The organism is Streptomyces sp. NPDC041124, from assembly GCF_055592385.1.
Map to the genome: position 1 here is coordinate 615,354 of NZ_JBVIYR010000002.1, position 114,047 is coordinate 729,400.

97 protein-coding genes, 3 tRNA genes and 1 pseudogene are annotated in these 114,047 nt (G+C 72.7%); 56 read left to right on the forward strand and 45 right to left on the reverse strand.

Annotated features, from left to right (window positions below):
- The 3 genes from ACZ6A9_RS07275 to ACZ6A9_RS07285 all read right to left on the reverse strand — a co-directional run.
- Nucleotides 1-788, reverse strand: a 788-nt coding sequence (locus tag ACZ6A9_RS07275; RefSeq protein ID WP_468980044.1) for an HAD family hydrolase, incomplete at its 3' end; no start/stop codon positions are given.
- Nucleotides 788-3,373, reverse strand: a complete 2,586-nt coding sequence (locus ACZ6A9_RS07280) for a phosphoribosyltransferase (RefSeq protein WP_468980050.1) — start codon at nt 3,371-3,373, stop codon at nt 788-790. The genes ACZ6A9_RS07280 and ACZ6A9_RS07275, both read right to left, overlap by 1 nt.
- Nucleotides 3,374-3,378: 5 nt before the next feature.
- Nucleotides 3,379-4,545 carry an HpcH/HpaI aldolase/citrate lyase family protein gene (locus ACZ6A9_RS07285; RefSeq protein WP_468980053.1) on the reverse strand — a complete coding sequence of 389 codons (1,167 nt, stop codon included), beginning with the start codon at nt 4,543-4,545 and terminating at the stop codon, nt 3,379-3,381.
- A 174-nt stretch (nt 4,546-4,719) separates the two neighbouring features.
- Between ACZ6A9_RS07285 and ACZ6A9_RS07290 the strand changes: the two genes are divergently transcribed.
- A complete protein-coding gene (locus tag ACZ6A9_RS07290) occupies nt 4,720-5,649 on the forward strand; it encodes a TerD family protein (RefSeq protein WP_468980706.1) in 930 nt (309 codons plus the stop codon).
- A gap of 30 nt (nt 5,650-5,679) precedes the next feature.
- On the opposite strand, the gene ACZ6A9_RS07295 is transcribed toward ACZ6A9_RS07290, so the two are convergent.
- The 6 genes from ACZ6A9_RS07295 to ACZ6A9_RS07320 all read right to left on the reverse strand — a co-directional run bounded on the left by ACZ6A9_RS07295 (nt 5,680) and on the right by ACZ6A9_RS07320 (nt 10,141).
- Complete coding sequence (locus ACZ6A9_RS07295; RefSeq protein WP_468980056.1) at nt 5,680-6,417, reverse strand: TerD family protein; 738 nt, start codon at nt 6,415-6,417, stop codon at nt 5,680-5,682.
- Between the two features lie 136 nt (nt 6,418-6,553).
- Complete coding sequence (locus tag ACZ6A9_RS07300; RefSeq protein ID WP_468980061.1) at nt 6,554-7,693, reverse strand: DUF475 domain-containing protein; 1,140 nt, start codon at nt 7,691-7,693, stop codon at nt 6,554-6,556.
- Between the two features lie 48 nt (nt 7,694-7,741).
- Nucleotides 7,742-8,317 carry a TerD family protein gene (locus tag ACZ6A9_RS07305; RefSeq protein WP_189555605.1) on the reverse strand — a complete coding sequence of 192 codons (576 nt, stop codon included), beginning with the start codon at nt 8,315-8,317 and terminating at the stop codon, nt 7,742-7,744.
- A 131-nt stretch (nt 8,318-8,448) separates the two neighbouring features.
- A complete protein-coding gene (locus ACZ6A9_RS07310; protein WP_392035409.1) occupies nt 8,449-9,024 on the reverse strand; it encodes a TerD family protein in 576 nt (191 codons plus the stop codon).
- Nucleotides 9,025-9,136: 112 nt separating this feature from the next.
- Nucleotides 9,137-9,595, reverse strand: a complete 459-nt coding sequence (locus tag ACZ6A9_RS07315) for a peroxiredoxin (RefSeq protein WP_468980069.1) — start codon at nt 9,593-9,595, stop codon at nt 9,137-9,139.
- A gap of 108 nt (nt 9,596-9,703) precedes the next feature.
- Nucleotides 9,704-10,141: a DUF3052 domain-containing protein gene (locus tag ACZ6A9_RS07320; RefSeq protein WP_167530103.1), complete on the reverse strand. Its 438-nt coding sequence runs from the start codon at nt 10,139-10,141 to the stop codon at nt 9,704-9,706.
- A gap of 401 nt (nt 10,142-10,542) precedes the next feature.
- Here ACZ6A9_RS07320 and aceE point away from each other — a divergent pair, with 401 nt between their 5' ends.
- A complete protein-coding gene (aceE, locus tag ACZ6A9_RS07325; RefSeq protein ID WP_468980073.1) occupies nt 10,543-13,290 on the forward strand; it encodes a pyruvate dehydrogenase (acetyl-transferring), homodimeric type in 2,748 nt (915 codons plus the stop codon).
- Between the two features lie 84 nt (nt 13,291-13,374).
- On the opposite strand, the gene ACZ6A9_RS07330 is transcribed toward aceE, so the two are convergent.
- Both ACZ6A9_RS07330 and ACZ6A9_RS07335 read right to left on the reverse strand, forming a co-directional pair.
- Entirely contained in the window at nt 13,375-13,686 is a 312-nt protein-coding gene (locus ACZ6A9_RS07330) for a DUF6223 family protein (RefSeq protein ID WP_468980076.1), read from the reverse strand.
- Between the two features lie 240 nt (nt 13,687-13,926).
- Entirely contained in the window at nt 13,927-15,546 is a 1,620-nt protein-coding gene (locus tag ACZ6A9_RS07335; RefSeq protein ID WP_468980079.1) for an MFS transporter, read from the reverse strand.
- Between the two features lie 110 nt (nt 15,547-15,656).
- Between ACZ6A9_RS07335 and ACZ6A9_RS07340 the strand changes: the two genes are divergently transcribed.
- The 3 genes from ACZ6A9_RS07340 to ACZ6A9_RS07350 all read left to right on the forward strand — a co-directional run bounded on the left by ACZ6A9_RS07340 (nt 15,657) and on the right by ACZ6A9_RS07350 (nt 18,533).
- The gene (locus ACZ6A9_RS07340) at nt 15,657-16,346 is read left to right on the forward strand and encodes a TetR family transcriptional regulator (protein WP_468980081.1); all 690 of its coding nucleotides are present in this window, start codon (nt 15,657-15,659) and stop codon (nt 16,344-16,346) included.
- Between the two features lie 54 nt (nt 16,347-16,400).
- A complete protein-coding gene (locus ACZ6A9_RS07345; RefSeq protein ID WP_468980086.1) occupies nt 16,401-17,618 on the forward strand; it encodes an alpha/beta hydrolase in 1,218 nt (405 codons plus the stop codon).
- A 66-nt stretch (nt 17,619-17,684) separates the two neighbouring features.
- Entirely contained in the window at nt 17,685-18,533 is an 849-nt protein-coding gene (locus ACZ6A9_RS07350; protein ID WP_468980090.1) for a DUF4429 domain-containing protein, read from the forward strand.
- An 81-nt stretch (nt 18,534-18,614) separates the two neighbouring features.
- Here the strand turns inward: ACZ6A9_RS07350 and ACZ6A9_RS07355 are convergent, their stop codons facing one another.
- Both ACZ6A9_RS07355 and ACZ6A9_RS07360 read right to left on the reverse strand, forming a co-directional pair.
- Nucleotides 18,615-19,631, reverse strand: a complete 1,017-nt coding sequence (locus ACZ6A9_RS07355; RefSeq protein WP_468980092.1) for an aldo/keto reductase — start codon at nt 19,629-19,631, stop codon at nt 18,615-18,617.
- Nucleotides 19,628-20,092 carry a MerR family transcriptional regulator gene (locus ACZ6A9_RS07360; RefSeq protein WP_468980710.1) on the reverse strand — a complete coding sequence of 155 codons (465 nt, stop codon included), beginning with the start codon at nt 20,090-20,092 and terminating at the stop codon, nt 19,628-19,630. The genes ACZ6A9_RS07355 and ACZ6A9_RS07360 overlap by 4 nt, the downstream gene beginning before the upstream one ends.
- Before the next feature lie 223 nt (nt 20,093-20,315).
- Between ACZ6A9_RS07360 and ACZ6A9_RS07365 the strand changes: the two genes are divergently transcribed.
- The 5 genes from ACZ6A9_RS07365 to ACZ6A9_RS07385 all read left to right on the forward strand — a co-directional run bounded on the left by ACZ6A9_RS07365 (nt 20,316) and on the right by ACZ6A9_RS07385 (nt 29,089).
- Complete coding sequence (locus tag ACZ6A9_RS07365; protein ID WP_468980095.1) at nt 20,316-21,137, forward strand: serine hydrolase domain-containing protein; 822 nt, start codon at nt 20,316-20,318, stop codon at nt 21,135-21,137.
- Nucleotides 21,138-21,267: 130 nt separating this feature from the next.
- On the forward strand, nt 21,268-22,248 hold the full coding sequence (locus ACZ6A9_RS07370) for a hypothetical protein (RefSeq protein WP_468980097.1): 981 nt from the start codon (nt 21,268-21,270) through the stop codon (nt 22,246-22,248).
- Between the two features lie 42 nt (nt 22,249-22,290).
- Entirely contained in the window at nt 22,291-24,123 is a 1,833-nt protein-coding gene (locus ACZ6A9_RS07375; RefSeq protein ID WP_468980099.1) for an HSP90 family protein, read from the forward strand.
- A 2-nt stretch (nt 24,124-24,125) separates the two neighbouring features.
- Nucleotides 24,126-27,083, forward strand: coding sequence for a hypothetical protein (locus tag ACZ6A9_RS07380; RefSeq protein WP_468980102.1), 2,958 nt, complete (start codon nt 24,126-24,128; stop codon nt 27,081-27,083).
- A gap of 431 nt (nt 27,084-27,514) precedes the next feature.
- Nucleotides 27,515-29,089 carry a S8 family peptidase gene (locus tag ACZ6A9_RS07385; protein ID WP_468980106.1) on the forward strand — a complete coding sequence of 525 codons (1,575 nt, stop codon included), beginning with the start codon at nt 27,515-27,517 and terminating at the stop codon, nt 29,087-29,089.
- Nucleotides 29,090-29,199: 110 nt separating this feature from the next.
- On the opposite strand, the gene ACZ6A9_RS07390 is transcribed toward ACZ6A9_RS07385, so the two are convergent.
- Entirely contained in the window at nt 29,200-29,880 is a 681-nt protein-coding gene (locus tag ACZ6A9_RS07390; protein WP_468980112.1) for a pirin family protein, read from the reverse strand.
- 236 nt (nt 29,881-30,116) lie between these two features.
- Between ACZ6A9_RS07390 and fasR the strand changes: the two genes are divergently transcribed.
- The 5 genes from fasR (at nt 30,117) to fabF (ending at nt 35,093) form a co-directional block, all read left to right on the forward strand.
- Nucleotides 30,117-31,322 (forward strand): fatty acid biosynthesis transcriptional regulator FasR, encoded by a 1,206-nt coding sequence (gene fasR, locus ACZ6A9_RS07395; RefSeq protein ID WP_468980115.1) that lies wholly within the window; start codon nt 30,117-30,119, stop codon nt 31,320-31,322.
- An 89-nt stretch (nt 31,323-31,411) separates the two neighbouring features.
- Nucleotides 31,412-32,326 (forward strand): ACP S-malonyltransferase, encoded by a 915-nt coding sequence (locus ACZ6A9_RS07400; protein WP_468980117.1) that lies wholly within the window; start codon nt 31,412-31,414, stop codon nt 32,324-32,326.
- A gap of 22 nt (nt 32,327-32,348) precedes the next feature.
- Complete coding sequence (locus tag ACZ6A9_RS07405; RefSeq protein WP_468980119.1) at nt 32,349-33,380, forward strand: beta-ketoacyl-ACP synthase 3; 1,032 nt, start codon at nt 32,349-32,351, stop codon at nt 33,378-33,380.
- 79 nt (nt 33,381-33,459) lie between these two features.
- Nucleotides 33,460-33,708 carry an acyl carrier protein gene (locus ACZ6A9_RS07410; RefSeq protein WP_004931691.1) on the forward strand — a complete coding sequence of 83 codons (249 nt, stop codon included), beginning with the start codon at nt 33,460-33,462 and terminating at the stop codon, nt 33,706-33,708.
- A gap of 113 nt (nt 33,709-33,821) precedes the next feature.
- Nucleotides 33,822-35,093 carry a beta-ketoacyl-ACP synthase II gene (gene fabF, locus ACZ6A9_RS07415; protein ID WP_468980122.1) on the forward strand — a complete coding sequence of 424 codons (1,272 nt, stop codon included), beginning with the start codon at nt 33,822-33,824 and terminating at the stop codon, nt 35,091-35,093.
- A 192-nt stretch (nt 35,094-35,285) separates the two neighbouring features.
- On the opposite strand, the gene ACZ6A9_RS07420 is transcribed toward fabF, so the two are convergent.
- Nucleotides 35,286-35,780, reverse strand: coding sequence for a DUF3145 domain-containing protein (locus ACZ6A9_RS07420; protein ID WP_468980123.1), 495 nt, complete (start codon nt 35,778-35,780; stop codon nt 35,286-35,288).
- Between the two features lie 271 nt (nt 35,781-36,051).
- Between ACZ6A9_RS07420 and ACZ6A9_RS07425 the strand changes: the two genes are divergently transcribed.
- A complete protein-coding gene (locus ACZ6A9_RS07425) occupies nt 36,052-36,960 on the forward strand; it encodes an SGNH/GDSL hydrolase family protein (RefSeq protein WP_468980125.1) in 909 nt (302 codons plus the stop codon).
- A 15-nt stretch (nt 36,961-36,975) separates the two neighbouring features.
- Complete coding sequence (locus tag ACZ6A9_RS07430) at nt 36,976-37,947, forward strand: aldose epimerase family protein (protein WP_468980128.1); 972 nt, start codon at nt 36,976-36,978, stop codon at nt 37,945-37,947.
- 222 nt (nt 37,948-38,169) lie between these two features.
- On the opposite strand, the gene ACZ6A9_RS07435 is transcribed toward ACZ6A9_RS07430, so the two are convergent.
- From ACZ6A9_RS07435 to ACZ6A9_RS07445, 3 genes are read right to left on the reverse strand one after another with little or no spacing between them, the layout of a single operon-like run.
- Nucleotides 38,170-38,784 carry a LysE family transporter gene (locus ACZ6A9_RS07435; protein WP_468980130.1) on the reverse strand — a complete coding sequence of 205 codons (615 nt, stop codon included), beginning with the start codon at nt 38,782-38,784 and terminating at the stop codon, nt 38,170-38,172.
- Complete coding sequence (locus tag ACZ6A9_RS07440) at nt 38,781-39,575, reverse strand: EI24 domain-containing protein (protein WP_468980134.1); 795 nt, start codon at nt 39,573-39,575, stop codon at nt 38,781-38,783. The genes ACZ6A9_RS07435 and ACZ6A9_RS07440 overlap by 4 nt, the downstream gene beginning before the upstream one ends.
- 48 nt (nt 39,576-39,623) lie before the next feature.
- Nucleotides 39,624-40,646, reverse strand: coding sequence for an NADP-dependent oxidoreductase (locus ACZ6A9_RS07445; protein ID WP_468980136.1), 1,023 nt, complete (start codon nt 40,644-40,646; stop codon nt 39,624-39,626).
- A gap of 92 nt (nt 40,647-40,738) precedes the next feature.
- Between ACZ6A9_RS07445 and ACZ6A9_RS07450 the strand changes: the two genes are divergently transcribed.
- Entirely contained in the window at nt 40,739-41,182 is a 444-nt protein-coding gene (locus ACZ6A9_RS07450) for a MarR family winged helix-turn-helix transcriptional regulator (protein ID WP_468980138.1), read from the forward strand.
- 120 nt (nt 41,183-41,302) lie between these two features.
- Here the strand turns inward: ACZ6A9_RS07450 and ACZ6A9_RS07455 are convergent, their stop codons facing one another.
- On the reverse strand, nt 41,303-42,136 hold the full coding sequence (locus tag ACZ6A9_RS07455; protein ID WP_468980140.1) for an SCO2400 family protein: 834 nt from the start codon (nt 42,134-42,136) through the stop codon (nt 41,303-41,305).
- Nucleotides 42,137-42,377: 241 nt separating this feature from the next.
- Between ACZ6A9_RS07455 and ACZ6A9_RS07460 the strand changes: the two genes are divergently transcribed.
- From ACZ6A9_RS07460 to ACZ6A9_RS07495, 8 genes are all read left to right on the forward strand, one after another.
- Complete coding sequence (locus ACZ6A9_RS07460) at nt 42,378-43,541, forward strand: mandelate racemase/muconate lactonizing enzyme family protein (RefSeq protein ID WP_468980142.1); 1,164 nt, start codon at nt 42,378-42,380, stop codon at nt 43,539-43,541.
- Nucleotides 43,538-44,542 carry a zinc-dependent alcohol dehydrogenase gene (locus ACZ6A9_RS07465; RefSeq protein WP_468980143.1) on the forward strand — a complete coding sequence of 335 codons (1,005 nt, stop codon included), beginning with the start codon at nt 43,538-43,540 and terminating at the stop codon, nt 44,540-44,542. Before ACZ6A9_RS07460 ends, ACZ6A9_RS07465 begins: the two co-directional genes overlap by 4 nt.
- Nucleotides 44,543-44,728: 186 nt before the next feature.
- The gene (locus tag ACZ6A9_RS07470; RefSeq protein ID WP_468980144.1) at nt 44,729-45,697 is read left to right on the forward strand and encodes a hypothetical protein; all 969 of its coding nucleotides are present in this window, start codon (nt 44,729-44,731) and stop codon (nt 45,695-45,697) included.
- A 142-nt stretch (nt 45,698-45,839) separates the two neighbouring features.
- Nucleotides 45,840-46,952 carry a multiple monosaccharide ABC transporter substrate-binding protein gene (gene chvE, locus ACZ6A9_RS07475; protein ID WP_468980146.1) on the forward strand — a complete coding sequence of 371 codons (1,113 nt, stop codon included), beginning with the start codon at nt 45,840-45,842 and terminating at the stop codon, nt 46,950-46,952.
- A 32-nt stretch (nt 46,953-46,984) separates the two neighbouring features.
- Nucleotides 46,985-48,535, forward strand: a complete 1,551-nt coding sequence (gene mmsA / locus ACZ6A9_RS07480; protein ID WP_468980148.1) for a multiple monosaccharide ABC transporter ATP-binding protein — start codon at nt 46,985-46,987, stop codon at nt 48,533-48,535.
- Nucleotides 48,532-49,767, forward strand: a complete 1,236-nt coding sequence (gene mmsB, locus ACZ6A9_RS07485; RefSeq protein ID WP_468980151.1) for a multiple monosaccharide ABC transporter permease — start codon at nt 48,532-48,534, stop codon at nt 49,765-49,767. The genes mmsA and mmsB overlap by 4 nt, the downstream gene beginning before the upstream one ends.
- 53 nt (nt 49,768-49,820) lie before the next feature.
- On the forward strand, nt 49,821-50,981 hold the full coding sequence (locus tag ACZ6A9_RS07490; RefSeq protein WP_468980153.1) for an aldose epimerase family protein: 1,161 nt from the start codon (nt 49,821-49,823) through the stop codon (nt 50,979-50,981).
- A 157-nt stretch (nt 50,982-51,138) separates the two neighbouring features.
- Nucleotides 51,139-52,902, forward strand: coding sequence for a pyridoxal phosphate-dependent aminotransferase (locus ACZ6A9_RS07495; RefSeq protein WP_468980155.1), 1,764 nt, complete (start codon nt 51,139-51,141; stop codon nt 52,900-52,902).
- Between the two features lie 119 nt (nt 52,903-53,021).
- Here the strand turns inward: ACZ6A9_RS07495 and ACZ6A9_RS07500 are convergent, their stop codons facing one another.
- The 14 genes from ACZ6A9_RS07500 to ACZ6A9_RS07565 form a co-directional block, all read right to left on the reverse strand.
- Nucleotides 53,022-54,299 carry a lytic transglycosylase domain-containing protein gene (locus ACZ6A9_RS07500; protein WP_468980159.1) on the reverse strand — a complete coding sequence of 426 codons (1,278 nt, stop codon included), beginning with the start codon at nt 54,297-54,299 and terminating at the stop codon, nt 53,022-53,024.
- Nucleotides 54,300-54,393: 94 nt separating this feature from the next.
- Nucleotides 54,394-55,173 carry a hypothetical protein gene (locus tag ACZ6A9_RS07505; RefSeq protein ID WP_468980161.1) on the reverse strand — a complete coding sequence of 260 codons (780 nt, stop codon included), beginning with the start codon at nt 55,171-55,173 and terminating at the stop codon, nt 54,394-54,396.
- A 49-nt stretch (nt 55,174-55,222) separates the two neighbouring features.
- Complete coding sequence (locus tag ACZ6A9_RS07510) at nt 55,223-55,771, reverse strand: nuclear transport factor 2 family protein (protein WP_468980165.1); 549 nt, start codon at nt 55,769-55,771, stop codon at nt 55,223-55,225.
- 25 nt (nt 55,772-55,796) lie between these two features.
- Nucleotides 55,797-56,540 (reverse strand): hypothetical protein, encoded by a 744-nt coding sequence (locus ACZ6A9_RS07515; protein WP_468980171.1) that lies wholly within the window; start codon nt 56,538-56,540, stop codon nt 55,797-55,799.
- Nucleotides 56,537-57,052 (reverse strand): hypothetical protein, encoded by a 516-nt coding sequence (locus ACZ6A9_RS07520; RefSeq protein ID WP_468980174.1) that lies wholly within the window; start codon nt 57,050-57,052, stop codon nt 56,537-56,539. The genes ACZ6A9_RS07515 and ACZ6A9_RS07520 overlap by 4 nt, the downstream gene beginning before the upstream one ends.
- Nucleotides 57,049-58,326 (reverse strand): MCE family protein, encoded by a 1,278-nt coding sequence (locus tag ACZ6A9_RS07525; RefSeq protein ID WP_468980177.1) that lies wholly within the window; start codon nt 58,324-58,326, stop codon nt 57,049-57,051. Before ACZ6A9_RS07525 ends, ACZ6A9_RS07520 begins: the two co-directional genes overlap by 4 nt.
- The gene (locus ACZ6A9_RS07530; protein WP_468980713.1) at nt 58,323-59,636 is read right to left on the reverse strand and encodes an MCE family protein; all 1,314 of its coding nucleotides are present in this window, start codon (nt 59,634-59,636) and stop codon (nt 58,323-58,325) included. The genes ACZ6A9_RS07525 and ACZ6A9_RS07530 overlap by 4 nt, the downstream gene beginning before the upstream one ends.
- A gap of 38 nt (nt 59,637-59,674) precedes the next feature.
- On the reverse strand, nt 59,675-60,757 hold the full coding sequence (locus tag ACZ6A9_RS07535) for an MCE family protein (protein ID WP_468980180.1): 1,083 nt from the start codon (nt 60,755-60,757) through the stop codon (nt 59,675-59,677).
- The gene (locus ACZ6A9_RS07540) at nt 60,754-61,821 is read right to left on the reverse strand and encodes an MCE family protein (RefSeq protein ID WP_468980718.1); all 1,068 of its coding nucleotides are present in this window, start codon (nt 61,819-61,821) and stop codon (nt 60,754-60,756) included. Before ACZ6A9_RS07540 ends, ACZ6A9_RS07535 begins: the two co-directional genes overlap by 4 nt.
- Before the next feature lie 47 nt (nt 61,822-61,868).
- The gene (locus ACZ6A9_RS07545; protein ID WP_468980182.1) at nt 61,869-62,927 is read right to left on the reverse strand and encodes an MCE family protein; all 1,059 of its coding nucleotides are present in this window, start codon (nt 62,925-62,927) and stop codon (nt 61,869-61,871) included.
- Complete coding sequence (locus ACZ6A9_RS07550; protein WP_468980185.1) at nt 62,924-64,177, reverse strand: MCE family protein; 1,254 nt, start codon at nt 64,175-64,177, stop codon at nt 62,924-62,926. The genes ACZ6A9_RS07545 and ACZ6A9_RS07550 overlap by 4 nt, the downstream gene beginning before the upstream one ends.
- 1 nt (nt 64,178) lies before the next feature.
- On the reverse strand, nt 64,179-64,985 hold the full coding sequence (locus ACZ6A9_RS07555) for an MlaE family ABC transporter permease (protein WP_468980188.1): 807 nt from the start codon (nt 64,983-64,985) through the stop codon (nt 64,179-64,181).
- Nucleotides 64,986-64,990: 5 nt separating this feature from the next.
- Nucleotides 64,991-65,755 (reverse strand): MlaE family ABC transporter permease, encoded by a 765-nt coding sequence (locus ACZ6A9_RS07560; RefSeq protein WP_468980191.1) that lies wholly within the window; start codon nt 65,753-65,755, stop codon nt 64,991-64,993.
- Nucleotides 65,752-66,759 (reverse strand): ABC transporter ATP-binding protein, encoded by a 1,008-nt coding sequence (locus ACZ6A9_RS07565; protein WP_468980194.1) that lies wholly within the window; start codon nt 66,757-66,759, stop codon nt 65,752-65,754. The genes ACZ6A9_RS07560 and ACZ6A9_RS07565 overlap by 4 nt, the downstream gene beginning before the upstream one ends.
- Nucleotides 66,760-67,474: 715 nt before the next feature.
- Between ACZ6A9_RS07565 and ACZ6A9_RS07570 the strand changes: the two genes are divergently transcribed.
- From ACZ6A9_RS07570 to ACZ6A9_RS07585, 4 genes are all read left to right on the forward strand, one after another.
- A complete protein-coding gene (locus ACZ6A9_RS07570) occupies nt 67,475-68,110 on the forward strand; it encodes a hypothetical protein (RefSeq protein WP_468980200.1) in 636 nt (211 codons plus the stop codon).
- Between the two features lie 105 nt (nt 68,111-68,215).
- Nucleotides 68,216-69,784, forward strand: a complete 1,569-nt coding sequence (locus ACZ6A9_RS07575) for a DUF6801 domain-containing protein (protein WP_468980204.1) — start codon at nt 68,216-68,218, stop codon at nt 69,782-69,784.
- 39 nt (nt 69,785-69,823) lie between these two features.
- Nucleotides 69,824-70,765 (forward strand): hypothetical protein, encoded by a 942-nt coding sequence (locus ACZ6A9_RS07580; RefSeq protein ID WP_468980206.1) that lies wholly within the window; start codon nt 69,824-69,826, stop codon nt 70,763-70,765.
- A gap of 208 nt (nt 70,766-70,973) precedes the next feature.
- Nucleotides 70,974-72,185 (forward strand): PucR-like N-terminal domain-containing protein, encoded by a 1,212-nt coding sequence (locus ACZ6A9_RS07585; protein ID WP_468980209.1) that lies wholly within the window; start codon nt 70,974-70,976, stop codon nt 72,183-72,185.
- A 62-nt stretch (nt 72,186-72,247) separates the two neighbouring features.
- On the opposite strand, the pseudogene ACZ6A9_RS07590 reads toward ACZ6A9_RS07585, so the two are convergent.
- Nucleotides 72,248-72,448: pseudogene (locus ACZ6A9_RS07590) on the reverse strand (DUF4360 domain-containing protein); the annotation flags it as partial.
- 79 nt (nt 72,449-72,527) lie between these two features.
- Here ACZ6A9_RS07590 and ACZ6A9_RS07595 point away from each other — a divergent pair.
- A complete protein-coding gene (locus ACZ6A9_RS07595; protein ID WP_468980213.1) occupies nt 72,528-75,305 on the forward strand; it encodes a glycoside hydrolase family 35 protein in 2,778 nt (925 codons plus the stop codon).
- Nucleotides 75,306-75,348: 43 nt separating this feature from the next.
- Here the strand turns inward: ACZ6A9_RS07595 and arfA are convergent, their stop codons facing one another.
- Nucleotides 75,349-76,854: an arabinosylfuranosidase ArfA gene (arfA, locus tag ACZ6A9_RS07600; RefSeq protein WP_468980217.1), complete on the reverse strand. Its 1,506-nt coding sequence runs from the start codon at nt 76,852-76,854 to the stop codon at nt 75,349-75,351.
- 371 nt (nt 76,855-77,225) lie between these two features.
- Between arfA and ACZ6A9_RS07605 the strand changes: the two genes are divergently transcribed.
- From ACZ6A9_RS07605 to ACZ6A9_RS07625, 5 genes are all read left to right on the forward strand, one after another.
- A complete protein-coding gene (locus ACZ6A9_RS07605; RefSeq protein ID WP_468980222.1) occupies nt 77,226-78,455 on the forward strand; it encodes an MAB_1171c family putative transporter in 1,230 nt (409 codons plus the stop codon).
- A 109-nt stretch (nt 78,456-78,564) separates the two neighbouring features.
- Nucleotides 78,565-79,065 (forward strand): toxin, encoded by a 501-nt coding sequence (locus tag ACZ6A9_RS07610; RefSeq protein WP_468980226.1) that lies wholly within the window; start codon nt 78,565-78,567, stop codon nt 79,063-79,065.
- Nucleotides 79,062-80,246, forward strand: a complete 1,185-nt coding sequence (locus ACZ6A9_RS07615) for an MAB_1171c family putative transporter (protein ID WP_468980232.1) — start codon at nt 79,062-79,064, stop codon at nt 80,244-80,246. Before ACZ6A9_RS07610 ends, ACZ6A9_RS07615 begins: the two co-directional genes overlap by 4 nt.
- A gap of 31 nt (nt 80,247-80,277) precedes the next feature.
- Complete coding sequence (locus tag ACZ6A9_RS07620; protein ID WP_468980237.1) at nt 80,278-81,477, forward strand: MAB_1171c family putative transporter; 1,200 nt, start codon at nt 80,278-80,280, stop codon at nt 81,475-81,477.
- The gene (locus tag ACZ6A9_RS07625) at nt 81,467-82,870 is read left to right on the forward strand and encodes an NAD(P)/FAD-dependent oxidoreductase (protein WP_468980242.1); all 1,404 of its coding nucleotides are present in this window, start codon (nt 81,467-81,469) and stop codon (nt 82,868-82,870) included. The genes ACZ6A9_RS07620 and ACZ6A9_RS07625 overlap by 11 nt, the downstream gene beginning before the upstream one ends.
- A 180-nt stretch (nt 82,871-83,050) precedes the next feature.
- Here the strand turns inward: ACZ6A9_RS07625 and ACZ6A9_RS07630 are convergent, their stop codons facing one another.
- The 4 genes from ACZ6A9_RS07630 to ACZ6A9_RS07645 form a co-directional block, all read right to left on the reverse strand.
- Nucleotides 83,051-83,905 carry an SMP-30/gluconolactonase/LRE family protein gene (locus ACZ6A9_RS07630; RefSeq protein ID WP_468980246.1) on the reverse strand — a complete coding sequence of 285 codons (855 nt, stop codon included), beginning with the start codon at nt 83,903-83,905 and terminating at the stop codon, nt 83,051-83,053.
- On the reverse strand, nt 83,902-84,675 hold the full coding sequence (locus ACZ6A9_RS07635) for an IclR family transcriptional regulator (protein ID WP_468980249.1): 774 nt from the start codon (nt 84,673-84,675) through the stop codon (nt 83,902-83,904). Before ACZ6A9_RS07635 ends, ACZ6A9_RS07630 begins: the two co-directional genes overlap by 4 nt.
- A 352-nt stretch (nt 84,676-85,027) precedes the next feature.
- The gene (locus ACZ6A9_RS07640; RefSeq protein WP_468980251.1) at nt 85,028-86,266 is read right to left on the reverse strand and encodes a PucR family transcriptional regulator; all 1,239 of its coding nucleotides are present in this window, start codon (nt 86,264-86,266) and stop codon (nt 85,028-85,030) included.
- Between the two features lie 3 nt (nt 86,267-86,269).
- A complete protein-coding gene (locus tag ACZ6A9_RS07645) occupies nt 86,270-86,422 on the reverse strand; it encodes a hypothetical protein (protein WP_228969051.1) in 153 nt (50 codons plus the stop codon).
- 214 nt (nt 86,423-86,636) lie between these two features.
- Here ACZ6A9_RS07645 and pgfA point away from each other — a divergent pair, with 214 nt between their 5' ends.
- The 10 genes from pgfA (at nt 86,637) to ACZ6A9_RS07695 (ending at nt 98,755) form a co-directional block, all read left to right on the forward strand.
- Nucleotides 86,637-87,635, forward strand: a complete 999-nt coding sequence (pgfA, locus tag ACZ6A9_RS07650; protein ID WP_468980257.1) for a cell envelope lipid trafficking protein PgfA — start codon at nt 86,637-86,639, stop codon at nt 87,633-87,635.
- A 239-nt stretch (nt 87,636-87,874) separates the two neighbouring features.
- A complete protein-coding gene (locus ACZ6A9_RS07655) occupies nt 87,875-89,062 on the forward strand; it encodes a glycosyltransferase family 4 protein (RefSeq protein ID WP_468980261.1) in 1,188 nt (395 codons plus the stop codon).
- A 23-nt stretch (nt 89,063-89,085) separates the two neighbouring features.
- Nucleotides 89,086-89,859, forward strand: coding sequence for a class I SAM-dependent methyltransferase (locus ACZ6A9_RS07660; protein WP_468980721.1), 774 nt, complete (start codon nt 89,086-89,088; stop codon nt 89,857-89,859).
- Nucleotides 89,856-94,169 carry an alpha-(1->3)-arabinofuranosyltransferase domain-containing protein gene (locus ACZ6A9_RS07665; protein WP_468980263.1) on the forward strand — a complete coding sequence of 1,438 codons (4,314 nt, stop codon included), beginning with the start codon at nt 89,856-89,858 and terminating at the stop codon, nt 94,167-94,169. The genes ACZ6A9_RS07660 and ACZ6A9_RS07665 overlap by 4 nt, the downstream gene beginning before the upstream one ends.
- Nucleotides 94,166-95,431 carry a condensation protein gene (locus ACZ6A9_RS07670; protein ID WP_468980267.1) on the forward strand — a complete coding sequence of 422 codons (1,266 nt, stop codon included), beginning with the start codon at nt 94,166-94,168 and terminating at the stop codon, nt 95,429-95,431. The genes ACZ6A9_RS07665 and ACZ6A9_RS07670 overlap by 4 nt, the downstream gene beginning before the upstream one ends.
- Nucleotides 95,428-96,162 (forward strand): class I SAM-dependent methyltransferase, encoded by a 735-nt coding sequence (locus tag ACZ6A9_RS07675; protein ID WP_468980271.1) that lies wholly within the window; start codon nt 95,428-95,430, stop codon nt 96,160-96,162. The genes ACZ6A9_RS07670 and ACZ6A9_RS07675 overlap by 4 nt, the downstream gene beginning before the upstream one ends.
- 17 nt (nt 96,163-96,179) lie before the next feature.
- Nucleotides 96,180-97,106, forward strand: coding sequence for a hypothetical protein (locus ACZ6A9_RS07680; RefSeq protein WP_468980275.1), 927 nt, complete (start codon nt 96,180-96,182; stop codon nt 97,104-97,106).
- Entirely contained in the window at nt 97,103-97,342 is a 240-nt protein-coding gene (locus ACZ6A9_RS07685; protein ID WP_468980280.1) for a Trm112 family protein, read from the forward strand. The genes ACZ6A9_RS07680 and ACZ6A9_RS07685 overlap by 4 nt, the downstream gene beginning before the upstream one ends.
- Nucleotides 97,339-98,178, forward strand: coding sequence for an FkbM family methyltransferase (locus ACZ6A9_RS07690; protein ID WP_468980286.1), 840 nt, complete (start codon nt 97,339-97,341; stop codon nt 98,176-98,178). Before ACZ6A9_RS07685 ends, ACZ6A9_RS07690 begins: the two co-directional genes overlap by 4 nt.
- Nucleotides 98,144-98,755: a hypothetical protein gene (locus tag ACZ6A9_RS07695; RefSeq protein WP_468980293.1), complete on the forward strand. Its 612-nt coding sequence runs from the start codon at nt 98,144-98,146 to the stop codon at nt 98,753-98,755. Before ACZ6A9_RS07690 ends, ACZ6A9_RS07695 begins: the two co-directional genes overlap by 35 nt.
- Here ACZ6A9_RS07695 and ACZ6A9_RS07700 read toward each other — a convergent pair.
- A complete protein-coding gene (locus ACZ6A9_RS07700) occupies nt 98,736-99,608 on the reverse strand; it encodes an ATP-grasp domain-containing protein (RefSeq protein ID WP_468980299.1) in 873 nt (290 codons plus the stop codon). The genes ACZ6A9_RS07695 and ACZ6A9_RS07700 overlap by 20 nt on opposite strands.
- Before the next feature lie 152 nt (nt 99,609-99,760).
- On the opposite strand from ACZ6A9_RS07700, the gene ACZ6A9_RS07705 reads away from it, so the two are divergent.
- The 4 genes from ACZ6A9_RS07705 (at nt 99,761) to mreB (ending at nt 105,252) form a co-directional block, all read left to right on the forward strand.
- Nucleotides 99,761-100,855: a MerR family transcriptional regulator gene (locus tag ACZ6A9_RS07705; protein ID WP_468980302.1), complete on the forward strand. Its 1,095-nt coding sequence runs from the start codon at nt 99,761-99,763 to the stop codon at nt 100,853-100,855.
- A 63-nt stretch (nt 100,856-100,918) separates the two neighbouring features.
- A complete protein-coding gene (locus tag ACZ6A9_RS07710; RefSeq protein ID WP_468980305.1) occupies nt 100,919-102,370 on the forward strand; it encodes an acyl-CoA synthetase in 1,452 nt (483 codons plus the stop codon).
- Entirely contained in the window at nt 102,363-103,718 is a 1,356-nt protein-coding gene (locus tag ACZ6A9_RS07715; protein WP_468980307.1) for a carboxyl transferase domain-containing protein, read from the forward strand. The genes ACZ6A9_RS07710 and ACZ6A9_RS07715 overlap by 8 nt, the downstream gene beginning before the upstream one ends.
- Nucleotides 103,719-104,214: 496 nt before the next feature.
- Nucleotides 104,215-105,252 (forward strand): rod shape-determining protein MreB, encoded by a 1,038-nt coding sequence (gene mreB / locus ACZ6A9_RS07720; RefSeq protein ID WP_468980310.1) that lies wholly within the window; start codon nt 104,215-104,217, stop codon nt 105,250-105,252.
- A gap of 21 nt (nt 105,253-105,273) precedes the next feature.
- On the opposite strand, the gene ACZ6A9_RS07725 is transcribed toward mreB, so the two are convergent.
- Nucleotides 105,274-106,227, reverse strand: coding sequence for an anti-sigma factor RsbA family regulatory protein (locus ACZ6A9_RS07725; protein ID WP_468980312.1), 954 nt, complete (start codon nt 106,225-106,227; stop codon nt 105,274-105,276).
- The gene (locus tag ACZ6A9_RS07730; RefSeq protein ID WP_468980315.1) at nt 106,227-106,577 is read right to left on the reverse strand and encodes an STAS domain-containing protein; all 351 of its coding nucleotides are present in this window, start codon (nt 106,575-106,577) and stop codon (nt 106,227-106,229) included. Before ACZ6A9_RS07730 ends, ACZ6A9_RS07725 begins: the two co-directional genes overlap by 1 nt.
- Nucleotides 106,578-106,846: 269 nt before the next feature.
- Between ACZ6A9_RS07730 and ACZ6A9_RS07735 the strand changes: the two genes are divergently transcribed.
- The gene (locus tag ACZ6A9_RS07735) at nt 106,847-107,470 is read left to right on the forward strand and encodes an ANTAR domain-containing response regulator (RefSeq protein WP_468980725.1); all 624 of its coding nucleotides are present in this window, start codon (nt 106,847-106,849) and stop codon (nt 107,468-107,470) included.
- A gap of 98 nt (nt 107,471-107,568) precedes the next feature.
- Nucleotides 107,569-107,724 (forward strand): hypothetical protein, encoded by a 156-nt coding sequence (locus ACZ6A9_RS07740; RefSeq protein WP_228969034.1) that lies wholly within the window; start codon nt 107,569-107,571, stop codon nt 107,722-107,724.
- An 80-nt stretch (nt 107,725-107,804) separates the two neighbouring features.
- Here the strand turns inward: ACZ6A9_RS07740 and ACZ6A9_RS07745 are convergent.
- The 3 genes from ACZ6A9_RS07745 to ACZ6A9_RS07755 all read right to left on the reverse strand — a co-directional run bounded on the left by ACZ6A9_RS07745 (nt 107,805) and on the right by ACZ6A9_RS07755 (nt 108,208).
- Nucleotides 107,805-107,881, reverse strand: a tRNA-Ile gene (locus ACZ6A9_RS07745).
- A 176-nt stretch (nt 107,882-108,057) separates the two neighbouring features.
- A tRNA-Asn gene (locus ACZ6A9_RS07750) sits at nt 108,058-108,130 on the reverse strand.
- A 5-nt stretch (nt 108,131-108,135) separates the two neighbouring features.
- Nucleotides 108,136-108,208 (reverse strand) — tRNA-Asn (locus tag ACZ6A9_RS07755).
- A 168-nt stretch (nt 108,209-108,376) separates the two neighbouring features.
- Here ACZ6A9_RS07755 and ACZ6A9_RS07760 point away from each other — a divergent pair.
- The 4 genes from ACZ6A9_RS07760 (at nt 108,377) to ACZ6A9_RS07775 (ending at nt 114,020) form a co-directional block, all read left to right on the forward strand.
- A complete protein-coding gene (locus ACZ6A9_RS07760) occupies nt 108,377-108,682 on the forward strand; it encodes a YtxH domain-containing protein (RefSeq protein WP_190095361.1) in 306 nt (101 codons plus the stop codon).
- 73 nt (nt 108,683-108,755) lie between these two features.
- Nucleotides 108,756-110,207, forward strand: a complete 1,452-nt coding sequence (locus ACZ6A9_RS07765; RefSeq protein ID WP_468980325.1) for an FGGY family carbohydrate kinase — start codon at nt 108,756-108,758, stop codon at nt 110,205-110,207.
- Between the two features lie 151 nt (nt 110,208-110,358).
- A complete protein-coding gene (locus ACZ6A9_RS07770) occupies nt 110,359-112,092 on the forward strand; it encodes an ABC transporter ATP-binding protein (protein WP_468980332.1) in 1,734 nt (577 codons plus the stop codon).
- Entirely contained in the window at nt 112,092-114,020 is a 1,929-nt protein-coding gene (locus ACZ6A9_RS07775) for an ABC transporter ATP-binding protein (RefSeq protein ID WP_468980336.1), read from the forward strand. Before ACZ6A9_RS07770 ends, ACZ6A9_RS07775 begins: the two co-directional genes overlap by 1 nt.
- The last annotated feature ends 27 nt before the right edge of the window (nt 114,021-114,047 follow it).

Genomic DNA, 114,047 nt, shown 5'->3' on the forward strand with positions numbered 1-114,047 from the left:
AGGAGCTCGCGCAGGATGCGCTCCCCGGCCAGGACGCCCCGCTCGGGCAGGGCCCTGACCGCGGGGGCCGTCCAGTCGGCGTCGGCGAGCTCTCCGTGGCCGGGACGCCAGCCCCGGTCGGCGGCGAGGAGCAGGTCGGCGTCGAGGAGGGAGTCACCGGCGGCCAGGGTGAGGTCCGCGCCGGTGCGGCGGGCGACCTCGCGCAGGGCGGCGCTCTTGGTGAGCGGCTTCGGCACGGCGTAGATCTTGCGGCCCTGGAGGGACACCGTCCAGCCGCGGTTCTCCGCCCACGCCGCGAGTTCCTTCACCCACTCCTCGCGCAGCAGTTCGCGCTCCACGACCAGGTAGGCGAAGAGGTCCTCGGCGACGCGGTGCTTGCGCACCCACACCGGGTCGGCGGTCCGCAGCAGGTGTTCCTGCACCTCGGACAGCGGGGCGCACTCGTCGGCCAGCCGGGCCAGCACACGGGCGTGCCAGTCCCGGTCCGGCTCACCGTCGACGAGGATGTGGCCGCCGTTGGTGCAGATCGCGTAGGTGGGCTGCGGGCCCGGCAGGTTGATGCGCTGGTACTGCTTGCGGGTGCGGGTCGTCGTGGGGACGAAGAGGGCCGCATCGCCGAGGTCGGCGAGCAGCTGGGCCGCCGTCTCCGTCATGTAGGACAGCGGCCTGCTCTCGTGGACCTCCACGCACAGCAGTCTCGGTGCCCGCGCGTCGGGCATGGTGAGGGCGAGGGCGGCGGCGGAGTAGATGAGGGTGCGGTCGAGATCGCTGGCGACGACGACGGACATCAGCCGGTCACCGCCCGGCCGTCGGCGCCGGTCGCGCCCCGGGTGTAGCGGGGGTGGATCAACCCCACGCAGGTGTACGGGAGTCGGTCGACCTCCTCGACGGGCACGCCCCGCTGCCCGGCGAGCAGGCGGACATGGTCGAGGTCGCGGCCGGCTCCGGCCCGGGCCAGCACCTTCCAGGGCACCCGGCGCAGCAGCACCCGGGTGGTCTCGCCGACGCCGGGCTTGACGAGGTTCACGTCGTGGATGCCGTACTCCTCGCTGATCCGCTCGACCGCGGCCCAGCCCTCCCAGGTGGGGGTGCGGTCGGTGGCCAGAAGTTCCTTGGCCTGGGCGCAGGCCGCGTCCGTGACCTCGGGGAAGCGCGCGGAGACGGCGTCGAGGAAGGCCACCGACAGGTCGGCGCCGGCGAGTTCGCGGTAGAACTTGGCGCCGTGGAAGTCGTCCGGGCCGACCAGGTCGGCGCGCAGTACGGTGCGTGAGATGAGCCCGGAGACGGTCGAGTTGAGGCAGGCCGAGGGGATCAGGTAGTCCTCGCGGGTGCCGTACGTGCGGACGCAGGAGCCGGGGTCGGCGAGGACCGCGATCTCCGGGTCGAAGCCGGTGACCCCCTCGTTCTTCTCGAACTCCGCGACGGCCTGGGCGAGTTCGCGGGTGATGGCACCCTTGCCGGTCCAGCCGTCGACGAACACCACGTCCCGGGGGTCGTGGTGGGCGGCCAGCCAGCGCAGCGCGTTGGCGTCGATGCCGCGGCCGCGCACGATGGAGACGGCGTAGTGCGGCAGGTCGAGCTGGTGGCGGTGGTGCGCCCAGCGGCGCATCAGGATCCCCACGGGGGTGCCCGCGCGGGCCAGGGAGACCAGCACCGGGCGGGGGGACCGTTCGGCGAGGACGGTCTCGGTGACCACGCCCACGGCGTGGGCGAGGCGGGCCGCCGACTCGTCGAGGGCCGCGTGGAACAACCGCTGGTACTGCTCGCTGGGCTGGTACTCCACGGGCAGCGACTCGGCGTAGTGGGCGCCGCCGCTCTGGATGGCCTCCTCGCGCTCCTCGGTCGGCGCCTCCAGCGTCACGTCCGAGAGGTCCTGGAGCAGCCAGCCGACCTCCTCGGGCGCGTACGAGGAGAAGGCGGGGCCTCTGAGAGGGTCGGGCAGCATGGTGGCGGGCCTTTCGGGGGCGTCCTGGGAGGCGGCGGGTACGTACGACGGTACGACCGCGAGGAGGACGTGCGGGGTGTGTGCGGCGAGCCGGTCGAGCAGTCCGCCGGGGGCGTGCAGCGCGGGGGTGTCGGCGGCCGAGTCGACCACGGCGACGACGGCGTCGAAACCGCCGCCGGCGACGTTGTAGGCGTAGCGGTCGCCGGGGCCGTCGGCGGGGTCGTCGTGGGCGGGGAAGACGAGGCGGGTGCGTATGGCGTAGCCGGGGTCGTCGACGGCGAGGACGGGTGAGCGGGTGGTGGTGGAGAAGCGCACCTCGGCGCGGGTGGTCCGCTCCAGCTCGCCGGCGAGACGCAGCGGGGCGTACATCAGCTCCTCGAAGCCGAGGACCAGGACGCGGCGCGCGGGGGCGGGGAGGGCCTCGGCGAGGCGGGCGGCCATGCCGGGGAGGGCCGATTCGAGGCGGGCGCGGTGCGCGGGGGTGAAGCCGTGACGTCCCCCGTCGGGGAGCCCGGCGGGCCAGCGCAGGTCCACCCGCGTCAGCCGGTCGTCCGACCCCGCGGCACCCTCGCCCTCGCAGCCGCCGGCGCCGGCAACACCCTCCAGGGGCGCGGGGAACCGCGCGACGAGCCCCGACGCACCCGCTCCCGGCCGGTCGCCCCCCGTGGCGGCCTCGTGGCGGGCCACCAGTTCCTGCCCCTTCTCCAGGACGCCGTCGGGCAACCGCACCGTGCCCGAGGCGACCGTCACCAGGTCGATCCGCGCCCCGATCTCGCGGCCGAACTCCTCCAGCCGTCCCGCGTCGGCGGGCGACCGCATGTCGACGAGGGCGACCACGGCGTACCGCGTCCGCGGGTACCGGGCGTGGAGATCACGGACGGTGTTCAGCACCGTGTTGCCGGTGGAGAACTCGTCGTCGACCAGCACCAGCGGGCCCTCGCCGGCGAGCAGCCGGGGGTCCTCCGGGAGCAGCAGGTGGGACGTCGCGTGCGAGTGGGCCTCCTCGAAGCCCCCCGCCGTCGCCGTCCCCTCGACCGGGCGGCGCGTGGAGTGCAGGTAGGGGGCGACGCCCAGACCGTCGGCGACGCAGTGGCCGAGCCCGGTCGCGGTCTCCGCGTAGCCGAGGACCACCGCGTCCTGCGCCGACTCCCCCAGCAGTTCCCGCACCCTGCGGCCGAGCTCCACCCCGTGGCCGCGCACGACGGACGGGGACTGGGGCACGTGCTTGCCGAGGACGTTGGACACGAGCAGGTGGGCCCGCTTGGGGTTGCGGCGCAGCGCCAGTCCCAGCAGCCCGGGCAGCGTGTCGTCGCCGGCCAGCTCCACCCCGAGCCGCCGTGCGACCCAGCTGCCGGACCATATGTCCTCACCGGCCGGGGCGCCGTCTCGCACCGGGTGGTGCGTCCCCTCGTTCACAGCCTTCTCCATCCCCGTCAGTCCGCCAGGCCCGCCGCGAGCAGTTCGACGAAGCCGATGTCCTCGTTCGCCACGCCGAAGGCCTCCGCGCGCAGCAGTGTCCGCTCGGCCCAGGCGCGGTGCGGCTTCACTTCGTTCATCTTGTTCGTGTAAGCCGACCTGAGTACACCCCCGCCGCCGCGTTCCGGCCGCAGGATGTCCTGGGCGTCGCTGTACTCCTCGTGGCTGACCACGGACAGCGCGTGAACGGGCAGGACGTGGGAGGGGTGGATGCAGGTCTTGCCCAGCAGTCCGTTGGCCCGGTCGAGGGAGATCTCGCGCAGCAGGCCGTCCATGGCGTGCTCGATGAGCTTCTGGCGCAGGGCGACGGCCTGGACCTCGTGGAAGGGGCTCTGCCGCAGCAGAGGCTTGAACATGCGCTCCTGGACGCGGAAGTACTCCCAGACGGGCCCGGTCACGGTGAACCCGGTGCCGTCGGCGCGGCCCAGCATGTTCACCACGTCGGAGATGACGGAGGCGACGACCTGGATGTCGTACGCCGTCATGTCGGGGCCCCGCCGCAGCCCGTAGGAGGAGCAGAAGTCGGTGACGCCGAGGCGCAGGGCGAGCACGCGGTCGCGGTACTTGTCGACGGCGCGGAAGATGCCCTCCAGGGTCTCCACGCGGGATTCGCGGTAGAGCAGCTCGGGGGACTCCAGGACCGGCATGGCGAACAGCCGGTGGCCGCTTACGGCCTCGGCGAGCGTCAGTGCCTCCATGAACGGCAGGCCGCGTTCGGCGGTGAACTTCGGCAGCACGAATCCGGACAGCAGCCGGACGGCGGGGCCGAGGCGCCGGGTGAGGTCGGGGATCTGCTCGGGGGTGCGGACGCGGATGAACAGCAGCGGCGGTTCCGCCCCGCTCCGCCCGGCCAGGTCGGCGAACTGGCGTACGAGGTTCTCCTCGCCGGCGATCACGTCGGCGTCGCCGATGGAGTCCTCCAGGCACAGCACCATGGAGACCACGCCCTGTCCGCCCTGCTTGACGACGTCGTCGGCGAGCCGGGGTCTGGTGGCCGGGCTGTAGAGCGTGGCGCCGAGGGCGGCGGAGAGCATCCGGGCCGGGGAATCCGGGGTGAACTCACCGGGCTCCCGGTAGAAGAGACGTTTCCGCACCGCAGGGGCGATGTGACCGAAATGACGCATTTAACTCCCCCGTGGTGTCCGTGGAATCAGTGGAATGTCGGAAGGTGGCCGGTAATAGTACGTAGATCTCGATGTCGACAGTTCCCGCCGGGCATGAACTTCAGGTAACCCGACTGTGTCGGGCCCAACCCCCCACGTTGTCGTGACCAGGACGGAGAGGGCAGGATGACCCACATGACGCACGCGATGCTGAAGGGGTCGAACGTCCCTGTCGAGGCCACCACCGTACGCGCCGTGCTGCGCTGGTCGCCCGGGCAGGGGGTGCCGGACGTCGACGCCTCCGCGCTGCTCCTCGGCCTCGACGACCGTGTGCGCTCCGACGAGGACTTCGTCTTCTACAACCAGCCCCGGCACCCTTCCGGGAAGGTCTGGCGGCTCGGCAAGAAACGCGGAGCCGAGGGCCTGACCGACACGATCCAGACGGATCTGGCCGGTGTCGAGTCCGGTGTCGGCCGGATTCTCCTCGTCGCGTCGGCGGACGGCGTCACCTTCGACCGCGTACAGGGGCTGCGCATCCTGCTGTACGACGCCCAGGCCGCCGACGGCGACGCGCTGGCGCACTTCGACGTCAAGCCGGAGACGGGCCAGGAGACCGCGCTGATCTGCGGTGAGCTGTACCGGCGCGGGGACGGCTGGAAGTTCCGGGCGCTCGGCGAGGGCTACTCCAACGGGCTGGAGGGCCTGGCGACCGACTTCGGCATCTCGGTGGAGGAGCCGGATCCGGCCGGCGAGCTGGACGCGGACGGTGCCGCCCAGCAGCCGCCGCCCACCACGCAGATGCCGGACCGGTCCTCTTCCGAGGCGCTGACCCGGCCGCATGCCCCGCTCGTGCCGCCGGCTCCCGAGGTGTCCCGGCCGCTGCCGCCCGAGCAGCAGGCGGGCGTGCCCGCGCAGCCGGCCTACGGCTATCCGCCGCAGCAGCCCGCGGCCACCCAGCCCGCCTACGGCTACCCCGGGCCGGCGAGCCCGCCCGCCTACGGCTACCCGCCCGCCACGGCGGCCGCCGGCGGGCAGGCCGGGTACGGCTTCCCGCCACCGGCCCCCGCCGCCCCCGACCCGGACTTCCGGCTGCCCCCGCAGGGACCGCAGTTCATCGGGCGTTAGGGCCGGTCCGCACCCGCAGGAGAGGCCCGGTCATCGCCCGGCCTTCGTCTTGAAGCCGCGGCCCCACTGCAGTCCCCACCCGTAGAGCCGGTCCAGTTCGCCCTGGAAGCCGTAGACGAACCTCACCTCGCGGCGGACGATCATCTCGTTCTTGACGTTCTCGATCATCACCACCGCGCAGGACCGGGCCTGGGGATGGCGTTCGTCGAGGTTGATCTCGATCCGCGGGCCGTTGCTCGGGTACAGCGTGACGACGGCCTGCGTGCGGTCGAAGGCGGGCGTCTGGTCGTAGATGTAGGCGAAGACCAGCAGGCGCTTGATGTTCTCGCGCTGGTCCAGGTTGACGTAGATCGTCTCGCCGGAGGCGGAGCCGAACCGGTCGTCTCCGCTGAGCTTGACGTACGGCGGCGCGTTGACGTCCCCGAGGAAGCCGCCGAGGGGCTGCACGACGCCCTTGGTGCCGTCCTGGAGCTCGTAGAGACAGCCCAGGTCCAGGTCGACGTTGACCATGGACTGGCTGTGGCCGACGACCTCGGGCGGCTTGAGCGCCTTGAAGGGGTGGCGCAGCAGGCTCTCCCGCTGGGGGCCGCCGAAGTCGGAGGTGCGCATCCGCCAGCTCAGGTTGATCCGCAGGTGACCGGTGGCCGCGCCCTGCTTGGTCAGCGACACCTGTCCGTGCCGTTTGGTCAGCTCGATCGCGTTGGTGGCCGCGTTGCCCGAGTCGAAGGCGCTCTCGCGTCCGCGCCACAGTCCGTCCAGGAAACCCATTCCCGCCCCACATCCGCTTGTCCGACCCCCGCCGGCGGCCGCCGGGCACACCCGTGTGCCGGCGGCCGACGGGGCGGCCCCGAGGACTGGTCCTCGGTGGCCGCCCCGTCGAGAGCGTTCCTCACCCGGGAGACCGTCACACCCCGGAGGAGATTTCGGTCTTCACGGCTTCCTCTCCCTCGACCGCGGCGATCCGCTTGTTGCGGCGCACCGACGACCAGAAGGAGGCGCCGATCAGGACGACACCGACCAGGCCGGTGATGATCTCGTTGATCTCGAACCGGATGGTGACGAGCAGGATCATCGCCAGGGCACCGATCGCGTAGTGCGCGCCGTGCTCCAGGTAGACGTAGTCGTCCAGGGTGCCCTGGCGGACCAGGTAGACCGTGAGCGAACGGACGTACATGGCGCCGATGCCCAGGCCGAGCGCCATCAGCACGATGTCGTTGGTGATGGCGAAGGCGCCGATCACGCCGTCGAAGGAGAAGGACGCGTCCAGCACCTCGAGGTAGAGGAACATGAAGAACGCGGCCTTGCCGGCCAGGGCGACGGCGGAGCGGGGCTTGCCCTCGCGGGCCGCCTTCTCCTCCTCCTCGTGCTCGCGTTCCTCCTCTTCCTCGAGCTTGTCCTCGAAGAAGCCGGAGAGACCGCCCACGACCATGTAGGTGATCAGACCGGCGATACCGGAGAGGAGGACCGTGCTCGCCTTGTCGACGTGGGCGCCGCCGTGCTGGTGGGCCTGGGTCGCGAAGGTCACGGCGGAGATCAGCAGGATGATCAGCGCGATGCAGACCGACAGCATGTCGATCTTGCCGAGCTTGGCCAGCGGGCGCTCCAGCCAGCCGAGCCACTTGATGTCCCGGTCCTCGAAGATGAAGTCCAGGAAGATCATGAGCAGGAACATGCCACCGAACGCGGCGATCGCCGGGTGGGCGTCGGTGACGAGCTCCTGGTAGCGGTCCTTGTCACTGAGCGCGAGGTCGACGGCCTCGATGGGACCGAGCTGAGCACTGACGGCGACGATCACGACGGGGAAGACCAGTCGCATACCGAAGACGGCGATCAGAATGCCGATGGTGAGGAAGATCTTCTGCCAGAAGGCATTCATCTTCTTCAGGATTCCGGCGTTGACCACCGCGTTGTCGAAGGACAGCGAAATCTCGAGGATCGAGAGGATCGCCACGATGCCGAAGGCGGTCCACCCCCCGAAGAGGAACGCTGCGACCAGGCCGAGCGCGGTGACCGCGAACGACCAGCCGAAGGTTTTCAGAACCACTGGCTACCCCAGGTGTGTGTACGGGTCCCCCCGCTGCCGTAACCGGCTTTACGAAACGTTGACTCCGAAGTCTAGAGCGATGCCGCGCAGCCCCGACGCGTACCCCTGCCCCACTGCACGGAACTTCCACTCGCCCTGATAGCGGTAAAGCTCACCGAAGATCATCGCCGTCTCGGTGGAGGCGTCCTCGCTCAGGTCGTAGCGGGCCAGTTCCTGTCCGTCGGCCTGGTTCACCACACGGATGAAGGCATTGCTGACCTGGCCGAACGTCTGGCCGCGCTCGTCGGCCATGTGGATGGAGACCGGGAAGACGATCTTGTCGCACCGGACCGGCACCCTGGACAGGTCGACCAGCAGGGACTCGTCGTCGCCGTCGCCCTCACCGGTGAGGTTGTCACCGGTGTGCTCCACCGAGCCGTCCGGGCTCGTGAGCTGGTTGTAGAAGATGAACCACTCGTCCCCCATGACCCGGCCGTCGCTGCAGATCAGCGCGCTGGCGTCGAGGTCGAAGTCGGCTCCGGTGGTGGAGCGCGCGTCCCAGCCGAGTCCGATCATCACCTGGGTGAGGTTCGGTGCGGCCTTGGACAGGGAGACGTTCCCCCCCTTGGCAAGCGTGACGCCCATGATGCTGGTCCCCCTCCGGTTGGTGTTTCTCACGGTGGTCCTGCGCGTCCGGCGCCGCACGTAAACCGTGCGGCGCCGGGCGGTGCGGCCGCGCGGGCGGCCGTGCTCGGGCGTGGCCGCCCGCGGATGTGTCAGACGTTCACGCCGAAGTCCTGCGCGATGCCGCGCAGGCCCGAGGCGTAGCCCTGGCCGATGGCGCGGAACTTCCACTCCGCGCCGTGCCGGTACAGCTCGCCGAAGACCATGGCGGTCTCGGTGGAGGCGTCCTCCGAGAGGTCGTAGCGGGCGATCTCGGCGCCGCCGGCCTGGTTGACGACGCGGATGAAGGCGTTGCGCACCTGGCCGAAGGACTGCTGGCGGTTCTCGGCGTCGTAGATGGAGACCGGGAAGACGATCTTCTCGATCTCCGCGGGGACGCCGGCCAGGTCGACCTTGATCTGCTCGTCGTCGCCCTCGCCCTCACCGGTGAGGTTGTCACCGGTGTGCTCGACGGAGCCGTCCGGGCTCTTGAGGTTGTTGAAGAAGACGAAGTTGGCGTCGCTGCCGACCTTGCCCGAGTTGTTCAGCAGCAGGGCGCTGGCGTCCAGGTCGAAGTCGGTGCCGGTCGTCGTACGGACGTCCCACCCCAGTCCGATGATGACCGCGGTCAGGCCCGGCGCTTCCTTGCTCAGCGATACGTTGCCGCCCTTGCTGAGGCTGACTCCCACGAGTCCTCCCTTGGTGTCCAGGGGCGGGTGCCCCGTCGTGCGTCGGATGTCGGATCAACGAGTCGATCCTAGTGAGGGGTTCCCGGGGCCCGCAGGCCCTGGAAACGGACGATCACAGGGTGTCGAGCGCCTTCACGTACTCGTTCAGGTCACGGGCGTCCGGCAGGGCGTTGACGACGCTCCAGCGCACGACGCCCTCCTTGTCGATGACGAAGGTGCCGCGCACCGCGCACCCCTTGTCCTCGTCGAAGACGCCGTAGGCGCGCGAGACGTCGCCGTGCGGCCAGAAGTCGCTGAGCAGCGGGTACTCCAGGCCCTCCTGCTCGCCGAAGACGCGCAGGGTGTGGATGGAGTCGTTGGAGACGGCGAGGACCTGGGTGTCCCGGTCGGCGAACCGCGGCAGGTTGTCACGGATCTCGCACAGCTCGCCGGTGCACACGCCGGTGAAGGCGAACGGGTAGAAGAGCACCACCACGTTCTTGTGCCCCCGGAAGCCGGACAGCCGCACGGTGGCCCCGTGGTTGTCCCTGAGTTCAAAATCGGGAGCCTTGTCGCCGACCTGGATCGCCATCGTCGTGATCATCCCTTCGAGGTGGTAGCTCCGTCCACCCTACGCAGGACGTACGACAGGCCGACGGACGGGCCGCCGCGAGACGCGGCCGGCCCGTCCGTCGTCGATTCACCGCTTCGACTTGGCGGCCTTCGGGGTCGCCAGCCGGCTGCCGCTCCAGTCCTTTCCGACGCTGACGCTCTTGGACGCCGTCAGCCCCGCAGTGGTGGCGGCCTCCGAGATGTCGCTCGGCTCGACGTAGCCCGAACGGCCGGTCTTCGGCGTGAGGAGCAGGATCGCGCCGCCCTCTTCGATGTACGTGGTGGCATCCACCAGCGCATCCGTCAGGTCGCCGTCGTCGTCGCGGAACCACAACACAACGGCGTCGGCCACGTCGTCGTAGTCCTCATCGACAAGGTCGCTCTCGATGACGCCCTCGATGGCCTCGCGGAGCTCCTGGTCGACGTCGTCGTCGTAGCCGATCTCCTGGACCACCTGCCCGGGCTGGAACCCCAGCCTGGCGGCAGGGTTCGTCCGCTCCTCCGCGTGGTCCGCGGTCGCGCTCACGGGTTGCCTCCTGATCATGTCTTGGAAATATCTCAGCCACGCGCGTGCGCGAAGCATTGGCCGTAGTCCACACGGGCGGGACGGATCGCGCAAGTACCCGGCCGTACGGACCGCCGAAACGGTGACGATCCTGGCGGGTCACCGCAACCTCAGGCACATCATCGCGGCCCGCTGTGACGCGCACCACACCGATGTGCCCCGTTTGGCCCTGTGGGAACCGTCTCTATGTGCGAAGACTCGATTGGACGAGCCCCCTACACACCGTACTGGCCGCGGGCGCGGATTACCTCCCGGTAGAGATGACGCCGACGGCCCCGAGGTGGACCATGGGAGCGGCGCACACCGGGCCGCAGCAGCGAGACGGCGGCCCTTTCACGGCCCTCTGACAGGTAAGGAACAGCGTGGCTTCCGCATCCGATCGCAACCCGATCATCATTGGCGGCCTTCCGAGTCAGGTTCCTGACTTCGATCCCGAGGAAACCCAGGAGTGGCTCGACTCCCTCGACGCCGCGGTCGACGAGCGCGGCCGGGAGCGGGCCCGCTATCTGATGCTGCGCCTGATCGAGCGCGCCCGCGCCAAGCGCGTGGCCGTCCCCGAGATGCGCAGTACGGACTACGTCAACACGATCCCGACCCGGGCCGAGCCGTTCTTCCCGGGCAACGAGGAGATCGAACGCAAGATCCTCAACGCGACGCGCTGGAACGCCGCCGTGATGGTCTCCCGCGCGCAGCGGCCGGGCATCGGGGTCGGCGGCCACATCGCCACGTTCGCGTCCTCCGCGTCGCTGTACGACGTGGGGTTCAACCACTTCTTCCGCGGCAAGGACGAGGGGGACGGCGGCGACCAGGTCTTCTTCCAGGGCCACGCCTCCCCCGGCATCTACGCCCGCGCGTACCTGCTGGACCGGCTGAGCGAGCGGCACCTGGACGGCTTCCGGCAGGAGAAGTCCAAGGCCCCGTACGCGCTGTCGTCCTACCCGCACCCGCGGTCGATGCCGGACTTCTGGGAGTTCCCGACCGTGTCGATGGGGCTCGGCCCGATCGGCGCGATCTACCAGGCGCGGATGAACCGCTACATGCACGCGCGCGGCGTCGCGGACACCTCGAAGTCGCACGTGTGGGCGTTCCTCGGCGACGGCGAGATGGACGAGCCGGAGTCGCTGGGCCAGCTGACCATCGCCGCGCGCGAGGGGCTGGACAACCTCACCTTCGTGGTCAACTGCAACCTCCAGCGGCTCGACGGCCCGGTACGCGGCAACGGCAAGATCATCCAGGAGCTGGAGTCGGTCTTCCGGGGCGCCGGCTGGAACGTGATCAAGCTGGTCTGGGACCGCACCTGGGACCCGCTGCTCGCCCAGGACCGCGACGGTGTGCTGGTCAACCGGATGAACACCACGCCGGACGGCCAGTACCAGACGTACGCGACCGAGTCGGGCGCGTACATCCGCGACCACTTCTTCGGTGACGACCACCGGCTGCGCGCCATGGTCGAGCACATGACCGACGACCAGATCCTGCACCTCGGCCGCGGCGGTCACGACCACCGCAAGATCTACGCCGCGTACAAGGCGGCCCAGGAGCACAAGGGCCAGCCGACGGTGATCCTCGCGAAGACGGTCAAGGGCTGGACCCTGGGCCCGAACTTCGAGGGCCGCAACGCCACCCACCAGATGAAGAAGCTGACGGTCGACGACCTCAAGCACTTCCGGGACCGGCTGCACCTGCCGATCGCCGACAAGGACCTCGAGTCCGGTCTGCCGCCCTACTACCACCCGGGGCCGGACACGGAGGAGATGCAGTACATGCACGACCGCCGCAGGTCGCTCGGCGGTTACGTGCCGACGCGCGTGGTGCGGTCGAAGCCGCTGGCGCTGCCCGGGGACAAGACGTACGCGACCGTGAAGAAGGGCTCCGGCCAGCAGTCCATCGCGACGACCATGGCCTTCGTCCGGCTCCTGAAGGACCTCATGCGGGACAAGGAGCTCGGCAGGCGGTTCGTGCTGATCGCGCCGGACGAGTACCGCACGTTCGGCATGGACTCCTTCTTCCCGAGCGCGAAGATCTACAACCCGCTCGGACAGCAGTACGAGTCCGTGGACCGGGAGCTGCTGCTCGCCTACAAGGAGGCGCCGAACGGGCAGATGCTGCACGACGGCATCTCCGAGGCGGGCTGCACGGCCTCGCTGATCGCCGCGGGGTCGGCGTACGCCACGCACGGCGAGCCGCTCATCCCGGTGTACGTCTTCTACTCGATGTTCGGGTTCCAGCGCACCGGCGACCAGTTCTGGCAGATGGCCGACCAGTTGGCGCGCGGTTTCGTCCTGGGCGCGACCGCGGGGCGCACCACGCTGACCGGTGAGGGTCTCCAGCACGCGGACGGCCACTCGCAGCTGCTGGCGTCCACCAACCCGGCGTGCGTCGCGTACGACCCGGCGTTCGGCTACGAGATCGCGCACATCGTGCAGGACGGGCTGCGCCGGATGTACGGCTCCGACGAGCAGCACCCGCACGGCGAGGACGTCTTCTACTACCTGACCGTCTACAACGAGCCGATCCAGCACCCGGCCGAGCCGGAGAACGTGGACGCCGAGGGCATCGTCAAGGGCCTGTACCGCTTCAGCGAGGGTACGGCGGGTTCCCTGCCGGCACAGATCCTGGCGTCCGGGGTGGCGGTGCCCTGGGCGGTCGAGGCGCAGAGGATCCTCGCCGAGGAGTGGAACGTCAGGGCGGACGTCTGGTCGGCGACCTCGTGGAACGAGCTGCGGCGCGAGGCGGTGGACTGCGAGCGGCACAACCTGCTGCACCCGGAGGAGGAGCAGCGCACCCCCTACGTGACGCGCAAGCTGGCGTCGGCGGCGGGGCCGGTGGTGGCGGTGTCCGACTGGATGCGGTCGGTGCCGGACCAGATCGCGCGCTGGGTGCCGGGGACGTACCAGTCGCTGGGCGCGGACGGTTTCGGCTTCGCGGACACGCGCGGGGCGGCCCGGCGGTTCTTCCACATCGACGCGCAGTCGATCGTGGTGGCGGTGCTGACGGAACTGGCCCGCGAGGGCCATCTCGACCGGTCCGTGCTGAAGCAGGCGATCGACCGGTACCGGCTGCTGGACGTGGCCGCGGCGGACCCCGGCCCGGAGGGCGGCGACGCGTAGCGCCCGCGGCGGGCCTGCGGAGAACGCGCAGGGCGGAGGGCTCCCGGCGACACGCCGGGAGCCCTCCGCCCGTCCGGTTCCGGGTCAGAACATGCCGTAGCCCGGACCACCCGCCGCTCCGGCCAGGAAGATGATGGCCAGGAGCGTGTCGATGGCGCCCAGGACCACGGCGACCAGGGCCGGCATCGAGCGGGTGCCCGCCCAGCTGCGGCCCATGGCGAGCCATCCGCAGACGATCGCCGCCGGGCCGAGGACGATCCCCAGCACGAAGAAACCGGCGACCGCGCAGATGACTCCGATGATTCCGAGCGTCGCGCGATCCGGCCCGGACCGTGACCCCGTCCGGCCACGTGTGCGGGGGTGCCTGCGCGTGCCGTGTCCGAAGCTCGCCATCATCAACTCCCTTATGAGTTCGTTGACATGGCGGGTACCCCCGCTTCCGTGGTGAATTCACCCCGTATGCGCGGCAGGCGGGCCGCCGCCCGCGCGCTGCCCCCCTCCGGCAGCGCGCCGCGGCGGTACTCCCTCCGTGCCCTGCGGAGGACTTGACCCACTGTGACCTGCGATCCCTCCCCGAGGGGAGGGATCACCGCGTCGGTTCACCCTGATGAGCGAACCGCGTCACGGAACGGTCCGTCAGATGTGCCCGACTCCCGCGCCGGCCTCCGCGTTCTCACCGCGCTTGGTGAGGAAGGCGACGAAGATGGCCACCACGGCGACACCGGCGGCGGTGAGGGACGCCAGGCTCATGCCCGACATGAAGGTGTCGTGGGACACCTCGGTGATCTTCTGGGCGATCTCCCGCGGCATGTCCGGGGTCACCGGCGCGATACCGAACTGGACGGCCTCGGCGGTCGCGTCGGCCTGGTCCCCGCCGAGCGGCGGAAGACCGGCCTCGGTCCAGTTGCCGGGGAGGTCGCTGTCGACCTTGGACGCCATCACCGCTCCCAGCACGGCCGTACCGAGGCTGCCGCCGATCTGCATGGCGGCCTGCTGGAGACCACCGGCGACACCGGACAGCTCCAGCGGGGCGTTGCCCACGATGACCTCGGTGGCACCGACCATGACGGGGGCGAGGCCCAGGCCGAGCAGGGCGAACCAGAGCGACATGACACCGCTGCCGGTGTCCGTCTCCAGCGTCGACATGCCGTACATGGACACCGCGGTGAGGATCATGCCGCCGGCCAGCGGGATGCGCGGCCCGACCTTGGTGATCAGCACACCGGCGAGCGGCGAGCCGACGATCATCGAGCCGGTCAGCGGCAGCAGGTGCAGACCGGCGTCGACGGGGCTCATGCCGTGCACGTTCTGCAGGTAGAAGGTGACGAAGAACAGGCCGCCCATGAAGGCGATGGCCATCAGCACCATCAGCACCACACCCGCGGACAGCGGGACGGACCGGAACAGCGCCAGCGGGATCAGTGGCTCCCGCACCTGCGACTGCCAGACCCCGAAGCCGATGAAGAGGCCGATCGAGACGGAGATGAACGTCCACGTCCAGATGCCGCCCCAGCCCCACTCGGGTGCCTTGATCAGCGCCCAGACGAGGCAGAACATCGCCGTGGACAGCAGGACGATACCGAGGACGTCGAACGACCGCGGGGCGTTCTCCGCGCGGTGGTCGAGCAGGATCCACGCGCCGAGGGCGACGGCGAGGACGCCGACCGGCACGTTGATGAAGAAGACCGACTCCCAGTTGACGTGCTCGACGAGGACGCCGCCGAGGATCGGGCCGCCCGCGGTGGAGGCACCGATGACCATGCCCCAGATACCGATGGCCATGTTGAGCTTCTCGGCCGGGAAGGTGGCCCGCAGCAGACCGAGCGCGGCCGGCATCAGCAGCGCGCCGAACAGGCCCTGGAAGACACGGAAGGTGATGACCATCGTGATGCCCTCGGACAGCCCGATGGCGGCCGAGGACACGGCGAAGCCCGCCACACCGATGAGGAAGGTCTGCCGGTGCCCGAACCGGTCACCGAGCTTGCCCGCGGTGATCAGGGAGACCGCGAGGGCGAGGAAGTACGCGTTGGTGATCCACTGGAGATCGGACCAGGTGGCCCCGAGGTCCGCGGCGATGGCCGGGTTCGCGATGGCCACGATGGTGCCGTCCAGGGCCACCATCATGACCCCCACGGCGACGGTCACGAGGGTGAACCAGGGGTGCCCCCGCAACCCCTCGCCCCGCGTCGCGCCGGACGGGCCGGACGGAGGCCCGTCCCCCGGTCCCGCCTTGTCGATGGTGGTCTGACTAGTCATATGTGCAAGCTAATGTCAGCGACTGACAGTTGACAAACCAATTCACCGGACGGTCACTGACACGAAACCCGCTCATCGCCTGAGCCGCGGGACCAGTTCGAGGAGGCGCCATGGAGACGGCCGAGAACGCCGTGGGTACGCCCCGGCGGCCGGGCCTTCGGGAGCGCAAGAAGCAGCGCACCAGGGACGCGCTGGTCCGGGCCGCACTGGAGCTGATCGCCACGCGCGGGTACGAGGGGACGACCGTCGACGACATCGTCGCGGCCGTCGACGTCTCACAGCGCACGTTCTTCCGTTACTTCGCCGGCAAGGAGGAGGCTGCGTTCTTCGTCACCCGGCTCGCGGAGTCGCGCGTCCTCGAGGCCGTACGCGCACGCCCGCCGCACGAGACGCCGCTGGAGGTGCTGCGCCGGGCCGTGCTGGACAGCTGGGACGGCATCAACGAGGCCGTGGAGCAGCTGGTCCCGCTGGAACTGCACATGCGCGTCTACCGGGTGATCGAGTCGACGCCCGCCCTGCTCGCCGCCCATCTGCGCCGCGCGACGGAGCTGGAGGAGGAGCTGGCGCGCATCGTCGCCGAGCGCGAGGGGCTCGACGTGGACGCCGACCCCCGGCCCAGGATCCTGGTGGCCGCGTTCGGCGGGGTGGTCAGGGTGGCGGAGCGGCGCTGGTCCACCGGGGACGACTGCAGTCCCGAGGCCATGCGGGACGTGATGAGGACCTGCCTGGACCACCTGGGTCCGGCGCTCGCGGGCAACTGGCGTACGGGGGGATCCCCGAACCGGGGCACCGAAACGTGATACCCGTCACTTGATTCACGCGAGACACTCCCGTTCTCCTAGTGTGTCCTTTCAGTGACTTCCTTCGACACCTCCCCGCGACCGAACGTCCTGCGCGCGCTGCTCGCGCTCGCGGTGGTCTTCGTGATGCTGGCGACCACCGGCTGGACGGCGCTGCGCCACCAGCGCCACCCCGCGCCGCTCCAGGCGTCGCTCGGGGCGTGGGAGCAGGGCCGGATAGCCGGCCACCCGCTGCCCGACCCGGACGCGGGACCCGCGCGGCTCGCCCGGTTCTTCGCCTCCCTCACCGACGGGCAGCGGGCCTACCTCGCCCACCGGTACCCGCTGGCGGTCGGCAACATGAACGGCGCGCCGGTCGAGCTGCGCTACCGCGCCAACCGCATCGCGCTCGGGGAGGCCCGCGACGTCGAACTCGACCGCGTGCACGACAGTCGCCTCACGGCGTCCGGCCAGCGGCACGCCGCCCGCAGGCTGGACCGCTTCGAGGCACTGATGCATCCCGGCCGGCACATCCTCGCCTTCGACCCGGCGGGCTCCGGCCGGGTCGCCGAGGTCCTCGGGGACCTTCCCCGGGCCGAGCGGGTCTCGGTCGTCGTACCCGGCGCCGACACCGACCTGCTCACCTTCCAGCGCACGGACCGCCGGTACTCGGCCCCCGCCGGCATGGCGACGTCCCTGTACGCGGCGGAGCGCGACGCCGACCCCACGACCCGCACCGCCGTGATCGCCTGGGCCGACTACACGGCCCCCAGCGGGCTCGGCATGGACGCGGCCATGGCGATGCGCGCCGAGGACGGCGCCCAGCGGCTGGACGCGATGCTGCGCGGACTGCCGGGGAAGGCGCCGGTCTCGCTGTTCTGCCACAGCTACGGCTCCGTGGTGTGCGGCGTCGCCGCGCCCTCCCTGCCGGAGCGGGTGGCGGACATCGCGGTGGCCGGCAGCCCCGGCATGCGGGCGGAGAAGGCCTCCGAACTGGACACCACCGCCCGGGTGTGGGCGATGCGGGACGCCGACGACTGGATCCAGGACGTGCCGTACCTGGAGCTCGGCGGCCTGGGGCACGGGGCCGATCCGGTCGCCGACGGCTTCGGTGCGCGGGTGCTGTCGGCCCGGGAGGCGAAGGGCCACGCCGGGTACTTCGTCCCGGGGACGGACAGTGTGCGGAACTTCGCCGAGATCGGTGTTGGCGCATACCGCGCGGTGTCCTGTGCGCACGGGGACGGCACCTGCCGATCGGGTTTGTCCGGTACGACACCTATCGGACGCGCGTAGAAGCGGAGATACTGCGGTATGCGTGGGGAGGGGACGGAGAAGCTCGTGCCGCATACGATGAGCCGCATGGGTGACGTACTGGCTGGATTTCATGCCGCCTGGGAGTTCGAGTCCGACTCCGTGCTCATCCGTTACGAGCGGGGGATCCGAACACCCAAGCTGTTCCAGGCACTCGGGGAGCGGCGGGTGCCGCTGGAGGCGATCGAGGGGGTGACCCTCACGCCCGGCAGGCGCGGAACCGTCGTACTCCGGGCCGAGCTGCGGCCGGGAGCGGATCCGCTCCTGGAGGCGGCCGCCGGGCAGTTGAAGGAGAGCAGCGACCCCTACCGGCTGGTGCTGCCCGCCGAGCGCGAGACGCTGGCCGAGTACTACGCCGACGAACTGCGCGCGCGGCTCACCGAGTCGGGGCCCGCCGAACGTCACCTGGTGGCCGCGCCCGAGGTGCCGTTGCGGTTCAAGGCGTACGACGGGAAGGCGACCTTCGACGGCACGGCGGTGTCCTTCCGGTGGTTCTGGACGGGCGCGTCGTCGGCCAAGTGGAAGGCCGGGGACCAGCGCTTCCCGATAGGTGAACTGAGCGGCGTCGAGTGGCGCTCGCCCGAGGTCTTCGAGGGGCACCTGCGGTTGCTGCGGCGGGACGCGGGGGCAGGGACGACGGGGCAGGCCGATCAGGATCCGGCGGCGGTGGTGTTCGGCCTGGGGTACGGGCCGGTGCACGAGTCGCTGCCGTTCGCGGGGGCGGTGCTGGCCGCGGTGCGGGCGTGTGCGCCGGTGCCGGTGCCGGTGGCGCCCGCGCGGCGTGACCCGGCGGACATCGCCGAGCGGATCCGGCACTTGGGGGAACTCCATCAGGCGGGCCTGGTGACCGACGAGGAGTTCTCCGCCAAGAAGGCGGAGTTGCTGTCGGAGCTCTAGCGTCCCCCGGGGACGGTGGTCCGTCGTCCGCACGCCGTCGGACGCCGGTCGCGCGGATCCCCCGCCCCCGGGTGCGCTGTCCTACTCCCTGCCCGCGGAGGTGAACGTCATGTCCGCGTAGCGGGTGCCGGACACCTGGGACGCGAGGGGCTCCAGGAGGGCCAGCTCCGCCTCCGTCAGGGTGATGCGGGTCGCCGCCGTGTTCTCCTCCACCCGGGCCGGCTTGCGGGTGCCCGGGATCGGTACGACCGGGAGGCCGTGGACGGCGGCCTGCCGGTGGACCCAGGCCAGGGCGATCTGACCGGGTGTGGCGCCGTGGGCCTCGGCGACCGTACGGACCGGCTCCAGCAGGGCCGCGTTGGCCGCCGCGTTGGCGCCCGTGAAGCGGGGCATCCGGCGGCGGAAGTCGTCGGCGGTGAGGTCCTGGTCGGCGTCGGCGAAGGAGCCGGTCAGGAAGCCGCGGCCGAGCGGGGAGTAGGGGACCAGGGTCACGCCCAGCTCCCGCGCGGCGGGGACCACCTTCGCCTCGATGTCCCGGCTGAACAGCGACCACTCCGACTGCACGGCAGCGATCGGGTGCACGGCGTGCGCGGCGCGCAGTTCGTCCGCGGTGACCTCGCTCAGGCCCAGCTGCCTGACCTTGCCCTCGCGCACCAGTTCGGCCATGACGCCGGCGGTCTCCTCGATCGGCACGTCCACGTCGCGCCGGTGCATGTAGTAGAGGTCGATCACGTCGACGTCCAGGCGCTTCAGGCTGGCCTCGACGGCCTGACGGACGTAGGGGGCGTCGTTGCGGATGATCCTCCGGTCCGGTTCGTCCGGCGGGATCGCCAGGGCGAACTTGGTGGCGAGGACCACCTCGTCCCGGTGCGCCTTGACGAACGGGGCGAGGAAACGCTCGTTGTCGCCGTCCCCGTAGGCGTCGGCCGTGTCGTACAGGGTGACGCCCAGCTCCAGGGCCCGCTCCAGGGTCGCGCGGGAGGTGTCCGCGTCCGCGGGGCCGTAGGCGAAGCTCATGCCCATGCAGCCGAGTCCCTGCACCCCCACCTCGGGGCCGCCCTCGCCGAGCGTCGCCGTCGTGATCCTCGCGCCCTTCATGATGTCCTCTCCGATGCCAGGGCCCGCCCGGCGTCCGCGTAGAAGCTGATCTTCCGGTCGAGCACGGCGAGCGTGCCCTGGAGTTCGGCGATCCGGGACTGCACGTCCTCGCGGGTCCGCCGGAGCAGTTCGAAACGCTCGCTGTAGGTGTCGTCGCCGGAGCGGACCAGCTCCGCGTAGCGCACCATGTCCGCGACCGGCATCCCGGTCAGGCGAAGCTTGCCGACGAGGGCGAGCCAGTCGAGGTCGCGGTTGCTGTAGCGCCGCTGGCCGGTGTGCGAGCGGTCGATGTGCGGCATCAGCCCGATGCGCTCGTACCAGCGCAGGGTGTGCGCGGTCAGCCCGGTGAGGGCGACGACCTCGCTGATCGTGTACCTGTCCTCGCCGTCCGGCCGGCGGTCGCCCTGCGGCGGCCCCGCGCAGCTGTCGGCGCCCGCCCCTGTCGTCTCCGTCCCGGTCACCGTCATGGCCCCCACGCTAGAACGCTGGAGTGCACTCCAAGCAAGCGGCGCGGGCGGGAAACGGGCGGAGACGGCGGCAGGTGGCTCAATACCGTGTGGGTATGACCGCCTGTACGCCGTGCGACGCCCGAGGACGCGGAGGAAATGCTGCGTCTCCATGGGCTTCGGGCCCCGGCCCGACCCCTTGCTGGAGCCGAGGCTGTGAGCGCTTAGGCTCGACGGCATGTCGCTGAAGAGCCTCGCGCTGATCGAGAACTGGCCGGTTCCCACCGTCGCGGCGGGTGTCGTACGGGCGGACGGCACCGTCCTGGGCACCCACGGGCCAGCCGGCCACCGCTTCCCGCTGGCCTCGGTCACCAAGCCGCTCGCCGCGTACGCGGTGCTGGTGGCGTACGAGGAGGGTGCGATCGAGCTGGACGAGGCGGCGGGCCCGGACGGCTCGACGGTGCGGCACCTGCTCGCGCACACCTCGGGGCTGGCCTTCGACGAGCACCGGACGACCTCGGCGCCCGGTGAGCGGCGGCTGTACTCCAACGCGGGGTTCGAGCAGCTGGGGGACCACGTCGCGAAGGCGACGGACATCCCGTTCGCCGAGTACCTGCGGCAGGCGGTGCTGGAGCCGCTGGGGATGACGGCGACGTCGCTGGAAGGCTCCCCGGCCAAGGACGGCGTCTCCACGGTGGACGACCTGCTGCGGTTCGCCGCCGAGGTGCAGGCACCGCGGCTGCTGGACCCGCGCACGGTCGCGGCGGCGATGACCGTGCAGTACCCGGGGACCAAGGGCGTCCTGCCGGGCTACGGCCACCAGAACCCCAACGACTGGGGGCTCGGCTTCGAGATCCGTGACGCCAAGTCGCCGCACTGGACGGGCGCCTCGTCGTCGCCGCGCACCTTCGGGCACTTCGGCCAGTCGGGCACGTTCCTGTGGATCGACCCGGACGCGGGCGCGGCGTGCGTGGCACTGGCCGACCGCGCCTTCGGGCCGTGGGCGTCCGAGGCGTGGCCGCCCTTCACGGACGCGGTGCTGGCGGAGCTGCGCGGCTGACCCCCGCGCAGGACCGCGGAGACCACTCCCGTCCGGTCGTGAAGTCCTCGTGAAAACCTGGTGGATGCGATGTCAGGAGGGCGCCTTATGCTGCTCCGGATCATCACGCGGGGTTCCAGGGAGGGCGCGCATGTTCGGCAAGCTGTTCGGCAGGGGCGAGGAGAGACCGGCGGGCCCGTACGCCCTTCCGGCTCCGCGCAGGAAGAACGGGATGTACACGCTGCGCGCGCTCGGCGACACCCGCGTGCTCGCGCTGGTGGAGGCGGCCGACGCGGGCGAGTGGGAGGCGGTCAGGGAAGCGCTGGCCCCCTTCGACCTCGGCCGTGACCACGACGTCCTCGGTGAACTGGCCGTGCTGGACGGTGTGGAGGAGTGGATCGTCCGTGCCGTGGAGGAGGACGAGGAGCACCGTGCGACGGCGCTGCTGATATCCGGGGCGCGCCACATCCGCTGGGGCTGGGAGGCACGCACCTCCGCCCGGGCGGTGAACGTCACACAGGACCAGTGGCGGGTGTTCCGCGAGCGCCTGCACATCGCCGAGGAGCACCTGTTCGAGGCCGCCGAACTGCGGCCGGAGTGGGTCACGCCGTGGCGCCAGCTCCTCACCTCCGGGCGGGGCATGTCGCTGGGTCCCGCCGTCAACGAGACCCGGCTCGACGCGGCGCTGCGCCGTGACCCGCTGGACCTGTCGAGTCACCTGGAGTGGGTGTCGCAGCTGCAGCCGCGCTGGAGCGGTGAGCGGGGGCAGGCCCTGGCGTTCGCCCGGGAGGCGTTCGCCGGCGCGCCCGACGGGCATCCGCTCGGCTGTGTGGTCGCGATGGCCCACATCGAGGACTGGGTGGAGTCGGACGACTCCGAGTGCCTGGACTCCCCGGAGATCCACGCGGAGCTGGCCGAGGCCGCCCGGCGCAGCATCCTGCACCCCGACTACCGGCGGCGCCTGGGCTGGCAGCACGACTTCAACATGTTCGCCATGGCCCTCTCGCTCGCCTCCGAGAACACCGTCCGCCGGCAGGTGTTCCACGAACTGGACGGCGCCTACACCGAGTGGCCCTGGACCTACTTCGCGGAGCCCGAGAAACAGTTCGCCCGCCGTCAGCGCCGCGCCTGAGCCCGCACCTCTCCGCCGAACCTCTCACCCCGGAACCGCCCGATGACTTCTCCCGGCACCGGCGCCGACCGCACCTTCCAGGTGGATCTGCGCGGCCTCGTCGACCTCCTCTCCCACCACCTCTACTCCAGTCCCCGCGTCTACCTGCGTGAACTCCTGCAGAACGCGGTGGACGCGCTGACCGCCCGGCACACCCTCGAACCGGCCGCCCCCGCGGGGTCGTTCGGCATCCGTCTGTACGCCGACGGCTCCGTGGTCCGCGTCGAGGACGACGGCGTCGGTCTCACCGAGGCCGATGTGCACACCTTCCTCGCCACGATCGGCCGCAGCAGCAAGCGGGCGGAGAGGATCGCCGAGCAACGCGGTGACTTCATCGGCCAGTTCGGCATCGGCCTGCTGTCCTGCTTCCTCGTCGCCGACGAGATACACGTACTGAGCCGCTCCGCCCGCACGCCCGACGCTCCCGCCGTGGAGTGGCGGGGCCGCGGCGACGGCAGCTACACCGTCCGCAGCCTGCCCGCCTCCGCCCGCCCCCGGCCCGGCACCACCGTCACGCTGACCCCGCGCGCCGACGCGGGCGAGTGGACCCGGCCCCCGCGGGTGCACGCCCTCGCCCGGCACTTCGGTTCGCTGCTGCGTCACCCGGTGACCTTCTCCGACGGCACCGGCGGCGCGGGCGCCCCGGTCAACCCGGAGGCGGCGCCCTGGGAGCGTACGTACCCCACGCCCGGCGCCCGCTCCCGCGCGCTGGCCGCGTATGGCGAGGAGGTGTTCGGGTTCGCGCCGCTGGACACGATCGAGCTGGACCTGCCGGCCGTCGGCCTGAGGGGCATCGCGTGCGTGCTGCCCGAGGCGGTGCCCGCCGGGCGGCGTCACGGCCACCGGGTGCACGTCAAGGGCATGCTGCTGTCCGAGCAGGCGGAGGAGATCCTGCCCGAGTGGGCGTTCTTCGTGCGCTGCGTGGTGGACGCGGAGAGCCTGCGCCCCACGGCGTCCCGCGAGTCGCTCTACGAGGACGACACCCTCGCCGCCGTCCGGGACGCGCTCGCCGAGCGGCTGCGCGCCTGGATCGCCCGGGCCGCCGCCAGTGACCCGGAGCTGCTCGGCCGCTTCCTCCAGGTCCACCACCTGGCCGTGAAGTCGCTCGCGGTGCACGACGACGAGATCCTGCGGATGCTGCTGCCGTGGCTGCCGTTCGAGACCACCGACGGGCTCTGCACCCTCGACGAGTTCTCGCGCACCCACCGCACCGTGCTGGTCACCTCCAGCGTGGAGGAGTTCCGGCAGGTCGCGGCGATCGCCTCGGCCGCCGGGCTGGGCGTCGTCAACGGCGGCTACACCTACGACCGCCAACTGGTGCAACGCCTGCCGGAGATCAGGCCCGAGACGGCTGTCGCCGACCTCGATCCGGCGACCCTCACCGCCCACCTCGACCCCGTCGACCGGGAGACGGAGCTGGCCGCCGCGGCCTATCTCGCCCAGGCCCGTGACGCCCTCGCCGTCTTCGACTGCGACGTCGCGCTGCGCTCCTTCCAGCCCGCCTCCGCACCCGCCCTGCTGGTCGACAGCCGCGAGGCCCGGCACGAGCGCACCCGCTCCCAGCTCGCCCGGGAGCAGGAGGGCGGCGTCTGGGGCGACATCCTGGGCGCCCTGCGCCAGGAGGCACCGCGGGCCCAGCTGATCCTCAACCAGCTCAACCCGCTGGTGCGCACCGCCGTCGCCATCGACGAGCCCGAGCTGGCCCGCACCAGCGCCGAGGCCCTCTACGGACAGGCCGCGCTGCTGTCCCGGCGTCCGCTCCGGCCCGCCGAGTCGAGCCTCATCAACCGTTCCTTCCTCGACCTTCTCGCCCACGCCCTCCGCAAGGACAGCTGACGATGCCGACGACCGCACCCCACCCCCAGACCATCGACGAGCTGTACCAGGCGCTCAAGGCGAACGACGAGCGCCCCTACGGCCGCACCCGCACCGTCACCGCCGAGGAACTCGTCGAGGCCGCCGAGCAGTTCGACGAGGCGGTGCCGCTCATCCACGCCCTGTTCGAGCTCCAGGAGGCCTACACCTACGGCTCCGAGCCGCGGAAGTCGCCGGTCGTCTTCGCCCGGCTGCTCACCCTGTTCGACGAGCAGCCCGACGCCTTCGACCCGCGGCTGCGGCACATGCTGTTCTGGCGGTTCAAGTGGGTCGCGAACGCCCTGCGCGCCCTGCCGGAGATACCGCTGGCCAGCCTGCGCCAGTGGCTGACGGAGATGCGCGACCGGTACGAGAAGGCCGGCCTGGAGCTCCAGCCCTACTACGGGCAGGCCTACCAGCTCGCCGCCCACGTGGGCGTGGACACCGCCCTGGCGTACGAACTGTGGGCGGGCCGGGGGCGCACCCGGCTCAGCGACTGCGAGGCGTGCGAGATCTGCGAGCGCGCCCTGTACCACCTGGCGGCGGGTGACGACGAGCGCGCGCTGCGCGTCTGGGAGCCGGTGCTCGCCGGGAAGGAGTCCTGCCAGGAGGAGCCGGCCCGCTCGGTCTCGTACGCGCTGCTGCCGGTGCTGCGCGCCGGCCGTACCGACGAGGCGCGGGCGCTGCACCTCGCCGGGTACCGCGCGTGCCGCCGCAACCCCTCGATGGCCGGGGAGGTCGGCCGGCACCTGGAGTTCTGCGCGCTGACCGGCAACGAGGCGCGCGGCCTGGAACTGCTCGCCGAGAACCGCGCCCTGTTCGACGAGGTGGAGTCACCGCGCGACCTGCTCGACTTCCTCACCGGTACGGAGGTCCTGCTCCGGCGGGTGGAGGGGCTCGGCCACGGCGACCTGCCCGCCGCCGGCTTCACGGGCCGCGCCTGGACGGTGGCGGCGCTGAGCGCCGAGGTGCGGGAGCGCGCCGACGACCTCGCCGCCCGCTTCGACGCCCGCAACGGCACCACGGCCCACGCCGACCGCCGCCGCGCCCGCCTCGGGCGCGAACCGCTGCTGGACGCGCTGGAGCTGACCCTGCGCGCCCGCGTCCTGGACGACGTGACGCCGGCCGCGCCGGCGGCGGCACCCGCGCCGGCGGCCACTGCCCTGCCCGAGTCGCTGGCCGAACTCATCCAGCACGCCCGGGCGTTGGACGAGCAGGGCCATCCGGACGCGCGGGACTGCTGGGCCCGCCTGCGCACGCTCGTCGCCGCCCGCGGCTACGTCCACCCCGGCGACCCGGCCGTGGGCCCGGTCGTGCAGCTGCACGCGGACCTGCTGGCCGACGAGGCGGGCCGGGCCGGTGAGAAGGACGAGTACGCCGACGCCGTCTCCCTGTACGAGGAGGCCGCGGGCCTGTACGACGACGCCGGCCTCCCGGGCCACGCGGCCGTCGCCCGCGCCGGGGCCCTGCTCGCCACCGCCGAGCTGCCCGCGGAGGCCGCCGGGGACGGCCCCGGGCCGCGGGAGGACGACGCCAGGGTGGCCGCGCTGACCGCCGCCCACGTCGCTCTGGTGCGGTTGCAGGAGGAGACGTCCGGGCTCGCCCCGTACCAGGAGGCGCGCCTGCTGCGGGCGCGGGCGACCGCGCTCGGGCTGCGGCTGCAGGAGTCGCGCGGCGAGGAGCACGTCGCCGCCGTCCTCGCCGAGGTGGACCTGCTGGAGGACTTCGCCGGCCGCCACGGCATCGCCGGGCAGGCGGCCGGGGCACGGCTGCTGCGGGCCACCACCCACGCCCTGGCCGGCGACCTGCCCGCCGCGCTCACCGGGACCGGCGAGCTCCTGGACCGGCTGAGGACGCACGGCCCGGCCTGGCACCTGCCCCGCACCCTCGCCCTGCGCGGCCGGCTCCACCTGGGCCTCGGGGACGCCCGGGCGGCGTACTCGGACCTGACCGAGGGCCTGCGGGTGGCCGCGGAGTGGCCGGCCGACCCCTTCGAAACCGACCGCCTGCGCTCCCAGCTGGCGGAGGCGTGCATGCACCTGGGCCGCCACGACGAGGCGCTGCGGCACCTGACGCGGGCGGCGGAGGCGCAACTGCGCGGCGGCGACCGGATCGACGCGTACTGCACCTACAGCAACGCCGCCCAGCTCAGCCTCGACCTGGGCCGCGTCGAGGACTGCATCGCCCTGCTGGACTCCCTGCTCGCCGAACCGGACGTCGCCGCCGGGGAGGTGGACGACCGGCTCGTCGCCCAGCTCCGCCTGACCCGCGCCCGCGCGCTGCGTGCGGGGGACGACCTCAAGGCCGCCACGACGGAACTCGTCGCCCTCGCCGCCGAGTCGGCCGGCTGGGACGACGACCCGGGCAGCCACGCCATGATCGCCGCCGAGACGGCCGTGCTCCTCGGTGAGTCCGGTGAGTTCGACCGGGCCCGCGCGGCCGTGGACCAGGCGCTCGCCGCCCACGCCCGCGAGCCGCGCTTCGAGCACCTGAGCAACGCGCTGCGTGAACTCGCCCGCGTGCAGGCCCAGCAGCAGGGGCCCGAGGGCCTGTCGGGCGCCCGCGCCTTCCTCCAGGACGCCGGCCGGATCACCGACGAGGCCCGCGCCGCCGGGTACGAGGCGCACGGCCGCCCGCTGGACGCGGCCCTGGCCTACGAGCACGGCAGGGTCGACGCGTACGGCGGCGCCTACGAGGAGGCCCTGGCCGCGCTGGAGAAGGCCCTCGGCCTGCTCGGCGAGCCGGAGGCGAACCCCGGCCTGGCCGGGGAGTGGGCCGAGTCGGTGCGCCTCGCGGGTGTGGTGGAGGGCATCTACCTGGAACGCCCCGCCCCCGCGCTGACCCGCCTCGACGCGGCGGTGACCCGCCTGACCGCGCTCGGCCGCACCGAGGAGGCGCAGTCGCTGTCCGACCTCGCGACGAGGCTCCGCGACGAGGAGTGACCGGTGTCCGGTGCCGGGGTGAGAGCCCCGGCACCGGACACTCCGGGTGACGGGGCGGCCGGTGGTTCCGCAGATGGGGTCACGCGTGACGGACCGGTGCGAAGAGGACGTGACGTGCGCCGACGCGGTTCCACGAGAGGACTGTGACAGTGGTCTCGTTTACCCGGCGTTTGTGTACCGGTTGATGACCTTGTGTCATTTCCCCTGTGTGGCGTGGACGTTAAGGCCTGCCCGAACCTCTTGTGCAATCCGCGTAGACCATTCAATCTTTCGGCTGGCGACAGGGAAAAGCGATCACGGCCACAGCGTCCGCGATTGGCATGTACCTGACTAACGTCTGTGCCGGCGACCCGGCGCGGGCGTTCGCTCCGTGCGCCTCCTCGGGGGCGCACATCCCCCACACTCCCCACCTGTCGAGGAGGAACCCTCAGATGGCAGTGAAGCGAAACGCCAAGCGCAGATCGATCGTCACGGCCGGCTCCGTCGCCGCGGCCGCTCTCACCGGCGGTCTTCTCACCGCCCTGCCCGCGCACGCCGCCGAGCCCGCGGTCGGGGCCATCGCCTACGCGGACGCGCCGAACGCGGTCGAGGACAGCTACATCGTCACCCTGAAGCCGGGCACCGAGGCCGCCTCGACCAAGGGCAAGGGCGTCGCCAAGAAGCACGGCGCCGAGGTCGAGCACACCTTCCGCGAGGCCCTCAACGGCTACACCGTGGAGGCCAGCGAGGCCGAGGCCGCACGGCTGGCCGCCGACCCGTCGGTGGCGCTGGTCGAGCAGAACCGCACCTTCACCACCCAGGCGACGCAGACCAACCCGCCGTCCTGGGGCCTGGACCGCATCGACCAGACCGCGCTGCCGCTGAGCGGCTCGTACACGTACGACGACACGGCCGGCCAGGGCGTCACCGCGTACATCATCGACACCGGTGTGCGCATCTCCCACAGCGACTTCGGCGGCCGCGCCCGCAACGGCTACGACGCCGTCGACGGCGACAACGTCGCCCAGGACGGCAACGGCCACGGCACGCACGTCGCCGGCACGGTGGCGGGCAGCGCCTACGGCGTCGCCAAGAAGGCCTCCATCGTCGGCGTCCGCGTCCTGGACAACAACGGCTCCGGCACCACCGCCGGCGTGATCGAGGGCGTCGACTGGGTCGCCGACAACGCGGTCCTCCCGGCCGTCGCCAACATGTCGCTCGGCGGCGGCGCCAGCACCTCCCTGGACACCGCGGTGCGCAACGCCATCGCCGCCGGCGTCACCTTCGCCGTCGCCGCGGGCAACGAGTCCACCACCGCGACCGGTTCGCCGGCCCGCGTGTCCGAGGCCATCACCGTCGGCGCCACCACCAGCACCGACGCCCGCGCCAGCTACTCGAACTACGGCTCGAACCTGGACATCTTCGCCCCGGGCTCGTCCATCACCTCCGCCTGGCACACCGGCGACAGCGCCACCAACAGCATCTCCGGCACCTCGATGGCCACCCCGCACGTCGCGGGCGCCGCCGCGCTGTACCTCGCGGACAACCGGTCGGCCACCCCGGCGCAGGTCGCCTCCGCGCTGATCAACAGCTCCGTCTCCGGCGTCGTCTCCAACCCGGGCACCGGCTCCCCCAACCGCCTGCTGTACACCGGCGGCAACGGTGGCACCACCCCGCCGCCCGGCAAGACCTTCACCAACTCCTCGGACTACACGATCAGCGACCGGACGACCGTCGAGTCCCCGATCACGGTCACCGGGGTCTCCGGCAACGCCCCCTCGGCCCTCCAGGTCCCGGTGAACATCGTCCACACCTACATAGGTGACCTGACGGTCCAGCTGGTCGCCCCCGACGGCTCGCTGTACACCCTCAAGGCGTCCGGCACCGGCGGCTCCGCGGACAACATCAACACCACCTACACCGTGAACGCCTCCTCGGAGACGGCCAACGGCACGTGGAAGCTCCGCGTCACCGACGGCTACGCCGGCGACACCGGCTACATCAACAGCTGGGGCCTGACCTTCTGACGCCCTGACCGCCAGTACGTCACCCCGCTCCGCCCCGGCCCGGACCACCGCGCCGGGGCGGAGCTCTGTCCCACCGGCCGGCGACCGCGTCCACGACCACCAGCGAGGAGTCACCCAGCCCCGGGCCCCCGCATCTCCCACAGCAGCAGTTCCGCCGGTGCGTCCCCGGCGACCGCCTCGACGTCCCCGGTGTCCGTGAGGCGGGCCGCGTCGCCGGGGCCCAGGCGCTCGCCGTCCAGGGCCACCACGCCGCGCACCACGTGGACGTACACGGACGGCGCGTCCGGTACGGCGGTCCGCTCCCCCGCCGCCAGGCGGCGCACGTGCAGCATGGCGCCCGCCTCCGGGAGGGCGTACGGGGTGGAGTCGGCGATGCCCCGGACGACCTCGTAGGACGGCTCGCCGCCCGGTTCCAGGGGGGCCAGCCACATCTGGAGGAAGGTCAGGGGGGCGGAGCCGTCGTTGCGCTCCTCGTGGCGGACGCCGGACGCGGCGCTCAGGCGCTGGACGTCGCCGGGGCGGACCACCGTCTCCCGGCCCGTGGAGTCGCGGTGGGTCAGCTCGCCCTCCACCACCCACGTCACGATCTCGGTGTGGCTGTGCGGATGCTCCTCGAAGCCGGCGCCCGGGGCGAGACGCTCCTCGTTGCAGGCGATCACCGCGCCGAAGCGGAGGTTGTCCGGGTCGTAGTGCGACCCGAAGGAAAAGGCGTGGCGGGTCTCGATCCCGGCCGCCGGATCGCCACCCTGATAGCGCTCACGCGCGCGCCGTACGTCCGTCACGGAGTCCACGGTAGGCCCTGCCCGGCGGGTCAGGCCGCAGTGAAGCGACAGCAACGGATCGACGCCGGTGAGCGGGGTCCGGTGCGTGCGGCTGCAAGGCGGAGGAAGGCGTCGATGCGGAGCATCGGCAACTGACGACAACGCCGCAGATGCGCGTGCCGGACCCCGTGTCCGCGGCGTGACCCGCCGGGCAGGGCCTGACCCTGCGACACGCGCGGCCGTCCTGATAAGGCAGTCTTGTCCCCGTGCCCGAACCCGAAACCAGTACCCGCCGGCCCCCCGCACGCCCCGCCCACCCGCATGCCGCGACGCTGAAGCGGCTGGAGAAGTCGTCCGGGAACCTCGCCGCGCAGGCGATCGCGCGGATGGACGAGACGCTGTCCTGGTACCGGGCCATGCCCCCGGAGAACCGTTCCTGGATCGGTCTGGTCGCGCAGGCGGGCATCGCCGCGTTCACCGAGTGGTTCCGGCGTCCCGACGCCCCCCAGGCCATCTCCACCGACGTGTTCGGCACCGCTCCGCGTGAGCTGACCCGGGCGATCACCCTGCGCCAGACCGTGGAGATGGTGCGCACCACCATCGAGGTCATGGAGTCCGCCATCGACGAGGTGGCGGCGCCCGGCGACGAGAACGTGCTGCGCGAGGCGCTCCTGGTGTACGCCCGGGAGATCGCCTTCGCCACCGCCCAGGTGTACGCGCAGGCCGCCGAGGCACGGGGTGCCTGGGACGCGCGCCTGGAGTCGCTGGTGGTGAACGCGGTGCTCAGCGGCGAGGCCGACGAGGGGGCCGTGTCGCGGGCCGCCGCACTGGGCTGGAACTCTCCCGACCACGTGTGCGTGCTGCTCGGCACCGCGCCCGACGGGGACTCCGAACTGACCGTGGAGGCCATCCGGCGGGCCGCCCGGCACGCCAAACTGCAGGTGCTGACCGGGGTGCTCGGGGACCGGCTCGTGGTGATCGCCGGCGGCAGCGACAACCCGCTGGCCGTCGCGAAGTCGCTGATCGGACCGTACGCGGCCGGCCCGGTGGTCGCCGGTCCCGTGGTGCCGGACCTGCAGGCCGCGACCCGGTCCGCGCAGGCCGCCGCGGCGGGCCTCAAGGCCTGTTCCGCCTGGCAGGACGCCCCGCGCCCGGTGCTGGCGGACGATCTGCTCCCGGAGCGGGCGATCGCCGGAGACCCCTCCGCACGCGAGCAGTTGGTGGAGGAGATCTACAGACCGCTGGAGGAGGCCGGGGCCGCGCTGCTGGAGACGCTCAGCGTGTATCTCGAACAGGCCAGCAGCCTCGAGGGCGCGGCGCGCATGCTGTTCGTGCATCCCAACACCGTGCGTTACCGGCTCCGACGTGTGACAGACGTCACCGGATGGTCACCCTCCGATGTACGCTCTGCGTTCACACTGCGGATCGCGCTCATCCTGGGGCGCCTGGTCGATGGCGATCTCCAGCCCTAGCCTTTTGTGGGGGCTCCACAAAACCCCCTGCTGTTCTTCGTCCTTGTCCTCACGGGCGGCCGTGGCCGTCCCCAAGAGAGAGTGTGAGAGTGCTCGTACTCGTCGCTCCCGGCCAGGGTGCCCAGACGCCCGGCTTCCTGACTGAATGGCTCGAACTCCCCGGTGCCGCCGACCGCGTCTCCGCGTGGTCGGACGCCATCGGACTCGACCTCGCCCACTACGGCACCAAGGCGGACGCGGACGAGATCCGTGACACGGCCGTCGCCCAGCCGCTGCTGGTCGCGGCCGGGCTGCTGTCCGCCGCCGCGCTCGGGGACGTGGCACCCGGTGCCGTCGCCGGTCACAGCGTCGGTGAGATCACGGCCGCCGCCCTCGCGGGTGTGCTCGACGAGAGGGCCGCGCTCTCCCTGGTCCGCAAGCGGGGCCTGGCCATGGCCGACGCCGCCGCGATCACCGAGACGGGCATGGCCGCACTCCTCGGCGGTGACCCCGAGGTGACCGTCGCGCACCTGGAGAAGCTGGGCCTGACCCCGGCGAACATCAACGGCGCGGGCCAGATCGTCGCGGCCGGCACCAGGGAGCAGCTCGCCGCGCTGGAGGCGGACAAGCCCGAGGGCGTGCGCCGGGTCGTCATGCTCCAGGTGGCCGGTGCCTTCCACACCCACCACATGGGCCCCGCGGTGGACACCCTGGCGAAGGCGGCCGAGGCCCTGACGCCCGGCGACCCGAAGGTCACCTACGTGTCGAACCGGGACGGCGGGAAGGTCGCCTCCGGTGCCGAGGTGCTGGAGCGTCTGGTCGGCCAGGTCGCCAACCCGGTCCGCTGGGACCTGTGCATGGAGACCTTCAAGGAGCTCGGCGTCACCGCCCTGCTGGAGGTCTGCCCCGGCGGCACCCTGACCGGCCTCGCCAAGCGCGCCCTGCCCGGTGTGAAGACGCTGGCCCTGAAGACCCCCGCCGACCTCGACGCGGCCCGCGAGCTCGTCGCCGAGCACACCGCCTGACCGCCCTAAGGAGCCGACCCGCATGGCGAAGATCAAGCCCAGCAAGGGCGCCCCGTACGCGCGCATCCTCGGCGTGGGCGGCTACCGTCCCACCAGGGTCGTGCCGAACGAGGTGATCCTGGAGACGATCGACTCGTCCGACGAGTGGATCCGTTCCCGCTCCGGGATCGAGACCCGGCACTGGGCCTCCCCCGAGGAGACCGTCGCCGCGATGTCCGTCGAGGCCTCAGGGAAGGCGATCGCGGACGCCGGCATCGACGCCTCGCAGATCGGCGCCGTCGTCGTGTCGACCGTGTCGCACTTCAGCCAGACCCCGGCCGTCGCCACCGAGATCGCCGACAAGCTGGGCACGAACAAGGCCGCCGCCTTCGACATCTCGGCCGGCTGCGCGGGCTTCGGCTACGGGCTGACGCTGGCCAAGGGCATGGTGGTGGAAGGGTCCGCGGAGTACGTCCTGGTCATCGGCGTGGAGCGGCTCTCCGACCTGACCGACCTGGAGGACCGGGCGACCGCCTTCCTCTTCGGCGACGGCGCGGGCGCGGTCGTGGTCGGCCCGTCCCAGGAGCCGGCGATCGGCCCGACCGTGTGGGGCTCCGAGGGCGACAAGTCCGAGACCATCAAGCAGACGGTCACCTGGGACCGTTTCAGGAGCGGCGACCTCTCCGGGCTGCCCGTCGACAGGGCGGGCAACGTCAAGTTCCCCGCGATCACGCAGGAGGGCCAGGCGGTCTTCCGCTGGGCCGTGTTCGAGATGGCGAAGGTCGCCCAGCAGGCGCTGGACGCGGCCGGGATCAGCCCGGACGACCTGGACGTCTTCATCCCGCACCAGGCCAACGTGCGGATCATCGACTCGATGGTGAAGACGCTGAAACTGCCGGAGCACGTCATGGTCGCCCGTGACATCCGCACCACCGGCAACACCTCGGCCGCCTCGATCCCGCTCGCGATGGAGCGGCTCCTGGCGACCGGCGAGGCGAAGAGCGGCGACACCGCGCTCGTCATCGGCTTCGGGGCGGGTCTCGTCTACGCCGCAACGGTCGTTACCCTCCCCTAGGCACTCCGTGCCGGATGATCGGTCCGGTACGCGAGGCACCACCGTCACATCCCTGGAATCACAACGAAGGAGCGCCATCATGGCCGCCACTCAGGAAGAGATCGTCGCCGGTCTCGCGGAGATCGTGAACGAGATCGCCGGCATCCCGGTTGAGGACGTCCAGCTGGACAAGTCCTTCACCGACGACCTGGACGTCGACTCGCTGTCCATGGTCGAGGTCGTCGTCGCCGCCGAAGAGCGCTTCGACGTCAAGATCCCCGACGACGACGTCAAGAACCTCAAGACGGTCGGCGACGCGACCGACTACATCCTCAAGCACCAGGCCTGAGCCCTGCCGGGCCTTCCGTCCGTACGGGAGGCCCGGGGGCCGGGTACCCCGGCCCCGCCACCCGGCGGTGGCGCCGTACGAATCCTCGTAGATCCGTTGGAGAGAGAATTCCGATGAGTTCGACCAATCGCACCGTGGTCGTCACCGGTATCGGCGCAACCACACCGCTGGGTGGCGACGCGGCCTCAACCTGGGAGGGCCTGGTCGCCGGACGTTCCGGCGTCAAGCTCCTGGAGCAGGAGTGGGCCGCCGACCAGGCGGTCCGCATCGCGGCCCCGGTGGCCGTGGAGCCCACCGAGGTCATCCCCCGGCCGCAGGCCCGCCGCCTGGACCGCTCGGCGCAGTTCGCGCTGATCGCTGCCAAGGAGGCCTGGGCCGACGCCGGTTTCGAGGCGAAGGCCGGTGAGGACCCGAGCGTCGACCCGGACCGTCTCGGCGCGGTCATCGCCTCCGGCATCGGCGGTGTGACGACGCTGCTGGACCAGTACGACGTGCTGAAGGAGAAGGGCGTACGCCGGGTCTCCCCGCACACCGTCCCCATGCTGATGCCGAACGGCCCGTCCGCGAACGTGGGCCTCGCGGTGGGCGCCCGCGCGGGCGTGCACACCCCGGTCTCCGCGTGCGCGTCGGGCGCCGAGGCCATCGGCTACGCCATCGAGATGATCCGCACCGGACGCGCCGACGTGGTCGTCGCGGGCGGTACGGAGGCGGCGATCCACCCGCTGCCGATCGCCGCGTTCGGCAACATGATGGCGATGTCGAAGAAGAACGACGACCCCGAGGGTGCGTCGCGTCCCTACGACACCGGCCGTGACGGCTTCGTCATGGGCGAGGGCGCGGGCGTCGTCGTGCTGGAGTCCGCCGAGCACGCCGCCGCGCGCGGTGCCCGCGTGTACGCGGAGGCGGTCGGTCAGGGCATCTCGGCCGACGCGCACGACATCGTGCAGCCGGAGCCGGAGGGGCGGGGCATCTCGCACGCCCTGCAGAACCTGCTGGACCGGACCGATCTGGATCCGGCGGAGATCGTGCACGTCAACGCGCACGCGACGTCGACGCCGGCGGGGGACATCGCCGAGCTGAAGGCGCTGCGGAAGGTGTTCGGGGACGACGCGGACCACATGGCCGTGTCCGCGACCAAGTCGATGACGGGACATCTGCTCGGCGGCGCGGGCGGGGTGGAGTCGGTGGCCACCGTGCTGGCGCTGTACCACCGGGTGGCTCCGCCGACGATCAATGTCGAGAACCTCGACCCCGAGGCCGAGGCGAACGCGGACGTGGTGCGGGGCGAGGCGCGGAAGCTGCCCGTCGAGGGCCGGATCGCGGCGCTGAACGACTCGTTCGGGTTCGGTGGGCACAACGTGGTGCTGGCGTTCCGGTCCGTGTGACCTGAACGTCGGCGAGTTGAAGGGCCTTCACCTCTTCGGGGGTGGGGGCCCTTCGCCGTCGTCGCCCCCGCCGCCCCTTCCCGTCCTCAGGGGCTGCGCCCCTGTGACCCCGGGAGGTCGGTCGGGTGCGGGTGTGTCATGGTCGCTCGCGCAGTTCCCCGCGCCCCTTCGGGGCGCTCGGCACGAGGGTGTTCAGACGACCTGGTGGAGCCAGCGGACCGGGGCGCCCTCGCCTGCGTGGCGGAAGGGTTCCAGTTCGTCGTCCCAGGGTTTGCCGAGGAGCTTGGCGATCTCCGCCTCCAGGTCGGTCTCCTCGGTCCGGGCGCGGACCAGGGCGGCGCGCAGGCGGTCCTCGGGGATGAGGATGTCGCCGTGGACGCCGGTGACGGCGTGGAAGATGCCGAGGTCGGGCGTGCAGCTGTAGCGCTCGCCCTCGGTGGTGGAGAAGGGCTCGGCGGTGACCTCGAAGCGCAGCATCTGCCAGCCGCGCAGCGCGGAGGCGAGTTGGGAGGCGATGGCGGGCTGGCCCTGCCAGGAGAACTCCGAGCGCCAGGTGCCGGGGGCCGCGGGCTGGCGGATCCAGTCCAGGCTGACACGCGTGCCGAGCACCCCGGCGACGGCCCACTCGACGTGCGGGCACAGCGCGCGGGGCGCGGAGTGCACGTACAGAACTCCACGAGTCGTCACCGGAACCTCCGGGCTGAGCGGGTCGTCTTCGATCGGGCGCAACGGCTGCGGCCCGCGCGGGCCGCGTTGATGGCGAGGCTACCGTGCGACGGAGCAAGGAGTGTGACGTACCGTCCGTCCTGGTGCCGGGAAACGCTCGCCATTCACCCGGCAGGACGCCTGTACGGGTGGGGCACGTCGCTTTCGTACGGGCGCTGCGGACGGGCGGGAACTCCCGTGCGTTGTCAGGGGTTGGAGGGACGGACACCGGCACGGCGCGGGGAGGCGACGGATGGAGCAGGCGACGCGGAGGAGGGCCCGTGCGCGGGCCGTGGCCGCCGTGATGGCGGCCGCCGCGTTCGGCGTGGCGGGCTGCGACGCGGTCGGTGGTGACTCCCCCGCCCCGTCCGGCACGGCGGCGAAGGAAGGGCGGCCGTCGCCGAGTCCCACGCCCGTGTGGGACACCGGCCCGGACTCGGTCGCCGCCGTGGGCGACTCGATCACCACGGGATTCGACGCCTGCGCGGTGCTGACGGACTGTCCGGAGGTTTCGTGGGCGACGGGCGGCAGCGAGCAGGTGGACAGTCTCGCCGTACGGCTGCTGGGCCGCACGGAAGCGGCCGCGCGGAGCTGGAACTACGCGGTGACCGGGGCCCGGATGGCGGACCTGCCGGCGCAGATGGCGCGGGCGGCGCAGCGCTCCCCGGAGCTGGTGGCGGTGATGGCGGGGGCGAACGACGCCTGCCGGGAGACCACCTCGGCGATGACGCCGGTGGCGGACTTCCGCGCCGACTTCCGGGAGGCGATGCGCACGCTGCGCGAGGCGCTGCCGAAGACGCAGGTGTACGTGGCGAGTGTGCCGGACCTGAAGCGGCTGTGGTCCGAGGGCCGGACCAACGAGCTGGGCAAGCAGGTGTGGAAGCTGGGCGTCTGCCCGTCGATGCTGGGTGACGCGGACGCGATGGACGCGGCGGCGACGCAGCGGCGCGAGACGGTGCACCACCGGGTGCGGGAGTACAACACGGTGCTGGAGGAGGTCTGCGCCGAGGACCGCCGGTGCCGCTTCGACGGTGGCGCGGTGCACGACTACCGTTTCGGCACCGGGCAGTTGAGCCGCTGGGACTGGTTCCATCCCAGCATCGACGGCCAGTCCAAGCTGGCCGAGATCGCGTACCGGACGGTCACGGCGACGAAGCCGTGACCTATTGTTCCGCACATGAACGAACTCATCGGCACACTTTCCGACGGCACCCCGGTGCACCGCTGGACCCTGCGGCGGGCGGGCGTGCGGGTACGGATCCTGTCGTACGGCGGGATCGTGCAGGACGTCGAGGTGCCGGACCGTGACGGGCGGAGGGGGAACGTGGTGCTGGGGTTCTCCGGCCTGGACGGCTACCTCCGGCACCCGGAGCCCTTCCTGGGCGCCCTGATCGGCCGGTACGCCAACCGGATCGCCGGCGCGCGCTTCGCCCTGGACGGGTTCACGTACGCCCTGGAGCCGGTCAACGGGCCGAACTCGCTGCACGGCGGTGCGCGGGGCTTCGACAAGCGGGTGTGGGACGCCGCGCCGGTCGAGCACGGTCTGCGTCTCCGTCTGGTCGCCGGGCACGGCGAGGAGGGCTTCCCGGGCCGTCTCGAGGTGTCGGTGACGTACACGCTGGACGAGCGGGGAGCGCTGCGGATCGCGTACGAGGCGGTGACGGACGCGCCGACGCACGTGAACCTGACGAACCACTCGTACTGGAACCTGTCCGGCTCCGACAGCGCGGCCGGGCACGAGCTGCGGCTGGCGGCCTCCCGCTACACCCCGTCCGACGCGGACCTGATCCCGACCGGTGAGCTCGCCGACGTCTCCGGCACCCGCTTCGACTTCCGCGAGGCCCGTAGGACCGGGACGGGCTACGACGACAACTTCGTGCTCGACAAGGGCGTCACCCGGACGCCGGTGGAGGTGGCCGAGCTGTACGACCCGGCGTCGGGCCGCGTGCTGACGGTGGCGACCACCGAGCCCGGGATGCAGCTCTACACCGCGGACCACATCGGGGAGCCCTTCCTGCCCGGGCAGGGCATCGCGCTGGAGACCCAGCACTTCCCCGACTCGCCGAACCGTCCCGAGTTCCCGAGCACGGTCCTGCGGCCGGGCGAGGTGTTCCGCTCGGAGACGGTGTACGGCTTCTCGGTGCGGTAGCCGGCGGGCCCCTCACGCGCATGAGCCCCGGTCCGGGGTCAGGGTCCCGGGCCGGGGCTGCTCATGCGGGCACTTCCCGGACCCGACGGTAATCCCTGCCGGGGTCCGGTGGCCCACGAAGAGACTGCCCGCTTCAATCCCGTACGAACCTTTCACATCTCCAGTCCGTACGCGACCGGCTGGACATCATCGGCCAGGTGCGGTCGGTCGTGGCGGTGGCGGTCAGTGCGACGGAGCGAACGCGAGGCTGACGCCGAGGCCGGCCAGCGCGGTTCCGATCACCTTGTTGAGGACCTTCTGGCCGCGCAGCATCAGGGTGCGCATCCGGTCGTGGGAGAAGAACACCGCGACGACGCCGAACCACAGCAGGTGGGCCAGCGACATGAACAGGCCGTAGCCCGCCTGCTGGAGGACGGGTGTGCCGGGGCTGACGACCTGGGCGAAGGTCGAGACGACGAAGAGGGTCGTCTTCGGGTTGAGGACGTTGGTCAGGAACCCGGTGCGCAGGGCCGCGAACGGGGTCAGGCCGGTCGCGCCCTCCAGGTCGACGGTGACCTCGGCGCGCGTGCGGAAGGTGCGGACGCCGATGTACACGAGGTAGGCGGCACCGGCGAGCTTGATCACGGTGAACAGGAAGGTGGAGGAGGCGATGAGCAGTCCCACGCCGAGCATGGTGTAGGTGACGTGCACCAGGACACCGGCGGCGACGCCGAGGGCGCCGAGGAGCCCGGTGCGGCGGCCGTAGAGGTAGCTGCCCCGCACCACCATGGCGAAGTCCGCACCCGGGGCGATCACGGCCAGGACGGTGATGACGGCGACGGCGAGGACCTCGGTCACGGGGTGACGCCTTCCTGCTCGGACTCCTCGCCGGCGTGCCCGGCCGTCTCCTCACCGAGCAGGTCGCGCGCCATGAGGGTGGCTCCGGCGACCGCGCCCGGCATCAGGAACACGGCGACGAAGGGGACGACGAACGCGACGGCCAGGGGGGTGCCGAAGCCCCAGACGAGGGCCTTGCGGGAGCGCAGCAGGGCGAGCCGCTCGCGCAGTTCGATCCCGCGGCGCTGGAGCGCGACGGCGGTGAGTTCCTCGGTGAGGAAGAACCCGGTGACGAGGAAGCCGATCACCGGTACGACGGTCTGGCCGGCCACCGGGATGAACCCGAGGGCGAACAGCAGCACGGCCCAGACGAGGGCGCGGGCGACGATGCGGAGGCTGTCCCGGCCCGAGATCCACAGCTCGCGCAGGAGCGGCAGGTCCGACTCGGGGGCGGTGCCGTCGGGCGAGACGTCCCGGTCGACCTTCTCCGAGAGGCTCTCGTAGAACGGCTGGCCGATGAGGAGGGTCACCGCCGTGAAGGTGATCACCGACAGCAGGAGGCCGAGGGCGAAGAGCACGGCGGTGAGGAAGCCGCGGAACAGGCCGCCCCAGGGGCTCGACCAGTCGTCGGCGAAGGGGGTGGCCCAGGTGACGAAGTCCGCGCCCCAGAGGGCGAGGGCGATCAGCGCGGCCGCGTAGAGGACCAGGGTGATCAGGCCCGGCAGCAGGCCGAAGCCGTACTGTCTGCCGTGCCGGGCCACCCACTTCTGGCCGTTCAGCAAGTACCGGAAACCCACCCCGAGATCGCGCATGGGAGCACTGTATCGAGGGGTGGGCGGGGTGGTTCGTGCAGCCGCCGGTCAGAGCTTGACGATCATCTTTCCGGTGTTGTCGCCGCGCAGGACCCCGAGGAACGCCTCCAGGTTGTTCTCGATGCCCTCGACGACGGTCTCGCGGTACTTCAGCTCGCCCGAGCGGACCCACGGCCCGACCTCCTGGACGAACTGCTTCTGGAGGTCGTAGTGGTCGCCGACGAGGAAGCCCTCGATGCGGCCCCGGGTCTGGATCAGCCGGGCGAGGTTCTTCGGACCGGGCGCCGGCTCGGTGTTGTTGTACACGGAGATCGCGCCGCAGATCGCGATCCGGCCGTCCCGGTTGAGGGAGCCGATGGCCGCCTCCAGGTGGTCGCCGCCCACGTTGTCGAAGTACACGTCGACCCCGTCCGGGGCGGCGGCGCGCAGCTGCTCGCTCACGGGGCCGTCCTTGTAGTTGAAGGCGGCGTCGAAGCCGTACTCCTCGACGAGCAGCTTCACCTTCTCGTCGGAGCCGGCGGAGCCGATCACCCGGGAGGCGCCCTTGAGCTTCGCGATCTGACCGACCTGGCTGCCGACGGCGCCCGCGGCTCCGGAGACGAAGACGGAGTCGCCCGCCTTGAAGGAGGCGGTGCGCAGCAGACCGGCGTAGGCGGTGAGCCCGGTCATGCCCAGCACGCCCAGGTACGTCGAGAGCGGCGCGGCCTGCGGGTCGACCTTGACGGCGTTCTTCGCGTCCACGACGGCGTACTCGCGCCAGCCGAGGAAGTGCAGGACGTGGTCGCCGACGGCGATCCCCTCGGCGTTCGAGGCGACGACCTCACCGACGGCACCGCCCTGCATGACCTTGCCGAGCTCGTAGGGGGCGACGTAGGACTTGGCGGCACTCATCCGGCCGCGCATGTACGGGTCGACGGAGAGGTACTCGTTGCGGACCAGTACCTGCCCCTCGCCCGGGGCGGGCACCTCCGCTTCGACGAGGGCGAAGTCCTCGGGCTTCGGCCAGCCGACGGGCCGGCTCCGCAGCTGCCATTCGCGGCCGGTGACGGGGGGCGTGGGGGCGTCGGACATGAGCGGGCACCTTCCTGGAAATGCTTCATTACCTGAAACAACCATGCGACTGAATATTTCAGGATGTCAAGCAAGTGGGTACCCTGGAAGGCATGGCCACACCCCGCGACACGCCCAGCCGCCCCGACGCCCTCACCCTGGAGGTCGTCGAACTCATCGGTGCGGTGGTGGCCCGCTACCACGAGGAGTACGAGGAGGCCGCCGCCGGGCACGCGCTGACCGGCGCGCAGGCACGGCTGCTGAGCCTGCTGTCCCTCGAGCCGCTGCCCATGCGCAGGCTGGCGCAGCGGCTGAAGTGCGAGCCGTCCAACGTCACGGGCATCGTCGACCGCCTGGAGTCACGGGGCCTGGTGGAGCGCCGTCCGGACCCGGCGGACCGGCGGGTGAAGCTGGCGGCGGCGACGGCCGAGGGACGGCGGGTGGCGCGCGGCCTGCAGGAGTCCCTGCGGTTCGCCCGCGAGCCGCTCGCGGGACTGTCGGAGCAGGAGCGGGTGGCACTGCGGGACGCCCTGCGCCGCATGCTGGCCCCCAACTGACCGCCACGCGGCACGCCGCGCCGCGGACACACCCTCCCGGAGCACGCCCTCCGATCGCACCTGCCGGACCACACCCGCCGGATCACACCGGCGCGGGACACCTCACCGGCGCGGGGCGGCTCAGGTGCACCACCACAGGAACCGGTTGCACGTCTCCGACGGCTCGGGCTCCGGTTCGGGCTCCTCGGTGGTCGGGGCCGGTTCCGGCGTCTCCGGCCCGGACGGCGGGTCCGCCGGCGGGGCCGCCGTCGGGTCGGCCGACGGCGGGTCGGCGGCGGGCGCGGACGAGGCGCCCTCCTCCGCCTCGGGCTCCTCCTCCGCCCGCGGGGACTCCTCGTCGTCCCCCGGGGACGCGGAGGCCGACGGGGACCCGGACGCGGAAGGGCTCGGCGATCCTTTCCGCACCGGCGCGTCCACGGCCTCTCCCGCCGACTCCTCCGGCTCCACCTCGGCCGCGCCGCCGTCGGGCGCCTCCTGCCCGGCCACCGCCGGGTCGGACTTCGATCCGGGTATCTCCAGGCCGAGTTCGGCGAGGCTCAGCGCACCGGCCGCCAGGACGAAACCCGCCGCGATCAGCAGCGTGCGGTTCCGCCTCCGGCGGTGCGCGGCGGCCTTGCGGTCGCGGCGGCTCTGCCCCGCGGAAGGGTCCTCGGCCGCCGGCCCGCGCCGGCGCCCCTGGCGCCGGTCCGCCCGCCGCCCCCGTGGGGCCTCGTCGCCGTCCTCGCCGTACTCGTCGCCGGGCTCCTCCGCGGACGCTCCGGCGGGCTCCTCGACGGGTTCCTCGGCACGCGCGGTTCCGGCGCCCCCGGCAGGCTCCGCGCCGCCTCCCTCGTACCCCGGCGGCACGGCGGGGTCCTGTCGCTGCCGGGCGCGGAGCGTCTCGACGGGCGTGCCGCAGCCGGGGCAGGCCAGAGCGCCGTTCAGGTGCCGTCGGCACGGGGGGCAAAAGTCCATGACGCGGGAAGGTTAGGTTCCGTTCCGGTCCGCTTCATAGGCCTTGCTGTGAAGGTTTGGTGCGGACCATTGCCCATGGGGTTCGAAACTGTCGAAACCGTTGTGCGCGCGACCCATTGACACCCCCACCGCACCGTCCTTACTGTCACGCCAGCATTTCGAACGTGTGACGAAATATCGAACGCGTCGAACGCAGGCCACCGATGACAAGGTCCACAACCGCAGCGAGGGGCGAACTGCCGTGCGCATCACCGGAATCAGCACACACGTGGTCGGGACGCCGTGGCGCAACCTGAGTTACGTCCAGGTGCACACCGACGAGGGGATCACGGGAGTCGGCGAGACCAGGATGCTCGGTCACACCGACGCCCTCCTGGGGTACCTGAAGGAAGCCGAGGTCAACCACATTCTCGGCTCCGACCCGTTCGCTGTCGAGGACCTGGTCCGCCGGATGAAGTACGGCGACTACGGCCGCGCGGGCGAGATCGTGATGTCCGGCATCGCCGTGGTCGAGATGGCCTGCTGGGACATCAAGGGCAAGGCCCTCGGCGTGCCCGTGTGGCAGCTGCTCGGCGGCAAGGTCACCGACAAGGTCAAGGCGTACGCCAACGGCTGGTACACCACCGAGCGCACCCCGGAGGCGTACCACAAGGCGGCGCGGGCGGTGATGGAGCGTGGCTACCGGGCGCTGAAGATCGACCCGTTCGGCACCGGCCACTTCGAACTCGACCACCGGCAGACCCTGTACGCCGTCTCCCTGATCGAGGCGGTGCGCGACGCCATCGGCCCCGACGCCGAACTGATGCTGGAGATGCACGGCCGCTTCTCCCCCGCGACCGCCGTCCGTCTCGCCCGCGAGCTGGCGCCGTTCAAGCCGGCCTGGCTGGAGGAGCCGGTGCCGCCGGAGAACCTCAAGGCGCTGGAGAAGGTGGCCGCGAAGGTCGACATGCCCCTCGCCACCGGCGAACGCATCCACGACCGCATCGAGTTCCGCGAACTGTTCGAGAGCCAGGCGGTCGACATCCTCCAGCCGGACGTCGGCCACATCGGCGGCATCTGGGAGACCCGCAAGCTCGCGGCGACCGCCGAGACCCACTACATGCTGGTCGCCCCGCACAACGTCGGCGGACCGGTGCTCACCGCCGCGTCCCTCCAGGTGGGCTTCACCTCCCCGAACTTCAAGATCCTGGAGCACTTCAACGACTTCGCGGACGCGGACATCAAGAAGGTCGTCAAGGGCGCACCCCAGGTGGACCCGGAGGACGGCTGCTTCCACCTCTCCGACGCACCCGGGCTCGGTGTCGAGCTGGACGTCGACGCGGCGGCCGAGTTCCCGCAGCAGCAGGCCCGGTTCGACCTGTGGGCCGAGGGCTGGGAGCAGCGCAAGCCGAAGGGCACGCAGTGAGTACCGCCGTGCTCGTCGAGGCGCCCGGCGCGCACCGCCTGGTCCCGCACGAGCCGCGCGACCCCGCACCCGGCGAGGCGCTCGTCCGGGTGCACGCGGCCGGCATCTGCGGCAGTGACCGCGAGGTCTACCAGGGCAACCGGCCCGAGGGGTACGTGCGTTACCCGCTGACGCCGGGGCACGAGTGGTCCGGCACCGTCGAGCGGGTGGGCGCGGGGGTGCCGGATTCGCTGACCGGGGCCAAGGTCGTCGGTGAGGGGTTTCGCAACTGTCAGGTCTGCGACCGCTGCCACGCCGGTGAGACGACGCTGTGCTCGGCGGGCTACGAGGAGACCGGCTTCACCCAGCCGGGCGCCATGGCGCCCACGCTCACCCTTCCGGCCCGGCTGTTGCACGTCCTGCCGGACGACGCCGACCTGAGCGCCGCCGCGCTGCTGGAGCCGGCCGCCTGCGTCGCGGCCGCCGCGCTGAAGGCGAACGCCGTGCCCGGGGAGCGGGTCGCGGTGGTCGGCACCGGCACGCTGGGGATGTTCGCGGTGCAGTTCCTGCGCGCCGGCTCCCCCGCCGAGCTGCTGGTGGTGGGCTCCAGGGGCGAGCGTGAGGCGCTGTCCCGGCGGTTCGGGGCCACCGGCTTCCGCACCAAGGACGGGCCCCTCCCGGACGGCTTCGACGTGGTGATCGAGACGGCCGGCTCCGCCGACGCGGCCCGTACGGCCGCCTCGCTGCTGCGGCGGGGCGGGCGGCTGGTCCTCACCGGCATCCCGGCGCCGGGTGCCGACGGGCTCGACCCGACCGATCTGGTCGTACGGCAGCTGGAGGTGCACACCGTCTTCGGCGCGCCGCCGGATGCCTGGGCGCACACCGTGCGGGTGTTCGCCGCCGGGCTGCTCGATCCGCTGCCGCTGGTGACCCACGAGCTGCCGCTCGCGGCGTTCCCGGAGGCCATCGAGCTGGTGGGGTCGGGTGATCCGAAGGTGGGCAAGGTCCTGCTGCGCCCCTGACCGTGCGCCGGTGCGGGAGCGACAGGGACCGGACCTGAGCCCGGGGCCGCCGACCCGCGGCCCGGGCGGCCCCCGTACCGGCGCGCTTCCCCTCTCCCCCACCGTCTCGACCTCGCCGCGGACCCGATCGGCTCGCACCCGAAGCCGCGAACCTCGTCCGATATATCGAACACGAAGGACAACCCTGTGACCGACGCTTCCGCCAAGGCGCCCCGCCGGCCCGGCGAGCGGGCGCTCGCCGCGCTCGGCCTGAGCGCCCCCGCCCTCGACCCCGCCGACGCCTCGCCGCACACCTTCCCCGGCGGCGGCCGCTGGCGCACCGAGATCCCCTCGTGCGAGGGGCCCGAGGCGCTGGCGGTGGTCCTGAAGGAGGCCTCGCGCCTCGATGTGCCGATCCACCGCATCAGCCAGGGCAGCGGCGTCTGGATGCTGACCGACGCCGAGATCACCGAGATGGTGGAGGCCACCGCCGAGCGGGACATCGAACTCTGCCTGTTCACCGGCCCGCGCGGCACCTGGGACATCGGCGGCTCCACGCGGACCGACTCCCACGGCGCGGGACTGCGCGCCCGGGGCCACGACGCCGTCGCCGGCTGCGTCGAAGACGCGCTGCGGGCCACGGAGCTGGGCGTGAAGTGCCTGCTCGTCGCGGACGAGGGCGTGCTGTGGACGCTGCACCGGGCACGGGCGGCCGGGCTGCTGCCCGCCGACACCACACTGAAGGTCTCGGCGCTCGTCGGACCGGTCAACCCGGCCTCGTACGCGGTTCACGAGCGGCTCGGGGCGGACTCCATCAACGTGCCCAGCGACCTGACGCTCAGTCATCTCACCGAGATCAGACGGGTGTCCGCCGCCCCGATGGACATGTACATCGAGGCCCCCGACGACCTGGGCGGCTACGTGCGGATGTACGAAGTCGCCGAGCTGATCCGGCGCGGCGCCCCGCTGTATTTGAAGTTCGGCCTGGCCAAGGCACCCGGGATCTACCCGTACGGCCACCAGATGCGGGAACTGACCCTGGCGACCGCGAAGGAGCGCGTGCGGCGCGGGCGGCTGGCACTGGACCTGCTCGCCCGCCACGGCGCGGACGGCGACATGGCACCGATCGGATCCCGGCTTCCCGGCGCTCTGCGCCGGTTCGAAACACCGTCATAACGTTCCGGAAAAGCGACTTCACAGAAGAAGACACAGCCGCGCACAATCCCACACACCTGCTCTCGGCCCTCTGGCTCGACTCCCCTCTCGGACACCGCACCGTCCCGACCCACCCCGCCCTCGGACATCAAGGATGATGATCATGCGTAATCGCAGAGCCGCACTCGCCGCCGTGGCCACGGCCGCCTCCCTCGCCCTCACCCTGACCGCCTGCGGCCAGAACAGCGAGGGCGGCAGCGAAGAGGACAAGGGGGGCTCCGAGGGAGCCACCATCGGCATCTCGATGCCGACCAAGTCCTCCGAGCGCTGGATCGCCGACGGCAACAACGTCGTCAAGAACCTCGAGTCCAAGGGCTACGAGACCAAGCTGGTCTACGGCGAGGACGACCCCGACCAGCAGGTCTCCCAGATCGAGAACCTGATCACGCAGGGTGTGGACGCGCTGATCGTCGCCGCGATCGACAACAAGTCGATGAACAACGTCCTGCAGCAGGCCAAGGACGCCGACATCCCGGTGATCTCCTACGACCGCCTCATCCTCGGCACGGAGAACGTCGGCTACTACGCCTCCTTCGACAACGAGAAGGTCGGCGAACTCCAGGGCACCTACATCGCCGAGAAGCTCGGCCTGAAGGACGGCAGCAAGAAGGGCCCCTTCAACATCGAGCTGTTCGCCGGCTCCAACGACGACAACAACACCCGCTACTTCTTCCAGGGCGCCATGAACGTCCTGCAGCCCTACATCGACAAGAAGCAGCTCGTCGTCAAGTCCAAGCAGACCGAGCTCAACCAGGTCACCACCCTGCGCTGGGACGGCGGTACCGCCCAGAAGCGCATGGAGGACATCCTGACCTCGGCCTACCGCAGCGACCGGGTGGACGCGGTCCTCTCGCCGTACGACGGCATCTCCATCGGCATCCTGTCCTCCCTGAAGTCGGACGGCTACGGCTCGGCGAGCAAGCCGCTGCCGGTCGTCACCGGACAGGACGCCGAGGTCGCCTCGGTGAAGTCCATCATCGCCGGCGAGCAGTCGATGACCGTCTACAAGGACACCCGCGAACTCGCCAAGGTCGCCTCCAACATGGTCGACGCGCTGCTCAACGACAAGAAGCCCGAGACCAACGACACCGAGACCTACGACAACGGCGCCAAGGTCGTCCCGGCCTTCCTGCTGGAGCCGGTCGCGGTGGACAAGGAGAACTACCAGAAGGTCGTCGTCGACTCCGGCTACATCAAGCAGAGCGACCTGAACTGACCGCCGCAAACCACTGATTGGAAGGCACGACCATGGCGGGACCCGTCCTGGACATGCGCTCGATCGTCAAGACCTTTCCCGGCGTCAAGGCGCTGTCGGACGTCACCCTGACCGTCCGGCAGGGCGAGGTCCACGCCATCTGCGGCGAGAACGGCGCCGGCAAGTCGACCCTGATGAAGGTCCTCTCCGGCGTCCACCCGCACGGCACCTACGAGGGGGAGATCCTCTTCGAGGAGGAGGTCTGCCGGTTCAAGGACATCCGGGCCAGCGAGCAGCACGGCATCGTGATCATCCACCAGGAACTGGCCCTGGTGCCCTATCTGTCCATCGCCGAGAACATCTTCCTCGGCAACGAGCACGCCACCCGCGGCCTCATCAACTGGAACGAGACCCTCAGGCACGCCGCCGAACTGCTGCGCCGGGTGGGGCTCGACGAGCACCCCGAGACCCGCGTCGCCGACATCGGGGTGGGCAAGCAGCAGCTGGTGGAGATCGCCAAGGCGCTGTCGAAGAAGGTGAAACTGCTCATCCTCGACGAGCCGACCGCGGCGCTCAACGACGAGGACAGCGGCAAACTCCTCGACCTGATCATGCAGTTGAAGGACGAGGGCATCACCTCCATCATCATCTCCCACAAGCTGAACGAGATCCGCAGGGTCGCCGACTCGGTGACGATCCTGCGCGACGGGCGGACCATCGAGACGCTCGACGTGAAGGACCCCCGGACCAGCGAGGACCGCATCATCAGCGGCATGGTCGGCCGGGACCTGGAGCACCGCTTCCCGGAGCGGACCCCGCACCACCCGGAGGACGGCGCCGCCCCGGCCCTGGAGATCCGCAACTGGACCGTGCACCACCCCATCGACCAGCAGCGCAAGGTCGTCGACGACGTGTCGCTGACGGTCCGGCGCGGCGAGATCGTCGGCATCGCCGGTCTCATGGGCGCCGGGCGCACCGAACTCGCCATGAGCCTCTTCGGCCGCACCTACGGCCGGCACGCGGGCGGCACGGTCCTCAAGGACGGCCGGGAGATCCGCACCAGGACCGTCCCCGAGGCGGTCAGGCACGGCATCGCGTACGTCACCGAGGACCGCAAGCACTACGGCCTCAACCTCATCGACACCGTCAACCGCAACATCTCGCTCAGCGCCCTCGGCAAGGTGGCCCGGCGCGGTGTGGTGGACGAGCACCGGGAACGGAAGGTCGCCGAGGAATTCCGCACGTCCATGAACATCAAGACGCCGACCGTCTTCGAGCCGGTGGGCAAGCTGTCCGGCGGCAACCAGCAGAAGGTCGTGCTCAGCAAGTGGATCTTCGCGGGTCCCGATGTGCTGATCCTCGACGAGCCCACACGCGGCATCGACGTCGGCGCCAAGTACGAGATCTACACGGTCATCGACCAGTTGGCCGCCCAGGGCAAGGCGGTCGTCTTCATCTCCTCCGAACTGCCCGAGCTGCTCGGCATGTGCGACCGCATCTACACGATGGCCGCCGGAAGGCTGACCGGTGAGTTCTCGCGCGCCGAGGCCTCCCAGGAATCGCTGATGCGTCAGATGACGAAGGACAAAGAGGTATCCCGATGAGCACAGTCACCGACAAGACCCCGGCAGCCGCGCCGCCGGGCAGGAACGGATCGGGTGACGGCCTGCTCCAGCTGATGCTGGACGGTATGCGCCGCAACATGCGGCAGTACGGCATGCTGATCGCGCTCGGCCTGATCGTGGCGCTGTTCGCGGTGTGGACCGAAGGCGACCTGCTGCTGCCTCGCAACGTGTCCAACCTGGTGGTGCAGAACAGCTACATCCTGATCCTCGCGATCGGCATGATGCTGGTCATCATCGCCGGCCACATCGACCTGTCGGTCGGCTCGCTGACGGCGTTCGTCGGGGCCATGGCCGCGGTGTTCATGGTCAGGAACGACATGCCGTGGCCGCTCGCGGTGGTGCTGTGTCTGGCCGTGGGCGCCGTCGCGGGGGCGATCCAGGGGTGGTTCATCGCCTACGGCGGCATACCGTCGTTCATCGTGACCCTCTCGGGCATGCTGACCTTCCGGGGGCTGACGGAGATCTTCCTGGAGGGCCAGACCCTCGGCCCCTTCCCCGACGGCCTGCAGAAGGTCACCAACGGGTTCCTGCCCGAGGCCGGCCCGGAGACCAACTACCACAACCTCACCCTGCTCCTCGGCCTCGCCCTGATCGCGCTCGTCGTCCTCCAGGAGGTCCGCGACCGCCGGCGCCAGCAGGAGTTCGCTCTCGACGTCCTGCCCACCAAGCTGTTCCTGCTGAAGCTCGTCGCGCTCGCCTCCGCCGTCCTCGTGGTGACGATGCTGCTCGCCAGCTACAAGGGCGCCCCGATCGTGCTGCTGATCCTCGGCGCGCTGCTCGTCGGCTTCGGCTACGTGATGCGCAACGCCGTCATCGGCCGCCACATCTACGCCATCGGCGGCAACCTCCCCGCGGCGAAGCTGTCGGGGGTACGGGACAAGAAGGTCACCTTCCTCGTCTTCCTGAACATGGGCATGCTCGCGGCCCTGGCGGGTCTGGTGTTCGCCGCCCGCCTCGACGTGGCCTCCCCCAAGGCCGGCCTCAACTTCGAACTGGAGGCCATCGCCGCCGCGTTCATCGGCGGCGCCTCGATGAGCGGCGGTGTCGGCACGGTCCTCGGCGCGATTATCGGCGGTCTGGTCCTGGGCGTGCTGAACAACGGTATGAACCTCGTCGGCATCGGCAGCGACTGGCAGCAGGTCATCAAGGGCCTGGTACTGCTGGCGGCGGTCGGCTTCGACGTGTGGAACAAGCGCAAGGTCGGTTCGTAAGTCAGCTCGGGCCCCGCCGGACGGCGGGGCCCCTTCCCTTCCGGGAGTGGCACATGGAACTGAACAGACGCACGGTCATCGCGGGCGCCGGAGCGGCGGCGGCCGGTGTGGCAGCCGGCTCCGCCTTCGGCGGGACGGCCCACGCCGCGCCGGGCCGGGGCAAGCCGGTGAGGAGCCTCTTCGGCCGGCTCGCCGACGGCACCAAGGTCCACAGCTGGTCACTGGAGAACGGCGGGACCCGCATGAGGGTCCTCTCCTACGGCGGCATCGTCCAGTCCCTGGAGATCCCCGACCGGCGCGGCCGGCACGCCAACGTCTCCCTGGGCTTCTCCGCCCTCGACGACTACGTCGCCTCCAGCCCGTACTTCGGCGCGCTGATCGGCCGCTACGGCAACCGCATCGGCCGGGGCCGCTTCACCCTCGACGGCAGGGAGTACCAGCTCTCCGTCAACGACGGCGAGAACAGCCTGCACGGCGGCGCCCAGGGCTTCGACAAGCGGGTGTGGGACGTCGAGCCCTTCACCCGTGGCTCCGACGTCGGCCTCCACCTGTACCACACCGCCGCCGACGGCGAGATGGGATACCCGGGCACCCTGCGCACGAAGGTCACCTACACCCTCACCCGCGGCGGCGACTGGCGCGTCGACTACGAGGCGACCACCGACCGGCCCACCGTCGTCAACCTCACCAGCCACGTCTACTGGAACCTCGCCGGCGAGGGCAGCGGCTCGGTCGGGGACCACGAGCTGTCCATCGCCGCCTCCCGCTACACGCCGGTCGACTCCGGGCTGATCCCCACCGGCGACCGGGCGGCGGTGGCGGGCACCCCCTTCGACTTCCGCCGCGCCAAACCGGTCGGCCGGGACATCCGCACCGCGCACCAGCAGGTGCTGTACGGGCAGGGCTTCGACCACAACTGGGCGCTGGACAAGGGCATCACCGCCCGTCCCGGGCACGCCGCCACCCTGCGCGACCCGTCCTCCGGCCGCACCCTGCGCATCGCCACCACCGAGCCGGGCCTGCAGTTCTACTCCGGCAACTTCCTCGACGGCACCCTCGTCGGCAGCGGCGGCCGGGTCTACCGGCAGGGCGACGGACTGTGCCTGGAGACCCAGCACTTCCCGGACTCGCCGAACCAGCCGTCGTTCCCCTCGACCGTGCTGCGCCCGGGCGAGACCTACCGGACGACGACGGTCCACACCTTCGGGGTGTGAGTCTCCGTCATGCGCCGCCGTCACCCTTTCCTCACATGAGCTGAACGGCGGCGCGCCCCGCTCCGTACTCCTGGGTGGCCCGTGCTCCCCCGCGCGGGCCACCCAGGCATGACGGGCCCGTCACGTCCCCCACGGGCCCGCCGTACACGGAGGTTCCATGGCCGACAACGTCACCTCGCTGTTCCGCAGCACGGCGGCGCACAGTCCGTCGATGGCGGCGCTGACGCGGGAGAGCGACGGGGCCGGCCCGGTGGACTTCTGCATCCCCTGCAATCCGTACTTCCCCACCCCCGCCATGTTCGAGGACATGGCGGGGCGGCTGCGCGACATCATCACGTACTACCCGAGCAGCGCCGACACCGTCACGGCCGAGCTGTGCAGCCTGCTCCAGCTCCCCCCGCAGTGCGTGGCGATGGGCAACGGATCGACGGAGCTGATCACGTGGATCGACCACCTGCTGGTCCGTGAGTCGCTCGCCGTCCCCGTCCCCACCTTCGGCCGCTGGACCGACCAGCCCATGGAGACCGGCAAGCGGGTCGACATGTTCCCGCTGCAGGAGTCCGGCGGTTTCGCCCTCGACCTGGCGCAGTACGCGGAGTTCATCCGGGCCCGGGGGACCCGGGTGGCGGTGATCTGCAACCCGAACAACCCCGACGGCGGTTTCCTCCACAAGCACGCGATCGTGCAGTTCATGGACGCGATGGCCGACCTGGACCTGGTGGTGGTCGACGAGTCGTTCCTGGAGTTCGCCGACGCCGAGGTGGAACCGTCGGTGGTGCAGGAGGCGATGCTGCGGCCCAACGTCATCGTGCTGCGCAGCCTGGGCAAGAACTTCGGCCTGCACGGCATCCGCTTCGGCTACCTGGTCGCCAACCCGGCGCTCGCGGGCAAGGTCCGCTCCATGCTCCCCAAGTGGAACATCAACTCCTTCGCCGAGCACGTGGTGTTCATGCTGAAGGAGCACGGCGCCGAGTACGCCCGAAGCCTGCACCAGGTGCGCCGCGACCGGATGGACATGTCCGGCCGGCTCTCCTCGCTGCCCGGGCTGACGGTCTACCCGTCCCAGGGGAACTTCCTCTTCGTGCGTCTGCCCGTGGGCGCGGAGGGAACCGTGGTCCGGGACCGGATGCTCACCGAGCACCGGATCCTGGTCCGTGAGTGCGGCAACAAGATCGGCTCCTCCAGCCGCTTCCTGCGTCTCGTGGTGCGCCCCCAGGTGGACGTGCGTCGCCTGGTGTCCGGCCTGGAACAGGTGCTCTACGGGACGTCCAGGAGGGGAGCCGCCGTGCCCGAACAGGCCACCGGGACCGGCTACAGCTCGGGCACGGCGGCAGTGGACCGCCTGGTGAGCGAGACCAACGGGGCGGGCATGCGGGGGCTCGCCGCTCAGGCCGCCGCTCCGGGGCTCGCCGCCGCTCAGGCCGCCGGCACCGGCATGCCGCTCCCCGCCGCCGCGTCCACCGTCACGGCGGACCCGGCCGGCGGGATGCCGGTGCCGGTCGCGGCGTCGGCGGGCATGGGGGCGGGGATCGGTGCGGGCTCGGGGGCGGGCATGAGGGCTCGGGGTGTTCCTCAGCCTGTGGCCCAGCCCGTGCCGCAGGCGGTTCCGCAACCCGCCCCCCAGCAGTTCCCGGAGCCCGCCCCGATGCCTGCCCCGGTGCCCGCGCCGATGCCGCCCCCGATGTCCGCCCAGCCGCTCGCCCCGGCCGCCCAGGCGCCGATGCCCGCGGCGGCGTTCCCCGCCCCGGCCCCTCAGGCGCCTTTGCCCTCCGGCCCGACACCGCCCGGAGTCCCCGCCCGCGGCGGTCTGACGGCCGCCCAGGTCAGGGGCACCGACGGCCTCTCCATGGCCCCGGCGACGGGCTGGCCGGGACCGCAGGCCGCCTGGCCCAACGCGGCGGGGATGGGCCAGGTGGTCTGAGCCGGCCTCGTGGAGCGGCCGGATGCCGCCGCACCGTGCGTCGGCAGCGTTCCCGCGTCTCGCCGGTCCCGCCCGCAGGGCGTGCCGCCCCGCGCGGGCGGCCGCGCCGTCGCCCCGTCTCACTCGGAGGGCGGGCTCGACGGCTCCGGGTCCGGGCAGGGTGACGCGGCCGGGGAGCCGGTGGGATCCGAGGACGGTGCGGTGGACTCGGTGGAGCAGTCGTCCGGGGAGGTGGGCGAAGGGCTCGGATCGGTCGGGTCGGGTGACGGCGACGGCGTCCCGGTGGGGGACTCGGTGGGGGACTCGGCTGGTGGCTCGGAGGACTCCTGGCCGGTCGGGGTCGCGGTCGGGGACGCGCTGGGACCGGGTGAGGAGGAGGGGGCGGGTTCCGGACCGGGCGAAGAGGGCGTCGGGGACGGGCCGGGGGTGTCAGGGGTACTCGGGTCCGGCCCGATGACGATGCCGCCTCCCCCGCCTCCGTCACCCCCGTCGCTGCTCCCGCCCCCGTCGACAGGCTCGGTCGCCGGGGTGTCGCCGCCCGCGCCGGGGCTCTTGGGGAGGACACCCTTGCCGTCGGGAACGGCGTGGACCCCGCTCAGGTAGAACTCCAGCCACTGCCTGACCAGCCGCAGGTAGGCCCGTGAGCGGTTGTAGCTGAGGACCGCCCGGTCCAGGTCCGCGCCGCGGGCCAGGTTCCGGTCGCCCGCGCACAGGTAGTGTCCGGCCGCCAGGGCCGCGTCGAAGATGTTGTTCGGGTCCGCGCGGCCGTCGCCGTTGCCGTCCGTTCCCCAGCGGGCCCAGGTGGACGGCAGGAACTGCATGGGTCCCACCGCGCGGTCGTAGACCGTGTCGCCGTCGTGGACGCCGCCGTCGGTGTCCCGGATCAACGCGAACCCGCGGCCGTCGAGCGGCGGTCCGGTGATGCGGCCCAGCGTCGTGCCGGCGCGGTCGACCGCGCCGCCGCGGGCCTGGCCGGACTCCACCTTGCCGATCGCCGCGAGCAGCTGCCAGGGCAGCCGGCAGCCGGGGTCCGTCCGGGCGACGGAGGTCTCGGCCGCACGGTAGGCGCGCAGCACGGTGGCCGGGATGCCGGACCGGGCGCGCAGGTCCCGGATGACCGGCGGTGCGGCCGACGCGCTGTCCGCGGAGTCCAGGGGCGGCAGTTCGACGTGGTAGGAGTCGTCGCCCGGCGGGGCGGGTTCGGCGTACGGGCCGCCCGCCGCCGTCCCGCGGGCGTCGTCGGCAGGAGGGGCGGCGCGGGTGTCCCCCGGCCCCCCGAGGAGTCCGGGCGCCTGGGAGGCGGTGAGGGCCGCCATGGCCGCCACGGTGACGGCGGTCGTCCTCAGTCCCTTGCGGGTCCGGCCGGTGCGCGGACGTCGTGCGCGGCGTACGGGCATGGCTGTCACTCCTGTCGGATGCGGGGCGGTGCGTCCCGGCCGGTCCGTGCCTGCCGGGGGGCGCCCGTCGGTGGGGCGTCGGCGAGGTGGGGCCTCAGCGGCCGAAGGTGTCGATGCCGGAGACGAGCCACCGTCCTTCGCGGTGCACGACGTCGACGGCGAGCAGGGCGCCCGCGTACACGCCCGTGTCCTGCGCGGCGGCCTCGTCGCCGGCCGCCTTGCCCCCGGCGGTGGCGACGCTGCTCTGGTCGGCGTAGACGAGGACGCGGGCGCGCGCCCCGTCGATCCGCTCGACGGCGCTCTCGGTGACCGCCGTGGTGATCACCGCCTTCTGTGCGTCGGCCCGCTCGCGTACGTCGGCGAGCAGGGTGCGGTGCTGTTCCACGGCCTTGCCCGTCAGGAGCTCCCGCGCGGCCTTGTCGAGGGCGCCGGGGTCGGTGTGGTCGTAGGAGAAGAGCCGGTCGACGGCTTCGGCCGTGCGCCCCTTGATCTCGCTGGTGCGGGCGAGGTCGGTCAGCGCGGTGTTGCGCCGCGCGGGTTCGTCACGGAGCGCTTCGGCCTTCGCGTGCGCCCAGCCGGCGAACCCGCCGAGCACCACGGTCAGCAGGCAGAGCATCACGAGGACCACCGGCCGGCGCCGGCGGGCCCGGACGCCGCGCGCACCGGCGGCTCGCTCGCGGAGGGTGCGGGAGACGGCCGGCTTCCGGTCCGCCGTCTCGTCTCCGCCCGGTGAGCCGGGCGGCGACAGGACGGCCCTGCCGCCCGCGCGGTTCCTGTTCCCGGCGCTCTCCGGGCCCGCGGCGGCGGGCCGCGTCCCACGCGCCTGGGCCTGGCGGCGCCGCTGGCGGTTGATGTGGTGGCGGGTCGTCGACATCGTGCTGTCCTCTCGGTGCGGCGGCTCGGCTCGGCGGTACGGGACCGGGTCAGCCGGTCGGTGCGCCGCCCACGGGCGCCTGTCCCAGGGCGCTCAGCTTCCAGCGGCCCTCGGTGCGGGTGAGTTCGCCGAGCATGCGGCTGTCCTTGTCCGTCTTGGCGCCGTCGGACGCCCTGACGGTGACGCGCAGGGCCACCAGGACCCGGGCGCGACCCGCACGGTCGTCGAGTTCGGCGACGGCGCCCGACAGCACCCGTGCCGTGGTGACCGTCTTCGCCTCCCTCACCTGTTCGGCGAACTCGTCGCGGCCCGCTGACAGTTGCTCGTGCAGCTCGCCGGTGGTCGACGACTCCCACAGGTCGAGACCCCGGGCGACCTCCCGGTGGTCGAGCGTGTTGAGGTTCAGTACGGCCTGCTCCCCGGCGGCAAGCGCCCTGTCCCGTTGCTCGGCGTAGGCGGCCGTGCCGTCATGGGCCGCGCCGTACCAGTCCTGCCCCGCCCAGGCCGCGAAACCGCCCGCGGTCAGGCCGGCGGCGACGAGCAGCGAGGAGAGCGCACGGGGGCGGTGGGCGGTGAGGGCGCGGACCGCGCGTTTCATGGGGTGCTCCAGTCTCCCGCACGTGTCAGCGGGCCTTGAGGTCGACGATCCGCCAGCGGTCGTTCTCCAGCCGGGCGGTGACGGTGAGCTGGGCGGCCGCGGTGGTGGGGGCGTCCTTGCCGCGGCGGGAGGTCTGGTCGAGGAAGACCAGCAGCCGCGCCCTGTCGCCGTCGAGTTCGATCACACCGGCGCGGACGGCGCGGGTGCTCAGAGTGACGCGCTGCTCGGCCAGGTCGTCCCGTACCTGGTCGAAGAGGTCCTGGTACTGACGGGCGGCGCGGCCGGTGAGAACGGCGCGCGCGGAGCGCTCGGCGGCCGCGGTGCCGTCCGGCGTGTACGAGAAGACACGGGCGAGCGCGTTGCCGACCTCACCCGCGACACGGTCGGTGGCCGCGGCGTCGGTGAGCGCGCGGTTCCGGGCGGACTCGGCCGACTCGAGCCGGTGGGCGCCGTGGAGGAAGCCACCGCCGCCGAGGACCAACAGGACGGCGATCCCGGCGAGGACCACCCGCCGCACCCGGCCCGCCGGGGGCTTCCCGGCCGGACGGCCGTCATCGGGAGGCCCGGTGCCGGCCGGGACCCCGGCGGACGTCCCGCCCGTGCACGGGTCGTCGCCGGGTTCCGGGCCCCCGGCCCGCGCGCCCTCCTTCCCCGGGGCGGGGTCCGTTGCCGGGCCCCCGCCCGCGCCGGACACCTCGCCCGGGCCTGCGGGCGTTCCCTGGGCGGGGACCTGCGGCCCGCCGCCGCGCAGCAGACGTGACAAGGTCATCGGTCCCCGTCCTCCCGCCCGCCCGAGAGCGGCACCGCGCTCAGGGCCTTCACCTTCCACTCCCCCTCGCCCGTCCGGGCCAGGACCGCCTCCAGGCGTTTGCGGTCGGTGGTCACCTTCTTCGTCCCGGCGGGGGTGACCTCCACACGGACGGTGACGATCAGCTTGGCCGTCCCGGCCCGGGTGTCGAGCGCGGTGACCGCCGCCTCGGTGACCGTGCCGCGCGCCGAGGCGCCCACCTCGGCCTCGGTGGACTCCAGTTCCTCGCGCAGCGGCCCGGTGGAGGCCTCCCGCCAGGCCCGGATGCCCGTCCGAGCCCGCTGCCGGGTCGACGCGTCGAGGGTGGTGAGCACGGTGACGCCCTCCCGCCCGTCGGCGAGCGCCCGGTCGCGCTCCCGGCCGTGGGCGAGCGCGTCGTCGGTGCGGGCCTGCGCGTACGTCCACGCGCCGGTGCCGCAGAAGGCGACGGCCAGGGCGAGCCCCACGCCGCCCAGGATGCGGGCCGCCCTCACCGGGTGCTCCGTACGCCCGGGGCGAGGAGTTCCGTCAGGTCCCCCGGTGCCTCGCCGGCCTGCCCGGGCAGGGCGAGGGCACCGGGGGGCGCGGCCGGTGAGCCCGTCCGCGCCGCGCCGCCGCCGGAGGGCAGCGAGCCGGGGCGGGCCGGCTCGGGGACCGGGCCGCCCCCGGGAGCGTTCGCGGAACCGCGCACGTTGTACCCGTCCGCGGCCGAGGCCGTACAGGCCGCACCGGTGTTGAGGGCGGGCGTGGTGCCGAGGTCGAGCCCGTTGCGGTAGCGCGTGGCACCGTAACCGGCGGTGCAGGGCAGGGGTTTGAAGAAGGTGACGGCCATGCCGAAGTTCAGCTTCCCTCCGTCGACGGCGGTGGCGCCGGCGGCGACGGCCGCCGGGAACTTCACGAGGAGTTCCTCCGTGCCGCGCTGCCGGGTGACGGCGATCTCGGAGGTGGTGAGCAGATTGGCGAGGACCACGCCGAGGCTCGGGTCGAGGTCCCGCAGGACGCCGCTGACCTGGCCGGCCGCCTCGGGGGCGACGGCGAGGAGGCGGCGCAGGTCGGTGTCGGAGCCCTTGAGGGCGCGGGCCAGTTCCTCCGCCCCGACGGCGAAGTCGCGGATGGCCCGCTTCTCCTCGGCCTGGGTGCGCAGGACGGTCTCGCCGTCGGTGATGAGCCGGGTGGTGGACGGCAGGGCGCGGTCGGCGGCCTCCACGAAGGCGCCTGCGCTGTCGAGCAGGACCTGGAGGTCGTCTCCGTGGCCCTCGAAGGCCTCCCCGAGTTCGTCCACCACGGTGCGCAGGTCGTCGAGGGGGACGGAGCGGGCGAGGCCGTCCACGCTCGCGAGCACGTCGGTGACGGGTCTGGGCACCTGGGTGTCGGCCCGCTCGATACGCGCGCCGTCGGCCAGGTAGGGGGCACCGCCGCTCTCCGGCCGCAGGTCGATGTACTGCTCGCCCACGGCGGAGAGCCCGGCGACCACCGCGCGGGTGTCGGCGGGGATGCGCGGGGCGGACTTCTTGATGCGCAGTTCGGCCACGACACCGTCGGCGGTCAGCCCGATCGGTCCGACGCGCCCCACGGAGACGCCCCGGTAGGTGACGTCGGAGTGGGTGAACAGTCCTCCGGTGTGCGGGAGGCGCACGTCGACCGTGTAGTAGTCCGCAACGCCGACGTACCGCCCGAGGTCGGCGTAGCGGATGCCGAGGAAGGACAGGGCGAGGACGGCGATGAGGAGGAAGGCGAGGTTCTTCAGCCGTACGGCGAGGGTGATCATCCCGCCTCACCTCCCGGTGCGGCCTGCGGAACCGTCGCCGTTCCGGTGGCGGGGACGGACGGCAGGGGCAGGGGGGAGGACGGTGCCGGTGAGGACCGGCGCGGCGGCGGGGCCGAGGACGACGCGGGTGTTTCTGCCGCCCCGCCGTCCCTCCCCGCGGACTTCTCCTCCCCGCCGGGCTCCCCCGCGCGCCGCCGCTCCCCGGACGCCTCCGGCCCGCCGCCCGCCGGAGGGGACGTCGGGGGTGTGTCCTGGGGCACCAGCGGCGGGATCAACCGGGTCCCGGGCACGGCGACCATGTTCAGGTACACGTTGAGGTAGTCGCCCTTCACCCCCCGCAGCACCTCGTCGGTGAACGGGTACGTCAGCAGCACCTCCAGGGAGTCGGGCAGATCCGCGCCCGCGTCCGCGAGGGCTTTCAGGGTCGGCGCGAGGGCCTTGAGGTCGGCGATCATGTCGTCCTTGCTCGCGTCGATGGTGGAGACGGCGACGCCGGAGAGGGTGTCGAGGGAGCGCAGCATGGTCAGCAGGGAGCCGCGCTGTTTCTCCAGCGTCCTCAGTCCGGGCGAGAGGTCGGTGAGGACGGTGCCGACGTCCTCCTCGCGGGTGGCGAGGGTCGTGGAGAGCCGGTTGACGGCGTCGAGGGCGTCGGTGATGTCGCCCCGGTGGTCGTCGAGGTCGGTCACCAGGGTGTTGACCCGCTTCAGCACGGAGCGGACCGCCGGTTCGCGGCCGCCGAGCGCCGCGTCGAGTTCCCGGGTGATGGTCTTCAGCTGGTTGACGCCGCCGCCGTTGAGGAGCAGGGACAGCGCGCCGAACACCTCTTCGACCTCGGTGTCGCGGCCGGTGCGGGAGACCGGGATGACGCTGCCGTCGTCGAGCCGCCCGGCCCCGGTGTCCTTCCCGGGCGCGACGAGCTGGACGTACTTCTCGCCCAGCAGGCTGGACTGTTCGATCCGGGCGGCGGCGTCGGCCGGCAGGCGCACCTCACCGTTGATCTCCATGGTGACGCGGGCCGTCCAGTCGTCGCGGCCCAGGTCGACGGCGGTGACCCGGCCGACGGCGACGTCATTGACCTTCACCGCGGAGTGCGGGACCAGGCTGAGCACGTCCCGAAGCTCCGCGGTGACGGTGTAGGGGCGGTCGCCGAGGTCGGCGCCGCCGGGCAGCGGCAGGTCCTCCATGCCGGTGAAGCGCGGAAGGTCGACGGTGACCGCGCCCAGGGCCAGGGTGAAGCCGAGTCCGAGGGCGATCAGTCCCCCCACGGTGAGACCGGCGGCCCCGCCCGCGGTCAGCAGGCCGCGCTTCACCGAGGCCGTTCCCGGGCCGGAGCGCCGTGTGCCGCGCTTCACCGCTCCCCCTTCCCGGCGCCCGCGTCGCCACCCGCGGAGGAACCGCCCCCGGAGGAGCCGCCCGCGGAGGAACCGCCCCCGGAGGAGCCGCCCGCGGCGGGCAGCGGCAGCAGGGGGCCGCCCATGCTGATCTCGTTGAGGTTGACCCGGCCGTCGAGGGTGCGCGAGTCGGGGTTGTAGGCGTTGACGAGGTTGCCCGTGGCCAGCGGTGCGGTGTCCAACGCCTCGGCCAGCGAGGCACGCTGCTTCACGAGGGTCCGGGTGATGGGCAGGAGCCGGTCGACGTTGCCCTTCAGCTCGCCCCGGTTGTCCTCGATGAAGGTCTTGACCTGGCCGAGGGCGGACCCCAGTTCCTCGAGCGCGCCGGTGAGGTCGTCCTTGTTGTCGGCGAAGAAGCCGACGACCTCGTCCAGGCGTTCCTGCGCGGTGCGCACGTCGGAGTCCTTCTCCTTCAGCATGGTGGTGAAGGTCTGGAGCCTGCGCAGCGTGGCGAACAGGTCGCCGCTGCTGCCGTCGAGCGTCCTGGCCGCCTTGCCGAACTCCTCGATGCCGTCGCCGATCGCCTTCCCGTTGCCGTCGAGGTTGGCGGCGCCGGTGCGCAGCAGGTCGGACAGGGCGCCCTCCGCGTTGGCGCCGTCCGGGCCGAGCGCCTCGCCGAGCTCGGTGATCGAGTCGTAGAGCTGGTCGATCTCGACGGGGGTGCGGTTGCGGGCGGCGGGCAGGACGGCGCCCTCGGCCAGCGCGGGTCCTGAGCTGTAGGCGGGGGTGAGCTGCACGTAGCGGTCGGCGACGACACTCGGTGCGACGACCACGGCCCGCGCGTTCTCGGGGACCTTCACGCCGTCGTCCAGGCGCAGTCCGACGCGCACCGTGGTGCCTTGTGGCCGGACCGACTCCACCTCGCCGACCCGCACGCCGAGGATGCGCAGGTCGGATCCGGCGTAGACGCCGACGGCGCGGTCGAAGTAGGCGGTCAGGCGGGTGCCGCCGGAGCCGAGGATCCGGACGGTGGCCAGGGCGCCGGCGACGAGCACCGCGAGGGCGAGCACGCCGGTGAGGACTCTTCTGCGTCTGGTCATCGCTCACCGTTCTCCCGGGCCGCCGCCTGCTTCGGCGGCAGGCAGCCGGACTCGGGCCGGGACGTCTCGGGCAGGTAGTCGCGGGGGACGACACCGCACAGGTAGCTGTCGAACCAGCGGCCGTTGCCCAGGGTGTTGCCCACGAGGCGGTAGTACGGGCCGACCAGCGCGAGGGTCTTGCCGAGCTCGGTGTTGTTCTTCTCCAGCACGCCGGTGACCCGGCCGAGCGCCTTGAGGGTGGGGCCGAGCTGCTTCTCGTTGTCGTCGACGAGGCCGCCGAGTTCCTTGCCGAGTTTCCTGCTGCCCTTCAGCAGCGCGCGGATGGCGTCCCGGCGGTCGTGGAGTTCGCCGAGCAGGGAGCCGCCGTCCTCCAGGAGGGTCTCGAAGCTGGACTGCTTGTTCTGCAGCGTCTTGGTGAACCGGGCACTGCCCTTGAGGAGTTCGGCGAGCTTCGCGTCGCGTGTGGAGACGGACTTGGACAGCGCGGACAGGCCGTCGGCGGCCTTGCGCACGTGCGGCGGGGAGTCGGCGAAGGTGTCGGAGAGGGTCGCGAAGCTCTCCGCGAGGCGCCGGGTGTCGATGTCCTCGACGGTGGAGCCGAGGTCCTGGAAGGCCTGCGTCACGTCGTAGGGGGAGGTGGTGCGGGACAGCGGGATGCGGCGGTCCGGGTCCTGCCGGCCGGTGCCGAGCGGGTCGAGCGCCAGGTACTTGTCGCCCAGGAGGGTCTTGATGGCGATGGCGGCGGTGGTCCGGTCGCCGATCCACACGCCCTCGACCTCGAAGGTGACCTTCACCTTGGGGCCGTCGAGGGCGACACCGGTGACCTTGCCCGCCTTCACGCCGGCGATGCGCACCTCGTCCCCCTCGGCGAGGCCGGCCGCTTCGGAGAAGTCGGCGCTGTAGTGCGTACCGCCGCTGAACGGCAGCCGGTCCGCGTTGAGGACGAGGGCGGCGAGCAGGCCGAGGGCGACCAGTCCGGCGACGGCGACGGCGGCGGGCTCGCGCTCCTTGACGGGCCGGAAGCGGGGGCGCCGGGGCCCGGCCGCCCTCCCGGTTCCGTGCATGCCGGTGCGCTCCGCCCCCTCGGAGCGGTGGCGTCGTGCGAAGCGCCTCATCCGCGGCACCTCGATTCGGTGATCGCGATGCCGGTCGGCGGCTTCGAGCCGTCGGAGGTGGTCACTGCGCTCACGCGTGCCTCGCAGAGGTAGAGGTTGAACCACGACCCGTAGGAGGACAGCCGGGCCAGGGCGGTCATCTTGGCGGGGCTCCGCTCGAGGAAGTCCTCGATCCGCGGCAGGTGGCCGCCGAGGCCGGTGGAGAGCCGGCCCAGTTCGCGGATGTCCCGCTTCAGGGGCGCCCGCCCGTCCTCGACGAGGCCCGCGGTGACCGTGGTCAGGTCGCCCATGGCGGCGACCGCCTTGCCGAGGGGTTTGCGGTCGTCGTTGAAGCCGGTGACGAGGTCCTGGAGGGTGACGACGAGGTCGTCGAAGCTGTCCTCGCGGTCGTTGAGGGTGTCCAGGACGGTGCTGAGGTTGTCGACGACCTGGCCGATCACCTTGTCCTTGGCGGCGACGGTCGTGCTGAGGGAGCCGACGTGGCGGATCAGGCTGTCCACCGTGGCGCCCTCCCCCTGGAGCACCTGCACGATCGATCCGGCGAGTTCGTTGACGTCCTTCGGGGACAGTCCCTCGAACAACGGCTTGAACCCGTTGAAGAGCAGCGTCAGGTCGAGGGCCGGCGTGGTGCGGTCGAGCGGGATGGTGTCGCCCGGCTCGAGGGTGCCGGTGAGGTCGCCGCTGCCACGGCCGAGGGCGACGTAGCGCTGGCCGACCATGTTGAGGTACTTCACGGCGGCGGTGGCCGACCGGGGCAGCCGGCGGTCGTCGCGGACGGTGAAGGTGACCTGCGCGGTGCGCCGTTGCACGACGCGGACGTCGGTCACCTCGCCGACCTTCACTCCGGAGATGCGCACGCTGTCGCCGTCGACGAGTCCCGTGACGTCGGTGAACAGGGCCCGGTAGGTGCGGGTTCCGGTGTCGACGCCGGTACTGGCGACACCGATGCCGAGCACGGTCGTGGCGATGCCCGTGACGATCACGAAGACCAGGGACTTGAGCAGCGGCCCGGTGAGCGGGCGGCGGCGGGTGTGGGCGTTGTCCGCGCGGGTCATCCGAGCGTCACCTCCGTGCCGCGGTAGGCCGGGCCGACGAGCAGGCTGCTCCAGTCGGGCAGATCACCGGGCGTCCGGCCCGCCGCGGGCGCGAGCAGTTCGTTGACCAGGTCGTTCTCCTGCGGCGAGTTGGCGGGCCCGAGGTCCTGCTCGACGGCCGCGGACGCCTGCGCGGCGGGCCGGGCCAGGGTGCCGAGGTAGGGCACGGAGGGACAGCGGGGACCGCCCCCGGCGTCGTACACGGGGGTGTCGCGGCCGGGCAGGTAGGCACCGCGCGGGGGGACCGCGGTGACGTCGACGTGGATGCCGGGCCGGTCGGTGCCCTTGCCGAGCACCTTGTCCATGGCGGGGACGAACTCGGCGAGGGTGCGCAGGGTGCAGGGGAAGGACGGGGAGTACTCGGCGAGCAGTTCCAGGGTGGGCCTGCCGGTCGCGCTGAGCCGGATGATGGTGTCCTTGTTCTTCCGCAGGAAGGCCGTCACGTCCTCGGCCGCGCGGGTGGTGGCGCCGAGGGTGCGGGCGTAGGCCGCCTCCTGTTCGGCGAGGGTGCCGCTGGTGGTGGTGAAGTCGGTGAGCGCCGTGATGATGTCGGGCGCGGCGTCCGCGTAGATGTGGCCCACCTCCACCAGGTGTGTGAGGTCCCGGTTGAGGGCGGGCAGGTGGGGATTGAACTCCTTGAGATGGGCGTCCAGTCGGACGAGGGTGTCGCCGAGCCGGTCGCCGCGCCCCTCCAGGGCCTGGGAGACGGCCGACAGGGTCGCGGACAGCTTCTGCGGCTGGACCGCGGTGAGCATCGGCAGCACGTCGTCGAGGACCTGCTGGAGTTCGACGGCGTTCTCGGAGCGGTCCTGGGGAATGACGGCCCCGGCGGCGAGCGGCCGGTCCGAGGGACGCTTCGGCGGTACGAGGGCCACGAACCGTTCGCCGAACAGGGTGGTGGGCAGCATCTGCGCCCGGACGTCGGAGGGAACGTCGTCGAGGGCGCCGGGTTTCATGGCGAGGGTGAGCCGGGCGCCGGTGTCGGTGGCGTCGATGGCGCGGACCTCCCCGACGACGACCCCGCGCAGTTTGACCTCGGCGCCCGGGTGCATCTCGTTGCCGGCGCTGCCGGTCTCGACGACCACCGGGTCGGACGGGGTGAACCGCTTGTCGTAGACGGCGACGGCCAGCCAGACCAGCAGGACCGGCACCAGCAGGAACACCACCCCGGTCGACCGGAGGCGCAGCGTCCGGCCTCGTGCTCCGCTCATCTCACCCCGCCACCTTCACGGTCGTGGTCGCGCCCCACAGGGCGAGCGACAGGAAGAAGTCGGTGACACTGATCAGCACGATGGCGTTGCGCACCGACCGGCCGACGGCCACGCCGACGCCGGCGGGACCTCCGGTGGCGCGGTAGCCGTAGTAGCAGTGGGCGAGGATCACCATGACGCTGAAGATCAGCACTTTCAGCACCGAGAGCAGGACGTCCGTCGGGGAGAGGAAGAGGTTGAAGTAGTGGTCGTAGGTGCCCCGGGACTGGCCGTTGAACAGGACGGTCACGTAGCGGGACGCGAGGTAGGAGGAGAGCAGCCCGATCGCGTACAGCGGGACGATGGCGACGACCCCGGCGATGATGCGCGTGGTGACCAGGTAGGGCATGGAGCGGATGCCCATGCCCTCGAGGGCGTCGACCTCCTCGTTGATGCGCATGGCGCCGAGCTGGGCGGTGAAGCCCGCGCCGACGGTCGCCGAGAGGGCGAGTCCGGCGACGAGGGGGGCGATCTCGCGGGTGTTGAAGTAGGCGGAGACGAATCCGGTGAACGCGGCCGTGCCGATCTGGTCGAGGGCCGCGTAGCCCTGGAGTCCGACCACGGTCCCGGTGAAGAGCGTCATCGCGATCATCACGCCGATGGTGCCGCCGATGACGCCGAGGCCGCCGGAGCCGAACGCGACCTCGGCTAGGAGGCGTTGCACCTCCTTGAGGTAGCGGTGCAGGGTGCGCGGGATCCACAGCAGTGCCCGGACGTAGAAGATCAGGTGGTCGCCGGACCGGTCGAGCAGGGCGAGCGGGGAGGCCATCGGCCTCAGCCTCCCTTCGGCGGGACGATCTGGAGGTAGATGCCCGTCATCACCATGTTCACGAAGAAGAGCAGCAGGAAGGTGATGACGACGGACTGGTTGACGGCGTCGCCGACGCCCTTGGGGCCGCCGCGCGGGTTGAGGCCGCGGTGGGCGGCGACGATGCCCGCGATGAAGCCGAAGACGAGTGCCTTGAGTTCGCTGACGTAGAGGTCGGCCGGCTGGGCGAGCGCGGAGAAGCTGGACAGGTAGGCGCCGGGGGTGCCGCCCTGCAGGATGACGTTGAAGAAGTAGCCGCCGAGGGTGCCGACGACGGAGACCAGGCCATTGAGCAGGACGGCCACGGCCATGGTGGCCAGGACCCGGGGGACGACCAGGCGCTGCACGGGCGAGACGCCCATGACCTCCATGGCGTCGAGCTCTTCGCGGATCGTGCGGGAGCCGAGGTCGGCGCAGATGGCGGAGCCTCCGGCGCCGGCGATCAGCAGGGCGACGATGAGCGGGCTCGCCTGCTGGACGACGGCAAGGACGCTGGCGCCCCCGGTGAACGACTGGGCGCCCAGCTGCTGGGTGAGAGAGCCGACCTGGAGCGCGATGACGGCGCCGAAGGGGATCGAGACGAGGGCGGCGGGCAGGATGGTGACGCTCGCGACGAACCAGAACTGCTCGACGAACTCGCGCAACTGGAAGGGTCTTCGGAAGACGGCGCGGCTGACTTCGGCGGCGAGCGCGAAGAGCCGGCCGGTCCCCCGGAGCGCGCCGATGATCATGTGCCGCTCCCGGCGGCGGGCACCGTCACGGTGGGGGCCGCGGCCTTCGCGGCGTAGGTCTCGCGGATGGCGGAGCGCGCGGCGGGCGGCAACTGATCCATCATGCCCATGACACGCTGGTGCCGTCGGGCGACGGCCGCGCGCGGCGGCAGGCCGGGCGACGGTTCCAGCTGGGGAACGATCCTGCGGGGCGGGGCCGGGGGCGCACCGGCGTCCGCCTCGGCGGCGAGGGTGGCCGCGTCCTTCTCCTCGGACATCCCGATGGGGCCCTCGCGCCGGCCGTCGAGGAACTGGGCCACGACCGGCTCCTCGCTGGTGAGCAGCACCTCGCGCGGGCCGAAGGTGACCAGCTCGCGCCGGAAGAGCATCCCCATGTTGTCGGGCACCGTGGCGGCGATGTCGAGGTTGTGGGTGACGATCAGCATCGTCGCGTCGATCTGCGCGTTCAGGTCGATCAGCAGCTGGGAGAGATAGGCCGTGCGGACCGGGTCGAGCCCCGAGTCCGGCTCGTCGCAGAGGATGATCTGCGGGTCCAGTACGAGCGCGCGGGCCAGACCGGCCCGTTTGCGCATGCCGCCGCTGATCTCGCCCGGCAGTTTGCCCTCCGCGCCCAGCAGCCCGACGACCTCGATCCGCTCCATGACGATGCGGCGGATCTCCGACTCCTTCTTGCGGGTGTGCTCGCGCAGCGGGAAGGCGATGTTGTCGAAGAGGGACATGGACCCGAAGAGGGCTCCGTCCTGGAACATCAGCCCGAACAATTTCCGGGTCTCGTAGATTTCCCTTTCGGGGCTGTTCACCATGTCCACCCCATTGATGAGAACACGGCCCTTCTCGGGTTTGAGCAGCCCTATGAGCGATTTCAGGAAGACGGTCTTTCCGGTGCCGGACGGACCGAGCATCACGCTCACTTCTCCGGCAGGAAGGGTGAGTGTCACATCCCGCCAGATGCTCTGCTTGCCGAAGGACTTGGTCAGCCCTTCCACCACCACTTCGATTCCCATATCACCTCCACCGGACGTGTGTCGGATGCGCACCGCGGGCGCAGTCAAGTCGGCGCGGGACGCCGTGACAACGGGTACGACGCCGGCTTCCCGCGACCCCTCCGCTCTTTGTCACCGCGCAGACAACATGCGGACCCCGCACTTGTCTCCGCGGAGACAGGCAGGGTCCCGCGACTCCGGGAGGGGTGGAGCCCCCGGAACCCTGCCGACGGAGTCCGGCCACGAGGACGCAACCGTGGAGGATCACCCGTCGCGGTGACAGGCCGGCAGGGGGGCGCCGACCTGGAACCGCGCACCGCACCGGCACGTTACGGCCGAGTAACCTCAGCGGGCAATACAGGAAGGGGAGTTTCCCCGGAGATCCGCCACAGCTCCCCCGAACCCCTCAGCGGGCAGACAAGAAATGGCCGTGGAATTGTCACGCGGTGAGCCTCGCCGCCCGGCGCGGCCGACGGACCGGCCACCCCGGACACCAGCCGGCGCGCACCTCCGCTTTGACAGTCGGTGACTAAGTCGAGCCGTCGGCCACTCACCCAGGAAACAGATGGTTGCGCTTTTCAAAGAATCATGAACGGTGCCATTGTCCGGCCGAGTTACCCGCCCGTAACGTCAGGGACCGCGGACAGGGACCATCGAGCCGCGGGCCGCACGGCCCTCCCCTCGAACGATTCGGCCACGGCCCATCTCTGGCCAACCCCAAAGGAGTCCTGAAGCGATGAAGAAGAACTCGAGAAGGTCCGTCGTCGTGGCGGGTGCGGCCGCGGCCGCCTTCGGCCTCACCATGGCACCCGCTTCGGCGGTGCCCTCCACGGTGTGGACCGTCACCCCCGTGGGCAGCTACACGGCGACGAACAGCAGCAACATCGTGCTCACCGCCACGATCCCGATGACGTGCACGACCTCCGGCGCCTCGGGCAGCATGGCGAGCGCCACCGGCAACCCCGCCACCGTCGCCACCATCAACGCCATCAACTTCGGCACCTCCGCCTCCCCGTGCACCAGCGTCCTGGGCAACGTCACCACGGTGGCGGTCACCCCCTGGACGGTCGTCGCGCAGGACTACACCGCCTCCACCGGCGTCACCAAGGGCTACGTCGGCAACGTCAAGGCCAACGTCACCGCCGGCGCCTGCAAGTTCACGGTGACCGGCAAGGCCTCGGCCACCTACACCAACTCCACCGGCGTCCTGTCGGTCAGCAGCGTCGCGGGCGAACTGGCCGTCAGCGCCAGCCCCGCCCCCGTCAACTGCGGCTCGGTGGTCACGACCGCCACCAAGCCCACCTTCAAGGGCAACTACACCATCAAGGCGTCGAACGGCAGCATCCCGAAGATCGTCGGCTCCAACCCGTAAGGCACCGCCCGTCCGCGTCCGCCCGGCCGGCACTCCGGCCGGGCGGACGCGGGCCTGCCCGCCCGGTCCTCGCACGCCGGTCCCGAACGAGTCGAGTGGAGCTGTATGAGAGGCCATCGTGCCGCCGCACCGCGGCTGTCCCGCGTCCGCGCCAGGGGCGCCGTCATCGGTGCGTTCGTCGTGACCGCCGCCCTGGTCCCGGCCACCGCCACCGCCGCGGGCACCCAGGAGGTCGACGCCGCACTTCCCTACGTCTGTACGCTGCCCTCCGGGAAGCAGCCCGCACAGGTGAGGATCTCCGCCGTGTTCCCGGAGCGGGCCGAGGCCGGCAAGCCGGTCGAGCCGACCGGTGTCACCACCGCCGTGGAACTCCCGGCGGAAGCCGTCGCGGACCTCACCGCGCTCGGGGCCGTCACCGCACGGCCCGCCACCCGCCTCACCGTCGGCGTCGCCCAGGACGGGGCCACGGCCGAGGTGACCTGGCGGGGCACGGCGGAGCCGGTGCCCGTCCCCGGGTCCGGGACGCTGGCCCTCACCACGACGGGGGACGTGCCCTCGGTGACCGGACACGGCAGCGGCGAGCTGACGTTCTCCGCCGGGTCCCTCGCCGTCGACCTGGCCCTCGCCACCGCGGACGGTGCCGCCGCCGGGACCGGCGCACTGACCGTCGACTGCTCCCCCGCCGCGGGGGAGGAGCGGAAGCCGCTGGCCACCGTGCCGGTCGGCGCGGGCACGCGGGACCCGGGCGGCACGCCTGCCTCCCCCGGTGCCTCACCCGGATCGTCCGGTTCACCGTCCGCGCCGCCGGACGGGCCGGAGAGCCGGCAGGGAGACCGGGCACCGGAGGTGGTACAGGCCCCGCCCGGCGGCACCGCCGCGGACCGCGAGGCCCCGCCGTGCCGCTACGACGACGCGTACCCGTCCACGTCGGCCTCCCTGAACGCCTACATCACCGGCTACACGAACGTGACCAAGCTGAAGGGCGCCTCTCTGCTCCCCCTCTCCTGCGTGCTGATCGAACAGGGCCCCACCGACATCGAGTTCTTCCCGGACTTCACCGGGGGCTATCTGACCCAGCACTCGGAGGGCACGCTCCGCCATCAGGGCCGTGCGCAGACCCCGCCGTTCGAGGCCACCTTCCTGACCTTCGGCTTCACCCCCACGAAGGCCACCATGGTCCTGGAGCAGACCGGCCCCATGACCATGGACGCCCGCGGCGAGACCTCGTTCATCACCTCGTACACGGAGCTGGAGACCCGGGTACGCATCCCGGTCGTCCTGCGGGTGACCGCGCTCGAGGTCAACGGGGTCCCCCTGGAGGTCGGGTCCGGCTGCAGGACGAAGGGACCGCTGCGCTCCCTGGAGCCCGAGCCGGAGAAGTTCCCCGGCGCCCACCTGCTGCTGACCGGCAGCAGCACCCACCAGCCCCCCGACCAGCCCGTCGGCTACCTGCTCAGTTCGGGCGGTCCGCTGACCGGGGAGATGACCATCCCGGCCTTCACCGGCTGCGGAAGCGGCGGCGAGAACATCGACCGCCTCCTCACCGCCTCCGTCTCCGGACCCGGCAACTACGTCAAGCAGACGCAGGGCCAGACGTGCGCGGTGCAGGTCTTCAACCCGGACGAGTGCACCGAGGACCTGCAGCCCCTGAAGATCCCCGTCGCCGAGCGCTGAGCCGTACCTCCCCGCTCCCCTTCACGGAAGGCCACCCCCATGTCGACACCGCGTCCCCGCATCCGACTCGCCACCGTCTCCGCCCTGACCGCACTGGGCGCCCTCGCCTCCCTGGGCACCGCGACCGCCGCCGAGCCCCGGCTGAACGGCGAATGGGGCCCCTTCACCCGCTGCCCCGTGGACGCCCCGGCGATGCTGGCCGCCGACGGCCTCGCCCGGACCCCGCAGTGCGTGGTCTCCACCTCCGCGAGCGGCTCCATCAAGCTCGGCAAGACCACCGTGGTCACGGGGCGGACGAACCTGCAGATGGGCATCGTCCAGAACGCCGACGGCACCAGCAGCGTCGTCGCCCCGCCCTCCGGCGCCCTCGTCGCCGACTCGGCCACCGTGCCCGGCGGCCTGCTCGGCCTGATGTGTCCGAGCAACGTGCCGCTGATCACGGCGATCTGCAAGTCGCTCGACGACTCCTCCCTCAACCGGATCACCGCGACCATGGAGTCCGTCGGCGCGCCCTACGCCTTCGACCAGACCGCGGGCATCCTCACGGACCTGCCCATCGTCGCCCTGCCGGTCCGGATCCACCTGGAGAACCCCCTCCTGGGCAGCAAGTGCTACATCGGCACGGCCGCCGACCCCATCCTGCTGCGCCCGGAGAACCGCACCTACCCGGAGTTCGGGATGAGCTTCTTCTCCGGCGACGGCACACCCGACGAGGCCGGCGAGATGAGCCGGATCAACCTCACCGGCGCCACCCAGAACGACAGCACCTTCTCGGTCCCGGCGGCCACCGGATGCGGCCTGGACGTCGGCCTGATCAACGCCGCGGTCAACGCCAAGTCCGGACTGCCTTCCGCCTCCGGGAACAACAGCCTCACCCTCAACGACACCCGGACCCACCTCAGCGGCCTCAACGCACCCGGCACGGCCGCCCCCGACGCGGGCAAGGTGCTCGCCGAGAACTGGCACTCCGCCGTCGGGTAACGGCCACGCGGCGGCGGTTCCCGGCCGTCCCGGCGACCGGGTCGTTTGCTTCTGAAGCTTTTCCGATCACAACGGTGTACAAAGCAACGAAGTTGATTTAGCTTCAGCGTCCCAGACCGGCGCGACCCGGCGGGTTCGGGGGCCGTCCGCCACCCGGACGGCCCCGCCCGGCCGCCCGCCGGACACGTCGGAGATCAAGGGGTGGCTGATGCCCACGACCGCACGGTCCCCGGAGGCCGGTGAACCGCTCGAGCCGTTACCCAGAAGGTTCGCGACCTTCATACGGCCGGAGCTGCCGGGGCTGCTGAACGAGATACGCAGCGAGGTCACCCGGGCCTACCCGGTGTACGGCCGGCTGCTCAACGGCCCGAACGGGGACGCGATCCGCCAGGGCGTGGAACAGGCGCTGGTCGCGTTCGTGGACCGGGTCGCCGACCCTGGCCGGAGTTCGGAACTGCGGGACGAACTGCTGCGCAGGTTCGGCCGGGTGGAGGCCTACGAGGGCCGCGACCTGGAGACCCTGCAGAGCGCCTACCGGCTCGGCGCCCGCATCGCGCTGCGCCGGGCCAGGACGGTGGGCCGGCAGTACAACCTCTCCCCCGCCCTCATCCTCGCCTTCGCCGACGCCCTCTTCGCCTACGTCGAGGAACTGGAGGCGGTCACCCGCGAGGGGTACACCGAGGTGCGGGAGCGGGCCACGTCCGAGATGACCGCGTTACGAAGACAGCTGCTCCATCTGATCCTCGCCTCGTCCCCGCTGCCCCGCTCGACCCTCTCGGAGCTGTGCGAGTCCGCCGCCTGGGAACTCCCCGCGACGTGCACCCTCATCGCCCTCCGCCCTCCGGTTCCGGACCACATCCAGGCCGCCCTCGACGGTGACGTCCTCGCCGACCTCGACATCCCGCAGCCGCACCTGCTCGTCCCCGGGGACCTCACTGCGCACCGCCTGACGATGCTCGGTACGGCGCTGGCCGGCACGCGTGCCGCCGTGGGCCTGACCGTACCGGTCGCACAGGCCGCCGATTCCGTCCGCTGGGCGCGTCGCGTGCTCCAGTTCGTCGACGACGGCGTGGTGCCCGACGCTCCGCTGATCCGGTGCGAGGACCACCTGACCACGCTGTGGCTGCTGTCCGACCCCGCCCTCGTCGGTCACCTCGCCGCCCGGGAACTGGCCCCGCTGCGCGGGCTGCCCCCCAGCCGGCGCGACCGGCTCGTCGAGACGCTCCGGGTACACGTCTCCACCCGGGCCTCCGCCGAGCAGGTCGGCGAAATGCTGGGCGTCCACGCCCAGACCGTGCGCTACCGCCTGCGGAACCTGGACACCTACCTGGGCGACCGCCTCAGCGACCCCGAACGCCGCTTCGCCATCGAGGTGGCCCTGCGCTCCCTGCATCTGCGGAACGACCACGGCGGAGGGTGATCCCCCGGCCCGTGCGGGCGGCGGCGCGCTGCCGCGCGGGCCCGCCCGCACCCAGCCGCCGGTCAGTCCTGCGGGCACTCCCTCCACGCGAGGTGGCAGACCGTGCCGATGTCCCCGTCGGTGGAGTCCATCGTCATGAGAGTGACCTCGTCGGACGACGAGGACCCGGCGCTCACGCGCAGCTCGGTGCTGATGTGGAAGGTGCGCCGGACCCCGCAGGGCGCGTGGACCAGCTGCGCCCAGTCGGTCCCGTCCGTGGCCCGGCGGGTGAAAGGGGCGGCGCCGTTCGGGGAGAATGACCCACCAGCACCCCTTGTGACACCCGTACCAGGAGGCGCTCCCTTGGAGCTCAGCAGGCGCACCTTCACCGCTCTGGCCGGCACGGCCGCGCTCGGTCTCGCCCTGGCCGGCAGCGGCGGGGCGGCGCCCGGCGCGGACGGTCCGCGCGTCGTGCCGACCGGTCCGCCGCCCCCGGCGCCGCGCGCGGACGGCAGGCGCCACCGGATCGGCCACGACGGTTACTCCCTGCTGGTCGACGGCCGGCGCCTGGTGCTGTGGTCCGCCGGAATGCCCTTCTACCGGCTGCCCAGCCCGTCCCTGTGGCGGGACGTGCTGCAGAAGCTGCGCGCCCACGGGCACAACGCGGTGAGCGTCCCCGTGCCGTGGAACCACCACTCCCCCGCACCGGGCACCTACGACTTCACCGGGGTGCGGGATCTGAACCGGTTCCTGGACATGGCCGCCGAGGAACGGCTCTACGTCGTCCTGCGGCCCGGCCCCTACCTCGGCCCCGACGTGGACGCCGGGGGCCTGCCCGGATGGCTGACGGCCGCCGCCGGGACCGCGCGGACCGACGACCCGGAGTACCTGCGGCACGTCGACGAGTGGCTGAGCGCCGTCAACGCCATCGCCGTCCGGCACCTGTTCACCGCCGGCGGCGGCACCGTGCTGCTCTACCAGTTCGAGGACGCGAGCGCGGCCCCCGGCGGCGACGGCCCGGCGGGGCGCGCCCACCTCGCCCACCTCCACGCGAAGGCGCGCGCCGACCGCATCGACGTACCGGTCCTCCACGGGGGCCGGCTGTCCGGCGACCGTGAGGGCGGCCCGCGGGCGCCCGGCTTCCGCGCCGGCGCCGGACACGAGCGGACCGGTCACCTGACCGACCTCGCCCGCGGCATCACCGCGCACGACGTCCCCACGGTGTTCGGCGGCACCCCGTGGGGGTGGCTGCCCGGGACGGGCGGCACCGGCCCCCACGACTCCGGCGCACCGCTCGACGAGGCCCGCCGGCCCACACCGGAGCTGGCCCCGCTCCAGCAGTTCGGGCACCTGGTGCGGACGGTGCCCGACCTCGCCCGGCTGGACCGGGCGGACCGGGTGCGGGCGGCGGACGGACGGCTGAGCGTGGAGCACCTGGCCAACCCCGACACCGGCGCCCAGGTGTACGTCGTGCGCAACGACTCCGGCGAACGCGTCCGCTCGATGCTGCCGGGCACCGCGGTCGAGGTGCCCGTCTCGGTGGCCCCGTACGACGCCAAGCTGCTGTTCACCGGTCTGGCGCTGGGCCGGCGGAAGCTGGCGTACACCACCGCGCAGCCCCTGCTGAGCATGGCCGCCGGACGCCAGGACGTCGCCGTGTTCGCCGGCCGCGCCGGTGAGACGGCACAGGTCGTGCTGGACTGCGAGACCCAGCCGGAGGTGTACCGGGCGGACATCGAACCGGCGTGGACCTACGACCGGGGCCGGCTGAACGTCGTCGCGGCGCTCGGCGTGGGCGGGCTGGGCCGGGTGCTCGTCAAGAAGGGCGACTCCGACGTCCCCCTGGTGCTGCTGTTCGCCGACGACGCCACCGCACTGCGGCTGTGGCCCTACGAGACCCCGTCCGGTTCCCTGCTGGTCTACGGTCCGGCGATGCTCCGCTCGGCGACGCTGCGCGGCGACACCGTCCACCTCGTCGGCGACGTCGTCGGCGAGACCGGGGTGGAGGTGTGGGGGCCGCGCGGGATCACGTCCGTGACCTGGAACGGTCAGCCGGTGCGCACCTACGTCGGCCGGGCCGGGAGCCTGGTGATGGAGGGCATGGTGCCGGACGCGCCGGACGTGCCGCTGCCGGAGCTGGGCGGCTGGCGGCGCCGGTCCGGGAACCCGGAGTCCCGGCCGGACTTCGACGACTCGGCGTGGACGGTGGCCGACCGCACGTCGTCCCACAGCACCACGCCCGTGCCCGGTGACGGGCCCGTCCTCTTCGCGGACGACTACGGCTTCCACCACGGCGACGTCTGGTACCGGGGCCGGCTGACGGACACGCGCGGCATCACCTCGGTGTCGCTGTCGTACAGCACCGGGCCGCACGGTCTGCTGATGGCCTGGCTGGACGGGCGGCCGCTCGGCACCCACCGCATGCCGGCGCCGGACGAGGACACCGCGGACCGGGGCACCTGGACGGCCACCGCCACCTTCACCGTGCCCGGGGAACTGCGCGCGCGGGGGCGGCACGTGCTGTCGGTGCTGGTCCGGCCGACGCAGCACGACGGGGACGAGCGGACGCGGGACGCGTACAAGGCCGCGCGCGGGCTGACCGCCGCCGCGTTCGGGGGCGGTGCACGGGACATGGAGTGGCGGATCCAGGGGGCCGGGTCGCCGGACCGGTCACGCGGGCCTCTCAACAACGGCGGGCTGCACGGGGAGCGTCACGGCTGGCACCTGCCGGGGCACGACGACCGGGACTGGCGGCCGGTGGACCTCCCCCGCGCGGAACGGCGCCAGGGCGTGACCTGGTACCGGACCGGCTTCCGCCTCGACGTCGATCCGGAGCTGGACGCCTCCGTCGGACTCACCCTCGAGGACGACCCGGAGCGCGCCTACCGCGTCCAGGTCTTCCTCAACGGCTGGAACATGGGCCAGTACCTCAACGACGTGGGCGCCCGCCGCACCTTCGTCCTGCCGAACGGGATCCTGCGCACCCGGGGGGCCAACACCCTGGCCCTCGCGGTGCTGTCCGACGGCACCACCCCCTCCGGGCCGGGCGAGGTGCGGCTGACGCTGCTGGGCGCGGCCCGGGGCGGGGTGCCGGTGGAGCCGGTGGAGACCCGGGACGCGGTGGACTCGACCGAGGGGTGAGCCCACCGCGCCTGCGCCGCCGGTGCGGCTCACGCGGGCCGGATCAGGCCAGCCGGATCACGTTCCAGGACAGCGGCTCCAGCACGGCCGTGAGGCGGCCGTCGTCCAGGGTCGTGCCCTCGGCCGCGTGCGGGGCGACCCGCTCCGGCTCGGCGAGGGTGTTGCGGGCGTCGGGGTCGGCGTCGGACAGGACGCTGTGCTCGACGACCGAGGTGAGACCGAGACCGCCGAGCGCCACCTCCAGCGGGAGCGGCTCGGTGCGGCACCGGTTGACGGCGAAGACGGTGACCGTGCCGTCCTCGGCACGCACGGCGGTGGCGTGCAGCAGGTCGGCCTCGCCGTACTTCTCCGTCTCGTACGTCGGTGAGTCCACGCGTACGTCCAGCACCTCGCCGCGGCCGTGCGCCGAGGCCTGCGCGAAGGGGAAGAACGTCGTCTGCCGCCAGGCCGGGCCGCCGGGCTCGGTCATGATCGGGGCGATCACGTTGACGAGCTGGGCGAGGCAGGCCACGGTCACGCGGTCGGCGTGCCGGAGCAGCGCGATGAGCAGCGAACCGAAGACGACCGCGTCGGTGACGCTGTAGCTGTCCTCCAGGATGCGCGGCGCCTCGGGCCAGTCCAGGGCACCGACCTGCGCCTCGGTGCGGGACATGTACCAGACGTTCCACTCGTCGAAGGAGAGGTTGATCCGCTTCCCGGACTTCAGGCGGGCGCCGACGTGGTCGCAGGTGGCGACCACGTTCTCGATGAAGGACTCCATGTCGACGGCGGAGGCGAGGAAGGAGTCGATGTCGCCGTCGTGCGGCTCGTAGTAGGCGTGCAGGGAGATGTGGTCGACGAGGTCGTAGGTCTCCATCAGGACCGTCGCCTCCCACTCGGCGAAGGTCTCCATCGACTGACCGGAGGAACCGCAGGCGACGAGTTCGACACCGGGGTCCATCTGCCGCATGGCGCGGGCGGTCTCGGCGGCGAGACGGCCGTACTCCTCGGCGGTCTTGTGGCCGGTCTGCCAGGGGCCGTCCATCTCGTTGCCCAGGCACCACAGCCGGATGCCGAAGGGGTCCTTGTCGCCGTGCCCGGCACGCAGGTCCGACAGCGCGGTGCCGGAGGGGTGGTTGGCGTACTCCTGGAGCTGCAGGGCCTCCGCGACGCCCCGGGTGCCGAGGTTGACGGCCATCATGGGCTCGGCCCGGGGGCCGATCTTCCTGAGGAACGCGATGTACTCGGAGAGGCCGAAGCGGTTGGTCTCGGTCGACCGCCAGGCGAGGTCGAGTCGGCGCGGGCGGTCCTCCACCGGGCCGACGGAGTCCTCCCACCTGTAGCCGGAGACGAAGTTGCCGCCGGGGTAGCGGACGGCGGTGACGCCGAGCTCCCGGACGAGGTCCAGGACGTCCCCGCGGATGCCGTCCGCGTCCGCGGTGGGGTGGCCGGGCTCGAAGACGCCGGTGTACACGCAGCGGCCGAGGTGTTCCACGAACGAGCCGAAGAGACGGGGGTTGACTTCACCTACGGTGAAGGCGGGGTCCAGGGTGAAACGGGCAGTGCGCAAGGTCTTCCTCTCAGGAGTTCGGTTTCGTCCACGGCCGCGCGAGGGCTCGCCGCGACCGTGGCGCACGACCGGCCGGCCGTTCTTCCGGCTCGGGGCGCTGTCGGGCCAGGGCGTCCCCTGCCCTGCCCCGTCCGCTCATGGATGGTGCCCACCCCTCGCCCCTACGGTGGTGTTCGACATATCGGATGGCGCTCGTCACTTCGAACGGGACCGTAAGCGTGCTGCCCAGGCGCGTCAATGGTGCGGACGGGAACCCGGGTGGGAACCCGCGGCGGGACGGTCCGCGCGGCGCATCGCCTGACGCGGGCGCTCCCGGCCGCGTAGGCTCGAACGGCCTTGTGTGCGGCGGCCGATGAGAGTGAGGGAACACGATGGCGTTCGCGGACGCGGCCCTGGGCCCCGCCTCGTCCCTCAGCGCCTTCTACACGTCCTTCTGGTGGATCCCGGCCGGCGTGCTGGCCGCCGCCCTGGCGATCAAACTGCCGACGATCATCCGGCTGTGGACGGACCCGCTGCTGCGCGCGGTCGGCGGCCTGCTGCTGCTCGCCTGCGCGGTGTTCGTGTTCGTCGCCCCGTCGACCATCGCCCTGGTCAACCGGGTCACCGGGGTGCCGAACATCTCCGCGCCCCTGGTGTACTCGCTGCTGACCGCCTTCTGCGCGTCCTGCCTGGTGCTGATCATCGCCTGGCGCGACGGACTTCCCGAGCACTCCCCCTCCACCCGCCGCGCCACCCGCTGGGTCGTCTTCGTGTACGGGGGCGTCATCGCCGCGCTGTGGGTGCTGTTCGCCCTCGCCGACGTGCCGGTGGAGCGGACCCGTGACCTGGACACCTACTACGCCACCACGCCGTTCATGCGCGAGGAGATCCTGCTGTACCTCCTCGCGCACACCACCGCCGTCCTGATCACCTCGAAGCTGATCTGGAACTGGATCCGCACCGAGGGACTCGACGCCTGGCTGCGCTGGGGACTGAAGTTCCTGGGCATCGGCTACGCGCTGAACCTCGCCTTCGACGCCGCCAAACTCACCGCCGTGGGGGCCCGCTGGAGCGGGAACGACCTGGACTGGCTCAGCCTGCACGTCGCCCCGGCGCTGGCCTGTCTGTCGGCCGTGTCGATCGCGGTCGGCTTCATCCTGCCGCACGCCGGCCAGTACCTGCACGAGCGCTGGCGGATCCGGGTGGCCCACCGCCAACTGCGGCCCCTGTACCTGCTGATGCGGACCGCCCACGGCTCCGGACTGCCGATCGTGCTGCGCGCCGGACCCGAACTGCGGCTGACCCGGCGCGAGACGTTCATCCGTGACGTGCTGCTGCCCCTGGCCCGGCGCACCGACGAACGGCTGCGCGAGCGGTCCTACGACGCCGCCCTCGGCCTCGGACTCCCGCCGGAGCGGGCCAGGGCGGTCGCCGCGGCCGTGGTGATCCTCGACGCGATCGCGGCCGGTCCCGGCCGGGACGAGGGCGGCCACGAGGCCGACACCACCGAGCTGCTCCGCGAGATCGGTGCGCTCTCCCGCGCCCTCGGCCACCCCGACCTCCTGCGGAAGGTCCGCGCCCGCGCCATGGCACCCGGGGACACCGTGGCGGTCACCGAGTGACCGTGCCACCCGGGGAACTGGCCGGGAGGCCACCCGACTTGGCATATTGCACAGGTGACCGAGCGACACCCGGCGGAACAGGGAGACAGCGGTGCGTACCAGGAAGGAGATGCGTCGTCTCGCTGACGCCCTCATCGACCCCATCGACGTGGCGGTGCCGGCCGACCCCGACGTGCTCTTCGACGCGCTCGTCGCCTCCGTCAGCGCCTGGCGGGGGCGTGAGGTCGTCGTCCACCGGGCCGCGTTCCCGCCCCGTACCGCGAGCGGCCTGTGGCTGGAGCGGGAGGGCCACGACGACGTGGTGGTGGACGAGCGGGCCGCCGTGTGGCACCAGATCGTGATCTTCTGCCACGAGGTGTGGCACATGAACCGCCGGGCGACGGACCGGGAGGCGGGCGCGCGTCCGGCGGCCGTCGCCGCGCGCACCGACTTCAGCCTGGCCGAGGAGCAGGAGGCCGACCGCTTCGGCATGCTCATGGGCCGCCGGCTGCGCACCTGGCTGGAGCCCCATGCCGACGCGGGCCACACCCCTCCGGCCGGCGCCGGGGACCCGCAGGACCTCGCCGGCCGCATCGGGGCCGCGCTCAACTACCGCGGGACGAAGAGATGAGCGGCCTGATCAACTACGTCAGCTGCGGAGTGCTGTGGCTCGGGCTGCTGGTGAAGGCACCCGACCTGCTGCGGCACCGGCGCGACCCGTACCTGCGGGCGATCTGCGCGGTGCTGGGCCTGGCGGGCCTGTGCTTCTTCCTCGGGGCGCCGCCGACGGTCGGCGCCGTCAACCGCCTCGGCGGCGTGCCGAACCTGGCCGCGCCGCTCACCTACGCGGCGATCACCGGGTACTGCGCCGCCTCCCAGGTCCTGATCGTGCACTGGCGCGGAGGGCCCCGGGTCCGGCGCACCGCCCGCCTCTGGGTACTCGGCTACGCCGTCGTCGTCCTCGGCATCGCGGTGACGTTCGCCCTCGGGGAGGCCCCGGTGGAGCGCCGGACCGACCTGGACACCTACTACGCGAGGACCCCGTTCATCGCCCAGATGATCCTGCTGTACCTGCTGGCGCACCTCACCACCGTCACCGTCACCACGGTGTCCGCGCTGCGCTGGGCACGCCGGGTGCGGGGCGGACTGCGGGCGGGGCTGGTCCTGCTCGCCACGGGCGCGCTGTGCGGGGCCGGGTACAGCGTGACCAAGCTGATCGCGGTGGGTGCCGGCTGGTCCGGACGGGACTGGTCGGCGCTCGGCACGACCGTCTCTCCGGCCGCCGCCGCACTCGGCGCCCTGCTCACGGTCGTCGGGGTGCTGGTGCCGCTGGTCGAGCCCCGGGCCGCCGAGTGGCGGCGGGCCCGGCGGACGTACGCGCGGCTCGCCCCGCTGGAGCGGGCACTGGAGGAGTTGCTCACCCGCCGGGCGCTGCGGCTGCCCCGCCCCCGGTTCGCCTCCCCCACCACCCGTCTGATGTGGCGCCGGACCAGCATCCACAACGCGCTCGGCCACCTCGACGCCTACTTCGACCGCGAGGTGTACGACCGGACCCGCGCCGGCGTGCTGGCGGCGACGCGGGACCCCGAGCGGGCGGAGGCCGCCGCCTGGGCCGCGGTGATCACCACGGCGGTGCGGCGGGAGGCGGACCCGGCGGGGCCGGTCACGGCCCCCGGCGGCGGCGCCCGGCTCCCCGGCCGGGTACCGGACCCGGCCGTGCTCGACCGGATCGCCGACGCGCTGGCCGGGACCGTCCCGGTGCCGACGGCCCCCGCCGTCGCGAGCGGCACGACGACGGCGGGGACGGCGTGAACCGGCGCCCGGCGGAGAGGAGCCGGCCGGCATGAGTCTCGTCGTCTACCTGGCGGCCTTCGTGTTCGGGATGACCCCCGTGCTGCTGTTCCGCCGCCCGCGCACCGCCGTGCGCAACCCGCTGACCGTCTCCACCTGCGCGGCGATCGTCCTCGGCGCGCTGGTCTTCGTCTGCGCCGCCCCGGCCACCCTGGCAGCCGTCAACGAGTTCACCGGCGTCCCCAACTTCGGGGCTCCGCTCACCTACAGCGTGCTCTGCGCGTACAGCTGCGCGGTGCTGGTGCTGCTGATCAACTGGCGGGGCGGTACCCGCGCACGGGTACGGCGCAGGGTGCTGCGCACCGTCACCGCCTACGGTCTGCTGATGACCGCCATCGTCGTGCTGTTCCTGCTCGCCGAGGCGGACACCGAGCGGCTGAGGGACCTCGACACCTACTACGCCAACACGCCGTTCATGCGGGAGATGATCCTGCTGTACCTGCTCGGGCACAGCGCGGCGATGCTGGTGATGTGCGCGGTCTGCGTGAAGTGGGCGCGCGAGGTCGGCGGTCCGCTGCGCACCGGGCTGCGGCTGATCCTGGTGGGCGCGCTGCTGGACCTCGTGGGCTTCCAGGTGGCCAAGTACACCGCCGTCGTGGCGCGTTGGAACGGCCACGACCTGGACTTCCTGTCCACCACGATCGCCCCGCCGATGGCCTCGCTGGCCGCGCTGCTGTGCTCGGCGGGATATCTGCTGCCGTCGGTGGCCGCGCAGCGGCGGGCGTGGGCCGACCACCGGCGGCTGGCCCCGCTGTGGTCGCTGGTGCGGTCGGTGCCCACCGCGCCCAAACCCCCGACCGCGTGGTGGCAGTGGCCCCGGGCCCGGCTGCAGTGGCGCGAGGTGTCGATCCACGACGCGCTGCTCGCGCTGGCACCGTACTTCGACCACACGGTGCGCGAGCGGGTGCGGGACCGCGCCCTGCGCGCGGGCCGCTCCCCGCACGGGGCGCGGCTGGCCGCGGAGGCGGCCATGGTCGCCGACGCGGCACGGCGGGCCGCCGCCGGCGAGGAACCACCCGAGAGCGCCGGCACCTACCGGCTGCACGCCACCGAGGTCCTGGGCACCGGCGGGCTGGTCGAACTGGCCCAGGCGCTGCACCGGCCGCCCGCCCCGGTCACCGCGCCCGACGGCGCGGTGCCGTCCTCCCTACCCGCAACCGTGACCGAACCCGAGGAGCCCCATGTCGCGTAGAGCTGTCGTCATCGGTGCCGGTCTGGCCGGCACGCTGGCCGCGGCCGTCCTGTCCGCCGCGGGGGCGGACGAGGTGGTCGTGCTGGACCGGGACGAGCTGCCCGAAGGGCCGGAACACCGCAAGGGGCTGCCGCAGGGGCGGCACGCTCACCTGCTGATGCCGGGCGGCATGGACGCCATGGAGGAGCTGCTGCCGGGCGCGCAGCTGCGCAAGCGGCTGCTCGCCGCCGGGGCGCACGAGGTATCGCTCAGCTCGGGCATGCTGGCCCTCACGCCCGAGGGCTGGCTGCGGCGGTGGCGGCGCGAGGGCCCCGTCATGCTGACGTGCAGCCGGGCACTGGTGGACTGGGTGCTGCGGGAGACGGTCCGGGAGCGGACGCCGGTGGAGATCCGCCGGGGCGCCGTGGTGGGACTGACGGGGTCCGCTGGGCGGGTGCGCGGGGTGCGGATCGCGGCACCCGGCGGGGACACGGACCTCGAGGCGGACCTGGTCGTGGACGCGAGCGGGCGCGGGACGCGGGTGGTCAGCTGGCTGGACGGGCTCGGGCTGACCGGTGTGCGGGAGCGGGCCGTGGACTCGGGGCTGGTCAACGCCTCGCGCGTGTACCGGGTTCCGGACGGGGCGCAGCGGTTTCCGCTGACGATCGTGCAGCCGAATCCGTACGTGCCGGGGCCGGGCAGGAGCGCGATGGTCATGCCGATCGAGGGGGACCGCTGGCTGGTGAGCTGCGGCGGCTCCCGCGGGGGTGAGCCGCCGGCCGACCCGGAGGGGTTCCTGCGGTACGCGCTGTCGCTGCCCGACCCGATCGTGGGGCGGCTGATCTCCGGTGCGGAACCGCTCACGGACGTGCACCTGAGCCGGTCGACCAGCAACGTGCGGCGGTACCTGGAGGAACTGCCGCACTGGCCGGAGGGGTTCGTGGTGCTGGGGGACGCACTGGCCACGTTCAACCCGGCGTACGGCCACGGGATGTCGGTCGCCGCGTTCGGTGCGCGGGTGCTCGGCCGTGAACTGGACCGCGCCGGTGACCTCCGCACGCCCGGCCTGGCCCGGCGGGTGGTGCGGGGCGCGGCGCGCTCGGCGGACGCGGCGTGGTCGATGGCCGTCAGCCAGGACGTGCTGTACCCGGGGGTGCGGGGCGGGCGGCCGGCCGCGGGCGACCGGGTGATGACGGGGTACATGCGCCGGATGATGCGGGCGGCCACGGGGTCGTACGCGGCGGCGTCGGCGATCTGGGACGTCACGAGCCTGCTCGCGCCCCCGACGCGGATGTTCCGGCCGGGTGCGGTGCTGGCCGCCGTGGCGGGGTCGCCGCTGCCGCCGTCCGTCTCGCCGCCGCTGACGGCGGCGGAGCGGGACGTGCTGCGGTCGCTGGACCGCACGGGGGTGTGACCGCCGGGGGGGTCTCGCCCCCCGCCCCTTCCCTGCCCCGTCCCCGGGGGCGCTGCCCCCGGACCCCCGCTCCTCAAACGCCGGAGGGGCTGATGCAGCCCCTCCGGCGTTTGAGGAGCGGGGTCTGGGGCGGAGCCCCAGGTGCGGGACGGGAAGGGGCGGCGGGGGCGAGACCCCGCTTCAGCCGGCGAAGGGGGGCTGGGGGAAGCCCTGGCCCGCGTCCGGGACTACCAGGAGGGAACCGGCCAGGGGATGGGGGGCGGTCAGCCCCACCCGGGCCGTGGTGATGTAGAGGTCGGTCAGCGAGGGCCCGCCGAACGCACAGGCCGTCACCCGCGGCACAGGCAGCCGGATCTCCCGGTCCAGCTCCCCGTCAGGGGTGTAGCGGCGGACCGCCCCGCCGTCCCACAGCCCGACCCAGACGCACCCGTCCGCGTCGACGCACAGCCCGTCGGGAAAGCCGGCCCCGTGCTCGATCGAGACGACCGAACGGCGGTTGCTGATGCGGCCGTCCGCCTCGCCCACGTCGAAGACGTCGAGACGGCGGGTCGGTGAGTCGATGTAGTACATCAGCCGCCCGTCGGGGCTCCAGCCGGTGCCGTTGCTCACCGCCACGTCGTCCAGGAGGACCTTGACCGTGCCGTCGCCGGAGACCCGGGAGAGGGTGCCGCCGCACGGGGCCTCGTCGTAGCGCATGGTGCCCGCGAAGAGGCTGCCGTCGGGGGCGATCGCGGCGTCGTTGGCGCGGCGGCCGGGGACGGGCTCGCGGTGCAGCCAGCGGAAGGTGTCGTCGGGGTCGATCAGGCCGATGCCGTCCCGCAGGTTGAGGACGAGGCCGCCGCCCGCGCGGGGTCTCACCGCGCCCACGTGCTGGTCGGTGCGGCGCACCGTGCGCCGGCCGGTGGCGGGGTCGTAGGTGTGGACGCGCGAGCCGAGGATGTCGATCCACAGCAGGCGTCCGGTGGCCGGGTCCCAGGCGGGGCCCTCGCCGAGGGCCGCCTCCGCGCGGACCGCCACATCGAAGGTGCTGCTCATGCCGCGCTCCTGTGGCCCAGCCGCTCGGACAGTTCGGCGGCGCCCTCGACGGCGAGCCGTTCCAGCTCGCCCAGCCGCTCGTCGCTCCAGCGGATCATCGGTACGGAGATGGACAGCGCCGCCACCACCTGTCCCGTGCGGTCGCGCACCGGCGCGGCGACGCAGGAGACGTCCGGGTTGGACTCGCGGCTCTCCACGGCGACGCCCCGGGCACGGATCCCGGCGAGGGTCTCGCGCAGGGCGGCCGGGTCGGTGATGCTGTTGGGGGTCATCGCGGCCAGCTCGGCGTCGTCGGGCAGGCGGGCGGCGATCTCCTGTTCCGGGAGGGAGGCCAGCAGCATCTTGCCGACGGAGGTGCAGTGGGCGGGCAGTCTGCGGCCGGCCGCCGACACCATCCGTACCGCGTGGGTGGAGTCGACCTTGGCGATGTAGATGACGTCGGTGTCCTCCAGTATCGCCACGTGCACCGTCTCGTCGCAGGTCTCGGCGACGGAGCGGGCGACCTGCAGGCCCTCGGCGGCGAGGTCGAGGTGTTCGGCGTAGCGGGCGCCGAGCTGGTACGGCCGCACGCCGAGCCGGTAGCGTCCGGGCTGGCCGGCCACCGGGACGATGTACTTCCGGGCGGCGAGCGTGGTCACCAGCTCGTGGACGGTGGTGCGGGGCAGCTGGAGCCGGCGCACGATGTCGGGTGCAGAGAGCGTCCCGTCCCCGTCGAGGAAGAGCTCGAGGATGTCGAGAGCCCGGGTCACGGCTGGTACGAGGCGTCCCACGACCGGCCCCCTCCCTATGTGTTCTCAGGCGCCTGTTCTCGTTCGAGATTTCAACAGGCGATCGGCATGACGAACACAGGCTAGCCACACGCCGCTCAAACGGGCAATGGGTGAGGGCCCGCAGGTCGCCTTCGGGGTCCCGGCGCACGGGACCACGCCGGACGTACGGGCCGGGGCGGGGGCGGGCCCGCGGCCCGGGCCCGGCGGCCGGCGCGGGCGGTCAGGTGCGGTCCGGTCCGTTGCGGGGCACGCCGGAGGCCACGCCCGGTGGGTCGCCCCCGGCGCGGTCGGCACCGCCGGCCGGGCCGGCCGGGCCGGTTCCGCAGCTCCCCCTCGCAGGGCTCCGGCCGCCTCAGGGACTCGGGGTGCCGAGGGCGCCGCGCAGCCGCTGGGCGCGCAGCACCAGTTCCAGTTCGAAGCGGCGGTCCGGATCGTCGATCGCGGCACCCCACAGTTCGCGGATCTGCCGCAGGCGGTAGCGGACGGTCTGCGGGTGGACACCCAGCCGGGCCGCGACCTCCGGCGCCCCGCCCCGGGTCTCCAGCCACGCCAGCAGCGTCTCCGCGAGGCGCCTGCCGTGGGCCGAACCGCAGTGCGCCAGCGGGGCCAGGCACCGCGCCGCGAGGTCCTCGATCAGCTCCTCCGGCTGGAGCAGCACCAGCGCCTCGGTGTGCTCGGTGCAGTACAGCACCTCACCGGCGGGCAGCAGCCCGCGCCGCATCAGCCGTACCGCCGCATCAGCCCAGCGCAGCGACTTCGCCGCGTCGGCGACCGGCACGGGCGGACCGATCGCACCGGACCAGCCGGTGAGCGCGCGGTGCAGCAGTTCGGGGCGGCCGGCCGCGTCCGGTTCGGGCACCACCATGCGGGGCTGCTCGTACTCCATGTCCAGCAGCACGCCCTGCCCCACCGCGGGTGCCATCGCCTCCCGTGCCGGGCGCAGCAGCACGCCGACCGCGACCTTCCCGGGCAGCGGCCAGCCGATCCGGGCGGCCCGCTCGGCGAGCGCGTCGGAGGGGTCGCCCCGGTGGTGTTCCACCAGCAGCAGTTCCATCAGCCGGCGCTGCAGCCGCAGCCGCTCCCCGGCCTGGCGGGCGGCGGCCTCGGCGTAGCCGCGCACCGACTGGTCGACCAGGCCGTCCAGGTACTCGTATCCGGCGTCGACGAGCTCGTACATGGCGGGCGCCGGGATGTCGATGCGCTGGCCGATCTCGGCGAAGCGGCGCCAGGCGAGGCGGACGCCCATGCGGTAGGTGGCCTGGAGCGCGTCCAGCGACCGGCCGTTGAGCCCTTCGCCCCGCCCGAAGTCCTGGAAGACGCCCGGCGGCACGGTGGGCCGGCCCGCCGGGTAGTCGTGCGCGACGTGCTGGACGAAGGCCTCGATGGCGCGGCGGATGCCGACCAGGGCCATGGGTTCGCCGGAGTCGTCGAGGACGACCGGCAGGTGCGGGTACTCACGCTGGATCTCACTCATGATCTCCTCGGCCAGCGCGGGCACGTCGGCCATGGCGATCTCGGCGAACCGGCGTACCTGGTGCCGGGGCACGTCGTTCCAGGCGGAGCGGGCCGTGAGGGTACGGGACGCCGTCACCGGTCAACTCCCCTGGCCGGCCTGCTCATAGGTGATCAATGGGGTGTTGGGCTGGTCGGGCGTGGCGTCGAGCAGTGCCACGACACCGACCGCGGCGCCCACGGCGAGGGCGGCGGCGAGCGCGACCGTCAGGGCGGCGGCGAGCAATCTGGACATCTCCGGGTCAGCCTCTCAGTCGGGAGGTTCCCCACCCCCACGGTGACCGGCCACCCCCGTGTGTCGTGACCACAGTGTCGACGTGACATTGACACTCCGTCAAGGGGCGCATACGGTTCCCAGCCCGTAGGGGGTGGGGACTCCCGCACGCGCACCTTCCCGAACGGCTCCGGCCCGAACGCGCCGAGCCGTCCTGAACCTCTGGAGTACCCGGATGCGCCGTACTGCTTCCCCCTTCTCCCTGATCCTGCTGGGTCTCGGCACGTTTCTGCTGGTCCTGGCACCGCTGTTCGCCTGGTACGTGAAACCACGCGCGGCGGTGAACCCGGTGGACATCGACACCACCGCCGTCTACACCGGCCGGGGCAGTGTCTTCGACCTGGAGAAGGTCGAGACCGTTCCCGACCAGAAGATCACCATCACCCAGCGGGTGCGCGGCAACGTCGCGGAGAGCGAGCGCAGCGGCCACGCGGTGTGGGACGTGACGACGTCCGTGGACACGGACACGTCACTGCCGGCCGCCGACCCGCACGACGCCCTGAGCTTCACCCCGCACCGCTGGGTGCTGGACCGCGAGACCACCAAGGCGGTGCGGTGCTGTGACGCGAAGCCGAACATCCAGGGCGAGGCGTACCTGAAGTTCCCCTTCGACGTGCAGAAGCGCTCCTACCAGTGGTGGGACAACACCCTGCGCGACACGGTCGTCATGCGCTACCGGGGCACGGAGAAGGTCCAGGGCTACACCGGCTACCGGTTCACCGCCACGGTGCCGCCGACCAAGTCGGGCACCCGGATGGTGCCGGGAAGCCTCGTCGGCCAGCCGGAACGGCCGCAGGTGCTGGCCGAGGAGTGGTACTCCAACCACGGCGTGGAGCTGATCGTCGACCAGCGCACCGGCCGCGTCATCTTCGCGCGGACCAGCCCCCGGCAGACCCTGCGGGCGCCGGGCGGGGAGAAGGACGCCGCGGTGCTGCTGGACGCCGAGAAGGGCGTGTCGTTCACGGAGGAGACGCAGAAGGCGGCCGTGCGGCAGGCCAAGGACGACAGCGGCCGGCTCGAGCTGGTGGGCGAGACGCTGCCGATCGGGGCCGCCGTGGCGGGATTCGTCCTCGCGGTGCTCGGTGGCGCCCTGGTGATACGCGGACGGAAGGTCACCGAAGATCCTGATGTGTCCGGTACGCCCCGGCCGACCCTCACGCCGCGAAGTGACTGACGAGTAAGAAAAGCCGGAAATTGTCACGTGCGTGAGTAGCCGTGAGGAACGGCGGGGCGAAAACTGTCCAATCCCCACCCAACCACGGTCCGTCCACACCCTTCACCCAGGAACCCCGACGAGCCCCACCGGAGGCTCATTCCCACCCCACCTCCTCACGTCCCGACCACCCCACGTCCTCCCGTCCTCCCGTCCTCGCGTTCCCCACGCCGAGTTCCCCGAGACGAGTTGGAGCACCGATGCCCCAGCACGTGCCGTCCCGTCCCCCGCTCCCGCCCACGCTCGAGCAGGGGGACACCCACCCCACCCCGCGCCCCGGCGCGTCGCAGCACGCTCCGGCGCTTCCCCCACATCCGCGCCGGATCGTCTTCCTCGCCCACCGCGACCTGGGCAATCCGTCCGCCGGCGGCTCCGAGCTGCTGGTCGACCGGCTTGCCGACGGCCTGACCCGGCTGGGCCACCAGGTCACCCTGCTGTGCGGGGGGCCCGCGGCCTACCGTGACTACCGGGTCGTGTCGGCGGGCGGGACGTACGGCCACTACCTGCGTGCCCGTTCCGCCTTCGCCCGTCAGGTCGGCGACTGCGACCTGCTGGTCGAGGTGTGCAACGGCATGCCCTACCTGGCACCGCTGTGGCACCACGGGCCCACCCTGTGCCTGGTCAACCACGTGCACACCGATCTGTGGACGATGCGGTTCGGCGGCCCGCTGGCCCCGGCCGCGCGCATCGGCCGACGGCTCGAGCACTGGGCACTGACCGGTTCCCGGCGGCAGGGACTGGTCGTCGCCGTCTCGCCGTCCACCGAGCACGCGCTGCGCGGCATCGGCGTACCGCGGGAGCGGATACGCGTCGTGCACAACGGCGTGGCCGAGCCGGGACCGCTCACCGAACGCTCCCCGGAACCGCTGTTCGTGGCGGTGGGCCGGCTCGTCGAGTACAAGCGGATCGATCTGCTGCTGCGGCTCTGGGAGCGGGTGCGGCCCGTCACCGGGGGCCGGCTGGTGATCGTCGGCGACGGTCCGGAACGGGAGCGGCTGGAGCGGATGGCCGGCCCCGGCGTCCGGTTCACCGGGCACGTCTCCGAAGCGGAGAAGCACCGGCTGCTGTGCGCGGCGTGGCTGCTGCTGCACCCCTCCGCCGTGGAGGGGTGGGGCCTCGTCGTCACCGAGGCGGCGGCGCGGCAGACCCCGGCGGTCGCCTTCGACGTGCCCGGGCTGCGGGATTCCGTGCGGGACGGCGAGACGGGCGTGCTGGCAGGCGGCGAGTCCTCGTTCGCGGCCGCCTGGATGTCGCTGACGCTCGCCGAGGACCGGCGGGAGCTGATGGGCAAGGCCGCCCGGGAGCACGCGGCGGCCTACCGCTGGGAGCACACGGTGCAGCGGTTCCGGGCGGTCGCCCGGGAGGCGGTTCGGGGTTCCGCGCCGTGACGCCTCATCGCTTCGTCGGCGGGATGGCCGCCAGGCTGCGGGCCGGTGGGTCCGCCGCCCGGTCCGGAGCCGTGAAGGATCCCTCGCTCCGGCGTTCCGCCGCCCTCTTCCGTGCCTTCCTGCGCGAGCAGGAGGAACCCGACGCCTGCTACTCGCTCCTCGCCCGTGACGCCGCCGACCAGGTCGAGGCGTACGGCGGGCCGGTGGCCGGGCGGGTGGTCGTGGACGTCGGGGGAGGCAGCGGGTACTTCACCGACGAGTTCCGCCGGCGGGGGGCCCACGCCTACCTCTTCGAGCCCGATGTGGGCGAGCTGGGCGGGAAACCCCCGGAGGGAACCGTGGTGGCGGACGGCTACCTGCTGCCGCTGGCCGACGGGGCGGCGGACGTCACCTTCTCCTCCAACGTGCTGGAGCACGTGGCCGATCCCCAGACGTTCCTCAGCGAGCTGGCCCGGGTCACCCGGCCCGGCGGACTGATCTATGTGTCGTTCACCAACTGGCTGTCCCCGTGGGGCGGTCACGAGTGGGCGCCCTGGCACTACTTCGGCGCCGAGCGGGCCCGCGCACGCTACCTGCGCCGTACCGGCAGGCCCGCCAAGCACACGCTCGGCGAGAACCTCTTCCCGGTGCACATCGGCACCACCCTGCGGCAGGTGCGGTCCCGCGACGACGTGCGGATCGTGTCGGCTCGCTCCCGTTACTGGCCGTTCCTCACGCGGACCGTGGTCAAGGTGCCCGGTCTGCGCGAGTTCGCCACCTGGAACCTCCTCCTCATCCTCCGGCGGTGTCCCGAATGACGACCACGGTCCAGGCTCCCCCTCCGGCAGCCGTTCCTTCACGCAGAGCCACCGCGGGCCCTCCCGAGGGCCCGCGGTCGCGCCGCTGGCTGCTCGGCTTCTGGGCGGTGGTGTTCGTCCTGTTCCTGGCGGCACAGCCGGGGCGGCAGACCTTCGACACCAAGCTCGGCGTCACCGTCGACCCGGGGCAGTTCCTCGCCGACCTCGGCCAGTTGTGGCACAACAGGGGCTCGTTCGGCGGCATCTCCGACCAGTACATCGGCTACGTGTGGCCGATGCTGCCGTTCTACTGGCTGGCGGACGCGGCGCAGCTGCCGGTGTGGCTGGCCGAGCGGCTGTGGATGTCGCTGATCGTGTCGGTGGCGTTCTGGGGCGCGCTGCGGCTGGCGGAGCGGCTGCGTGTGGGCAGCGGCGCGTCGCGGCTGCTCGCGGCGGCCGCGTACGCGCTGTGGCCGGTGTTCACGGCGGTCGTCGGCTCCACGTCGGCCGCCGCGCTGCCGGGCGCGCTGCTGCCCTGGGTGCTGCTGCCGCTGACGGACGAGCGCTACACGGCCAGGGTCGCCGCGCTGCGGTCGGCGCTGCTGGTGCCGTTCATGGGCGGAGTCAACGCCGCCTCGACGCTGGCGTCCCTGCTGCCGGTCGGGCTGTACCTGCTCTCCCGCCCGCCGGGCCCGCGGCAGCGCAAGCTGATCGCCTGGTGGACGCCGGCGATGATCGTGGCGACCGCCTGGTGGTGGATACCGCTGCTGCTGCTCGGGGCCCACGGCGAGAACTTCCTCCCCTACATCGAGACCTCGCGGACGACGACGGACACGATGGCGGCGACCGAGGCACTGCGCGGCGCCGGCAACTGGGTGGCCTACCTGAACTTCGGTGAGGCGTGGCTGCCGGCCGGCTGGACCGTCGCGTCGTCGGCGCTGGTGGTCGTCTGCTCGGCGCTCGCGGCCGGGCTGGGGCTCGCCGGGCTGGCCCGGCGGGACATTCCCGAGCGGCGCTGGCTGGTGCTGACCGTGCTGGTCGCGGCCCTGGTGCTGCTGGCCGGGTACGGGGGCGCCTTCGGCGGCCCGTTCCACTCGGTGGTGCAGGGCTGGCTGGACGGCTGGCTGGCACCGTTCCGCAACATCTACAAGTTCCAGACGGGGCTGGCGCTGGCGTTCACCCTGGGGCTGGCGCACCTGGTCGGGGTGTCGGCGCAGGCGCGCGGGACCCACCGGGTGCGCGCCCGGCGGTTCGCGCCGCTGATCGCGGCGGTGCTCGTCCTGCCCGGACTGCTGTGGCCGTACCTCAACGGGTCGATCCTCACCCCGGGTTCGTTCCAGGAGATCCCCAAGTACTGGCAGGCGACGGCGGACTGGCTGGAGAAGAACTCGCCCGACTCGCGTGCCCTGGTCGTCCCCGCGACCGCGCACGGCATCCACACCTGGGGGTCGACCATCGACCAGCCGCTGGACGTGGTCGCCGACTCCCGCTGGGCGCAGCGCGACTACGTGCCGTTCGGCACCCCCGGGAACCGGCGCGCCATGGACGCGGTGGAGCGGGCCCTGCTGACCGGGAGCGCGGTGCCGGGTCTGGCCGACTACCTGAGCCGGGCGGGCGTCCACTACGTCGTCGTCCGCAACGATCTCGACCCCGCCCAGATCGGCCAGGTGCCGACGGCGACGGTCAAGCGCACCCTGGAGCAGTCCGGGTACCAGCGGGCCAAGGGGCTCGGACCGGTGACGACCGGCGGGGTGATCGCGCCCGGCACACCGCTCCAGGTCGAGGGCCTGTACCCGCAGCAGCGGGCGGTGGAGATCTACCGTCCGGCCGGTGCGGAGGTCCAGCGTCCGGGGCAGGCACGGCTGCTGCCGGTCGCCGACACCGCCGTGGTGTCCGGCGGGCCCGAGGCGCTGCTGCCGCTCGCGGACCGGCTGCGGGGCCGGCCGGCCGTGCTGACCGGGGACGCGCACCCGGGGCTCGGCACGCCGCCGGTGCAGGTGATCGGCGACGGGCTGCGGCGGGCGGACACCCGCTTCGGGCTGGTCAACGCCAACACCTCGTACACGTACACACCGGACGAGCGCAACGCCTCGGACGCCGCCCAGGACGCGGGTGAACGCCCGCGCCAGATCCTGCCGACCGAGGGCCTGGAGCACCAGACGGTGGCCGAGCTGCGCGGCGCCGACTCGGTGACGGCGTCGTCCTACGGCAACTGGCTGTTCCACCTGCCGCAGTACGACCCGGTGAACGCCTTCGACGGCAACCCGGACACCGCGTGGGCCGAGGGCGCCGCCGGCTCCCCGGACGGGCAGTGGCTGCGCATCGCTTTCGACGGCGCCTACGAGATGCCGGACTCCATCGGCCTCACCCCGCTGCCGCAGGACGGCGTGCGGGCGGCGGCGACCCGGGTGCGGGTGGAGACGGAGAACGGCTCCACGACCTCGATCCTGCGGGCCAACGGCACCAAGCAGCAGGTCAAGGCTCCCGCCGGGCCGACGGACTGGATGAAGCTGACGATCGTCGACTCGACGGCCGAGCGCCCCGGACTCACCGGTGCGGGCTTCTCCGAGGTCGACCTGCCCGACGTCCGGGTGACCCGGCTGCTGCGGCTGCCGACCGACGCGGAGCGGTCGACCGCCTCGGCACAGATCGTCTCCCTGCACCGTGCCGCCGACCCCACCGGGATGTCCCTCACGGGCAGCGAGGCGGGGCTGCACCGGCAGTTCGACACGAGCACGGCGGGCACGTACGAGGTGAAGGCGAGCGCGGTGGCGGTGCCCGGCGAGGCACTGGACCGGCTGCTGTACGAGGTGGCGCCCGAGCAGCGCGACCGGATCACCGCCACCGCCGACTCCACGGCGCGGCTCGGCGCGGGTCTGTCCGCGCGCAACCTCACCGACGGTGACCTGACCACCGCGTGGATCGCCGGCGGGAAGCCGACCGTCCACCTGAGCTGGACGGGCAAGCAGGAGATCGACGAACTGGTGCTGGCCCCGGCCGGCGGACTGTCCGCCCGGGCCGCCGAGGTGCACATCAGCTCCCCGGACGGTGCGGCGATCGCCGCCGTCGACGACAACGGCTGGGTCCGCTTCCCCGCGATCACCACCGACCGTCTCGACATCACGGTCACCAGGACCGCCCCGATCACCGTGCACAACCCGGCGGTCGACGCGGACATGCAGCTGCCGGTGGGGCTGACCGAGGCGTACGTCCCCGCCCTCGACAGCTTCCGCACCCCGCAGCCGGACGGGACCAGGGAGTTCGCCCTGGCGTGCGGCAAGGGTCCGGCGCTGGCGGTGGACGGCACGCCGCACGAGACGAGCGTGCGGGGCACCGTACGCGATCTGGTGGAGCGTCGGCCGGTCGAGGTGACGCCGTGCCGCAACGGGTCCGACAACCCCGCGCTGGAGCTGTCGGCCGGAACGCACCAGGTGGAGGGCGGTGACGCGGGCCCGCTGGCGCTGACCGAGGTGACGCTGACCCGCGGGACCGTGCCGGAGACGTCGGCCGCCGGCCGTGAGCTGAAGATCCGGGACTGGCTCGGCGACCGGCGCGAGGTGAGCGTCGGCGCGGGAGCGGCCTCCTACCTCACGATGCACGAGAACCACAACGACGGCTGGAAGGCCACGCTGAACGGCGAGGAGCTCACCGCGCTGCGGCTGGACGGCTGGCAGCAGGGCTGGCGGATCCCGGCGGGCGAGGGCGGCACGGTCACGCTGTCCTACGAGCCGGCGACCACGTACGACGCCGCGCTGATCGGCAGCGCGGCCGGGATCGTGGTGCTGATCGGTCTGGCCCTGTGGCGCCGCAGGGCCGTCAACCCCGACGCCCCGCAGCCGGTGCCCCCGGCGCCCGGGCTGTGGCTCGGCGCGGTGGCGCTGACGCTGGTGGGTGTGGTGATCGCGGGCTGGTGGGCGCTGCTGGTGCCGGCCCTTGCGGTGCTCGCGTCGCGCCGGCCCGCGCTGCTGGTGCCGATCGCCCTCGCCGGGCTCGCGGGAGCGGGCGCCGCGGCGGCGATCGGCGCGGGCGAGCCGGTGGGCGCGGGCCGGGGAGCCTTCGGCCACGCCGCCCAGCTGCTGGCGCTGATCGGCCTGTTCGCCGCGCTGGTGAGCCTCGGCGGGTCGCGTGAACGGGACCCGGAGGGCGGACGCCCGGACGACGGACACCCGGACGACGGACCGGGCACGACGGCGGTGCTGCCGCCGGTCGCCGCGCCCGCGGCCGCCGGACCGCATCCGGCGCCGCCACCGCCGCCCTCCGCCGCCCGTGCGCGTCCGTTCGTGCCGCCGCCCCCGCCGGGGAGCGACCCGGGAAGGGGCAAGACCGTATGACCACACCCCTTCGCATCCCCTTCCCCGTCGTCGACGAGGTGTCACGGCACTGCGACCGGGAGACGGAGCCGAACACGGTGCTCATCGAGGTGCACCTCCCCGGTGACCTCGACCCCGGGCGCATGCGCAAGGCGTTCACCGAGGCGCTGCGGCGCCACCCGCGCGCTCTCGCCCGGGAGGCGCCGGGCCCCTGGTACCGGCGCCGCTACGAGTGGGAGCTCACCGACGCGCCGGACGTGGAGGTGGTGAGCTTCCCGCCGCCGGGGCGGGACGCCCTGCGGGACGCCCGGGCCCGGGCCCTCACCGAGGCGCCCCCGCTCACCCAGTCCCCGCCCGTCCGGCTGGAGGTGGTCGCCGGTGAGGAGGGCACCGGCACCGCGCTCGTCCTCACCATCAACCACACCGCCCTGGACGGTCCCGCCTGCCTGCGCGTGCTGGCCACGGCGGCGGAGCTCTACGGCGGCCGGGACAACGCCCCGGCCGCCCCGCCGGTGCGTCCCCCCGACGCGCCGCAGGGCCCGCCGGACACACCCTCCAACTGGGCCCCGCCGGCCAGGGTGGCGCGGGGCACGCCGGAGGCGACGCCGGGCAACGGCCTGATCCTCACCGAGCTGGCGCTGCCGCACCGGCCGAAGGGCTCCCCGTACACCGTCAACGACCAGCTGATGGTCGCCACCGCCCTGACGATCGCCCACTGGAACCGGGAGCAGGGGGCGGCGCGCCGCCCCCTGCGCATCACCATGCCGGTCGACGACCGTCCCCGGGACGCCGCGATGCCCATCGGCAACGGCACCCGGCTGGTGGAGGTGCCGTTCGCGCCCGAGGAGCTGGACGGGGGCGACCTGCGGGAACTGCTGCGCCGCACCGCCCTGCGCACCCGGGCGCTGAAGGCGCTGCCGCGCCCGCAGCTCGGCCACGGCGCCCGTCTGCTCACCGCCCCCTGGGCGCCGGTCGCCTGCCGGGCCGCGTTCATCAGGGGCCTGCGCAGGGCCGCGGCGCCCTGGACGTCGACGACGCTGCTGAGCAACATCGGCCGCATCCCGTACGCGCTGGACTTCGGGGACGGGGCGGGCCGGGCGAGTGCCGTGTGGTTCTCCGCGCCGGCCCAGATGCCCCGCGGCCTGACCTTCACCACCGCGTCCACCGCGGGCCGGCTCCACCTGGCGCTGCGCTGGTCGCGGTCGCTGCTCGGCCACGGTGACGGCGACCGTCTGCTCGAACTGTTCTCGCACCATCTGCACACCACGGAGGCGACCGAGTGACCACCACCGCTTCCCCTCCGCGTGACCTGAGGGACTTCTACGAGAACCCGTCCGTGCCCGTCGCCTCGGGCCCTTCCCGCAGCCGTCGCCAGGCCCGCATGCTGGCCCGCGCCCTCGGCCCGGCATCCGCCGGCCCGCGCACGGTCCTCGACATCGGCTGCGGCGACGGTACGGCGGCCGCGACCGCCGCCCCGTACCTGCGCGGTCACCGGCTGGTCGGCGTCGACTGGTCCCAGGACGCCCTGACCCGCGCCCGCACCCGGGTGCCCTACGCGGTGCGCGGCGAACTCACCGACGGCGGGCTGCCGTTCGCCTCTCAGTCGGCGGACGCGGTGCTGTTCAGCGAGGTGATCGAGCACCTCGTCGACCCGGACGCGGCGCTCGACGAGCTCCGGCGGGTGCTGCGCCCAGGGGGCCACCTCATGCTGTCCACGCCCAATCTGGCCGCCTGGTACAACCGCGCGCTGCTGCTGGCCGGGGTGCAGCCGGTGTTCTCCGAGGTCAGCCTGCGCGGCATCCACGGGCGGCCGGGCTCGGAGGTGGTGGGGCACCTCCGGCTCTACACGGCGCGTGCCCTGAGGGAGTTCGTCGCCGCGTCCGGGTTCACCGTCGTACGGCTGGAGGGCGCCCCCTTCCACGGTGTACCGCGTGCGCTGCGTCCGCTGGACCGGCTGGCGTGTGCGAGACCGTCGCTCTCCTCGATCCTGCTGCTGCACGCGCGACGCGCCTGAAGGGGGCCTGGGGGGAGATGTGGTGGGGAGTGGCCGCGGCCCTGTCGGCGAACGTCCTCTACAGCGGCGGGTTCGTGCTGGAGAAGCGGGCGCTGGCGAACCTGCCCGAGGTGTCCGTCCGCCGACCGGTGCGGCTGCTGGGGCTGGTGGTGAGCAGTCCGCTGTGGATCGCCGGCGCGCTGGCCCTCGCATCCGGCTTCGCCGCCCAGCTGGCCGTGTACCGCACGCTGCCGATCGCCGCCGCGCAGGGCATCTTCGTCTCCGGACTCGTCCTGCTGGTGCTGCTGTCGTCGCGGCTGCTCGGCGAGGAGACCAGCGGCCGGGAACGGTACGCGCTGGGCGCCATCCTGCTCGCCCTGCTGATGGTGGTGCTGTCGCTGCGGGACAGCGGCGCGGGCGCCGACACCGTGGGACAGGACGCGCCCACCTCGCTGATCCTGCTGGTGTGCGTGCCGGCGCTGGCGTCCGGGGTGTGGCTGTACGTCTGTGCCGAGCGCAACGCCCGCCGCCGGCACCGGCGGCCCACCACCGGCATCGCGTACGGGGTGGCCGTCGGTCTGCTCTACGGGGTGAGCTCGCTCGCCATCAAGGGTGTCTCCAGCCACCTGGCGTCCGGCGGGATCGGCAGTGCCGTCGTCGGCCTGCTGGGCTCCCCGTACCCGTATCTGCTGGTGTTCACCGGCGTGTTCGGTCTGGTGATGTCCCAGGCGGCGCTCCAGCGCTGCCGGGCCTCGCTGATCGTGCCGGTCTGCACGACCGTGAGCTGCGTGTTCACGGCGGTGCTCGGCACCCTCTCGTTCGGTGAGCAACTCCCCGACGAGCCCGTACGGCTGGCCCTGCGCGTCACCGGCACCGTGCTCGCGGTCGCCGTGCTGCTGGCCATGCCCAAGCACGACACCGCACCCCGACCCGCTGTTCCCGCGAAGGAGTTGACCCGATCGTGAAACCGGACGACCCACTGCTGAGAATCCTGGCCTGCCCGCTCGACAAGGGGCCACTGCACCTGCTCGCACCGGACGACGGTGGCGAGCAAGCGCTCTACAACCCGCGCCTGCGCCGCCGTTACCCCATCGTGGACGGCATCCCCCAGCTGCTGCCGTCGTCCGGGGAGCAGGTGCCGGAGGAAAAGCACGAGACACTGCTGACACGGGTGACCGAAGCGCCGGAGACGAGACCATGACGACGACACGGCGCACGCTCGCCGCCCGGGTGGCGTCCTTCCTGCCCACGCGCGTGGTGGCCGCTACGGCCAGGGCGGTCTACCCGCGCTACGAACCCGAGCTGGCCCGCCTCGCCGACCTGTGCCCGCCGGACTGCGGCACGGCGGTGGACGTCGGCGGCTGGTACGGACCGTGGACCCACCGGCTGGCGCGGCGCGCCCGCCGGGTGGTCACCCTGGAACCGGTCCCCCACCTGGCCCGGCTGCTCACCGCGACCGCCCCGCCGAACGTGCGGGTGATCCGCGCGGCGGCCTCGGACAAGCCCGGCACCGCCCGCCTGTGGCTGCCCCCGGGCGACGGCGGCGACCAGGGCGTGTCGTCGCTGATCCGCCGGGACATCCACGGCCACGGCGTCGACGTCACCTGCCTGGCGCTCGACGGCCTCGAACTGACGGACGTCGGCTTCATGAAGATCGACGTGGACGGCAACGAGGCGGCGGTGCTGCGCGGGGCCACCGGGATCCTGACCCGCGACCGCCCGGCCCTGTTCGTGGAGCTGGAGTCCCGCATCCAGCCGGTCGGGCCCGTGGTCACCCAGCTGGCCGAGCTGGGGTACGAGGGCTGGGTGCTGCCCGCCGACACCTGGGTCCCGCTGGCCGACTTCCCCCTGGAGGACCACCAGGCGCGCACCTCGTACGTCGTCGACCACGGCCTGCTGCGCCGGGTGCTGCCCCACGACGCGCTCCGGGGCCCGCGCTACGTCAACTCCGTGCTGTTCCTCCCGGACGGCCGCCGCCCCGGAGCGCCCCCGGTGAGCGACGATGGGTCCCGTGCCGACCGGACGACGCCCCAGTAGACCGTTCACCCCGCTCGACTTCCAGCTCGTGCTGCTGCGCCGCATGGCCGACCACAATCCCGGCCCGGTGGAGGACGCCCGGCGCGCCCTCGGCGCCTCCCTCGCGGACCAGCGCGAGGCCAACCGGCGCTGGCAGGCGATGGTCCGCTCGCCGCGCTCCCGCCCGGCCCTGTCCCGGTACCGGTCGGTGCTCGGCGAGCCGGAGTCCCGGACCCCGCGCAGGGTCGGCGACCTGGACTGCGAGGCGTGGCGGTGGCCGCTGCCGCTCTGGCCGGACCTGCGCTTCGAGGTGCTGGCCCCGGCGGCCGGCGGCGCGGTGTGGAACGCGTGGCTGGTCCGCGCGCCGGGCGCCCCGGCGCCCGTCCTGCGCACGGTGGAGGACCTCGCGCCCTGGTCCTGCACCGTGGACGAGGCCGCCCGCGCCTTCGCCCCCGCACGCCCCCTGGAGGGCTCGGCCCCCACCCGGTGGTGCCTCGCCCTCACGGCCCCCGACGCGAGCGGCACACCGCGTGAGGTGGTCGCCGAGTTCACCTGGGGGCTGCTCCAGCGGACGGCGGTCAGCGGGCCGCGGCCCTGAGGATCTCCTCCACGACCCGCGGCACCGACTCCGGGTGCAGCCACAGGAACAGGTTCGGCTCGACGAGTTCCAGCTCCATCACACGGGGCAGGCCGTCCTCCCCGTCGACGAGGTCGACGCGCGCGTACAGCGGCTCGGACGTGCCGGGCACACAGGCCAGCGCCTGCCGGGCGACGGCGGCCTCGGCGAGGCTCGGGGTCCAGTCGGTCAGCCCGGGGTGCGCCACCTTGCGCCGGTCGTAGGGGGTGCCGGGGGCGAGGACCGGCCCCTTGCGGCTCGCGTGCAGCAGGGTCCCCCCGACGTACACCAGCGCCCGCTCGCCGGTGGTGTCGATGCCGCGCACGTAGGGCTGCACCATCGCGGTGAACCCGTCCGCGTGCAGGCGCCGCACGTGCCGCACGGCGGTGGCGTGCTCGCCGGGTGCGTAGCGGGCGGCGAACCGGGCGCCGGCCCCGGACGTCGGCTTGACCACGTACTCGTGGCCGTCGGGCAGGTCGGGGGCATCCCCGGGAGCCAGGTACCGGGTCTCCACCACCGGCACCCCGGCGGCGGCGAGATCCCCGAGGTAGCGCTTGTCGGTGTTCCAGCGCACCACGTCCGCCGGGTTGGCCAGCCGGGTCACCGCGCCGCACCGCTCGGCCCATGCGGTGAACTCCGCCGCCCGCCAGCTGTAGTCCCAGGTCGAGCGGATCACGACGAGGTCGAAGCCCGCCCAGTCCACGCCGCCGTCGTCCCACACCTCGGCGGACGCCTCCGCCCCGGACTCCTTCAACGCCCGCACCAGCCCCGGCAGATCCCGGTCCTCGGACACCTCGGGACCGGGGGCGCAGGTCACCAGCGCGATACGGGGCACGACGACTCACTCCTCAGGCGAACGGCGCGGACGGCCGACCGGCGAGCAGGCTAACAACCGTCCCCGGGAACCACGAGAGGCGGCTTGACCTTCACCTTCGGGGAAGCCCCAGCATCGGTGGCGGAACGCGAGACGGCGAGGGAGAGACGGACATGCTGACGATCGGAGCCTTCGCGAAGGCGTGCCGGCTGTCCCCGAAGGCGCTGCGCCTCTACGACGAGCTGGACCTGCTGCGTCCCGCCCGGGTGGATCCGGACACGGGATACCGCTACTACGCGGTGGAGCAGCTCGAACAGGCCCGTCTGGTGGCGTGGCTGCGCCGCGTGGGCATGCCGCTGGCCGGCATCCGCCACGTGTGCTCCCTCGGCCCGGCCGCCGCCGCCGCGGAGATCCGGGCGTACTGGGCCCGGGTGGAGGCGGAGACGGCGGCGCGCGGGGACCTCGCCGCGTTCCTGGTCGATCACCTGACGGAAGAGTCGAGAAGGGACACCACCATGAACACACTGGAGCTGCGTTACCGCGCCCACTCCGACCGGGGCCGGGTCCGCCCCGCCAACCAGGACACGGCGTACGCGGGCGGCCGGCTGCTGGCCGTGGCCGACGGTTTCGGTCCGTCGGGGGCGACGGCGAGCGGCGCGGCGGTGGAGGCACTGCGGTTCCTGGACACACCGGAGGTACCTGCGGGCGGGGTGCTGAGCCTGCTGGAGGACGCGGTGCAGGGTGCCGCGCGGGCGGTGCGGGACGCGGCCGCGGGGACGGAGGAGGCGGGCACCACGCTGACCGCCCTCCTGTGGACGGGCTCCCGGCTGGCCCTGGTCCACATAGGCGACTCCCGCGCCTACCTGCTCCGTGCCGGCGAGCTGTTCCGCATCACCCACGACCACACCGTGGTCCAGTCGATGCTCGACGAGGGCCGCCTGACCCCGGAGGAGGCCGCCTCCCACCCCCGGCGCAGCCTGCTGCTGAAGGCCCTCACGGGCGAGGAGTCCACCACCGCCGTCCCCGACCTCCGCCTCCACGAGGCCCGCCCCGGCGACCGCTACCTCCTGTGCTCCGACGGCCTGCCCACCGCCGTCCCCGACGACACGATCGCGCACCTGCTGGCCACCGCACCCACCCCGGACGAGGCGGTCCACGCCCTGATCACCGGGGCGAACACGGCCGGCGGTCCGGACAACGTGAGCTGCGTGGTGGCGGACGTGGTGACCGCGCCGGCCCGCCCCGGGGCCGCGCCCGCGCGGGCGTAGGGCACCCTGGACCCACCGGGTACCGACCGTCTTCGCACGACAGCCAGTCAAGGAGTACGACGCGTGTCCTCTCTCTTCCCCGCCCTGGCCGACGCCCGGGCCGCCCACCGGCCCGCCCTGCGCTTCGGCGAGCGCTCACTGACGTACGGAGAGCTCGCCGGGGCGGCCGGTGCGGTGGGCGGGGATCTGAGGGAGGCGCACCGGGTCGCCGTGTGGGCCGTGCCGGGGCTGGAGACCGCCGTCGCGGTCACCGGGGCGCTGCTCGCCGGGGCGGCCGTCGTGCCGCTCAATCCGAGGTCGGGTGGGCGGGAGCTGGCGCACATCCTCACCGACAGCGCCCCGGACCTGGTGCTCGCCGCGCCCGGCACACCGCTCCCCGCCCCGCTGGACGCGCTGCCCCGGGTCGACGTGGACACCGCGGCCCGGGCCGCGCTGCCCTACGACGGGGCGCTGGACGCGGAGCACCCCGCGCTGATCGTCTACACCTCCGGCACCACCGGCCCGCCCAAGGGCGCCGTCCTCCCCCGCCGCGCCGTCGCCACGACCCTGGACGCCCTCGCCGACGCCTGGCAGTGGACCGGCGACGACGTCCTGGTGCACGCACTGCCGCTGTTCCACGTGCACGGGCTCGTCCTCGGCACGCTCGGCCCGCTGCGGCTCGGGGGCTGCGTACGCCACCTGGGCGGGTTCACCACCGAGGGCGTGGCGCGCGAGCTGAACGACGGCGCGACCATGCTGTTCGGCGTGCCGACGATGTACCACCGGCTGGCGCAGGCGCTGCCCGACGGGCCGGAGCTGGCGAAGGCGCTGGCCGGGGCGCGGCTGCTGGTGTCCGGGTCCGCCGCGCTGCCCGTGCACGACCACGAGCGGATCGCGGCGGCGACCGGACGCCGGGTCGTCGAGCGGTACGGCATGACGGAGACGCTGATGAACACCAGTGTCCGCGCGGACGGCGAGGGACGCCCCGGCACGGTGGGCGTGCCGCTGCCGGGCGTGGAGCTGCGGCTGGTGGAGGAGGACGGCTCGCCGGTGGCGTCGTACGACGGTGAGACGGTCGGCGAGATCCAGGTCCGCGGGCCGAACCTGTTCACCGGGTACCTGAACCGGCCGGACGCCTCGGCCGCCGCGTTCACCGCCGACGGCTGGTTCCGCACCGGGGACATGGCGGTGCGTGACCCCGACGGCCAGGTCCGCATCGTGGGCCGCAAGGCCACCGACCTGATCAAGAGCGGCGGTTACAAGATCGGCGCGGGAGAGATCGAGAACGCGCTGCTGGAACATCCGGGAGTGCGGGAGGCCGCGGTCACCGGCGAACCCGACGCGGATCTGGGCGAGCGGATCGTGGCGTGGGTGGTGCCGGCGGATCCGCAGTCCCCGCCCCCGCTCCGGGAGTTGGCCGACCACGTCGCCGGACGTCTCGCCCCCCACAAGCGGCCCCGCGTCGTCCATCACCTCGACGCCCTGCCCCGCAACGACATGGGCAAGATCATGAAGCGGGCGCTCACCCGTGACTGACCGCCTCTCCGCCCGCGAGACCGTCGCCGCCGTCGCCGACGACTTCACCGAACTGCCGTACTCCATAGCCGAGTCGGGGCCGGACGGCCCGCTCGGCTGGCCCGGTTACGACGCCGCCCGCGCCCGCGCCACGCTGCGCACCGGTGAGCGGGAGTCGGTGATCTGCGGCACGGCACGCGTCGGGGACACCGAGGCGGTCGTCGTCGCCTTCGAGTTCGGCTTCCTCGGCGGCTCCCTCGGCGCCCGCACCGGCGACCGTCTGGAGGCGGCGTACCGGCACGCCCGGGCACACCGGCTGCCCGTGGTGCCGCTGGTCGCCACCGGCGGCAGCCGGATGCAGGAGGGCATGCTCGCGCTCACCCAGCTCCAGCGGGTCGCCAGGGAGTCGGCGCTCACCCGGGAGGCCGGGCTGCCGCAGGTCGCGGTGGTGCGGGACCCGACGACCGGCGGCGGCTGGGCCACCCTGGGCGCGGGTGCCGACGTCGTCCTGGCACTGCCCGGCGCCCAGGTCGGTTTCGCCGGCTCACGGGTCCGGCCGGCGGACGCGGACCCGGCGGCGTACACGGCCGAGGCGCAGGTGGCGGCGGGCGCCGCGGACGCGCTGGTCCGGCCGGAGGAGCTGCGGGAGACCCTGGGCCGCTGGCTGCGGCTGCTGACCCGCCCCTCCACCGCCCCCGCCCCCACGCCCCTCCCGCTGGGCGCGCCGGACCTGCCGGCCACCGGCTGGGACGCCGTCCTGCGCGCCCGCTCCCCCGAACGCCCCCGCGCCGGCGCCTACCTCGACGCCTACTTCACCTCCCGCGTCGCCCTCGGCGGCGACCGGTGCGGCGGCACCGACCCGGACGGCATGCTCTGCGGCTTCGGCGAGCACGAGGGCCGCACCGTCGCCTACGCGGCACAGACCGGCGCGGCGACCCGCCCCGCCGGCTACCGCACGGCCGCCCGGCTGGTCAGGCTCGCCGGCCGGCTCGGCATCCCGGTGCTGACGCTGGTGGACACACCGGGCGCGGCCAACGACGCGGAGGCGGAACGGCAGGGCGCGGGACCGGCCCTCGCCGACCTGTTCGGTGCCGTGGCCGCAGCCCGTACGCCGGTCACCACGCTGGTCGTCGGCGAGGGCGGCTCCGGCGGCGCGCTGGCCCTCGCGGCCCCCGGCAGCACCTGGGCCACCCCGGACAGCTACTTCTCGGTGATCGCCCCGGAACTCGCCGCGGCCATCCTCAAACGCCCCCCGCAGGAGGCACGGGCCACGGCGGACCGGCTCCGCGTCCGCCCGCAGGACCTGGTGGAGCTGGGGGTGATCCGGGGCGTCGTGGGAGCGGCGGACGACCGCCGCACCGCCCGGTGACCGGCGGGGCCCCACCGCCGCGGGCCCGAGAGCGGCGCGCGCGGTCCCGGACCACCGGGGAGTCCACGGCGGCACGCGCCGCGCCGGCGCGGCGCGTGCCCGGGCGTGGGTGCGGGTCCTGTACCACCCGGGCCCGCACCACGGCCCGGCCCGCGCCACGGCGGCCCCGTCCGGGACCGCCCCGCCTCCCGGTCGCACCACCCGGCGGGTCCGCGCCACGCGCGACCTCCGCGGTGCCCCCGGCTCCGGCCACGGGGCGGGCCCTGCTCGACCCCGGCCGTGCAGGTCCCGGCGGCGGGTTATCCAACGACGAAGCCCGGTCGGCCCCGGGAGCCGGTGCGGATGGCCGGGAGGCCGCCCGTGCCACGGCGCGACCCCCGTTCGGCGGCCCCCCACCCGGCCCCCCAGGAAAGGCGCCCGCCCCCGCCCGGCGCGCACGATGCCAGAGAGGTCCGCCGCCCGGCGGGCCGCCGGGCCGCACTCGGGAGGGTCTGCCGTGACCGCAAGTCTGGAGCAGCTGCGCCGCTGCCACTTCGCCGTCGACCTGGGGGCGGCCCGTACCAGGGTGTACGTCAAGGGGACCGGGCTCGTCGTCGACCAGCCGTCGGTCGCCGCCGTGAACACCCGCACGGGTGCCCTGATCGCGGTCGGTGAGTTCGCGGAGAAGATGACGGGCCGCACACCGGGCTACATCCGGGTGGTGCGGCCCGTGTCCGGGGGCACGGTCGTCGACATCGAGATGGCGCAGCGCATGCTGCGGCAGCTGATCGGCGACCGGACCCGTCGCGCGCTGCGCCGCAAGCCGCGGCTGCGGGCGGCGGCCTGCACCCCGCACGACGCCGATCCGCTCGCCCAGCGTGCGGCGATCGAGACGCTGGTCGGTCTCGGCGCCCGCCGGGTGGAGCTGGTGGACACGCTGATCGCGGCCGCCGTCGGCTGCGGCCTGCCGGTGGAACAGCCCGAGGCCACCATGATCATGGTGTGCGGTGCGGCGGCCACCCAGGTGGCCGTGCTGTCCCTGGGCGCGATCGTGCAGGCCCAGCGCGTCCCGGTCGGCGGTGAGGCGGTGGACAACGCGATCGTGCAGCACCTGCGCCACCAGCACGAGCTGATGCTGCCGAGTCAGTCCGTACGGCCGCTGCAACTGGCCCTGTCCGGCAACGGGCTCACCCCGCAGGGCCCGGAGTCGACGGAGATCCACGGCCGGGACGTCGCCACCGGTCTTGCCCGTTCGGTGACCGTGGACACGGCCGCGGTGCGGCAGGCCATCCAGACACCGCTCACCGCCGTGCTCGACGGCATCGGCAAGGTGCTGCGGGAGTGCCCGCCCGACCTGGTCGCCGATCTCGCCGACCGCGGGATCATGATGGTCGGCGGGAGCGCCCTGCTGCCGGGTCTGGACCAGATGCTGCGGCAGGCGACGGGCATGCCGGTGCACATCGCCGACCGGCCGGAGCTGTGCGCCGTGGAAGGGCTGGGCGCGATGCTGGAGGGCAGGATCGCGCCGATGGTGCTGGACCCGCTGGGCGCCTGAGCCCCGCGGACGGGGCGTCCGTCAGCGGGAGAACCAGCAGCGGATGGTGGTGCCCTGGTCCCCGGTGTGCACCCGGACCAGGTCGGCGAGCAGGTTGACCATCAGCAGCCCGCGTCCGCCGCGCTGGTCGCGGGAGGCGGGCCGGCGGCCGGCGAGCGGGTCGGTGAACCGCCCCCCGTCGCGCACCTCGCACAGCACGCGCCCGTCCTCGCCCCACACCCGCAGCACCCCCGAACCGCCCCCGTGCAGCACGCTGTTCGTGGTCAGCTCGGCCGTGGTGAGGGCCAGGTCCTCCAGGGCCGTGCCGGTGAGGCCGAGCCGTCGTCCCTCGTCGGTCGCGGCGTGCCGGGCCTCGGGCAGCGAATCGGCCACGAAGGGGAAGGTCATGGCGTCCGCGGCGAGCGGCAGCGGCTCGTTGTAACGGGCGACGACCGCGTCGGGGGCGTACGCCCCGCTGGGCCGTGCAGGGCCGGAGCCGCCGGGGATGACGGTGGGGTGGGTGGCGTGGGCGTCCTCCAGGACGTGCCCGGGCAGCCGTGCGGCGTCGTAGGGGCACAGGATGGTCACCGTACGGCCCCGGAAGGCCGCGTTGATCAGCGCCTCGTGCTGGACGCAGGCCGGGTACTCGCTCGCGGAGCGGCCGGCCCAGATCGGCTCGCCGATGATCCGCACCCGCTGTCCGGCCGGCTGGGCGTCGGCGAAGGCGCGCAGCACGCCGGGGATGATCCGGCCGGGGTTGCGCCCGGCCTCCCGCATGTCCAGGAGCCGGATGCGCCGCGCGTCGGCGCCGAGCGCGTCGCGCAGCAGCCGCAGCCGGTCGCCGGGCACGGCGACCGCGACGGGCTCCCCGGCGGCGAGCCCCGCGCGTACGAAGGGGACGGTGCCGTCCAGGTACTCGCGGTCGCCGCGGTAGAACAGGGCGGGGTGGCCGAAGGGGCCGGAGACGACGTCCGGGGACGCGGCCGCGGTCGTCATCACCTCGACACCTCGATCGTCGGCAGGCCGGGCCAGAACGCCTCCAGGGTCCTGCGCAGCGCGGGCGGCGGGCGGCGCACCACGAGCCGCCGTCCCGCGCCGAGCCGCCCGGCGGCCGCCACGAGCGCGCCCGCGCCCGCCACGTCGACGAACGTCACCTCCGACAGTTCCAGGTAGTACACGGCCTCACCTTCGCGTACCGCCTGCTCCAGTACGCCTTCCCAGATCCTGTGCGTGGCCAGCCCGACCTCTCCGGCCGCACGGATCCCCCGGCACCCCTCCAGCGGGCGCACCGTCAGGGACCGCCCCGGATCCCCGGGGCCGTACGGCGTCCGATGCCGACTGCCCACCACGCGTCTCCTCACGCTCCCGGGACCGCCCCTACCCACGGCGGTTCCCGGCCGTTCCCCGGCACGGTGTGTAGTAGGCAGCAAGGTGGGCAGGCGCACCCAAAGCGCAGCCGGGAACGTGCGCAGCCTACCGCCCCGGTACCGGCGACGCCCCGGGTGCACCCCGGACGCCCCGGCGATCCACGAGCACCGACAAGGCGGTGACATGGCCGGCCGCGGCATCACTCGCCCTACCGGGAAGGCAGGAAACCTTGGTCATCGGCGGTCGCATGGACGCGGACCGGGCGCTGCTCAGCCCGCGCGGCGAGCTGGTCCGCGGGTCCGCCCGGGCCCTGGCCGAAAAGCTGGCGCAGCTGCCCGCCGGCACGGCCCGGGTCGATCTGGACATGAGCGGCGTGCACTTCATGGACACGGCCGGACTGGAGTTCCTGGAGGTGCTGCGCGACCACGGCCGGCGGTGGTCGGTGCCGGTCACGGCGACCCGCTGGAACGGTCAGCCGCGCCGCATACTGGAGCTCGCCGGCCTCGACACCACCGATCCGCTGTCCTCGCCGGCGCTGGACCGCACGCCGTCGCCGGTCGTCTCCGCGGTGGCGCGGGAGCGGGAGGAGCGGCTGCACCTGCTCCAGGAGGAGATCGAGCAGCTGCGGCAGGCGATCGCCTCCCGCCCGGTCATCGACCAGGCGCGCGGCATCCTGATGGCGACGTACGGCTGCACCTCGGACGAGGCCTGGCACATCCTGCGCGAGGCGTCCCAGCTGTCCAACACGAAACTGCGCGACGTCGCGCAGTCCCTCACCGCCTGTACGGAGGCGGAGGGCACTGCCCCGCCCGAGGAGGTCCGCACGGCGCTGTCCCGTGCACTGGCCCGCCGCCCGGGACTCGGCGCGTAGCACCGCGCCACCGGGGCCGCCGGGGTGCCGCTCGCGCGGTGCTCCCGGACCGGGCGGGGTACTCGTCGGGGACGGTCCCGCGACCAGGAGGCATCACCATGAGCGAGCACACTCCGTCCCAGGCCGAGGGCGACCGGGACGAGGACGAGTGGACCACCCCCGACGTGCCGCACACCACTCCGTCCCAGGCGGAGGGCGAACGCGACCCGGCGGACGCCACCGAACCGTCCCACGACAACGCCGAGCGCGGCTGAGGACGCCGCACGGCAGGATGGGGGACCGGCGGCCTCGGCCGTCCGCCGCGATGACAGGGCGCAGGGCGGTGCCGCGGTGCTGGTGGGGCGGGTGGGACTCGAACCCACGGCCGACGGATTATGAGTCCGCTGCTCTAACCGGCTGAGCTACCGCCCCATAACGGCGTGTCGCGTACAGGTGTGCGCGCCGTCTGCCGCAGCATAGCCGCTCATACGATCTCCTGCTTCGGCTGGTCGGCTGCTCACGGCCCTGTCGACCACGGAGACTTCGCCGAGCGCCGTGCGGTTCCCCCGGACATGAAAAAGGACCCCCACGGGGTCCTCGTTCATCTGCTCCCCCGACTGGACTCGAACCAGTAACCTGCCGGTTAACAGCCGGCTGCTCTGCCAATTGAGCTACGGAGGACCGAGCTCCCCCGACTGGACTCGAACCAGTAACCTGCCGGTTAACAGCCGGCTGCTCTGCCAATTGAGCTACGGAGGAATGCCTCGTGCATCGAACGCACCCGCCTGGGTATTCGCCAGGGGGCGCGCGCTCGCTGCGACACATACATTAGCGCAAGCAGGGGGGTGCTCCGCCAATCGGTACTCCCCGGCGCTGTCGCCGTGCCGGAGACCTTCGCAGACTGGAACAACGGGAAGGGTGGCCGCCATGATGTACCGGCTCACGTTCGTCGCCGGAGCAGCCCTGGGTTACGTGCTGGGCACGAAAGCCGGGCGGGAACGCTACGAGCAGCTGAGGAGGTCCGCTCAGCAGCTCACACAGAACCCCGCGGTGCGCAACACCGCGGAGAGCGCAAGCCGGCAGAGTCGCGAGTTCGCGGACAAGGCCTACCAGGCGGTGAGCCACAAGGTCGGTGACCGCATGCCCGACTCGGTCGCCCAGCGGGTCTCCGCCCTGCGGGAACGCACGGCCCACGGCCCGGCGGAGGACGACTGGGGCACCAGCAACACGTGACGGGCCCTCCCGGCTGTCACTCCGATGCCGCCCGCTCCCCCACCCCGCGGGGGGCGTGCGGCAAACTTGCGGCATGGGGATAGTCGCCGGGCTGGACAGTGCGCCCGATTTCACTCGCATCGTCGTCTGTGACACGGACACCGGGGCCGTGGTCAGGCAGGGGTACGCCCAGCATCCGGTGCAGGGCCCCGACGGCGGCGGCCGTCCCTCCGACGTGGACCCGCAGGCCTGGCTGCTGTCGCTGGGCGAGGCGGCGGGCGGCGGGCTGCTGGAGGGGGTGCAGGCCATCGGCGTGTCCGCCCAGGCGAACGCGCTGGTGCCGCTGGACTCGCAGGGCAACACCGTGCGTCCCGCGATGACCGGCGGGGACAAGCGCGCGCAGGTAGCCGCGGCGGACCTGATCGACGCGCTCGGCGGGCGCGAGGCCTGGGCGCAGGCCGTGGGCTGTGTTCCGGGGGCCGCGCAGTCGGTGACCAAGCTGCGCTGGCTGGCCCGCAGCGAACCGGAGAACGCGGCGCGCACCGCGGTGCTGCTCCAGGCGCACGACTGGCTGGTGTGGCAGCTGCTGGGCCGTCCGGTGCGGCGCACCACGGACCGGGGCGGCGCGTCCGGCACCGGCTACTGGGCGGCGGCGACCGGGGGTTACCGGCCCGATCTGGTGGAGATGGCGCTCGGTCACCAGGCGATGCTGCCCGAGGTGATCGGCCCGGCGGACGCGGCCGGGACGACGCCCGAGGGGCTGCTGATCTCCGCCGGTACGGGCGAGACGATGGCGGCGGCGTTCGGGCTGGGCATCGGGCTGGGCGACGCGGTGGTCTCGCTCGGAGCGTCCGGGTCCGTGATGGCCGTGCACCCGGAGCCGCTGGTCGACCACCACGGCATGATCACGTCCCTGGCCGACGCGACCGGCATGCACCTGCCCGTCGTCACCACCCTGAACGCCGTACGGGTCCTGCGCGGGACCGCGGAACTGCTGGGGCTGCCCGACCTGGAGAGCCTGTCCGAGCTGGCGATGAAGTCGACACCGGGCTCCCACGGGCTGGTGCTGCTGCCCTATCTGGAGGGGGAGCGCACCCCGAACCTGCCGCACACCGCCGGGACACTGGCGGGTCTGCGGCGCGAGTCGATGAAGCCGGAGCACCTGGCGCGGGCCGCGTTCGAGGGGATGCTGTGCGGGCTCGCGGACGCGCTGGACGTGCTGCGCGGCCGGGGCGTGGACGTGCGGCGGGTCTTCCTGCTGGGCCAGGCCGCGGAACTGCCGGCCGTGCAGGCGGCGGCGCCCTCGCTGTTCGGGGCGCAGGTGGTGGTGCCGCAGCCGGCGGACTACGCGGCGATCGGCGCGGCCCGGCAGGCGGCGTGGGCGCTCGGCGTGTCGCAGGGCACGCTCGATCCGCGGACCCCGCCCGTCTGGCAGGGTCCGGTGGCCCAGGTGTTCGACCCCGGCGAGGAGTTGGCGGTGGGCCAGGCGGTGCGCCAGCAGTTCGTGTCGGTGCGCGAGCAGACCCATCCGGGGGCGCTCCGGTAGCTCCGGGGGCGCTCCTCCAGGAGCGGGCGCGCAGTACGGGCGCGTGGATGCGGGCACGCCGGTAAATCGGTTGGGGTAACGCGGGTGGAGTGTCCGACGATGGGGGCCACGGGCAACCATGCGCCCTCGCCGACCACCCGAGAGAATCAGCGTGCTCATACGACTCCTGCGGACCCGTCTTCGGCCCTACAAGAGATCCATCGCCCTTCTGGTGCTGCTGCAGTTCCTGCAGACCTGCGCCTCGCTCTACCTGCCCACGCTCAACGCGGACATCATCGACGACGGCGTCGTCAAGGGCGACACCGGCTACATCCTGGGCTTCGGCGCCCTGATGATCGGCATCTCGCTGGTACAGGTCGTGTGCAACGTGGGGGCCGTGTACTACGGCGCCCGGACCGCGGCGGCCCTCGGGCGGGACGTGCGCGCCGCCGTCTTCGACCGCGTGCAGTCGTTCTCCGCGCGTGAGGTGGGTCACTTCGGCGCGCCCTCGCTGATCACCCGTACGACGAACGACGTGCAGCAGGTGCAGATGCTGGCCCTGATGACGTTCACCCTGATGGTGTCGGCGCCGATCATGTGCGTGGGCGGCATCGTGATGGCGCTCGGACTCGACGTCCCGCTGTCCGGGGTGCTGGTCGGGGTCGTCCCGGTGCTGGCGATCTGCGTGACGCTGATCGTGCGGAGGCTGCGCCCGCTGTTCCGGACCATGCAGGAGCGGCTGGACACGGTGAACCGGGTGCTGCGCGAGCAGATCACCGGCAACCGGGTGATCCGGGCGTTCGTGCGGGACGCGTACGAGCAGGGGCGGTTCCGGAGGTCCAACACCGAGCTGACCGACGTCTCGCTGGGCACGGGCAATCTGCTCGCGCTGATGTTCCCGGTGGTCATGACGGTGGTGAACCTGTCATCGATCGCGGTGGTGTGGTTCGGCGCGCACCGGATCGACAGCGGCGGGATGCAGATCGGTGACCTGACGGCGTTCCTCGCCTATCTGATGCAGATCGTCATGTCCGTGATGATGGCCACCTTCATGTTCATGATGGTGCCGCGCGCCGAGGTGTGCGCCGAACGCATCCACGAGGTGCTGGACACCTCCTCCAGCGTGGTGCCGCCCGCGGCCCCCGTCACCGAACTGCACCGGCACGGGCACCTGGAGGTCCGGGGCGCGGGCTTCCGCTACCCGGGCGCCGAGGAGCCGGTGCTCAGGGAGGTCTCCCTGGAGGCACGGCCCGGCGAGGTCACGGCCGTGATCGGCTCGACCGGCAGCGGCAAGTCCACCCTGCTGGGGCTGGTCCCGCGGCTGTTCGACGTGACCGAGGGCGAGGTCCTCGTGGACGGGGTGCCGGTGGCGGACATCGAGCCCGCCCTGCTCGCGAGGACCGTCGGCCTGGTGCCGCAGAAGCCGTACCTCTTCGCGGGCACGGTGGCGACGAACCTGCGCTACGGCAACCCGGACGCCACCGATGAGGAGTTGTGGCACGCGCTGGAGGTGGCGCAGGGCAGGGAGTTCGTGGAGCGGCTGGAGGGCGGCCTCGACGCGCCGATCGCGCAGGGCGGGACGAACGTCTCCGGCGGGCAGCGCCAGCGTCTGGCGATCGCCCGGACGCTGGTGCAGCGGCCGGAGATCTACCTCTTCGACGACTCCTTCTCCGCGCTCGACTACGCCACCGACGCGGCCCTGCGGGCGGCTCTGGCCCGGGAGACGGCTCAGGCCACCGTGGTGATCGTCGCCCAGCGGGTGGCGACCATCCGGGACGCCGACCGGATCGTCGTCCTGGACGAGGGCCGGGTCGTCGGCACCGGCCGGCACCACGAGCTGATGGCGGACAACGAGACCTACCGGGAGATCGTGCTCTCCCAGCTGACGGAAGCGGAGGCCGCCTGATGGCCGGGCCGGCAGGACGGATGATGGCCGGGGGCGGCCCGGACCAGCGCTCACTCGACTTCAAGGGGTCGAGCAAACGGCTGATCGGCCGGTTCCGCCCGGAACGCCTGACGATCTACGGGCTGCTGGCCTGTGTGGTGTTCAGCGTGGGTCTGAGCGTGATCGGTCCGAAGATCCTCGGCGAGGCCACCGACCTGGTCTTCGCCGGGATCGTCGGACGCGAGATGCCGGAGGGCGCCACCAAGGAACAGGTGCTCGACGCGATGCGGGAGCGGGGCGAGGGCAATGTCGCCGACATGCTCCGCAGTACGGACTTCACCCCCGGCCAGGGCATCGACTTCACCGCGGTCGGCAACGTCCTGCTGTTCGCGCTGGCGGTGTTCACCGCCGCCGGCCTGCTGATGGCGGTGGCGACCCGGCTGGTGAACCGGGCGGTCAACCACACCATGTTCCGCATGCGTGAGGACGTGCAGACGAAGCTGTCGCGGCTGCCGCTGTCGTACTTCGACAAGCGGCAGCGCGGTGAGGTGCTCAGCCGCGCCACCAACGACATCGACAACATCGGCCAGACGCTCCAGCAGTCGATGGGCCAGCTGATCAACTCGCTGCTGACGATCATCGGTGTGCTGGCGATGATGTTCTACGTCTCGTGGATCCTGGCGCTGGTCGCGCTGGTGACGGTGCCGCTGTCGTTCGTCGTCGCCACCCGTGTGGGCAAGCGGTCGCAGCCGCACTTCGTGGCGCAGTGGCGCACCACCGGCCGGCTCAACGCGCACATCGAGGAGATGTACACCGGGCACACCCTGGTGAAGGTGTTCGGCCGGCAGGAGGAATCGGCGAAGCGGTTCGCCGAGGAGAACGGGGAACTGTACGAGGCCGGTTTCAAGGCGCAGTTCAACAGCGGCATCATGCAGCCGCTGATGTTCTTCGTGTCGAACCTCAACTACGTGCTGGTGGCGGTCGTCGGCGGGCTGCGGGTCGCCTCGGGCGCGCTGTCCATCGGTGACGTGCAGGCGTTCATCCAGTACTCGCGGCAGTTCTCCATGCCGCTGACACAGGTCGCGTCGATGGCGAACCTGGTGCAGTCGGGTGTCGCCTCCGCCGAGCGGGTCTTCGAACTGCTGGACGCCGAGGAACAGGAGGCCGATCCGTCACCGGCCGAGAAGCCGCGGGAGCTGCGCGGGCGGGTGGCGCTGGAGCACGTGTCGTTCCGGTACGACCCCGACAAGCCGCTGATCGAGGACCTGTCGCTGACGGTCGAACCGGGCCACACGGTCGCCATCGTCGGCCCCACGGGCGCCGGCAAGACGACCCTGGTGAACCTGCTGATGCGGTTCTACGAGGTGTCCGGCGGACGGATCACGCTCGACGGGGTGGACATCGCCCGGATGTCCCGGGACGAGCTGCGCGCCGGGATCGGCATGGTCCTCCAGGACACCTGGCTGTTCGGCGGCACCATCGCGGAGAACATCGCGTACGGGGCGGCGCGGGAGGTCACCCGGGAGGAGATCGAGGAGGCGGCGCGGGCGGCGCACGCCGACCGGTTCGTGCGGACGCTGCCCGACGGGTACGACACCGTGATCGACGACGAGGGGGCGGGGGTCAGCGCGGGCGAGAAGCAGCTGATCACCATCGCGCGGGCGTTCCTGTCCGATCCGGTGATCCTGGTGCTGGACGAGGCGACGAGTTCGGTGGACACGCGGACGGAGGTGCTGATCCAGCAGGCGATGGCGCGACTGGCGCACGGGCGCACGTCGTTCGTGATCGCGCACCGGTTGTCGACCATCCGGGACGCGGACACGATCCTGGTCATGGAGAACGGGGCGATCGTCGAACAGGGCGCGCACGGGAAGCTGCTGGCGGCGGACGGCGCGTACGCCCGCCTGTACAAGGCCCAGTTCGCGGAGGCGGTGGCGGAGGTCGACTGAGGCGTCCCCCGCCCGCTCCTCGAACGC

What these genes read in the sequence shown, in the direction of transcription:
- ACZ6A9_RS07385 (WP_468980106.1), top strand. Translation starts at nt 27,515, where the DNA reads ATGGCAGTGAAGCGAAACGCCAAGCGCAGATCGATCGTCACGGCCGGC.
- mmsA (WP_468980148.1), top strand. Translation starts at nt 46,985, where the DNA reads ATGGCGGGACCCGTCCTGGACATGCGCTCGATCGTCAAGACCTTTCCC.
- ACZ6A9_RS07765 (WP_468980325.1), top strand. Translation starts at nt 108,756, where the DNA reads ATGGGGATAGTCGCCGGGCTGGACAGTGCGCCCGATTTCACTCGCATC.
- ACZ6A9_RS07455 (WP_468980140.1), bottom strand. Translation starts at nt 42,136, where the DNA reads ATGGACTTTTGCCCCCCGTGCCGACGGCACCTGAACGGCGCTCTGGCC.
- ACZ6A9_RS07670 (WP_468980267.1), top strand. Translation starts at nt 94,166, where the DNA reads ATGACCACACCCCTTCGCATCCCCTTCCCCGTCGTCGACGAGGTGTCA.
- ACZ6A9_RS07705 (WP_468980302.1), top strand. Translation starts at nt 99,761, where the DNA reads ATGCTGACGATCGGAGCCTTCGCGAAGGCGTGCCGGCTGTCCCCGAAG.
- ACZ6A9_RS07370 (WP_468980097.1), top strand. Translation starts at nt 21,268, where the DNA reads ATGTTCGGCAAGCTGTTCGGCAGGGGCGAGGAGAGACCGGCGGGCCCG.
- ACZ6A9_RS07565 (WP_468980194.1), bottom strand. Translation starts at nt 66,759, where the DNA reads ATGGGAATCGAAGTGGTGGTGGAAGGGCTGACCAAGTCCTTCGGCAAG.
- ACZ6A9_RS07450 (WP_468980138.1), top strand. Translation starts at nt 40,739, where the DNA reads ATGGCCACACCCCGCGACACGCCCAGCCGCCCCGACGCCCTCACCCTG.
- mmsB (WP_468980151.1), top strand. Translation starts at nt 48,532, where the DNA reads ATGAGCACAGTCACCGACAAGACCCCGGCAGCCGCGCCGCCGGGCAGG.
- ACZ6A9_RS07525 (WP_468980177.1), bottom strand. Translation starts at nt 58,326, where the DNA reads ATGATCACCCTCGCCGTACGGCTGAAGAACCTCGCCTTCCTCCTCATC.
- ACZ6A9_RS07305 (WP_189555605.1), bottom strand. Translation starts at nt 8,317, where the DNA reads ATGGGCGTCACGCTTGCCAAGGGGGGGAACGTCTCCCTGTCCAAGGCC.
- chvE (WP_468980146.1), top strand. Translation starts at nt 45,840, where the DNA reads ATGCGTAATCGCAGAGCCGCACTCGCCGCCGTGGCCACGGCCGCCTCC.
- ACZ6A9_RS07620 (WP_468980237.1), top strand. Translation starts at nt 80,278, where the DNA reads ATGAGTCTCGTCGTCTACCTGGCGGCCTTCGTGTTCGGGATGACCCCC.
- ACZ6A9_RS07440 (WP_468980134.1), bottom strand. Translation starts at nt 39,575, where the DNA reads ATGCGCGATCTCGGGGTGGGTTTCCGGTACTTGCTGAACGGCCAGAAG.
- ACZ6A9_RS07505 (WP_468980161.1), bottom strand. Translation starts at nt 55,173, where the DNA reads ATGTCGACGACCCGCCACCACATCAACCGCCAGCGGCGCCGCCAGGCC.
- ACZ6A9_RS07550 (WP_468980185.1), bottom strand. Translation starts at nt 64,177, where the DNA reads ATGAGCGGAGCACGAGGCCGGACGCTGCGCCTCCGGTCGACCGGGGTG.
- ACZ6A9_RS07340 (WP_468980081.1), top strand. Translation starts at nt 15,657, where the DNA reads ATGGAGACGGCCGAGAACGCCGTGGGTACGCCCCGGCGGCCGGGCCTT.
- ACZ6A9_RS07490 (WP_468980153.1), top strand. Translation starts at nt 49,821, where the DNA reads ATGGAACTGAACAGACGCACGGTCATCGCGGGCGCCGGAGCGGCGGCG.
- ACZ6A9_RS07330 (WP_468980076.1), bottom strand. Translation starts at nt 13,686, where the DNA reads ATGATGGCGAGCTTCGGACACGGCACGCGCAGGCACCCCCGCACACGT.
- ACZ6A9_RS07665 (WP_468980263.1), top strand. Translation starts at nt 89,856, where the DNA reads ATGACGACCACGGTCCAGGCTCCCCCTCCGGCAGCCGTTCCTTCACGC.
- ACZ6A9_RS07605 (WP_468980222.1), top strand. Translation starts at nt 77,226, where the DNA reads ATGGCGTTCGCGGACGCGGCCCTGGGCCCCGCCTCGTCCCTCAGCGCC.
- ACZ6A9_RS07630 (WP_468980246.1), bottom strand. Translation starts at nt 83,905, where the DNA reads ATGAGCAGCACCTTCGATGTGGCGGTCCGCGCGGAGGCGGCCCTCGGC.
- ACZ6A9_RS07495 (WP_468980155.1), top strand. Translation starts at nt 51,139, where the DNA reads ATGGCCGACAACGTCACCTCGCTGTTCCGCAGCACGGCGGCGCACAGT.
- ACZ6A9_RS07740 (WP_228969034.1), top strand. Translation starts at nt 107,569, where the DNA reads ATGAGCGAGCACACTCCGTCCCAGGCCGAGGGCGACCGGGACGAGGAC.
- ACZ6A9_RS07405 (WP_468980119.1), top strand. Translation starts at nt 32,349, where the DNA reads ATGGCGAAGATCAAGCCCAGCAAGGGCGCCCCGTACGCGCGCATCCTC.
- ACZ6A9_RS07540 (WP_468980718.1), bottom strand. Translation starts at nt 61,821, where the DNA reads ATGCACGGAACCGGGAGGGCGGCCGGGCCCCGGCGCCCCCGCTTCCGG.
- ACZ6A9_RS07615 (WP_468980232.1), top strand. Translation starts at nt 79,062, where the DNA reads ATGAGCGGCCTGATCAACTACGTCAGCTGCGGAGTGCTGTGGCTCGGG.
- ACZ6A9_RS07560 (WP_468980191.1), bottom strand. Translation starts at nt 65,755, where the DNA reads ATGATCATCGGCGCGCTCCGGGGGACCGGCCGGCTCTTCGCGCTCGCC.
- ACZ6A9_RS07285 (WP_468980053.1), bottom strand. Translation starts at nt 4,545, where the DNA reads ATGCGTCATTTCGGTCACATCGCCCCTGCGGTGCGGAAACGTCTCTTC.
- ACZ6A9_RS07350 (WP_468980090.1), top strand. Translation starts at nt 17,685, where the DNA reads ATGGGTGACGTACTGGCTGGATTTCATGCCGCCTGGGAGTTCGAGTCC.
- ACZ6A9_RS07725 (WP_468980312.1), bottom strand. Translation starts at nt 106,227, where the DNA reads ATGACGACCGCGGCCGCGTCCCCGGACGTCGTCTCCGGCCCCTTCGGC.
- ACZ6A9_RS07515 (WP_468980171.1), bottom strand. Translation starts at nt 56,540, where the DNA reads ATGACCTTGTCACGTCTGCTGCGCGGCGGCGGGCCGCAGGTCCCCGCC.
- ACZ6A9_RS07410 (WP_004931691.1), top strand. Translation starts at nt 33,460, where the DNA reads ATGGCCGCCACTCAGGAAGAGATCGTCGCCGGTCTCGCGGAGATCGTG.
- fabF (WP_468980122.1), top strand. Translation starts at nt 33,822, where the DNA reads ATGAGTTCGACCAATCGCACCGTGGTCGTCACCGGTATCGGCGCAACC.
- ACZ6A9_RS07335 (WP_468980079.1), bottom strand. Translation starts at nt 15,546, where the DNA reads ATGACTAGTCAGACCACCATCGACAAGGCGGGACCGGGGGACGGGCCT.
- ACZ6A9_RS07545 (WP_468980182.1), bottom strand. Translation starts at nt 62,927, where the DNA reads ATGACCCGCGCGGACAACGCCCACACCCGCCGCCGCCCGCTCACCGGG.
- ACZ6A9_RS07535 (WP_468980180.1), bottom strand. Translation starts at nt 60,757, where the DNA reads ATGACCAGACGCAGAAGAGTCCTCACCGGCGTGCTCGCCCTCGCGGTG.
- ACZ6A9_RS07365 (WP_468980095.1), top strand. Translation starts at nt 20,316, where the DNA reads ATGTCGCTGAAGAGCCTCGCGCTGATCGAGAACTGGCCGGTTCCCACC.
- ACZ6A9_RS07735 (WP_468980725.1), top strand. Translation starts at nt 106,847, where the DNA reads ATGGACGCGGACCGGGCGCTGCTCAGCCCGCGCGGCGAGCTGGTCCGC.
- ACZ6A9_RS07660 (WP_468980721.1), top strand. Translation starts at nt 89,086, where the DNA reads ATGGCCGCCAGGCTGCGGGCCGGTGGGTCCGCCGCCCGGTCCGGAGCC.
- ACZ6A9_RS07610 (WP_468980226.1), top strand. Translation starts at nt 78,565, where the DNA reads ATGCGTCGTCTCGCTGACGCCCTCATCGACCCCATCGACGTGGCGGTG.
- ACZ6A9_RS07570 (WP_468980200.1), top strand. Translation starts at nt 67,475, where the DNA reads ATGAAGAAGAACTCGAGAAGGTCCGTCGTCGTGGCGGGTGCGGCCGCG.
- ACZ6A9_RS07425 (WP_468980125.1), top strand. Translation starts at nt 36,052, where the DNA reads ATGGAGCAGGCGACGCGGAGGAGGGCCCGTGCGCGGGCCGTGGCCGCC.
- ACZ6A9_RS07645 (WP_228969051.1), bottom strand. Translation starts at nt 86,422, where the DNA reads ATGTCCAGATTGCTCGCCGCCGCCCTGACGGTCGCGCTCGCCGCCGCC.
- ACZ6A9_RS07375 (WP_468980099.1), top strand. Translation starts at nt 22,291, where the DNA reads ATGACTTCTCCCGGCACCGGCGCCGACCGCACCTTCCAGGTGGATCTG.
- ACZ6A9_RS07445 (WP_468980136.1), bottom strand. Translation starts at nt 40,646, where the DNA reads ATGTCCGACGCCCCCACGCCCCCCGTCACCGGCCGCGAATGGCAGCTG.
- ACZ6A9_RS07690 (WP_468980286.1), top strand. Translation starts at nt 97,339, where the DNA reads ATGACGACGACACGGCGCACGCTCGCCGCCCGGGTGGCGTCCTTCCTG.
- ACZ6A9_RS07290 (WP_468980706.1), top strand. Translation starts at nt 4,720, where the DNA reads ATGACGCACGCGATGCTGAAGGGGTCGAACGTCCCTGTCGAGGCCACC.
- ACZ6A9_RS07575 (WP_468980204.1), top strand. Translation starts at nt 68,216, where the DNA reads ATGAGAGGCCATCGTGCCGCCGCACCGCGGCTGTCCCGCGTCCGCGCC.
- ACZ6A9_RS07555 (WP_468980188.1), bottom strand. Translation starts at nt 64,985, where the DNA reads ATGGCCTCCCCGCTCGCCCTGCTCGACCGGTCCGGCGACCACCTGATC.
- ACZ6A9_RS07380 (WP_468980102.1), top strand. Translation starts at nt 24,126, where the DNA reads ATGCCGACGACCGCACCCCACCCCCAGACCATCGACGAGCTGTACCAG.
- ACZ6A9_RS07625 (WP_468980242.1), top strand. Translation starts at nt 81,467, where the DNA reads ATGTCGCGTAGAGCTGTCGTCATCGGTGCCGGTCTGGCCGGCACGCTG.
- ACZ6A9_RS07500 (WP_468980159.1), bottom strand. Translation starts at nt 54,299, where the DNA reads ATGCCCGTACGCCGCGCACGACGTCCGCGCACCGGCCGGACCCGCAAG.
- ACZ6A9_RS07695 (WP_468980293.1), top strand. Translation starts at nt 98,144, where the DNA reads ATGGGTCCCGTGCCGACCGGACGACGCCCCAGTAGACCGTTCACCCCG.
- ACZ6A9_RS07280 (WP_468980050.1), bottom strand. Translation starts at nt 3,373, where the DNA reads ATGGAGAAGGCTGTGAACGAGGGGACGCACCACCCGGTGCGAGACGGC.
- ACZ6A9_RS07680 (WP_468980275.1), top strand. Translation starts at nt 96,180, where the DNA reads ATGTGGTGGGGAGTGGCCGCGGCCCTGTCGGCGAACGTCCTCTACAGC.
- ACZ6A9_RS07655 (WP_468980261.1), top strand. Translation starts at nt 87,875, where the DNA reads ATGCCCCAGCACGTGCCGTCCCGTCCCCCGCTCCCGCCCACGCTCGAG.
- ACZ6A9_RS07315 (WP_468980069.1), bottom strand. Translation starts at nt 9,595, where the DNA reads ATGGCGATCCAGGTCGGCGACAAGGCTCCCGATTTTGAACTCAGGGAC.
- ACZ6A9_RS07355 (WP_468980092.1), bottom strand. Translation starts at nt 19,631, where the DNA reads ATGAAGGGCGCGAGGATCACGACGGCGACGCTCGGCGAGGGCGGCCCC.
- ACZ6A9_RS07775 (WP_468980336.1), top strand. Translation starts at nt 112,092, where the DNA reads ATGGCCGGGCCGGCAGGACGGATGATGGCCGGGGGCGGCCCGGACCAG.
- ACZ6A9_RS07580 (WP_468980206.1), top strand. Translation starts at nt 69,824, where the DNA reads ATGTCGACACCGCGTCCCCGCATCCGACTCGCCACCGTCTCCGCCCTG.
- ACZ6A9_RS07760 (WP_190095361.1), top strand. Translation starts at nt 108,377, where the DNA reads ATGATGTACCGGCTCACGTTCGTCGCCGGAGCAGCCCTGGGTTACGTG.
- ACZ6A9_RS07430 (WP_468980128.1), top strand. Translation starts at nt 36,976, where the DNA reads ATGAACGAACTCATCGGCACACTTTCCGACGGCACCCCGGTGCACCGC.
- ACZ6A9_RS07510 (WP_468980165.1), bottom strand. Translation starts at nt 55,771, where the DNA reads ATGAAACGCGCGGTCCGCGCCCTCACCGCCCACCGCCCCCGTGCGCTC.
- ACZ6A9_RS07295 (WP_468980056.1), bottom strand. Translation starts at nt 6,417, where the DNA reads ATGGGTTTCCTGGACGGACTGTGGCGCGGACGCGAGAGCGCCTTCGAC.
- ACZ6A9_RS07585 (WP_468980209.1), top strand. Translation starts at nt 70,974, where the DNA reads ATGCCCACGACCGCACGGTCCCCGGAGGCCGGTGAACCGCTCGAGCCG.
- pgfA (WP_468980257.1), top strand. Translation starts at nt 86,637, where the DNA reads ATGCGCCGTACTGCTTCCCCCTTCTCCCTGATCCTGCTGGGTCTCGGC.